Origin of the sequence: Paracoccus sp. AK26, from assembly GCF_011801365.1 — a bacterium.
Taxonomy (GTDB): Bacteria; Pseudomonadota; Alphaproteobacteria; order Rhodobacterales; family Rhodobacteraceae; genus Paracoccus; species Paracoccus aerius.
The window spans coordinates 1-113,630 of sequence record NZ_CP041043.1; the positions used below are offsets into that span (position 1 = coordinate 1).

The window sequence follows — 113,630 nt, forward strand, 5'->3', positions numbered from 1 at the left end:
ATGTATACCCACCAAGACCTCGCCCGCCTGCAGTCCCAGTCCCTGAAGATGCAGGGCTGGATCCGGCGGCAGACCTTCAGCCCGGACAACGAAAAGACCCTGCGCCGCTTTTCAAGCTGGGAGGTTTCGGAACTGATCTTCCGGATGAACCAGTCCACCTTCCGGGGCAAGCTGGCCGCCGACCCGAACCTTCCCCTCGGGGAAGTCGAGGAGGACGGCCGCCAGCGGTGGTTCTCGCTCGAGGAGATCAACGAACTGCGCCGCCGGGTGCGGGTGAACAAGAAGTCGCTTATGCCGCCCCGTCCCGCCGACCGCCGCGCCTTCCGCGCGGCCATCGCCAATTTCAAGGGCGGCGCGGGCAAGTCCACCGTCGCGCTGCATTTCGCCCATGCCGCCGCCCTTGACGGCTATCGCGTGTTGCTGGTCGATTTCGACCCGCAGGCGACGCTGTCCCATTCCATGGGCCTGACCGACGTGGGCGAGGATCACACCGTCTGGGGCATCATGGCCCGCGACCTGGAACGGGAAACCGACCGGATGAACGCCGCCGCGGCCGGGGCGGAATCGGGAACTGCCCTGCCCCAGCGAAAGCTGCCCGCCTCGATCCGCGACATGGGCCTGGGCTCGCTGCGGCCGGGCGACTTCATCAAGCCGACGGCCTGGCCCACGATCGACATCGTGCCAAGCTGCGCCAATGCGGCCTTTGTTGAATTCGCCAGTGCCCAGTACCGGCACCTGAACCCGGAATGGACCTTCTTCGGCGCCGTGTCGCGCTTTCTCGATTCCCTTCCGGACGAGGCGTGTGACCTGATCCTGTTCGACTGCCCCCCGGCCATCGGCTATCAGTCGATGAATGCGGTCTTCGCGGCCGACATGCTTTATATCCCCTCGGGGCCCGGCTACTGGGAATACGACTCGACCACCAGCTTCATCGGCCAGCTAGCCGAGGCGCTCGAGGATCTGTCCCACGGGTTCGAGAACTTCCCCACGGGGAAGATCGCCCTGCCCAAGGCCTTTGCCGATATCCGCTTCCTGATGACGCGGTTCGAACCCGCGAACGAACTGCACCAGGCCATGCTGGGCGCCTTCCGCCAGGTCTTCGGCGACCGCATGGCCCAGCACCCGATCGAACTGACCCGCGCGGTCGAGCAGTCCGGCCGCTTTCTCAGCTCGGTCTATGAAATCGACTATCGCGAGATGACCCGCGGCACCTGGCGCCGGGCCCGCGCGACATTCGATCAGGCCTACGAGGAGTTTCGGTCCCATGTGCTGGCTGCCTGGGACAAGCTGGAGGACAAGGCATGAGCCGCAAGCGCCGGATGTTCGATATCGAGGTTCCCGCCGAGGAACCCGAAACCTTCCCGGCGGGGAAGGATGGCGACAAGGCGCAGCGACGGGGGCCAATGGCCACGGCCATCGCCGAGACGGCCGAATCCACCCGCGACCGCGCCCAACTGGAAGCCCGCATCCGTGCCGAAAACGACGCGCTTGCGCAGGAACATGTCCGGCTGAAGCGGGCAGGGCTGATCGTGGACCTGATCCCGCTGGACGCCATCGACACCCACAAGCTGATCCGCGACCGGGCGCCGGCGGCGGATTTCGAACTGGCCGAACTGGTGGCCTCGATCCGCGACATCGGCCTGTCGAACCCGATCCGGGTCGAGCCGGGCAGGGACGGGCGATACGAGCTGATCCAGGGCTGGCGTCGCCTCTCCGCCTATCGCCAGCTGCTGAAGGAAACCGGCGATGCAGACAGTTGGGGCCGGATCCCCGCAGGGATCGCCGCGCGGGGCGACGCCTTGGAGCAGCTTTACCGTCGCATGGTCGATGAGAACATGGTCCGCAAGGACATCTCATTCGCCGAAATGGCGCAGCTTGCCCTGCATTACGCGATGGATCCGCACACCGCCGAACAGGATCCCGACCGGGCGGTGGCGATCCTGTTCAAGTCGGCCGGCTATCAGAAGCGCAGCTATATCCGCAACTTCATCCCCCTGGTCCAGGCCCTGGGCGAGGTGCTGATGTATCCCCAGGAAATCCCGCGGGCCCTGGGCCTCTCGCTCGCGCAGCGCCTGACCGAGGTCGAAGGACTGGCCGCCGCCATCGCAGCCGAGTTGAAGGACTGGGACACCCGTTCGGTCAAGGACGAGCTTGACCTGCTGCGGCGCTTCGCAGGGCAGGGGGGTGACGAACCCGAGGAACGCCCCGCCGGCAAGCCCCTCCGCCCCGCCCCCCGACGGGTCGCGCCAAGACCACCTTCCAGATCCCCCGGCCGCAAGGCAACGCGAAATGCACCGCCGCCAATGGCCGGCTCGAGGTTCGTCTGTCGCGCGATTTCTCGGCCGTGGACCGGCGCAAGCTGGAGGCGGCGGTTGCCGCCATGCTGGACCAGATCGGGTGACGGAACGGGCAGGGGCCGGTAATGCGCCCCAGCGTCCATCAGGGCCGCATCATCGCCAACTTGAGAAAGCAATGCGTTTTTGCTATCTGTAAGGAACAACACAGGAAGGTAGTCCAGCCATGTCAGAATCCAGCCTTACCACCAAGGGCCAGACCACGTTGCCGAAGGCGGTGCGACATGCGCTTGAGCTGCGGCCCGGCGACCGGTTGCGCTATGTCATTTTGGACGACGGGCAGGTGCGGCTGATGCGGATGGTCCCTGTGGCTAGCCTTGCGGGCATCCTGCGGCGCGAGGGTCAGCAACCCGTCACGCTGCACGACATGGAACAAGCCGTGGCCCAGGGTGCTGCGGGGGAATGATCGCGCTTGATACGAACGTGGTCGTCCGCTTCCTGGTGCAGGACGACCCCGTCCAGGCCGCACAGGCCACTGCCGTCTTCGCCGAACTGACCGAAGACAACCCCGCCTGGCTGTGCCGCGAGGTTCTTGTTGAACTGGTCTGGGTGCTGGAACGCGCCTACCGCCTGCCTCGCGCCGAAATCGCCAGCGCCATCGACGGCCTTCTTGCCGCCCGAGAGGTCGTTGTCGAAGCCCCTGACCGGGTCGGCGCCGCCATCAACCGATACCGCGAAGGCGGAGCGGGTTTTTCAGACCACCTGATCGCCCTTTCCGCCCGAAACGCCGGCTGCACCCAGACCTATACCTTCGACCGTCAGGCAGTGGCCAACGCCGGCATGAGCAGGGTTCCGGTGGCCGGTTGAGTAAGTGGATATAGGCGGCTGCTTCCCGCAGCGGATCAGGTGACCGCGATCTCTCTTATCCACGCATACATTTTCACAAATCTGGACGAAACGGTCGTTTGTAGACCAATTCAGCTCAACTCTTTTCCAGGTCGGGGCAGGCAAAGGGTATAGCGTTTCCTCGCGCTGATGCTGTTTGCAGGCCTCCCAGCCTCTGAATCCTCCCGCACGTTACCTGCTTCAGGTCAAGAGTTCTTTTCCTAGCTGGTAGCGCTGCTTTCGAAGCCGCTAAAGTAAACCGCATCGAAAGCCAAAATGGCGGGTATAACGAAAAGCACATTTGCATCCTTGCCTGTGAGAAGGGCAGGGGAATGGGGTAACCGGGGCAGATTTCCGGGCAGTTTGGTTCAAGCTGGTCGAACGGCGACAAGCTCGTGGAGGAGCGGGATACGTCCTGCTGATCCGTTCAGGCAAGGCGAGCACCCAGATAGGCCAAGAAGGAGATGCCGAGCTTGGGCAGGTCTTCATCAACCTGAATATGACCGCGCGCCTGATGGCTATCTGCACTAAGCGTTCGGGTTCATTATCCGAGAGCGGCCTCATGCCATCTTGGATCAGACATCCGCCGCAATCGCAACGATCATGCTCGGACTTCTGCTCCAGTTACGAGCAAAGGTAATTGAGGCAGACTCCCTGGTTCGATCGTAGAACCAAAATGAACTGGACGAACTCGAGTTCTTCATCTGTAGTTCGTTGAGCGATGTCATTCTAATGGTCACGTCCTGGCGCGGTAGGCGAGGGCGGCGGGCCGCTGTTGCGAAGGGCGACAAAGCGCGCCAGCACATCAAACCAAAAAGGTGCGCCAAGTGTAACAGCGAAGCTGGTTAGAAGGAGTCCCAGGAAACTTGTCCCAAACCGGCGAAATGCAGAGCAATCATCTTCCTCGCATTTTGCTTCGGGCCATCCCAACGGCGGCGGAAGTACGCTCGTTATGACGTTAGAAACTAAGCTGGAATTTAGGATTTCCTGTGCTTGTTCGTCTGTTGCGTCTGCAACCCGCTGACTTGTTTCGACGAAGTGCGCGCGCAAGGCGTCATCATACCAAAGCGTCTTTGCAATCAGCAATGTGTCGGCATTGATCGGCACTACTATCAGAACCGCTACAACCAAAGAGATGAAAGAAACATAGCGCTTGTAGACGCCTGAGGCTCGATCCATGACCTGATCGAACCACGACCCTAGCGCCTCATGTACCAAAGCAACAGGGGCACCGTCTTCAAGCCCAATCTCTTTGATCACGGAAAATAGGATCGAGTTCCTGTCGATCTTCGTCGCAAGCGACGCCAGCACTACCCCTTGAGGAACGGCCGCATCGTTGCCTGCACCCGCCTTTCGTAGCGCCTGAATTAAAGCGGTCGCGAAATCATCGCGTTCAAGATAGCTAGGCGCTTGGCGAGGGGCGTCGCCTCTGCTGTCGCCGGATCGACCCATCGACCGGATCAGCCCGGTGTTCCAGAATGCTTCCCGAACCACCTTGTCGTCGATGATCCGGTTGATTTCCATGAACAGTACCCGCGCGCGCAAGCGCAATAAACCGGCAATTGCTTCGTTGATACTGGTGCAGACCAGACCAAGCACCAAGTAGATCAGCACGAGGCCAAGTACGGTTTCGATCGTCGCTGTAAACAGCATGACAACATCTCCTGTCGGTTGAGGATCAGGCTTTGGCGCGCCCAATCCCGGCGTTGAGAACCGGATCATCGACCATGCCGTGGATCTGTGCGTTGCCGATCATCAGGCTTGGCAAGGCGCCAGAATCGCTGGTCTGAAATGCCGGGCGCGGATGGAAGGCACGCCTGGCTACATTGAATGTCCGCCTGTCCTCGAATTGGGTTATGGACAAGAAACACAGCTCAGACAGCAAGTTGCACTGCCTGTTGCTCAAAGCTTTGAGGTCGAAATCTACCAGTGGCGAGGCATGGAGGATCCGAGTCACGACGGCAACGATGCGGGTGGCGATCTCGGTTAGGCGGGCATAGGTCTGGTCGTCGTGCAGGATCGGCACAGTTCGCTCCTTTTACGGGGTCTGGACGCGATCAATTGGCCCAAAGCCGAGAATGAACGGGACCGCGAAGCACCACAGCACCAGGGTGTCGAAGGCGTCGAGATCGAGGTCGGGCGGGATCGTTCCGGCCTGACGCCCTTGCACGGTGACCACGCCGCCCGGCAGATCAAGAAACCGGGTGCCCTCCATCCGGCTTTGCAGCGCCAGATCGGCGGCATCGGTGGGAATGCCCGTGTTCAGGGCGAACCCCGGCGTGGGCGATCCGTCGAAGAAGAAATCGTCGCTGGTTTCCATCAGCAGCCCTTCGCCAGTCTGGCGAATGGTGAAGCTGCCCCGAAGCGTGTGGCCCGGGCCCGGAGTGAGGCGTCCCTGTGCAACAATCATTGTCTACCCTTTCGTGGTGGCGAACCGCAGCCCCAAGCTGCGGCCGCTGTTCGGATGCGGCGTGGCAGGTTACTCACGTCTTAAGGACGGAGAGTGGTTTTGCTGATCTTCGACTGCACGGCTTGGAACAGGCGGGTTCCCTGAACTGTGTTGGTGGGCGCGCGCATCTTGTTGTCCCAGATGTCGTTAGCGATCCCCAGCCCCAGGGGGATGCCGCCGGTGGGTAGGTCGCTGTCGGGCGCGTCCGGGGCACGTTTCGTGGTCCAGACGTTCGAATAGGTCATGGCGTCGGCGTCCTTGTAGGCGCCAGTGCCATCGTCGGCGTCGGCAAAGTCGAAGGCGTCGAAACGCCAGTGAACGCCCAGCCAAATGCGGCTAAAGGCGTTTTCCCACATCGCCCGCCACAGCGAGTTGAAGCTGCGCTTGACATAGGTGCGTACAAGGCCCGGCTGATCCTCGATCGGGCGGTTCGGATCGTGGGGCTGGTGCAGGTCGCGCGAAACGCCGTTGAGTTCCTCGGATACGAAGCTGAAGGCGATGTTGTCAGGGCCATTGGGGTCGGAAACTGTGGCCTTGTCGATCGAAGCAAGGTAAAGTCGTGCAATCTGGAAGCAGGCGGCCCCGAAAGTCGCGTGGCCTGAGGGATAGGCCGGAAAGGGCGGTTTGAAACTGATGCGGTTTGAGTTGGTGTCGGGCGCGCCGAGAGCAAGCCAGAACGGGTCGGCCCCGGCCACAAGCTTCGCTGTGCCGGATTTCTCATCGTCCTGCTCCGCGCTCGGGTCGTGTTCGCGGATGCCGGACAGCGGGCGCCACAGTTCAAAACGATATTTTTCCTTCCAGGCGTATTTGCCAGCATCGGCCATGGCGACATTGGCCAAGGCAAACAGGCGCACCAGTTGTTCTGTTGTTTTCTGATCATCCGGTCCGGCCTCCTGTAGGCCGAGTTTGTCCCAAACGATGGTGCGCAGGATCTGGTTGTAGAGTCTGGGCGGCGTACCAATCAGGTTGGCGCCGTCATAAGCCCAGTAGATCGCAGCCACCGTCTGATCGGGCGTTCGATCAGTCGAGCCCAGATGCGCAGCGCCGCCGCTGCGACGCACCTCCTCTAGGGCCGCATCGTATTCCGGCGTGCCCTCGGGCCACTTCGCCACGCGGTGGCCATCAGGGTCGGTCACGGCGAAGTCGCGCACGGTTGTTCCGTAATAAGGCCCGTGATAGATGCGGACTGCCCGTTGCCCTTTTGATGGATCGTCGGGGTCGATGTCTTCCAACCGAACAGGATGCTGCGGCTCGTCGCGGAAGTAATAGCGGCCCAAACGCGGCTCATAGCGCAGGCCATCAGCCCCTGGCTCGCCCTCGGCCACCGCAAGGCGGTCGTGGAGCAGGTTGGCGATGCGGATACCGTAACGATGCGCGGGCGATAGGGTGTCGATGTGGTGCGGATAGTCGGCGACCATCCGTGTCCGCATCTGTTCCAGCGTTTCGCGCGCCAGTCGGGACACGCCCGGGCCGGTCCTTCCGTAAAGCGCGTCAAGGATCGTCATCGCCGCCGCCGTCAGTGCGGCGTTCGCGGAATCAAGGGTGGCAGCGACCCCTGCAGGAACCGGTGGGCGCTGTGCATTGGGCAGCCAGGTCGGCGGATCGCTTGTCTCGGTATGCCCAAGCGTGGCGAAAAACGCATCGTGCATGGCGAGATGCAGCAGGCCAAGGGCGCGCGAACTCATCGTCGGGCCGCCCTGCGGGCCACCCAGCGAATGAGTGATGCGGTTCATCTCGAGCCCGACATGATTCCAGTAAAGCACGGGATAGGCGTTGAGACCCGGCTTTTCATTTACCTTGGGAAGGACAAGCATGGCAGTTCTCCAATCTTGTTGATCATTGACGCGGCCTTAGACCTGCGAGTCTGCATAGCCGGGTGTTCGATTATTTCATTGCGGCCGACCAAGGGTGTTCCAGGGCGGCGAAGTGCCAGTTAATCGCGCCCTCGGCATCGGGGGCAGGATGCGGAATGTCGTGCAGAACGATGCGGCCATCCACCGTGCCGCGGCTGTGAGCGTGGCGGCCAAAGGCGTTCAGCCCTAATGCGGCGCCGTCCAACGACAGAACCGCCACTCCGTCAGCTGGAAAGAACCGGCCGGGAACTGACACCCCATCCGGCAGATGGCGCAACATCAGAAACTGTGGCGCGCTATCGTGCAGTTCGGCCAGGATCGCCACGATCGAATTTTGTTCGGACAGGTCGTCCGGTGCTCGGATATCCTCTGAGTCCACCGACGTTGCGGTATCCGAGATGATCAGATGCTCTCCCGTCGGGCCGCTCCGGGCCGCGATAAGCCATTCTCTGAGAGGCGCATTTGTCCGATACGGGGTATCGTAAGGCCCGATGCGAAGCGTATTCAGCATCGCAATGCGGAAAGATTGTGGGATCATGGTCAGCCCCTTTGTGTCGCCGGGACCAATCTTGTGCCGCCACCGTCAGCACAGCGTCAAAACACCGTCGAAATACGGTTAAAATTGCATCAATTGATCTTTCCCATTCATTTCATGAGCAGGCCGCAGCCAACGCGAGCCGAAGTCTTGCGTATGATCGCCTTTTTCAAGCGGCGGGTCGTGCCTCGGGAAAATCGGTCAGCAGCATGACAAGCGCAGGGTCGTCCTTATCGAAATACCTGACAATGTCCGCAAAGACCCGGCTGTTCTCCGTGATCGCCTGAACCGCAAGCTGTCCGACCTCTTTCGAAAAAAGATGCGGCATTAGCCGCCGCGCCAAGGTCCACGAGGCGATGTTATCGGTCATGTAGTGGACCCCCGCGAAGACGCGTCGGTCCCCCCAATCGACCATGTATTTCTGGATCGCGCGAATGCAGTCACGCGTCAACGATTCATGATTTTCCAATAGCGCCGAAAAAACTTGGCAGCCGCCTAGGATTCCTTGGATACAATGCCCGCTGAGAAGTGATGGATGGATGCCGGTGTGAGTCGCGTATTCGCCCCCGGCGACCAGCCAGCGAAAGCCCCGGACGTCTAGCAGTGTGGCAGCTGTCCAAGGACGCGGACGCTGGAACTGCTGCTTGATGTCCCATGTGGCGGGCACAACCTCTCCGATGCGGTCCCAGAACATTTTTTCAAAACGGGACACTTCGAAATCAGCATTGTAGACGATGAAGTTCGAGCCGACATTCCGGCTGGCCCGATAGTTGTAGGTAGGATTAGGCAGGGTGATGAACGAATAGACAAGATCATAGATAAAGGCATCTTCGATCTCGTAATGCCATTTGTGTGACCGCAGGCACCCGTCCGGAGCCTTTGGGATGTCTGGATCTTCATCCATGATGTCCCGCCCTCCGTCTGTGCCGAAATAGAGCCTCGCTGCCAGCTCCATTTCCTTTTTTGTCGATTCTTCTTTCTGCGCCTTAGCGGCACCAAGCCATTTGCCGTTTTTCCATTCCGGCCAAATGTTCTTCTTCACATCCTCCAGCCATTTTTCCATCAATTCGTGATAAGCGTCCTTTCCTTTAGGCCATTTTTTCATCGGTTGAAAAACTCCCGCTTCGCCAGGGCCGTCCTTCAGCAAATTCCTGTAGCCTTCGTTAAGAACGCCAAACGGAGCAAGTTCCATCAGCAGTCTCTCCTGTTTAGCCCAGGCCAAGCCGGGCAGCGGCTTCGACAACAGCGACTCGATGAACCGGATTGACAATCGGATAGTTTGGCGATCGCAGCATCTCGACCGAAAGATCCGGTTCGCGGGCGGTCAACAGTTCCAGCTTTGCCCTACCTTCTTCGATCCGGCCTTCACGGGCATAGGCGGTCATCAGATCGACAATTGTTGGTCGGAATACTATCGTGTCCAACGACATCTCTCCAGCGCGTATGGCGCCAGCCGTATCTCCGGCCATCAGACGGGCGAACAATTCGCTGCTGCGTGCCATTGGTAGGGCGAGAGTGCCGCGGCAAAGAAGAACGGCCTTATCTGCTGCACGCACGGCCTCAGCATGACGGTTGGCATAAACCAGTGAGATGGCGCGAAAGATCCAGCATGCACCGCTGCCAGGCAGCAGTCGCACGGCTTCTTGGGTCATCATTAAATTTCGATCCAGATCTCGCTTGAGGAACCCGAATGCATGTCCGGCAAGCGCTTGGACTAGGCCATTCTCCGGCGCCAGTTGAAGCGCGGCACGGAAACTGTGCATCACCTCGTCAGCGTCGGGGCAGGTGTGGAATTCTCGTTCGCCATAAAGAAGAAGACGTGAAAAACCAAGTAGCGCATGGTAAATCCCCTTCTCATCGGCGACAATCGCTGCCTCGCTGCACCGCATGATGTCATGTAACGGCATCGACCCGGGCACTAGAACTCCCATCAGCGCTTGGCATCCATTTGCATAGGCGCTCCACCGAGAGTTACGGAGGCTACGGCCCTCAGTACGAATGGCAAAATCTTGCAACAACTGCGCCATTTCAATCTGCACGGCGCGGACATCGGACCAGCGACCTGCATTGATTTCGCGCCGCAACTGCCATTTTAAAGAGCCGAAGCCGTCCGTCACAGATGATGAAACTATACAACCTTTGCCCATGTCCAGCGCGCGAATCTGAACAATAAGGTCTGTTGCACGGGGTAAAGGGGTTGTTGTATCCGATCGCCGGTTTATGACGGCATGAAGCCCTATAACTGAAAGAGATTCGATCAAGCTGTCGTAAATGAAGTCGCAGATCTCAGATATCCGGTTTTCGCCCGTAGGGCAGATCGGCAGGTCGATATACCAGAATCGATCAGGTTGCGTCGCCTCAATCGAACCCCAACGCGTTTCCCTTGCAGAGAAAACTGCACGACATTCGCGGAGCCATTCATTGAACCCCTCCTCGCGCAGATCAAAGCCACGTAGAATTTCCCCTGTTGCGCCCGATCTGATATAATCGAAGTCAAGATACGCTGGGTCCAGCCAGACCCAGGTTCGGTCCGCATAAATTACATCCACGTCGTTTTTGAGAACAGAGCGCAAGGTGGCGATAGATTGTCGCAGGCTTGCCGCTGCCTGAGCTGGGCCACGATCTCCCCACAACTTTTCTTGCAACCAGGTGCGGGTTTGTCGGTGATTGTGTGTTAGCGCAAGAATTGCCAATAAGGCACAATCCTTACGGCCTGACGGACGAACTGATCGACCCTCACGGTCGATAATGTCGAACGCGCCAATAACTTTTACCAAGTAGCGCTTGGCCCGATCCATTTTACAATTTTACTTCAGGGATCCTGCATCAACTAAGAGATCATACTTCATACAACATAGCACATAGTATCTTTGAAAAACCATACCTTTACTATCCATGAAAGGTCGAGTGCAACAGGTGCTTAGCGTATTTGCCTAGTAATAAACAATATTTTTTAATAGTATCGATATTTGATATGGGATGACAAAAGATCCAGATAGATTGTCGAGGCTTCGAAAAGGGAAATTTGCTGTACGACCTAGCACCGAATTTCCCTCTAGGGTTGTGCTAAAAATCATCTAACAAGAACAAGTAGCGGTATTCGTTTGTCTCCGTCAGGGCGCGATGCAGCACATGGACAGCTACGCCGACCGCAAGGCCAAGCTGTACGCGGCCATCGTCCCGGTCAGGACGCGGTCGAGCGGCTAAAAGCTTGTGGGATGGAGCCGGAACTGGTCTCGGGCGGCGCTCGGCAGTTATTAATTCGAGAGCGACTCGGGCGTGCACAATGAACTCTAGTGCGGCAGCTACGCCTTCATGGACGCGGACTATAGCCGCATCCACGACAAGGACGGCAAGCGGATCGACCAGGGAGAATGAGATGCCGAGCTTCCGGCATGTCCTCATCAGCCCGAGCATCACATCGCGGGCTTGACAGCCATTGGTGCTCATGGGGCCGCCTGAGAACCACATCTCTTTAATTTGAAAAGCATCGCTCAGATCGCTATTGTCAGCCAGAAATGCAGGATCACGCACTCATTGCCGCGAGCCAACTTATGGTTGCCATGCTCTACCGCATATAATGGATTACTCTACCTTGGCCATAGCCGGTCTCCTCTGTGGTGTGGTTCGCAAAACCACCATAGAGACCTGGAGCCCGATTATGGCCGCCTGCTGCGCTGTTTTGGTGGCTCCACAGGCGGCCATAACCTTCAACAGCGCGTTATTCCCAACATGCTACGGTATTCAGTTCGCCGAGCAGCCTCGGAACCGGAACACCATCTATTCCAGACCTATGCCACAGACAGGTGCAGGCTCTTCTCCAACAGCCCTGCGTCGACCGAAAAGGTCATCTTCCTGAGCCTGTCTATATTGGACGGGGATACTTTGACCGGAGCGAGCGAGGATCTTCGCATCCAGAAGATGCCCGCTGTAATCTGGCATTCTGGCGTCGTAGTGGTGGAAAAACGATCAAGGTTGGATGATGCGAACTCATTTTGCTGCTCTTTTCGCTCTTGCCGTCACCACCGCATGCGCGGTCGGCTCCGGTGCGGTGGTTAAGGGAGCCGGGCCCCATGATCTCTTGAAGCTCCGAGAAGGCCCCGGCTTGGACCACAACATCATCATCGGGCTGCCCGATGGAACACGCCTGATCCGCCGGAACTGTCTGACCAATAATGGCAAGGTCTGGTGCAAGGTCGCGCTCGCCGAGAAGCCAACTGTATCGGGTTATGTATCAGCGGACTATCTGGCGCATCGCTGACCGCGCTACTTGGCTCATGCTCAGTGGAAGTTTCGCCCCTTCACCCGGATCGCATCGAGATGCAGGTCTGGAATGAAGATGTCGCGCGGTTGGGGAGCCTGAGGCGGGGTGTCTCCTTGCAGCGCGTACGGCCCCTCATCGCCCCGTCCCTGGATGAGCGGGAAGGCCGGGCCATCGCGCCGGCCGACGCTGGCGAGTTCCCGCGACAGGTCCTCAATCCGGTGCACCACAAAGTGGACCACCTCGCCTTCTCGCTGGACGCGTCCCTGCACCCCGATCATCCCTGACCCAAGCACGATCCTCCGGTGCGCCTCGAAGACCTTTGCCCAGACCACAAGGTTGGCGACACCGGTCTCGTCCTCCAAGGTGATGAACATCACCCCCTTGGCTGAGCCGGGCCGCTGGCGGACCAACACCAGGCCTGCGGTGGCGCACCAGCGGCGATCCCGGCTCCCCATGGCCTCAGCGCAGGTGATGACCTTCCGCTCCTTCAGCGTCTCCCGGAGGAACGAGACCGGATGCCGGCGCAAGCTGAGGCCAGTATGGCCGTAGTCCTCCACAACCTCGCGGCCCAGCGTCATTGGCCGCAAGACGACGGCAGGTTCTCTGGCCTCTGCTCCGCCCTCGTTGTTCCGCCAGTCGGGTATCGTTGCGTCGGCTGTTGATTTCCACCCAGAACTGAGCCGGATAGGCGGGTAATTTCCACTGAGAATTGAGCCATGTGAACCTTTCCCCAAAGCGATGAGCGGCGGGGGTAACGGGAGTGATCCACATGGGACTTTTGAACATCATTCGACGCATGCACTTGCGGCAGAAGCTGTCGGTCCGCGAGATCGCGCGGCGCACCGGTTTGTCGCGCAACACGATTACGAAGCACCTGGCGGCAGACACGATCGAGCCGAAGTTCGCCACGCCGGATCGCCCGAGCAAGCTTGATCCTTTCGCCGAGAAGCTGGCCGGCTGGTTGAAGACGGAGGCCGGCAAGTCGCGCAAGCAGCGGCGGACGCTGAAGCAGATGCATGCCGATCTGGTCAAGCTGGGCTTTACCGGCTCCTACGGCCGGGTTGCGGCGTTTGCGCGGAACTGGCGGACAGATCGCCAGCGCGAACAGCAGACCACGGGACGCGGCACCTTTGTTCCGCTGTCCTTTCGCCCGGGCGAAGCCTTCCAGTTCGACTGGAGCGAAGACTACGGGCATCTGGCCGACGAGCGCACCAAGCTTCAGATGGCGCATATCAAGCTGTCCCACAGCCGGGCCTTCCTGTTGCGCGCCTACCCGCTCCAGACCCACGAGATGCTGTTCGATGCCCACTGGCACGCGTTCCGCGTCTTTGGTGGTGTGCCCGAGCGCGGCATCTACGATAACATGAAGACGGCAGTGGACCGGGTTGGTCGGGGCAAGGAGCGGCAGGTCAACCTCCGCTTTCTGGCCATGGCCAATCACTATGTCTTCGAGCCGGAGTTCTGCAATCCGGCCGCAGGCTGGGAGAAGGGTCAGGTCGAGAAGAACGTTCAGGACTCCCGCCACCAGATCCTGCAGGAGATGCCGGACTTTCCCGACCTTGCCATGATGAACGCCTGGCTGGAACAGCGCTGCCTGAAGGTGTGGCAAGAGACCCCGCACGGCACGCTGCCGGGCACGATCGCCGATGTCTGGGCTGAGGAGCGGACCGCGCTGATGCCGTTGCCGCCCGCCTTTGACGGCTTCATCGAGTTGAGCAAACGCGTCTCGCCCACCTGCCTGATCAGCTTCGAGCGCAATCGCTACAGCGTGCCGGCGTCATTCGCGAACCGGCCTGTCAGCCTGCGGATCTATCCGGACCGGCTGGTCGTGGCGGCCGAGGGCAACATCCTGTGCGAACATTGCCGCATCATCCAGCGCAGCCACAAGCTGCCACCGCGGACGATCTATGACTGGCGGCATTACCTGGCTGTTCTTCAGCGCAAGCCCGGGGCGTTGCGCAATGGCGCGCCCTTTGCCGAGTTCCCGCCTGCCTTCCGGCAGTTGCAGGAGCAGATGCTGCGCAAACCCGGCGGTGATCGCGAGATGGTCGACATCCTTGCCCTGGTTCTTCAGCACGACGAACAGGCCGTGCTGACGGCTGTGGAGTTGGCCCTGGCCGAGGGCGTGGCGACCAAGACCCATGTGCTGAACCTGTTGCACCGGCTGGTCGATGGCAAGGTCATTGGCGGGCCGCCCCTCGATACCCCGCTGGCCCTGGCCCTGCGCCGTGAGCCAAAGGCCAATGTCGAACGCTACGACGGCCTGCGCACCCAAGCTGCAGGAGGCCGTCATGCGTCATGATCCCGCCAGCGGCGCCATCGTCATCATGCTTCGCAGCCTGAAGATGCATGGCATGGCGCAGGCCGTGACGGACCTGATCGAGCAAGGGGCGCCGGCCTTTGACGCAGCCGTGCCGATCCTGTCTCAACTGCTGAAAGCCGAACTGGCCGAGCGCGAGGTCCGCTCCATCGCCTATCACATGAAGGCCGCACGCTTCCCCGCCTACAAGGACCTCTCGGGCTTCGACTTCTCAGCCAGCGAGATCAACGAAGCCACAGTCCGGCAACTCCACCGCTGCGAGTTCATGGACGGGGCCCAGAACATCGTCCTGATCGGCGGCCCGGGCACGGGGAAGACCCACATCGCAACCGCCCTCGGCGTCCAGGCCATCGAGCATCACCGCCGCAAGGTCCGCTTCTTCTCCACCATTGAACTGGTCAATGCCCTCGAACAGGAGAAGGCCAAGGGCAAGGCCGGGCAGATTGCCGAAAGCCTGACCCGCCTCGATCTCGTGATCCTCGATGAGCTGGGATACCTGCCCTTCAGCGCCTCGGGAGGGGCGCTGCTCTTCCATCTGCTGAGCAAGCTTTACGAACGCACTAGCGTCGTCATCACCACCAACCTCAGCTTCAGCGAATGGGCCACAGTCTTCGGCGATGCCAAGATGACCACCGCATTGCTCGACCGGCTCACCCACCGCTGCCACATCCTGGAGACCGGAAACGACAGCTTCCGCTTCAAAGCCAGTTCAGCCGCCGCAGCGCGCCAAAAGAAGGAGAACGATCACGCCTTGACCACTGAATGACCGGAAATCCATAGTCAGAGGTGGCTCACTTCTCGATGGAAATGCCGGCTCAGTTCTGGGTGGAAATCAACAGATGGCACCTGAGCGAAGAATCTGCGGCGGCGTCATGGCGCGGATAGGCCAATTAGCGGTAGCCGAGACGCTGCGGCCCGAGGAGACGACCAGTTTCGACCACCTGCGCCAAGTCCACGAGGACGGAATTCCCCTGCTGTTCCTGTCGGCCTGACCACTCTTCAAAGCCTCTCCATCCCCGCCTCCAGCCACGCCGCAAAGGCAGCCTCGGTCACATCGCCCGAGGCGAGATCCTCCATCATGCGGACGCCCTGCACGGGATCGGGGCGGAAGCCTACTCCGTTGAGGCGCAGGAATGTCAGCGCGGTGACAAAGGCAGTCCGCTTGTTCCCATCGACAAAGGCGTGCGCCTTGGCGATGCCGTAGGCATAGGCCGCAGCAAGCTCGGGCAGCGTAGGCGTGCCATAGGCCGCCTGGTTCAGCGGGCGGGCGCAGCCCCCCTCGAGCAGGCTGCGGTCGCGCATGCCGGGAGCGCCACCGTGGCGGGCGATCTGGCGATCGTGAATGGCGATGACAGCGGCAAGCGGAACCCAGACCGGGCCTGTCACGCCAAGGCTGCAAGCAGATCACGGTTCTCGTCCATGACGATCTCGGCAGCCTCGAGCGCGGCCATGACTTCGGGATCATGCGCAGTGATGCGAAGTGAGCCATCATCTCCGCGCAGCACGAACAGGCTGTCGCCCTCTTTCACGTCCAGCAGGGCAAGCATCTCGGTCGTCAGCGTCATTACGGCGGAATTGCCCACCTTGCGGACCTTGCTGTGCATCATGGCAGACCCCGTTGTTTACATTTGTATATACGCGATGTTTGCGCGTGCGTCAACGGGCAGCCTCCTGTGTCAGTGTGACAGTTTCGGGCACTGTGCAGGACGTCAACGGCAGAACATCGGGGAGAGGCACACCCGCTAGGCGCAATGTCAGGGTTATCGGCGCCGCAGGTCCGGGCGATACGCCCGTATCTGCCAAGCCATCGGCATCAGGATCCCGCACGATCTGCACTGGCGCCGTCCAGGTTGCCCTCAGGCCTTGGGCGTGGCCGAGATCGGAGAGCAGCTCCCTGATCTGCACCTCGCCTCCAAAAAAACGGTTTGAGCGGATACGGAGATGCTGTTCCACCGCAACACGCGCGACGATGTCGCGCGTCAGGTCAAGCGTCAGGCCAGGCATGGTCTGAAGATAAAAGCCATAATCTACACTCGCCCTGCCGTGCAAAGCGACGGCGGTGTCCTGCAGTTGCAGCTGGGCCGATACGTCCCGATCAACACGATCATCATGGCGGAAATTGCCCTTCAGGGACACATTCTCAACCTGAAGCCGGCTACCCTGACCGGCGATGGCGGAACGCATCGCCTGAACCATCGGAGCCAGCGTCTGATCACCTTCGGTTGCATCCAAATCTGCAGCGAATGCGGCGAGGCTTGTCGGCTCACGGGCTGCAAGTTGAGTCTGGATCAGGGCATATTCGGACATCAGCTGCTGCGCGCGGCTGCAGACGTCCTGTCGCTCTGGCCGGGAAAGCTGATCCAGCGTCATATCGCGGGCCTGCTGCGGTGCAACACGTTGCAGTTCCCCTGCACGTTGCGCCGAAGTCTGGCGCAGCGTGTCCTTGACCCGCTGTCTTTCTGTATCCACCATGGCTCGCAGATCGGCGTCGAACTCGTCCCGGTTCAGCAGTTCATCGATGTTGATCACTGCAGCATCAACGGCGATCCAAGCAACAAGAGCGCCTCCAGCGCCGCAAGCAACGGCTGCGGGACCTGCGAAAGAACAAACCGTGGCGCCGGCACCCGCGCCAGTCAGGACCGATCCGCTTTTGACGGCACCCTTTGCCGCTACCTTAGCCGCCAGCTGGGAGCTGGCCTTTTTAGCGACGGTCTTGGCGATCAGCTTGCTGCCTGAAGCGCCGACAGTTGCAGTGACTGCCGTCGCCGGCGCGGTCACCATCATGAGCTTCCTCATGCCTGTGTAAGGACATCCGCGGCCTTCCCCCAATTAACTTGGGAACTTGCTGCATTGACCTGTTCGCGGACCTGCCGTTCGTATTCGTCGGCAAGAGCCGCGTCGATCTCGAGGGCAACCTTGTCAAGCCGCTCGGGAAGACCTTCGAACAGCCGCTCGTTCATAGCGTCTTCAAGCGAGCCCACGGCAAGAGTCGCAAGCTCAAGATATTCACCGGCAACGCTGTAGTGAAATCCCACATAGTCCGGGATGCGATCATAGACAGGCGCAATGGCAGCATCGACTTGAACACCGATCTGATCTGCGACGGCGTCAGCGGCCTGCGTTGCGGCCTTGTCCAGCACGACCTCGAAATTTTCCGCGCTGGCGCCTGGCAGTCTCTGAAAATCATCAAGTGTGCGCTTCACTTGTTTCATGCCGACCCATTGTAGTGTCAGGGTCACGACGGTCAGCACAACAATCGTGCCCCAGAACCAGCGGGATGGGCTGCGAGGCGGTGCATCGACGGGCAGGTGAAGGCGGTCTGTGATCACTGCAGCGGTGCGGGCCATGCGAAAACCGTAAAGGCCAGCATCCAGGCTGACAAGATGGCCCTGATCTGATGGAACGAACATCCCTGCCGCTGGGGTTGTGCCGCTGTGGGTGATACCTGAAACGAGTATTTCCCAGCCGCCGCTCACACCGCTGAACGAGGCTGCACCCCAATATCCTTGTGGTGAGGATAGCACTGGTCCTGCATCACGCAGGGCCTTCTCTTTTGAGGGCCATGGTGTCAAGCACCAACTTGCACCTACGAAGTCTTGGCAGCTATGCCGGACCAAGCAGCCGCTCGTTCCGGTAACTGGATCGCCGTGTGTGACCGAGCGAGACAGGTCTCGCCCGGTCCTCAGCTCAACCTTTCAAATGCAGAGCTGCGTTCGGGTAGGGACAGCCGAAATCATCCATGTCGCGCCGTGACAACTCCTTAAAGCCAAGCGACGCATAGAAGCGGACAGCCTGTTCATTTTCGGTGTAGACCTCCAGCAAAAGCTCGCCCTTCAGTTCAAGAGCATGCGCGATCAGTGTGCGGCCGATACCTCGGCCTTGGTGCGTTGGGGCAATGAATATCCCGCCGACAAAGCTACCCAGCAGGCTGATGAAGCCGATAGCCTCGCCCGAATGACAGGCAACCCACGTTTCTGCTTTTGGAAGATATTCTTCTTCGATCCGTTGGCGCTGCTCCAAAAGCCTGAATTCGCCGATGAACGGATGCGCTTTCAGGGATGCTTCAAGCCAGATGGCTGACAGTTTTTCGGTGTCCCTCGCCGCGTCAGACGGCCGGATCACTACGTCTTGGTTCTCCATGAGAACTCCATAGGAATCATGCAAAAAGGGCCGGCACTCCATGTGCCGGACGATGCCGCTACACGCGGTTCAATCGAAGCCTCTGTGCATCAATCTCCTATTGGACACTGCCTCAGATACGCCGACCCCCTTAGGGGATCAAGGGTGGTTGAAAGGCAGCTTTGGGCTCAAACTGCCTATCAGCCTGTTTACAGACTGGTCTGGCTTCTCGCCATAGCACAACTGTCAATTATCCATCCCGGCAGGTGTCCTGCTTCTCTTCGAAGTCGGCACCGAGCCGCTTCATGATGGGGTCGGAAGGAGAGGCATTCCAATCCTTTCTGCGGACTGCCGAACGGGGTGCGTTTGCCCGGATCGACGTTCATGCCCTGCTGGGAATTGCCTGCCCACCCGCCCATGCACGGGACCTCCTACCGCGCGGACCGCGCGGATACCGTGTGTCGGATCAAGCGGCAGGCGCTTCCAAGTGATACTCCGTGTGATCGACCCACATCCGGTGCAAAATCGTTCCGAGGCGTCGTGCTACGGCAACCATGGCCCGCACCGGACGCCTGCGCTTGGCAACCGCCGAACCCCAGGCTCTCAGGTGCGAGCGCAGGGTTCGGTGCCGCAAGATGACGCCCGCGGCCTTGACTAATGCCCATCGGACCCCTGTATCCCTGCACTTGGAGATGCCGCGGCTTTGATCCAGTTCGCCGGATTGGTGGCGCATAGGTGTCAGACCGAAGTGGGCCGAAACCGCGCGTGATCGCGCGAAGCGGGCGGGCTCATCGACCCCGGCCCGGAAAGTCAGCGCCACCACAGGCCCGACACCGGGTGCGGTCATTAGAAGCCGGCACATGCCATCATCGGCTGCAAGCTTCTTCATCGCCCTGTGCAGCAGTTGATACTGCTCGTGCAACACATGTCGCACATCCAAAGGCGGGGTGATCGTGAGGGCCAGGTATGGCGACTGCCGCAACAGATCTTTATCCTTTCCTCGAATTCTGTGCGGTTCACGGCGCCCACCTTCAGCCCGAAGTTGCGGAGCAGCCCGCGCAGGTGGTTCTCAGTATCAGTGATCTTCATCTGCAAAAACTTGCGCGCGGTGAGCAGCATTCTGATCTCTTGGCCGCGCACGATTTTCACATGCACCGGCTTGTAGAGGCCAACACGCATCATCTGTGCGATGCCACCTGCATCGTTGCGGTCGGTCTTGTTGATCTGCGCAGACAGTGCCGCTTTCATTTGCCGCGTCTCCATACAGATCACGGGATAGCCTGCCGCTGCAAGGCTGCTGTAAAGCCACTGCGACAACGGCCCGGCCTCCAGCCCGACCCGCTTCGGATGGCCGGTGAACACGGCCAGCATTGCGTCAATAGCGGAAGGATCGCTTGCGACCTTTCCTTCTTTCAGAACCTTCCCCTCTCCGTCCATGACGCATACGCTGGTGGTGCCAATGGAGACGTCAAGACCGACGCACAGTTCCAAGGCAGGAGTCTTGAACAGATCATGCTCAGAAGCCTGCCCGGAGAACCGGTGGCCTGTCACCCGTCGCAAGATGGACGAGGCGGCCCCTGTCCGTCGTCGAATGATTTGGAACAGGCGGCCTGAGTTTGGTTTGGAGGGCTCTGGCTCTATGGGTTGAGGTTATGCTGCCTGGCGCTGATGGATCAAGCGCCGGTTCTGGATGGTCAGTTTCTTGATCTTCTCTCTTTCTGCGAGGATGGCCGGGCCGCGTCCGAAGTAGACATCAGCGGGCGTGAGGTTGCCGAGGCTCTCGTGATAGCGGTGGTTGTTGTAATGCTCGACAAAGGCCGCGATGGCCGCCTCAAGCTCGCCCTGCAGATAGTAGTTTTCCAGCAGAATGCGGTTCTTGAGGGTCTGGTGCCAGCGCTCGATCTTGCCCTGTGTCTGGGGATGATTGGGGGCGCCGCGGACATGGGCCATACCATGTTCTTCGAGGTATTCGGCAAGGTCACCGGCGATGTAACATGGGCCGTTGTCGCTCAGCAGCCGGGGCTTGTGCAGCACGGTGACGCTGTCACATCCCGAGGCGGCAAGGGCGATATCAAGTGTCGCGCTGACATCGTCCGCGTTCATGGTGGTGCACAGCTTCCAGCCAACAATGTAGCGGGAAAAGTCATCCAACACGGTGGACAGGTAGAACCATCCCCAGCCTGTCACCTTGAGATAGGTGAAGTCGGTCTGCCACATCTGGTTTGGCCGAGAGGTCTTGTCCCTGAACTCGTCCCCGGCCTTGATCACCACATAGGCCGGGCTGGTGATGAGGTCATAGGACTTCAGCAGCCGATACACGGACGCTTCTGACACGAAATACTTTTCTGTATCCGTGAAGCGAACGGCCAACTCCCGCGGCGAAAGATCGGGCTCGCTGAGTGCCAGTTCCACGATCCGATCACGCACAGCATCGGGGATGCGGTTCCAGACCCGGGACGGCCGTGAGGGGCGGTCTTCCAAGCCTTCCGGGCCGTGTTCGACATATCGATCATACCACCGGTAAAAGGTCGTGGGCGGCACCCCGATCTGTGCCAAAGTCCTGCGAACCGGCAGGTGGGATTGCTCGACGATGCGGATGATCTCGAGCTTCTCGGAGGCAGGGTATCTCATTCGTGCTCGCCCCCAGCCCCGGTCGTGTTTTTTTTGAGCAGGCGGTTCTCGAGGGTCAGGTCGGCTACAACCTCCTTGAGCGCCAGTGCTTCGGCGCGCAGGTCCTTGACCTCCATGCTGGTCGCCTGGCGCGCCGTGTCACCGGCGAGGCGCTTCTTGCCAGCCTCGAGGAACTCCTTCGACCAGCTGTAATACAGGCTCTGGGCGATCCCCTCGCGGCGGCACAGCTCGGCAATGCTGTCCTCGCCCCGCAGGCCGGCCAGTACAATGCGGATCTTTTCTTCCGCATTATGGACCTTGCGCGTCGCCCGGCGGATATCTTTGACTGCCTTCTCCGCCTCGGCTTTCGTTGTCATGGGCTTCTTGCTCATCTTTGCTCCATAAGGGCTACGATGAGCCAAGAACCCTCCGTCACGCAATCGGCCTAATCAGTTCCATGGGCGCTGACGTCAGACAAACTGCGGTATAAAACTGATATATTAGTGTGTCAACCTGCCTTGCAGGGCGGCAGGTGGGGTCATCCCTAGCTTTTCGGCATGTTTGGCCATGCGATCCCAGTCGTTTTGAGCCACCGGCACGCCATTCTGCATTGCGTCGCGCCGCTTGGCCGACGCGCTGTCCCCCGGCACCCGCACCGCACCCTTGTTCCAGGGCGCTGGCGGATTCGTGCGGCAGGCATTAGCCAGCCAATCGGATTGTTCGGTAAAGGCATCCAGACCGGCAAAGAAATCCGGGTCTATGACTTGCAGGAAGGCGCTTTGCGCAAGCGGTCCGGGGGCATCGGTGTTCGCGCGCCCCTTGCCCGACAGCCCCTGTCCCAGCAGATCGACCATCAGTGCAAGACCGTAACCCTTGTGCCCCTTCAGCGCGCCGCCCAGAGGCATCATGGTTCCGCCGCGCTCGGTGATCTCCTTCGGATCGTCGGTCGGCTGGCCCTCGGCGGTCAGGCCCCAAGGCTCGGGGTATCTCTCGCCCTTCTTGGCCAGAAGCTGGGTCATGGTGGTCGTGGTGATCGACGAAGACACGTCCACCAGGATCGGATCTCCCGAAGTCGGAAAGCCCATGGCCAGCGGATTGGGCGTCAAAATCGGCTGCGTCCCGCCATAAGGCGCCACCCGCCGCGCCGCCGGGTTCGAGGCGGACAGTTGCACGATCAACCCTTGGTCTGTCGCCTGCCGCATATAGGCCGACAGCGCGCAGGTGTGATGGCAATTGCGGATCGCGGCACCGACGATGCCGTGCTCGCGCACCCGCTCCATCGCCTGATCCAGCGCTTTGGTCAGCAGCCAGGCGCCCGGCAGCAGACGCCCGTCCCAGACAAAGCCCGCACCCTTGTCGGCGACGACCTCATAGCTGCCCTTGCCGTTCAGGCTGCCATCGGCGAGGCATTCCAGATACCAGTGCATCAGTTGCAAGCCGTGGGTTTCGTGGCCGATCATGTCGCCCTCGACCAGCACGGCGGCGGTGACGGCGGCCTTGTCGGCCTCCATTCCGGCGCGGGTCAGCAGGCCTTCGGCATAGCGCAGCAGGTCATCGCGGTGGTATCGCGGCATGGGCATGTCCCTGGCAAGCGGCGGGCCGGGGTCGCCCCGGCCCCGTTGAGGTTACTTGAACCGGATCTGCTGCAATTGCAGTTCCGAGTTCGTGGCAATGGTCGGCTTGAAGTCGAGACGCGGCGAGACGCGGGTGAAGCCCACCATGTGGAACATCGGCACATCGGCGATGATCTCGGTGTTCACTTTGGTGAACAGGTCTTGCCACAGCTTGGTGCGTTCCTCGCCCGTGGCGGCGCTGGCGGCGGCGATCAGGCGGTCCACCTCGGGGTCGCGGACCATGGAATGCGCGCCGTCAGAGGCGTATTTCACATGCGCTGTGAAGACCGGATCGCCGGTGGCGTTGTCGTGCTGCGACTGCGTCAGGGTGGCCCCCGCATCGGCCACGAAGGGCGACACGAAATAGTTGTTCCAGACCGACACGTCATAGCTGTCCAGCGCGACGTTCAGCCCCACGTCCTGGAACATCGCCATCATCGCCTCCATCGTCTCGGTCCCGTTGGGATACATCCCGTTGCGGCCGATGATGCGGATGGGCGCATCCACATTGACGCCGTCCGCGCGGGCTTCCTCGACCAGTTCGCGCGCGCGGTCCGGGTCATAGGGCCAGGCCGGAATGTCGGGATTGTGGCCGATGGTCGTGGGCACCACCAGATGCGTGGCGATCTGGGCGTCCGCCGGGAACAGCGTGCCAATCATCGCTTCCCGGTCCACGGCCAGGTTCAGCGCCTCGCGGATGCGGCGGTCGTCCGTGGGTTCCGTGCGCGTGTCGATCCGCAGCGAGGTGGTTTCCGAATTGGGATAGCTGAAATCCGTTTCCGGGTTGTTGGCGTCCTGAAGCGCGATCGAGGGCACGATGTCGGCCTCACCCGTTTCCACCATGGCGGCGGCGACGGCGCTGTCGGACCGGAACAGATAGGTGGCCTTTTCGACCTGCGGCTGGTCGCCCCAGTAATCGGGATTGCGGGTCAGCGTGATCGATTGCCCGTTCTGCCAGTCGCTGAAGACATAGGGCCCGGTGCCATTCGGCTTTCGGTTGAATTCGGCGGCGGGCGTGGTTGCGGCGGACTGGACCGGCATCACAGACATCAGCAGCGGCAGGATTGGCTGCGGCGGGTTGGTGGTGATGCGGATGGTGTTGTCGTCAGGGGATTCGAAGCTGAACTCCATGCCGCCGAAATACTTGCCGCCGGTTTCGCACGACAGATCCGCGTTCTTGTTCCGCTCGATGCTGAACTGCACGTCCTTGGCCGTGAAGGGGCTGCCGTCGTGCCATTTGACGCCAGGGCGCAGCTTGAATTCCCAGGTGTCGTCATCGACCTGGCTCCATTCGGTCGCCAGGCGCGGCTTCAGCCCGCCATTCACATAGTCGAACTCGATCAGCATCTCGTTGACGTTTTCCGAGATGACGCGCCCCACGTCCTGGCGCGCGGCCATGCACGGCTCGACCACGCTGACGGTTTCCGAAAGGACCACCGTCACGTCGCGGCTGGCGTCCTGGGCATGGGCCATGCCGGCGGCCAGGACGGCGCCCGACAGGAACAATGCTGCCTTGATCTTCATCTGTTTTCCTCCCCTTTTGTCCGGCGCTGCCGGGCCTTGATTGCCGCCCGGCCTCCCGCCGGGACGGTGGTCAGTGCAGAAGTCCGTTTTGCTTAAGAAAGCCTGCCATCTTGCGCTGCTGGACATCGGTCAGCGGCCAGGCGGCAGGCGGTCGCGTAGGTCCGCAGTCCTGGCTCATGGCTTGCAGCGCGGCCTTGACGCCGGTGACGTTGGTGCCGTTCAACTCCTGCGCGCGAACCTCCTCGAAGGCCGCCATTCCGGCGATCAGGTCGCGCGCCCTGGCATAGTCGCCCGCCTCCAGCGCGGCATGGATTGCCAAGGACCGTTCCGGCCAGATGTTGATCAGCCCCGAGGTGAAGCCCCGCGCGCCGACCGCATAAAGCGCGGGCGCCCAGACCTCGGCCAGGCCGCCGACCCAGATGATGCCGGGATCGCAGGCGCCGATGGCCTCGGCCAGCTTCAGCGGGTTCGGCGTGGCCCACTTGACGCCGATCACGCCGGGAATGGCGCAGAGATCCGCGATGGCCGCCGTGCCGATGGCGTCGTTCCGCAGATACAGCATCAAGGGCAAACCGCCGCCCGCATCCGCCACGCGGCGGACATAGTCGACCACCCCGCGCGGTGCGGCGAAGGGATCGGGCGGCTGGTGGACCATCAGCCCCGCCGCCCCTGCCCCGGCAGCCGCGGCGGCCAGGCGGCAGGCGTCCTTGACAGACCGTCCCACCCCGGCCAGCACCGGCGCGCGGCCCGCCACCATCCCGCAGACCTCGGCGCACATCGTCTCGGCCTCGTCCACGGTCAGGCTGTAGAACTCGCCCGTGTTGCCGTTCACGACGGGGATGTGCAGCCCCAAGGCAAGCGCGCGGTCGATGATCGGGACCAGCCGCGCGGGGGCAATCCGGTCCTCGGCATCGAAGGGCGTGACCAGGATTCCCGAGATTCCGGTCAGTGCGGCTCGCAGCGTCATTGGACGCTGTCGATCAGGGCCTGCATCATGCCCATCTCTTCCTCGGTCAGATCGGTCAGGGGCGCGCGGACATGGCCGGCGTCGAAACCGCGCAGGCGCACGCCCGCCTTGACGGCCGAGACCGCGTAGCCTGCCTTGCGGTCGCGGATCTTCGCGAAGGGATAATAGAAGTCGCGCAGCATCCGTTCGCAGGTGGCGTCGTCGCCTGCGGTGAAGGCCGCGTGGAACTTGAGCGCGGTTTCCGGGACAAAGTTGAACACGGCGGACGAATAGGTGGGCATCCCCGCACCCTTAAAGGCCTGGGCGAACAGTTCGTGCGTGGGCATCCCGCCAATGTAGGACAGCCGGTCGCCCAGCATCACGGTGACGCGGCGCACCGTGTCGATGTCGCCGGTGCCGTCCTTGAAGCCGATCAGGTTCGGGCATTCGTCGGCCAGTTGCGCCAGCTGTTCCGCGCTGACCCGCGCCTGGCCCCGGTTATAGACGATCACGCCCATGTTGGTGGCCTGGCAGACCGCGCGGATGCGGTTGGCGATGCCGTCGGCGGGCGCCTCGGTCAGATAGTGCGGCAAGAGCAGGATCCCGTCGCCGCCTGCGGCCTCGATTTCTCGCGCCATGTCGCAGGCGATGCGGGTGCCGTATCCGCAGCCCGCGATGACCGGCTGGCCGCCCGAGACCTGCCGCGCGGTCCTGACGACCTCGATCACTTCGCCAGGGGTCAGCGAGAACAGCTCGCCCGTGCCGCCGGCGACGATCAGCCCGGCGACCGGATAGGAGGACAGCCATTCCAGATGGGCCGCGAAGGGCTTGGGGTTGAAGCGGTCCCCATCGTCAAAGGGCGTCACCGGGAAGGACAGCAGGCCGGTGCGGATGATCTCTCGCAGGTGGTCAGGGGCGATCATGGTGGCGTCCTTCATTGCAGATCCTCGGGCAAGAGTTCTTTGGGAAAGTTCTGGTAGCTGACGGGCCGCAGGAAGCGGCGGATCGAGAGGGTGCCGACCGAGGTCGCGCCGAAATTGGTCGATGCCGGATAGGGTCCGCCATGGACCATGCTGTCCACTACCTCGACCCCGGTCGGAAAGCCGTTGACCAGCACCCGCCCCGCCTTGCGCTCCAGCACCGGGCGCAGCTTTTGCGCGGCCTCCAGGTCGGCAGGATCCATGTGGATCGTCGCGGTCAGCTGGCCCTCGAAGCCGCGGGCTAGGCGCAGCATCTCGTCGGTGTCGCGGACGCGCACGACCAGGCCCAGGGGACCGAAGACTTCCTCGCCAAGCGCGTGGTCCTGCAGGTAGGCCTCGGCCGTGGTTTCATACAGGTTCGGACTGGCCTGCCGGTAGTGGCTGGTGGTCGAGACGACCGGCGTGACCGAGTTGCGGGCCTCGAAGCGTTCCTTCCCCTCGCGGTAGGCCCGGGCGATGCCATCGGTCAGCATGGTCTGCGGACCCACCGCCTCAAGCCCCGCCTTGGCCGCAGTGACAAAGCGATCGGCGTCCGCGCCGTCGATGACAACCGCGATGCCGGGATTGGTGCAGAACTGGCCCGCGCCCATGGTCAGGCTCCCCGCCCAGCCTTTGCCCAGATCCTCGGCCCGCGCGCGGGTTGCCCCGGGCAGCAGGAACATCGGGTTGACGCTGCCTAGTTCGCCGAAGAAGGGAATCGGCTCAGGGCGTTGTGCGCACAGGTCGAAAAGCGCCCGTCCCCCTGCCAGGCTGCCGGTGAAGCCCACGGCCTTGATCAGCGGGTGCTGGACCAATGCCGTGCCCACCTCGCGGCGGCCGCCCTGGATCAGGCTGTAGACGCCGGGATGGATGCCGCAGGTCTTGATGGCCGCATGGACGGCCTCGGCCACGATCTCGCCGGTGCCGGGATGGGCGGAATGGCCCTTGACCACCACAGGACAGCCAGCGGCCAGCGCAGCGGCCGTGTCCCCACCCGCCGTCGAGAAGGCCAGCGGGAAGTTTGACGCACCGAATACAGCAACCGGGCCGATGGGCCGCTGCACCATTCGGATGTCGGGACGCGGCGCCGGTTGGCGATCTGGCATGGCCGGATCGTGGCGGCGGTCCAGGAAGTCGCCCTTGCGGATATGCTGGGCAAACAGGCGTAGCTGGCCTGTCGTCCGGCCTCGCTCGCCGCTGAGCCGCGCCTCGGGCAGGCCGGTTTCCCGGGTGCCGATTTCCGTGATGGCCTCGGCGCGCGCCTCGATCTCGTCGGCGATGGCGTCGAGGAAGGCCGCGCGCGTTTCGCGGCTGGCCTCGCCATAGGACCAGAACGCCTCCTCGGCGGCCTCGCAGGCGCGGTTGACCAACTCGACCGTGCCCGTGCTGAACTCGTGGACGGGGCCAAAGGCCGGCTCGTTCGGGAAGCGCGTCTCGGTCCCGACCCAGTCACCGGCGATCAGGTGCTTGCCGTGAGGCGTGAAGGTCATCGGAAATCCTTTCGTCATGGCAGACCGGAGGCCCGGCCCCAGGTTTCAGCGGCCGGTGCGGGCGCGCCATTCCTCGTATTTCTTCTGGTTCTCGTCCTTGGTGCAGGGGTAAAGGCCGATGATGGCCGCGCCCTCCTTGACCTGCTCCAGCACGAAATCTTCGAAACTTTCCATGCCGGTGCATTCGTCCGCGATCTCGTCGGCCAGATGCGCCGGGATCACCATCACGCCGTCCTTGTCGCCCACCAGGATGTCGCCCGGAAAGACCGGCGCATCGCCGCAGGAAATCGGCACGTTGATGTCCAGTGCCTCGTGCAGGGTCAGGTTCGTGGGCGCGCTTGACTTGGCGAAATAGGCCGGCATGTCCAGCTTGCCGATGCCTTCGGCGTCGCGCATCCCGGCATCGGTCACGACACCCGCCGCGCCACGGATCGCAAGCCGGGTGATCAGGATAGACCCCGCCGTCGCGGCGCGGGCATCCTTGCGCCCGTCCATGACCAGCACATGCCCGGCAGGGCAGGTTTCGATGGCGACGCGCTGCGGGTGGTCGGCATTGCGGAAGACGGTGATCGGGTTGCGGTCTTCCCGCGCGGGGATGTAGCGCAGGGTGAAGGCCGGGCCGACCATGTTCTCGTCCTTCGGGGCCACCGGCACCACGCCCTGGATGAACTGGTTGCGCAAACCGCGCTTGTACAGCGCCGTGGCGACGGATGCGGTCGAGACCTTCTTCAGCTTGGCGCGGGTTTCGTCCGAAAGGGTGTGTTCGGTCATGGTCGTTCCTCGAAAAAGATCTGGCCTCAGAAGATGTCGGGCTCGCCCGCCGAGCGGCCGAAGTCGGTTTGCAGGAAGTCGAAGTCGCAGCCCTGGTCGGCCTGCGTCACGTGACGCTCGAACATCCAGCCGTAGCCGCGCTCAAAACGAGGCTCGGGCGGCGTCCAGTTGGCCTTGCGGGCAGCCAGTTCGTCGTCCGAAACCAGCATGTCCAGGCGGCGATTGGGCAGATCCAGCCGCACGATGTCGCCGGTCTTCAGCAGCGCCAGGGGACCGCCGACAAAGCTTTCGGGCGCGACATGCAGGATGCAGGCGCCATAGGAGGTGCCCGACATGCGCGCATCCGAAATCCGCAGCATGTCGCGGTACCCCTGCTTGATCAGAGCTTTGGGGATCGGCAGCATTCCCCATTCGGGGAAGCCCGGCCCGCCCTGCGGCCCGGCATTGCGCAGGACCATGACGTGATCGGGGGTAATCTCCAGGTCCTCGTCGTCCACGGCGGCCTTCATCTCGGGATAGCTGTCAAAGACAAGCGCCGGGCCCTCGTGGACATGGAATCGCGGGTCGCAGGCAGCGGGCTTGATGACCGCGCCGGACGGGCACAGGTTCCCCTTCAGCACCGCCAGGGATCCCTCGTGATAGACCGGGTTCGACAGGGGCCGGATGACGTCGTCGTTGTAGACAACGGCACCCTCCAGGTTCTCGCCCATCGTCTTGCCGGTGACAGTCAGGGCGCCGCAATCCAGCCGATCCTCGATCTGCTTCATCAGCGCGCGCAGACCGCCCGCATAGTAGAAATCCTCCATCAGGTAGTCCTTGCCGGAGGGGCGGACATTGGCGATCAGCGGCGTCGTGCGGCCAAGGGCATCCAGGTCGTCCAACGTCAGATGGATGCCGGCGCGCCGCGCCATGGCGATCAGGTGGACGACGGCGTTGGTGGAACAGCCCGTAGCCATGGCGACAACGGCGGCGTTCCTGACCGCGCCTTCGGTGATGATCCGGTCCGGGGTCAGATCCTCCCACACCATCTCGACGATGCGGCGGCCGCAATCGGCGCCCATGCGTTGGTGGTTGGCATCGACCGCGGGGATCGAGGACGCGCCCGGCAGCGTGATCCCCATGGCATCCGCGATGGCGGTCATGGTCGAGGCCGTGCCCATGGTCATACAGACCCCGGCCGAGCGCGCGATGCCGCCCTGCAGCCCGATCCATTCCTGGTCGGTGATGTTGCCTGCGCGGCGTTCGTCCCAGTATTTCCAGGCATCGGAACCCGACCCCAGGATGCGCCCGGCATAGTTGCCGCGCAGCATCGGTCCGGCAGGCAGGTAGATCATCGGCACGCCTGCACTGATCGCACCCATGACCAGACCCGGCGTGGTCTTGTCGCAGCCGCCCATCAGCACCACGCCGTCCAGCGGGTGGGACCGGATCATCTCCTCGGTCTCCATCGCCAGCATGTTGCGGTACAGCATCGAGGTCGGCTTGGTGAAGCTTTCGTCGACCGACAGCGAGGGCATCTCGACCGGCAGCCCGCCGCCCTGCAGCACGCCGCGCGCCACGTCCTTGGCCCGCGCACGGAAATGCGAATGGCAAGTGTTCAGTTCGGACCAGGTGTTCAGGATGCCGATGACAGGCTTTCCGTGAAAATCCGCCTCGCCATAGCCCAGCTGCATCATCCGCGAGCGATGCCCGAAGCTGCGCAGGTCGTCGGGCGCGAACCATCGGGCCGACCGAAGATCATCGGCTGTTTTTCTTGTCGTCATGATCCCTCCTCCACGCCGGAATCACTCAGCGCGTCTCAAACATACTAATATTTCAGTTCAACAGGTATATCAATAGCGCTATTATCCTTGTTGATCGGGGAGCCTGACCCTAGGTTCGGCCTGATTGAGGGAGAATGTCATGGCCATATCGCTTGCCGCCAGTTTTGGGCTTCCTGCCATGCAGGTGCAGGCCGGCGGCGGGACCGTGCAGCGCGTCTACGAAAGCCTGCGCAAGCGAATTATCACACTGGAATTGCCACCCGACACCACGCTGTCGCGGACCGACCTGACCGAAACCTATGGGGTCAGCCAGACCCCGATCCGAGAGGCCCTTCAACTGCTGAAGCAGGAAGGGCTGGTCCACATCTTTCCCCAATCAAAGACGGTGGTGACGCGCATCGACGTGCCGCAAACCTACGAGGCGCATTTCCTGCGCGTCGCCCTGGAAACCGAGGTCTGCCGCAGGCTGGCCACCGAGGCGCCGGCCGACGTGCTGACCCGCGCCCGATCGATCATCCGGATGCAGGAAGCCATCGCCGAGGACACCAGTCAGATCGCCGTCTTTCAGGAACTGGACGAGTTGTTCCACCAGACCCTGTTCGCGGGCCTGCGGCAGTCAGGACTGCACCAGTTGGTGCGCGAACGGTCGGGCCATCTGGAGCGCATCCGTCGCCTGCACCTGCCGGAACAGGGCAAGGTGCTCAACATCTTGTCTGGCCATCGGGCCATTGTGGACGGCATCGCATCAGGCGACCCGGATGCTGCGATCGCGGCAATCCGGGGCCATCTGAGCCAGACGGTGTCCAAGGTGGAGGCCCTGCGTGAGGAATTTCCGCAGTATTTTGCCTAGGGCCGCCGTCTTGCCAGTGCCTTGAGACCAAGCAGGGTTCATCACCCTGCTTGGTTTGTTGTCGCGCGGTGCGCTTGCTAGGACGTCTGGATCGGACTCCAACGATTTCTCCGGAACCTTCAAGTTAAGCCATAGGCCGAAAGTCGCGCTCAGGAAGCCGGGTTCTGGCATGGTGGAAATCGTCGGGCTTGATCGCGGCCTCGATGGCGGCCAGGGCGATGGTGCCGTCGGGCTCGTTCGGCAAGGGCTGGGGCTGGATCGATCCAAGCACCGCCGCGCCGCCCCGGGTGGTCGGGCAATCCTCATAGACCGCATCGCCCACCTCGGCCGAAGCCATCGCCGCCCGCATCGCCGCATCCGGCCGCGTCACCGTGTCCGAGCGGAAATCGTCCTGGCCCGTCATGTCCCCGTTCCTTTCGCCGGGCACGATCACGGCCCGAGGGCGCAGGAAAGCCGCCGCGGCGCGGAAGTGCAAGCCGCCGTCTTTCTGCGGCGGGCCGGCCTGTCAACTCCATCTCGAGGAAGCGCGGCGCGATGCCAGAAGCAGGTTCGTCTCGGAGGTGACGACCCCTTCCAGGTTGCGGATGCGGCGCAGGACCTCGTCCAGTTCGGCCAGGGATTGCGTCGAAACCTCGACCACCAGATCCCACTTGCCGTTGGTGGAATGAACGGCGGTGACCTCTGCCATGCCCGACAGGCGCGCCATGATGCGGTCGCCGCCACGGCCCTCGATCCCGATCAGCACAAGGCCGCGCACCGGCGCGTCCGAGACATCGCCCCGGGTGACGGCCGTATAGCCCAGGATCTCGCCCTTCTGCTGCAGCCGCGCCATCCGCAGCCGCACGGTCGCGCGGGTGACGCCCAGGCGGTCCGCCAGATGCTGGACCGAGGCGCGCCCGTCCCGGCGCAGTTCGGCAATCAGCCTTTGGTCGAGTTCATCCATTTTGGCAGGTCCATCTGGCCATTCCGCGCAGTTTGCCTGCCGAACCTGCGGATTGTCCAGTTGAGACCTGCCTGTTTCGCGCAGCATCCTGTCCGAAACCACCCGAGGTGACGATGACACGAACAATCCTGATCGGCGCGCCTGTCGACAGCGGCCAGCGGCAGCCGGGATGCCTGATGGGCCCGGCCGCCTATCGCGTGGCGGGACTGCGGCCGCTTCTGGAAGGCCTGGGCATGACCGTGACGGACCGCGGCGATCTTGCGCTGCCCCAGGTGCTGCCGCGGCGGCATTGCGCGAATGGCGCGGTGGACCAGTTGCCCGCGACGGTTGCCTGGACCGGGCTGATCCGCGACGCGGTGCGCGACGCCTTGCGCCAGGGGGGGATACCCATCGTGCTGGGCGGGGATCATTCGCTGGCGCTTGGATCCGTGGCCGGCGCGGCCGAGGACGCCGCCGCCCAAGGGCGCCCGCTGTTCCTGTTGTGGATGGACGCGCATAGCGATTTCCACACGCCCCTCAGCACGACAACGGGGAACCTGCACGGCACGCCGGTGGCCTATGCGGCGGGCCGGCCGGGCTTTGACGCCTTTGGGCCTTTCCCCGCGCCGATCCCGGCCGAGCGCATCTGCCTGTTCGGCATCCGCAGCGTCGACCCGGCCGAGCATCGCGCCCTGGAGAACAGCGACATCGCGGTCAACGACATGCGCGTGCTGGACGAACAGGGCATCACCGCCCCCCTTGGCGCCTTCCTGGACCGGGTGCGCGCGGCCCACGGCAAGCTGCATGTCAGCCTGGACGTGGATTTCCTCGATCCCTCCATCGCCCCCGCGGTGGGCACCACCGTTCCCGGCGGCGCCACCTTCCGGGAAGCGCATCTGGCCTGCGAACTGATCCACGAGACGGGGCTGATGACCTCGCTGGACCTGGTCGAGCTGAACCCCTTCCTGGACGACCGCGGCCGCACCGCCAAGCTGATGGTTGACCTGGTGGGCAGCCTGATGGGCCGCAAGGTCTTCGACCGCCCCACACGTTCATTCACCTGAAGGAGATGCCCATGACCCCGCCCTCGCGCCAGGCGCTTGTTCCCTTTGTCAGCGTCGACCACATGATGCGCCTGGTCCTGCATGTCGGGATCGAACGGATGATGGTGGAACTGACGGACGCGATCGAGGCCGACTTCCGCCGCTGGCCCCAGTTCGACAAGACCCCCCGCGTCGCCAGCCATTCCGATATCGGCGTGATCGAGCTGATGCCCACCTCGGACGGGCAGCAATACGGCTTCAAATACGTGAACGGCCATCCGGGCAACATGCGGCGCGGCCTGCAGACCGTGACGGCCTTTGGCGTGCTGGCCGACGTGGCGACGGGCTATCCGGTGATGCTGTCGGAAATGACCATCCTGACGGCGCTGCGCACGGCGGCGACAAGCGCGATGGCCGCGAAATGGCTGGCCCCGCGCGATGCGCGCGCCATGGCGATGATCGGCAACGGCGCCCAGGCCGAGTTCCAAGCCCTTGCCATGAAGGCCGTCTGCGGGATCGAGGAGGTGCGCCTTTACGACATCGACCCGGCCGCCACCCGCAAATGCGCGGCGAACCTTGCCGGGCGCGGCCTGCGGGTGGTGCCCTGCAACAGCGCCGAGGAGGCGATCCTGGGCGCGCAGATCATCACGACCTGCACCGCGGACAAGCAATACGCCACCATCCTGACCGACAACATGGTCGGCGGCGGGGTCCATATCAACGCCGTGGGCGGCGACTGCCCCGGCAAGACGGAACTGGCCCCCGCCATCCTGCACCGCGCCGGGATCTTCGTGGAATACCCGCCCCAGACCCGGATCGAGGGCGAGATCCAGCAACTGGACCCCGACCATCCGGTGACCGAATTGTGGCAGGTCATCGCAGGCCAGGCGCCCGGCCGGACCGGCCCGTCACAGGTGACGCTGTTCGACAGCGTGGGCTTTGCCATCGAGGATTTCAGCGCGCTGCGCCACATCCACGCCCGCCTGCGCGGAACGGGCTTTTTCCAGGACCTGGACATGATCGCCGATCCGGACGATCCCCGCGACCTGTTCGGGATGATCTGCCGGGCCGAGGCTGTCGGCGCGGCCTGAAAAGCCTGGGCCGCCCCTGGCCGTGGGCGGCGCTTCGATCAAGCGGCCTGCGCGGCCAGAAAGCCCTGCAGGCGTTCGGTCTGCGGGCGGCTCAGCACCTCGCGCGGGCAGCCCTGTTCTGCAATGACGCCCTGATCCAGGAAGACCACGCGGTTGGCCACGTCGCGGGCGAAGTTCATCTCGTGCGTGACGACGATCATGGTGCGGCCTTCCTCGGCCAGGCTGCGCATGACGCGCAGGACCTCGCCCACCAGTTCGGGGTCTAACGCACTGGTGGGTTCGTCGAACAGCATCAGGTCGGGTTCCATCGCAAGCGCGCGGGCGATGGCCACGCGCTGCTGCTCGCCCCCGGACAGGAAGCCTGGATAGGCGTCCTTCCGATGCGCCACGCCCACGCGGGACAGATAATGATCGGCCCGTTCGCCTGCCTCGGCGCGGCTCAGGCCGTGGACGCGGATCGGCCCCAGCATGACATTGTCCCGCGCGGTCATGTGGGACCACAGGTTGAACTGCTGGAAGACCATCGTCACCCGCGCGCGGAAGGCCCGCAACTGCGCCGGATCGGCCACCGTCTGGTCGCCGTTGCGGTCGCGCTTGCAGGCCAGGACCTGACCGCCAAGCGCGATCTGGCCCTGGGTGGGATGTTCAAGGAAGTTCAGGCAGCGCAGGAAGGTGCTTTTCCCAGACCCCGAGGATCCGATCATCGAGATCACGTCGCCCTTCGCGGCGGAAAGGCTGATCCCGCGCAGCACTTCCCGGGTGCCGAAGCTTTTGCGGATGTCGGTGGCGTTCAGCATGGTCATGGCAGGTCCCTCAGGGGCTGAGCAGCGGGCCGTCGCGGAATGGCCGGTCGCCGGCGATCTTGCCCAGGCGTTTTCCGGCCTCCGCGATGCGGGTGGCGGGGCGGGCATAGAAGACGCCCGTGGTGCTGGCGCGGACGGGGATCACCTGGCCGGTTTCCAGATCGGTGATTTCCGCCACGGTCTGGCCCGCCTGCACAAGGCTTCCCAGCGGCACGGCATAGGACAGCAGCCCGGCCGCGGGCGCGGTCAGCGCCTCGGATCCCGCAAGGGGCGTGGGGCTGCAGGCGGCGGGGGGCAGGTCGACGCTGCCCGACAGGACGCCCAGATGCACCAGGTAATCCATGATCGCCTGGGCATCGCGCAGCCCCTGGGTCCGGCAGACGTCGGATCGTCCGCGCAATTCGACGGTGGTGCTGGCGCAGCCCAGGGGGACCGGGTGGTCCGGAAAGCGGGCGGCAATCGCGGTCCAGGGACCGGACAGGGCCTCGTCGAAGGGATGGCCGCCCGACACCTCGGCCAGCAGCACGGCACGGCAGGCGGTCAGGGTCGCCAGGGGGGCCAGCCGGTCCCAGGCGGCGGGCTGGGTGTAAAGGTGCATCTCGGCTTCGCCATCGCAGTGCAGATCCAGCACCACGTCGGCATCCAGGGCCAGGCCCATCAGGTGATGGCGCAGCGCCTCGGCCGGCCCTACGGGCTGGCGTTGCTGCAAGGCCGCGCGCAGGGCGGCCCGGACCAAAGCCACATTGCGCTGCGGGTCACCGGTCAGGCGGCCTTCCAGCCCGGCTGCGGCGTCATCGGACAGGTCGGGATAATCGCGGTTGAAGTTGCGCCCGTCGTAAAGATCGAAGCGCCCCGAATGATCGCCGTGAAGCACCTGCCCCAGCCCCAGCGGATTGGCAAAGGGCACCACGGTCACATGGCCCCGCAGCCGGCCTGCCGCCTCGGCCTGTGCCAGAAGATCCGCCAGCAGCCGGGCGACCATCATGCCGGGGCCTTCGTCGGCATGAAGCCCCCCCTGCACATGGACATGCGGCCGCGCGTCGGGATCGCCGAAGGACAGGGTCAGGACCTGGTGGCGGGTGCCGGGACCGCGCCCGGGAAGGGAAAAGCAGCGTTCACGCATGGGCAGAGGCTTTCACGGGTTCGGGCATGGGGGTGGCGCTTGCGCGTGGGTCGAGATGGCGCAGGAAATGGCGCTCCAGAAGCCGGAACAGCCCGGCCAGGACAAGGGTCAGCCCCAGATAGAAGACCGCCGCCATGCCGAAGCTTTCGGGGATCTTCAGGTAGTTGGTGTAGACATCGCGGCCGACGCGCAGGATCTCGACAATGGTGACGGTGCTGGCCAGGGCGGTGGCATGCATCAGCTGGATGATCTCGTTGCCGTATTGGGGCAAGGCGCGGCGCCAGGCGCCGGGCCAGAACACGTCGCGGAAGACCTGGGCGCGGGTCAGGCCCATCGCCCGTGCGGCCTCAATCTCTCCGGCGGGGGTGGTGCGGATGGCGCCCGCGAAGATCTCGGTCGTGTAGGCGGTGGTGTTCAGCGTGAAGGCTGCCCAAGCGCAGAACCACGGGTCGCGGAGCAGCGGCCACAGGGTGCTGTTGCGGATCACCCCGAATTGCGGCAGCCCGTAATACAGGATGAACAACTGCACCAGAAGCGGCGTCCCCCGGATCACGAAGGTAAAGCCGAAGACCGGCCAGCGGGCCCAGGGGCTGCGGGCCGAGCGCGCCACCGAAAGCGGCACCGACAGCAGCAGCCCCGCCACCGCCGAAGTCACCAGCAGCAGCAGCGTCATCTGCAGCCCGTGCCAAAAGGCGGGCAGCATCTCGCGCAGGATGGTCCAGTCGATCATGCCCTGGCCTCCGAGCGGATCCCGCGCGACATGCGCCGGTTCAGCGCGCCAAGCACCAGGATCGAGACGGTGGTCACCGCCAGGTAGATGGCCCCGATCAGCGCGTAGAAGGTGAACGGCTCGCGCGTCGCGGCGGATGCCAGGGATGCGCGGTGGACCATGTCGTCCAGCCCGATGATCGACACAAGCGCGGTCGCCTTCAGCATCACCAGCCAGTTGTTGGTAAAGCCCGGGATGGCGTGGCGGACCATCTGCGGAATGACGATGTCGCGCATCACCTGGCCGCGCGACAGGCCCATCGCGTGCCCGGCCTCGATCTGGCCGCGCGGGATGGCCAGGATCGCGCCCCGGAAGGTTTCGGTCAGATAGGCGCCGAAGACGAAGCCCAGGGTGATGGTGCCCGCCGCGAAGGCGTTCACGTCCATGTATCCCCAGCCCTGCGCGGCCGCCACGCGGTTCAGCAGGATCTGCCCGCCATAAAAGACGATCAGCATCAGAAGCAGGTCGGGCAGCGCCCGGATGACCGTGGTATAAAGCCCGGCCAGCCCGCGCAGGACGGGCGAATGGGACAGCTTGGCGCTTGCCCCCGCCAGTCCGAAAACGCAGGCTACTGCCAGCGACACCACCGCCACCGACAGCGTCACCCGCAGCCCGTCCAGGATCATCGGCAGATAGCCGTGGAACATCGGTTGACTTCCCTTCGGATCGGACGCCCCCGGCGGGGGGCGCGTCGGTTCACTTGCGGGCGTGGGGCGGGGTGATGTCGAAGTCGAAATACTGCGCGGCCATCTTGGCATAGCTGCCGTCTTCCATGATCGCGGCCAGGGCCTCGTTCACGCGGGTCTTCAGCGCCTCGTCGCCCTTGCGCATGGCGATGCCCACTCCGCCATCCACGCTGTCGGTCAGGGTCAGCGTTTCGCCGACCTGCTCGAAGCCCTCGCCCTCGGGCTGCTTCAGGAAGGCCTCGGCCGAGACAACCGATGATCCGAAGGCGATGTCGCCCCGCCCGGCCGCCAGTTCCAGATAAACCGCCGGCTCGCGATCCACCGCCAGGATGCGGCTGTCGGGATAGGTCGCTTCCAGGTACTGGGCGCGGGGGCTGTTGCGCAGCACGATGATCGTCTTGCCAGCCAGTTCCTCGGGGCTGTAGCCTTCAAAGGCGCCCTCGGCCGCGATGAAGCGCGAGGGGACGTCGTAATAGGGATCGGAAAAATCGACCACTTTCTTGCGTTCGTCGGTGATCGTCATGGATGCCACGATCATGTCGAACTTGTTGGCCGCCAGGGCGGGGATCATCCCGTCCCATTCCTGCTGCACCAGCGTGCAGTTCGCCTTCATCTGCGCGCAGACGGCATTGGCGATGTCGATGTCGAAGCCCGAAAGCGTGCCGTCAGGGGACACCTGGCTGAAGGGCGGATAGTTTCCTTCGACGCCGATGCGGACCTGATCCTGGGCGAAGGCGGGAAGGGCCAGGGCGAAAAGGGACAGCGCGGCAAGGGTCTTGCGCATGATGGGAACTCCTGTCGGGATGGATTGTCGTGATTGTTTTTCTTTCATATGATTGAGAAATGAAAATCGATCCGTCAACAGAAATTTCGGGCTGGAGCGCGGGCGCCACGCGCCATTTCGCGGAAAGCCAGCTTGGTCAACAGGTTGTGGCGCGTCTTCAGGCGGGATCCAGGTCGCAGCGCGCCTTGTCCGACCTGATCCTGCGCGATCCCGTCTTCATCGCCACCCATGGAATCGAGGATGTTTCGCGCGCCTCGGGCATCTCGGCCAGCACGATCAGCCGCTATGTCCGCGATCTGGGAATCGACAGCTATGCGGCCTTCCGCGCCGATGTGGCCGACCGGGTCCACGCGCTGATCGCCCCCGTCACCAAGCTGGAAAACCGCCTGGCCGAGGCTGCGAGGTCATCCTCACCGGCCGAGGCATCGCTGGCGACCGCGCAGTCGCATCTGGGGGCCTTGGCGGACCGCGAAACAGCCGCAGCCCTGCGCCAGGCGTCCGAGATGCTGCGCCAGGCGCGGCATGTCTGGATCATGGGCTTCGGTTTGTCGGCCCATCTGGCGGCGATCCTTGCGCTTGGCCTTGAACCCTATCGCGACGGGATCCTGAACGTCGTGCAATATGGCGGGACCGAGGTTGCGGCAGGCCGCGTGATGGCGGCTGGCGAAGGCGACGTGGTCATTGCGATCTCGTTTCCGCGCTATTCCAGCGATGTGGTCCAACTGGCCCGCATGGCCCGTGCCACGGGCGCCCGGCTGATCGCCCTGACCGATTCCCCCGCCGCGCCCCTGGCCCAGGCCTGCGACCACCTTCTGATCGCCCCCGCCCAGCATCCGGTCCTGTCGTCGTCCTGCCTGCCGGGCCTGGCCATCATCGAGGCGCTCGTGTCGCAATTCCTCATGTCCGACCCCGCCCATGTCGAGCGGGCGAAACGCCTGGCAGCCAGCATGGCGGCCTATCTGTCGGACCAGGGGTAGGACCGGGGCTTCCTTCCGCCCAAAGGTTCCGGACGCCTTTACCCGCCGAGGATCTGGCGCAGGTCGCTTGCCTCGGCCGGCGCATCGAACACCAGTTGCGCCTCGATATGGCGCAGATGCGCTTCCAGCAGGTCGCCGGCCCTTGTCCCGTCGCCGCTTCGGATGGCCGAGGCGATCTCGCCATGCTCCTCATCCTGGCAAAGAACGTGGCTCGAGCCTGCAAACAGGCCGATGATAAGGGAACTGCGCATGATCAGTTCATGCAGGAACTCGGCCAGGACGTCGTTCTGCCCGATCTTGGCCAGGACCATGTGAAACTCGCCTGACAGGCGGATGGCCTTGGCGCGGTCTCCGTTCTTGCGTGCCAGGATCTCGGCCTGCACGACATGGTCCAGTTCCGCAAGGTCGGCCCCTGTCGCGTGCTGCGCCGCGTTTCGTGCCAAGGTCTTTTCGATGGCCCGGCGGGCCTGGAAGACGTTGTGGGCCTCGGGCTGGCTTGGCACGCGGACGAAGGCACCCCGGTTGGGCCGCAGCTCGACCGTCTTTCGGGTGGCGAGAATGACAAGCGCGCGACGCACATCGGTCCGGCCGCAATCATAAATCTCGCACAGCTCCGGCTCGCTCAGCTTGGTGCCGGGGCGCAGGCGCCGTTCAAGAATGGCCTCGACCACGCCGTCGACGATCCGGCTTTCTGCATTCACTGCCATGGGACTGCGTTTCTCCTGCCTGCCCGGGGGAAATTATGCCGCCGATCCGGGCAGCACAAGAAGTCCCGCGCCATCTTCGATATGAATCGTTGACACATCACATGCGAATCGTCGACGATCCAGAAGCAGAAGCAAGCCGGAGGCGCCCATGAAAATCCTTCTCGTCAATCCCAACGCGACGGCCTCGATGACCGACAAGATCGCCGAAAGCGCGCGGCGCGTGGCAGGCCCGGGGGTCGAGATCATTGCCCGAACCGGCGAAGGATCGCCCGCCAGCATCGAGGGCCACTACGACGAGGCGATGTCGGTGCCCGCGCTGCTGCGCCATGTCCGCGAGGCCGAGCAGCAGGGCGTGGCCGGCGTGGTGGTGGCCTGCTTCGACGATCCGGGCATCGGCGCCTGCCGGGAACTGGCAAGCGGGCCGGTGATCGGCATCGCCGAGGCCGCGATGAAGGCCGCCACCATGCTGGCCACCAGCTTTTCCGTGGTCACCACCCTGCCCCGATCCGTTCCGGTGATCGAGGAACTGGCCCGCCGCTATGGCGTGGACCACCAGTGCCGCAAGGTCCGCTCGGCCAGCATTCCCGTGCTCGCGCTCGAGGAGGAAGGCTCGGGCGCCCGCGAAAAGGTGCGCGACGAAATCCTGCGCGCCATCCGCGAGGACAATTGCGAGGCGATCGTCCTGGGCTGCGCGGGCATGGCCGACCTGACCGACTGGCTGTCGCGCGAAACCGGGGTGCCTGTCATCGACGGCGTCACCGTCGCGGTCAAGTTCGTCGAAGGGCTGGCGGCCGTGGGCCTGGGGACCAGCAAGATCTGCGCCTATGCGCAGCCGAACCAGAAATAGGACAAGATCAACAACAGGGAAGGACAAGACGATGACCTCGATCGAAAACATGGCCGAAGGCCCGATCACCGAGGCGGGCCACAAGAAGGTGGGCGAGGAAACGCTTGCCCCGCAGCGCCACCGGATCATGGACCCCTGGTCCTATCTGTTCGCCTGGCTGGGGGCTGCGTGTCCATCGGGACCTTCACCGTCGGGTCCGGCCTGGCGGGGACGCTGAACCTCTTGCAGGTGTTCCTGGCCATCGCCATCGGCTGCACCGTGATCGGCGTCGCCCTGGCGATCAACGGCGCGGCAGGCCACAAATACGGCATCCCCTTCATGGTTCAGGCGCGGTCGTCTTTCGGCTTCGCCGGCACGCGGCTGCCCGCCCTGGTCCGGTCGGTGCCCGCCATCGTCTGGTTCGGCTTCCAAAGCTGGATCGGCGCGGGCGCGCTGAACCTGGTGTCGGTGACGCTGTTCGGGTTCGACAGCATCGTCTTCTGGTTCATCGCCTTCCAGTTCCTGCAGATCGGCCTGTCGGTCTTGGGCTTCAGCGGCATCAAGTGGCTGGAAAACATCGGCTCGGTCTTCATCATCGGCGCGCTGATCTACATGTTCTTCAGCGTGATCGGCAAATACGGCGACCAGATCTCGACCAACCTGCTGCAGGCCGAAGGCACCTGGGGCGCGCCCTTCTGGGGGCCACCATGCTGTTTCTGGGCGTCTACAGCACGATGATGCTGAACGTGTCGGATTATTCGCGCGAACTGAAGGAAAGCGTCTCGCCGCTGCGCCAGGTGGTGATCTATGCCAATTCGATCCTGCCCGCGACGCTGTTCATGGGCCTGATCGGGCTGATGGTGTCCAGTGCCACGGGCGAGGTCGATCCGATCAAGGTCTTTTCCAGCGCCGTGGACAACAAGGTGCTGCTGATCATCACGCTGCTGTTCATCGTCTTCGCGCAGGTCACGACGAACGTGCTGAACAACGTGATCCCGCCCGCCTATGCGCTGATGGACATCTTCAAGCTGAACTTCAAGACCTCGGCGGTCCTGGTGGGCCTGCTGGCCTTCGCGACCTTCCCGTGGGAACTGGTCAAGGACGAATCCGCCGCCGGGTTGAACCTGTTCATCCAGACCTATTCGGCCTTCCTGGGACCGATCTTCGCGGTGCTGGTGGTGGACTATTACATCCTGCGCAAGCGCCAGCTGAACCTGGATCTGCTTTATGACGAGGACGGCCCCTACAAGGGCGTCAACTGGGCCGCGATCATCGCCACGGCAGTCGGCATCGTCTTCGCGCTGATCTTTTCCAGCATCTCGTGGTATGCCAGCCTGATCCCTGCGGGCGTGGCCTATTACGTGCTGATGAAGTCCATGCCCTCGGCTCGCCGCTTCCTGTCAAACTGACCCAAGATCGGCAGCCCGGCCCTTTCCAGGGGGCCGGGCGATCGTCTGCTGCCTTGGGCAAGCCGCAAGGCGGAACCCGGCCTCAGGCCACCACCCCCGCCGCATGAAGCAGGATGCCCAGGCCGGCCGCACCCGCCAGGACGGTCGTCATGCCCAGCCTGAACCGGAACACCGCAACAAGGGCCAGAACGGAAAGCGCGGCGGCGATCCAGTCGATGGAACCCGGGACGGGCAGTTCCAGCGACAGCGGCCCTGCCTCGAACCGCCGCACCTCGTGCCAGATCACGTGGATGGCGAACCAGATCGCCAGGTTGACGATCACCCCCACGACCGAGGCCGTGACGGCCGACAAGGCGGCGGACAGGGCCCGGTTGTTCCGAAGCCGCTCCATGTAGGGGGCGCCCAGGAAGATGAAAGCGAAGCAGGGCGCGAAGGTGACCCAGGTCGTCAGAAGCCCGCCCAGCGTCCCCGCCAGAAGCGCGCTGTCCCATCCCCCGTCGCGGAAGGCACCAAGAAAGCCGACGAACTGCAGGACCATGATCAGCGGTCCCGGCGTGGTCTCGGCCATGCCGAGGCCGTCCAGCATCTCGCCGGGGCGGAGCCAGCCATAGGTTCCGACGGCCTCTTGCGCGACATAGGCCAGGACCGCATAGGCGCCGCCGAAGGTCACCACGGCCATCTTGGAAAAGAACAGCGCGATCTCGGCAAAGACATTGCCGCGGCCCAGGGTCAGGACCAGCAGCGCCACCGGCACCAGCCACAGGATCAGCGCCGCAGCCCCGGCCCCAAGCGCGCGGCGCCGCGCCCTCGGCGGCATCCGGGCCATCTCCTCGCCCAGAAGCGTTTCGGCATCGTCCACATGAACCCCGCCGACCGCCCCATGGCCGCCGGTCGCGGCGAAGGCGGGAAGGCCGGCCCGTGCCCCCAGATAGCCGATCAGCCCCGCCGTCAGCACGATCAGGGGGAAAGGCGCGTCGAAGGCGAAGATCGCCACGAAGGACAGCACCGCCAGCAGGCGCATCGCGTCGTTCCTCAGCGCCCGGCTGCCGATGCGGACCACCGCCTGCAGCACGATGGCCAGGATCGCGGCCTTGAGGCCGAAGAACAGCGCCTCGACCACGCCCACATCGCCGAACAGCACGTAAAGCCAGCTGAGCGCCATGATCGCCACCGCGCCGGGCAGCACGAACAGGATGCCCGCGATCAGGCCGCCGCGCGTCCCGTGCAGAAGCCAGCCGACATAGGTGGCAAGCTGCTGCGCCTCGGGCCCGGGAAGCAACATGCAGAAGTTCAGGGCGTGCAGGAACCGGCCGTCGCCGATCCACCGCTTTTCCTCGACAAGGATGCGGTGCATGACGGCGATCTGCCCCGCCGGGCCGCCAAAGGACAAAAGCGCGATCCGCGCCCAGGTCCGCGTGGCCTCGGCAAGCGAGGGATAGGCGGGACGCGCGGCCGGGCCCGATGGGCTGCCCGGTTGTTCCGGCGCGGGGGCACTACGGGCGTCGGTCATCGCGCCGCCCCCGCCTTGGCGCCGGGCCAGTCATGGGTTTCGTTCGTGGCGTCCCGCGCCCAGCGGTAAAAGGCGTCGTAAAGGACCATTCCGGCCTCCAGTTGCTCAAGATCGTCGGAATGGATGCGCGACAGTCCCAGCGACGCGGCCAGAAGGCCCGCGGCCTCGGGCGCCAAGTCCAGCCGGGCGGTGTCGGCCCCCGCACGATGGTCGCCAGCCGGTCCAGGGCCGGGACGGACAGGCCCAGTTCGGCCAGCAGGACATCGAAGGTGCAAAGATCGCCCCGGTGGCTGAAGAACACGCCCTCGATGTCGAATGGCGCGGCGTCATGACGCTCGGCCACGGCTTCGACCTCGGCGGGTGCGACGAACAGGATCACGGCGCGGGATCGACAAAGCGGCGGATCAGCCAGGGGCAGGCGATGCGGTCGATCTTGGGCCGCGCCCGCGTCACCCAGACCGTGCGCCCGCGCCGGTCCCGCGGCGGCAAGGCGTCCGGGCGGATCAACGGCCAGCCCGCATCACGCCAGGCCGCGAAACCGCCTTCAAGATATTCGGCCGGCCGACCCTCGGCCCGCAGCCAGGCGGCTGCGCCCTGGCTGCGGCGATGGCCGCCTTGGCACAGCACGACAATGTGCCCGGCCGGAAGCTGCGGCAGGTCGGCAAGCGCACGGTCATCGGCGCGGATCGTGGCCGGCAGCATCCGGGGATCGGCGGCAAGGTCCGCATCCGAGCGGACATCCAGGATGGCCGGCGCCCTTGCCGTCCCGATCAGCCGCGAAAGCTTGTCTGGCGATATCGCATTGGGTGCCGGCACGGGCGCTCCTCCCCCTTGAAGGTTGATCATGATCGATCCGGAACGCGAACTTCGGCTGGCGCCTCGTGGGGCGTCGCAGGCCCCATGCGGTTGAGTTACCTTTGACAGGCCGCAGGCGTCAAGACACCAGGCGGGGGACGGTGCGGCCAGGGAACAGAGACGGGCTTCACCGGTTTGGTGGCGGTCGCACAAGCCGTTGGCAGGCCTGCCCCCGGGATGCGGGATCACCATGCCTGGAACCCTCGGCGGAGAACGATGAACATGACCCAACCGCGGCATTACCTGTCCAACGGCAACGCGTCCCGCGCGCTGTGGGATGCGGTCCGCACCAGTCTGTGGTTTCTTCCCGCGATCATGGGCGTTCTTGCCCTTGGGCTGACCGCGGGCGCCCTGGCCCTGGATGAAGGGCTGGGCCAGGGATCGGACGAAAGCTTCCCACGGATCATCTATGTCAGCGCGCCGGACCAGGCACGAGAGCTTCTGGCGACCGTGCTGACCTCGATGATCACGATGGCAAGCCTTGTCTTCTCGATCACGATGGTGGTGCTGACGCTTGCCGCCGGGCAGTTCGGCCCCCGCCTGATCCGGAACTTCATGGGCCGCCTTCAGACGCAGTTCGTCCTGGGCACCTTCGTGCTGACGATCATCTATTGCCTGATGCTGCTGGCGTCCATCGGGCCGGGCGACGCGGGCGGATCCAACGCCTACCTGTCCGTCACCGTCGCCATAGGCCTGGCCTTGTTCAGCGTGGCGCTGCTGGTGCTGTATATTCATGACCTGGCGACCTCGATCATGTCGGAAACGCTGATCGAAACGGTCGGCCGCGAGCTGGATCAAGGGGTGCGGGACTTGCGGCCCCTGGGCCAGACGGATGACCCAGAACAGGCGCTGCCCGAAGACTTTGCCGAACGGGCCGCCCTGGCGGGGTCCAGGCTTCCGGCTATGTCCAGGCGATCGAGTTCGGGCGCATCGTCGAGGCCGCCCGGTCGGCCGATGTGCTGGTCGGCCTTTATCTTCGGGCCGGCGACTTCGCCATCCGAAACGGCCGCGCCTTCGGCATCTATCCGGCGGACCGCGTTACCCCCCAACTGAAGAAGATCATCGGCGACGCGATCACCCTGGGCGTCCACCGGACCCCGGTCCAGGACATCGAGTTCTCGATCCGCCACCTGGTCGAGGTCGCGGTTCGGGCGCTGTCGCCCGGCATCAACGACCCTTATACAGCGGTCTCGGCCATCCACCGCCTTTCGGCGGTCTGGCCCGACCTGATGGGTCGCGCGGTTCCGCAAGGGTTTTCCCCGACGACCAAGGCCAGGTGCGCGTCATCTGCCCGGTTCCGACCTATGCCACCCTGCTGAACGCCTCCTTCAGCCAGATCCGCCAAAGCGGGACCGAAAAGCCGCTTATCCTGATCCACCTGCTCAAGGCCTTTGCCGCCATGGCCCCTTGCGCGCGGACCGAGGAACAAAGGTCGGCCCTGCAGGACCAGGTCCACGCCGTCCTCGAGGACGCCAGGCGGGCCATCCCCAACCGCGCCGATCTGGACGATGTCGAGCAGCATGGACTTTTGGCCCTGCACGACCTTAAGGCAAGGTGAACTGGTGCCCGGGCTGCGATCCGGCCCAAAAAAAACCTGTCGCGCCCGGCATTTCTGACATACGTTGCCCAGGATCCTGTTCATTCGCCGTACGGACCTGTTGCCCGATGACCCGCCCCACGATCCATGACGTCGCCCGCGCCGCCGGCGTCAGCCTTTCGACCGTCGACCGGGTGCTGAACGACCGCGTGGGGTCCGGCACGCGACCCAGATCCGCGTGGCCCAGGCGATGCGCGAACTGGGCTTCGAACGGAACGCGGCGGCGGCGAACCTGGCGCGGCGGCGGCAGGACCGGCTGCTTTTCATCCTTCCGGCCGGATCGAACAGCTTCATGCGCGGGCTGGAACGCGAACTGGCCCAGCGGTCCGAGGCGTGGGAGTTCACGTCAATCGCCGTGCAGGTCGTGCCGGCCTTTGACGACGTGGCCTTGGCCCAGACCCTGCAGGCCGTCGATCCCGGCGCGACCGACGGCGTGGCCGTGGTGGCGACCGACAGCCCCGTGGTGCGCGCGGCATTGGCCGAATTGCGCGAACGCGGCGTGGCCGTGGTGACGCTGGTATCCGACCTGCCATCGTCCCGGCGCCAGCATTTCGTGGGATCGACAACGTGCAGGCCGGGCGCACGGCGGCTAGCCTGCTGGGCCGGTTCTGCCGCGGCCGGTCCGGCAAGATCGTCATCGTCGCAGGATCCATGCTGGTGCGCGACCATGCCGAGCGCCGCCTGGGGTTCGAGCAGGTCCTGCGGGCCGAGTTTCCCGACCAGCAGATCCTGCCGCCGCTGGAAGGCCGGGACGACCGCGACATCGTGGAAGCCGAACTGGATCGCGTCCTGCGCCAGCAGCCCGACGTGACCGGCATCTACAGCCTGGGCGCGGGCACGAGGGGCGTTGCCCGGGCCTTGGCGGGACAGGCGGCGGGCGCGCCACGCCCGTCCGTGGTGGTTCACGACCTGACGCCCCATTCGCGGCAGGCGCTTCTGGACGGAAGCTTCGATGCCGTCATCCACCAGGATCCGGTCCGGGAAATCTCGGCCGCCGTGTCCCTCCTGCAATCGCTGGTGCGCGGCCAGCCGGTGGATCCCGATGCCGGCCGGATCGGGATCGAGGTTTTCCTGCGCGACAACCTGCCCTGACAACCTGCACCAGAATCGCTTGCAGCCCGTTCTGGTTTGACGTACGTAAGTCATAATCTGAAGGCAGACTTCGGATGGCCGGTAGAGGAACCGGCGCAGGGAGGACAACATGAAGTATTCCGCCGCGGCCCTAGCCGCTGCCATTGCCGCCGTCAGTGGCCATGCCGCCTTGGCGCAGACCCAGATCAACGTGCTGCGCGTGGCCGTGAACCCCGAGCAGGAACAGTATCTCGAAAAGATCGCGACCGACTTCGAAGCCCAGAACGAGGGCGTCGACGTGATCTTCGAATATGTCGCGAACGAGGCCTACAAGGCCCGCCTGCCGACCCTGCTGCAATCGGACGCGCGGCCGGACATCTTCTACAGCTGGGGCGGCCAGACCGTGGTCGAGCAGGTCGAGGCCGGCTTCCTTCAGCCCATCGACGACCTTCTGCCCCAAGGCTTCCGCGAGACTCTGCCCCAGGCCGGGCTTCAGGCCTACGAGGTCGAGGGCCAGCTTTACGGCCTGCCGCAATACGCGACCGAAGTGGTCTTCTGGGCGAACAAGGCCCTGACCGACCAGGCCGGGATCGACCTGGACGCCATCAAGACCTGGACGACTTCCTTCAGGCGGTGCAGACCGCCAAGGACGCGGGCGTCACCCCGATCATCGCCGGCGGCAGGACAAATGGCCGCTGCATTTCTACTGGAGCTATCTGGCCCTGCGCCACGGCGGCCCGACGGTCGTGACCGACGCCATGTCCGGCGAGAATGGCGGCTTCACGGCCGAACCCTTGTCGCCGCGGGCCGCGACTTCCAGCGCCTGACCGAGCTCGAGCCGTTCCAGCCCGGCTACATCAGCACCACCTATGAAACTGCCAGCGGCATGTTCGCGGACGGTGCCGGCGCCTTCCACCTGATGGGGACTGGACTATCTGCCCATGCGCGAACGCTCGACCAGCGGCCAGGGCCTGCCCGACGACCAGCTTGCGATCATCAGCTTCCCCACCATCGCCGACCCGGTGGCCGAGGGCGGCAATGACGCGACGCTGGGCGGCATCAACGGATGGCCGTCACCAACAGCGCCGAGCCGGAAGCCGTCGCCTTCCTGCCTTCATGATGAACGCCGAAAACCAACGCGAGGCTGGCCGGCAACAGCTGTTCATCCCGATCGCCGAGGGCACGTCGGACGGCATGGACAACCCCTTCTTCATCCAGGTGGCCCAGAACATCGCCGACAGCAGCTTCCACCAGATCTTCCTGGACCAGTTCCTGGGGCCTCGGTGGGCGCGACGATCAACGACATCTCGGCCGATCTTGCCCAGGATGCCATCACGCCCGAGGACGCTGCGGCGCAGGTCCAGGAGGCCTGGGACTTCCGCTGATCCCTCCCCGGCGGAACGGCGGGGGCGGCGCTTGCTGCCCCCGCCATTCGGCCGCCTTCTTTCCCCAACCCCATGAGGAGCCGGAATGACCCTCGCTGACGCCGACAGGCGGCTGCCTGCCTCTGCCCGCTGGCGGCGCGCCGTCTCGAACGGGCGCATCACCGCGGTGCTGATCCTGCTGCCGCCCGCGCTGATCCTGTTCACGCTGTTCGTGACGCTGCCCCTTGGGGAATCCGCCTGGTTTTCCTTCTTCAACTGGAACGGCTACGGCACGCCGTCGGACTTCGTCGGCACGGCCAACTATGAACGGATCCTGGGCCATTCGATCTTCCATACGGCGGTCGGCAACACGCTGAAGATCGTCGCCGTGTCGCTCTTGGTGCAGATGCCGCTGGCCTTGTTCCTGCGCTGCTGATCCACAGGAAGACGCCCACCAATGCCGTTTTCCGACTGGTCTTCTTCCTGCCCTATATCCTGGCCGAGGTTGCGGCGGGCCTGATCTGGTCCTTCGTCTTCGACGGAAACTACGGCGTCACCGCCTCCATCGCCCAGGGCTTTGGATTGGCGAGCTGTTCATCCTGTCGAACCCCGACTGGGCCTTCATGGCCATCATGACGGTGATCGTCTGGAAGTATTTCGGTTCACATGATGATCTATATCGCCGCGCTGCAAAGCGTGCCGCAGGACCAGATCGAGGCCGCCCGGATCGAGGCGCGTCCCGCCTTCAGGTGGTCCGCTATGTCCAGGTCCCCCATATCCGGCCCGCCATCGCGTCAGCGCCTTTTCGCCATCATCGGCGCGCTTCAGGTTTTCGACGTCATCATTCCGTGACCAATGGCGGCCCGTCGAACCAGACCCATACCATCGTGACCTATCTCTATACCTTCGGCCTGACGCGGCTGAACATCGGCTTTGGCAGCGCGGTCGGCGTGATCCTGTTCGTCGGTGCGGTCACGGTCGCGGTCTTCTATCAGCGCATCTTCATGAAAAGGGCCGAGGCATGACAAGCGGCCACCTGACCCGCAACATCCTGCGCGTGGCGTTCTTGTGCATCGTCGCCAGCTTCGTGCTGGCCCCGATGCTGGCCACCATCCTGGGCGGCTTCAAGACGAACGCCGAGATCCGCACCAACGCGCTTGGCCTGCCTGCCATGTGGAACACCGAGTTCTACGGCCAGATCATCAGCGACCCGGCCTTCTGGCGCTATCTGCGCAACTCGCTGATCATCTCGGTCGGATCGGTGGTGCTGACGCTGATCGTGGGGGCGGCTGCGGCCTATGTCTTTGCCCAGATCCGGTTCTTCGGATCGCGGATGCTGTTCTCCTACATCCTGCTGGGCCTGATGTTCCCCTTCGCCACGGCGATCCTGCCGCTGTTCATCAAGGTCCGCGACATCGGCTTGCTGGACACCTGGTGGGCGGTGATCCTGCCGCAGACCGCCTTCAGCCTGTCGCTGGCGATCCTGCTGTTCCGCACCTTTTTCCCAATTGCCCAAGGAACTGTTCGAGGCCGCCTATATCGACGGCTGCGGCTATGTGCGCTTCTTCTGGCGCTTCACCCTGCCGCTGTCCGCGCCGATCCTGGCGACCGTGGGCGTCTTCGTCTTCGTGCAAAGCTGGAACAACTTCCTTCTGCCGCTGGTCGTGCTCAACTCGCGCGAGGTCTTCACCTGGCCGCTGGGGATGATGCAGTTCCGCGGCGAATACGTCACCCAGTGGAACCTGACGCTGGCCTTCGTCACGCTGACCATCGTGCCGGCCATCGTCTTCTTCCTTGCTGCCCAGAAATACATCGTCGCCGGCCTGACGGGCGGCGCCGTCAAAGGATGACGCATATGAACACGATCCAGAACCCGATCCTGCCGGGCTTCAACCCCGATCCATCCATCGTGCGGGTGGGCGCGGATTATTACATCGCCACCTCGACCTTCGAATGGTATCCGGGCGTGCAGATCCACCATTCGCGCGATCTGGCGAACTGGCGGCTGGTCACGCGCCCGCTGGCCCGCGCGGCACAACTGGACATGCGCGGCAATCCCGACAGCGGCGGCATCTGGGCGCCCTGCCTGACCTACGCCGACGGGCTGTTCTGGCTGATCTACACCGACGTCAAGCGCCGGGACGGGGCGTGGAAGGACAGCCACAACTATCTGGTCACCGCCCCCGGCATCGAGGGGCCGTGGTCGGACCCGGTCTATCTCAACTCCTCGGGCTTCGATCCCTCGCTGTTCCACGACGCGGACGGGCGCAAGTGGCTTCTGAACATGATCTGGGACCACAACCAGACCGGCGGCGACCGCTTCGGCGGGATCGTGATGCAGGAATATTCGCCCGAGGATCGCAAGCTGGTCGGCCCCGTCCGCAACATCTATCGCGGCACAGATCTGAAGCTGACCGAAGGCCCGCATCTTTATCGCAAGGACGGCTTCTACTACCTGCTGACGGCCGAGGGCGGCACGGGCTATGACCATGCCGTCACCATGGCCCGGTCGCGCGACCTGTTCGGCCCCTACGAGACCGACCCCGCCAAGCACGTCCTGACCGCCCGCGGCACCGACGGGCTGCTGCAACGCTGCGGCCATGCCGACATCGTGGAAACGCAGGACGGACAGTTCTACATGGTCCACCTGTGTTCGCGCCCGCTGGACGAGACGCGCAGCCTGCCTGTGGGCAATGGCGGCATCCACGCCGACGACGTGCGCCGGTCCCCCCTCGGCCGCGAAACCGCGATCCAGAAGCTGGTCTGGGAGGCGGGGCAGTTCCCCCGCATGGCCCATGGCGGCAACGCCCCTGCCGATACCGCGCCCTGCGACCTGCCCCCGCATCCCTTCCCGGGCGACGAGGCGCGCTCCACCTTCGCCCCCGGCACCCTGCCCCCGGCCTTCCAGTGGCTGCGCACGCCCGCTGTGGATCGCCTGTTCAGCCTGACCGAACGGCCCGGCGCCCTGCGGATCTTCGGCCGGGAATCCCCCGGCTCGGCCTTCGAGAACGCGATGCTGGCCCGCCGCCAGACGGCGCTGTCCTTCCGCGCCGAAACGACGCTTGAGATCGAGCCGGGCGATTACCAGCATTTCGCGGGCCTCATCGCCTGGTATGGCCGCTTCAAGTTCCACTACCTGGCCGTCACGGCGAACGAACAGGGGCAGCGCGTCCTGACCGTCTACAGCTGCGCCGCCGATTGGCCGGATGCGCGCGTGACCTATCCGATCGCGCCGGTCCCGCTGCCGGACGGCCCGGTGCAGCTAGGCTGCGACGTGGACGGCATGACGCTGCGCTTCCGCTACAAGACGGATGGCGACTGGACCGACCTCGGGATCACGCTGGACCAGTCCGCCATATCGGACGAGGCCGGGAACGGGCCGGGCAACAACTTCACCGGCGCCTTTATCGGCATGGGCGCGCATGACACGTCGGGCCGGGGGCGTCACGCCGATTTCCTGGACTTCACCTATCAGCCGATCAACGCAGGCCCGCAGGTGAGCCATGTCTGAGGTCCGTCTGCAGAACATCACCAAGTCCTTTGGCGGCCACACGGTGCTGCCCGACCTGAACCTGACGGTGCCGAACGGGTCCTTCACCGTGCTGGTCGGCCCCTCGGGCTGCGGCAAGTCCACGCTTCTGCGCATCATCTCGGGGCTCGAGGAACCGACCTCGGGCGCCGTGGTGATCGGCGGGCAGGACGTGACGCTGGACGAGCCGTCCCGGCGCGGCATCTCGATGGTCTTCCAGTCCTATGCGCTTTACCCGCACATGACCGTCGCGCAGAACATCGACTTCGGCCTGCGGTTGGCCAAGATGCCTGCCGCAGAACGCCAGGCACGCGTGGCCGAGGCCGCGCGGATCCTGGCGCTTGAACCCTATCTGGACCGCAAGCCCGCGCAGTTGTCCGGCGGACAGCGTCAGCGCGTCGCCATCGGCCGGTCGATCGTGCGCCAGCCCAAGGTGTTCCTGTTCGACGAACCCTTGTCGAACCTGGACGCGGCGCTGCGCACGCAGATGCGCGTGGAACTGGCGCAGCTGCACCAGTCGCTGGACGCCACGATGATCTACGTCACGCATGACCAGGTCGAGGCGATGACGCTTGCCGACCAGATCGTCGTGATGAACGCCGGCCGGATCGAGCAGTGCGGCGCCCCGATGGAGCTTTACGACCGCCCGCAGACGGTCTTCGTGGCGGGCTTCATCGGATCGCCCAAGATGAACCTGGTGCCCGGCGCGGCCGTCGGCCAGCCGCAGGCCGAGACCGCGGGCATCCGCCCCGAGCATCTGGTGATCGCGCCCGAGGGCCAGGGCTGGTCCGCCCGCGCGCAGGTGGTCGAAACCCTTGGCGCGGACACCATCGTCTATGCCGATGTCGAGCGGATCGGCCCCATGACCATCCGCCTGGCGGGCAACAACCGCCTGCGGGCCGGCGAAGCCCTGCGGATCGCACCCGAGCCGGGGCACCTGCATCTTTTCGACGCAAACGGACGACGCATGGAGGACGCGGCATGAGCACGCTTGGACTTGGCATCATCGGCTGCGGCTTCATCAGCGAAATCTATCTGAAGAACGCCCGGCTTTTCCCGCAGCTCGACCTGCGGGCGGTTGCGGACCTGAACGCGGATGCCGCCGGTGCCAAGGCCGCCGCGCATGGCACCACGGCGCTGACGCCCGAGGCGCTGCTGGCGCGGGACGACATCGACATCGTGCTGAACCTGACCGTACCCGCCGCGCATCTGTCGGTGGGCCTTGCCGCGCTGCAGGCGGGCAAGCACGTCTTTTCGGAAAAGCCGCTGGCCGTCAGCCTGGACGACGGCAAGCGCCTGGCCGAGGCTGCCGACCAGCGGGGCCTCCGCATCGGCTGCGCGCCCGACACCTTCCTGGGGGCCTCGCACCAGACCTCGCGGGCGGTGCTGGACGCGGGCCGGATCGGCCAGCCGGTGGCGGGCACGGCGATGATGATGGTCGCGGGCCATGAACGCTGGCACCCGAACCCGGACTTCTACTATGCCGGGCCGGGCGCCGGGCCGCTTTACGACATGGGGCCCTATTACATCACCGCGATGGTGAACCTGCTGGGTCCGGTCCGCGCGGTCAGCGGCATGGCCTCGCGCCTGCGGGCCAGCCGCACCATCGCCTCGGGGCCGCGCGCGGGGGAAAGCATCCCGGTCGATGCCATGACCCATGTGGCGGGGGTGATGGAATTCGAGAACGGCGCCCTGATCCAGATCGCCACCAGCTTCGACGTGCCCGCCCACGGCCACACGCCGCTGGAACTTTACGGCACCGCGGCATCGATGAAGATCCCCGACCCGAACCGCTTCGACGGGCAGGTCATGCTCTCCGGCCCCGACGGCTGGCAGGCCGTGCCCTCCGACCACGACTTCGGCGGCGACAACCACCGCGCGCTTGGCCTGGCCGACATGGCCGACGCCATCCTGACGGACCGGCCGCACCGCGCCAGCGGCGACCTGGCGTTGCACGTGCTGGACGTGATCGCCTCGCTTCTGCAGTCGGCCCGGACGGACCGCACCGTCACCCTCACCTCGACCTGCGCGCGGCCCGAGCCGATGCGCGCGGGCGCCCTGACCCACCTGACCGCCCCGGAGGCCGCATGACCAAATCCGCACTGATCTTCTGGGGTGGCTGGGACGGCCACGAGCCCGAGGCCTGCACGCGGCGCCTTGCCGCGATGCTGGCCGAGGACGGCTTCGAGGTCGAGACCCACCCCGGCACCGACATCCTGGCCGCCACCGACCTGACGCGCTTCGACCTGATCGTGCCGATGATGACACAGGTCCAGGTCGCGCCCGAGGGGCTGAAGGCGCTGATCGCGGCGGTGGCCGCAGGCACCGGCCTTGGCGGCTTTCACGGCGGCATGGGCGACACCTTCCGGGCCGAGCCGTCCTATCAGTACATGACCGGCGGCCAATGGGTCGCCCATCCGGGCAACGTCATCGACTATCGCGTGACCGTCACGCGCGGGGACGATCCGATCATGGCCGGGATCGAGGATTTCGACTACCGCTCGGAACAGTATTACCTCCATGTCGATCCGGCGAACGAGGTGCTGGCCACGACCACCTTCGACGGCGCGCATGACCCCTGGACAAAGGGGGCGGTGATGCCCGTGGTCTGGAAGAAACGCTACGGCCCGGCGCGTGTCTTCTATTCCGCCCTCGGCCACAAGGCGTCCGAGCTTGACCATCCGCAGATGCAGACCATCCTGCGCCGCGGCCTCGCCTGGGCCGCGCGCTGAACAGATCATTGATAAAGGGACAGAAGCATGAGCTATTTCAAGGATATCCCCCCGATCCAGTACGAGGGGCCGGCCAGCGACAACGAGTTCGCCTATCGCCATTACGACCCGAACGAGGTCGTGATGGGCAAGCGGATGGAAGATCACCTGCGCCTGGCCGTCGCCTATTGGCATTCGTTGGCCTATGAGGGCGGCGATCCTTTCGGGGGGCGCACCTTCGAACGGCCCTGGTATGGCGACGACATGGCCGCCGCCCGGGCCAAGGCCGATGCGGCCTTTGACATGTTCGGCGTGCTGAACGTCCCCTTCTTCTGCTTCCACGATGCCGATGTGCGCCCCGAAGGCGACAGCTTCGCCGAAAGCCGCCGCAACCTCGAGGAAATCTGCGACGTCTTTGCCGACAAGATGCAGCAGACGGGCACCAAGCTTCTGTGGGGCACGGCCAACATGTTCACGCATCGCCGCTGGATGGCTGGCGCGGCGACGAACCCCGACCCCGAGATCTTCGCCTATGCCGCCGCCACCGTGAAGGCCTGCATGGACGTCACCCACAGGCTGGGCGGCGAGAACTACGTGCTGTGGGGCGGGCGCGAAGGCTATGAAAGCCTGCTGAACACCGACCTGACGCGTGAGGCGGAACAGGCCGGCGCCTTCCTGACCAAGGTCGTGGACTACAAGCACAAGATCGGCTTCAAGGGCACCATCCTGATCGAGCCGAAGCCGCAGGAGCCGTCCAAGCACCAGTACGACTTCGATGTCGGCACGATCTACGGCTTCCTCAAGCGGTTCGGCCTAGAAAACGAGGTCAAGCTGAACATCGAGCAGGGCCATGCGATCCTGGCCGGCCACAGCTTCGAACATGAGCTGGCGCTTGCGGGCTCGCTGGGGCTGCTTGGCTCCATCGACATGAACCGCAACGACTACCAGTCGGGCTGGGACACGGACCAGTTCCCCAACAACGTCCCCGAGGTAGCCCTTGCCTATTACGAGGTGCTGCGCGCGGGCGGCTTTACCACGGGCGGCACGAACTTCGACGCACGGGTGCGCCGCCAATCGCTGGACCCCGAGGATCTGGTGCTGTCCCATGTCGGCGCCATCGACATCTGCGCGCGCGGGCTGAAAGCCGCCGCCGCCATGCTGGAGAACGGCGGGCTGGAGAAGATGCGGGCCGAGCGTTACGCGGGCTGGGACAGCGAGGCGTCGCAGGCGATGCTGAAGTCCGAGTCGCTGGACCAGATCGCCGCGCGGGTCGAGGAAACGAACCTGAACCCCCAGCCCCGCTCGGGCCGGCAGGAACGTCTGGAAAACTGGGTCAGCCGCTTCGTCTGACACAGCAAGGCCGGGGCGCGGCCAGCGCGCCCCGGTTCACCGCGATGCAGCACCGGGCCGGTGCAGTGTCAGGCAGCGGCCAGCGGCTGCCACGCCCCGTCGGCCCGGCTTGACCGGATGCAGGCGGCGACGAAGCGCATTCCGTCAAGGCCGTCCTGGATCCCCGGCAGGCCCGGCGGCACCTTCCCTGCCCAGATGGCGTCGGCCGCATCGGTGTAGATCGAGGCGAAGGCCTCGAGGTAGCCCTCGGCATGGCCCGAAGGCAGGCGCGCGCTGCCCATGAAGTCGGGCCCGCCGCGCGTCAATGTCTGCGACGGCTCGCCCAGACGGGTCAGGCGCAGGCGGTTCGGGTCGGCATGGGTCCAGTCCAGCCCCGCCTTGTCGCCCATCACGCGCAGACGCACCTCGTTGTCGGACCCCGCCGCGACCTGGCTGGTCCACAGCATCCCCCGCGCCCCTTGGGCAAGGCGCAGCATCGCATGGGCGTTGTCGTCGATCTGCCGGCCGGGAAGGAAGGCGGTCAAGTCCGCCGCGACCGCCTCGATCGGCAGGCCCGAAACGAAGGTGGCCAGATGCGCCGCATGGGTGCCGATGTCGGCAATCGCGCCGCCTTCTCCGCCAAGGGCGGGATCGGCGCGCCAGCCCTGCTGTTCGGCGCGGCCCGGCCGGGCCAGCCAGTCCGAGACGAACTCGGCATGGACCAGCCGGATGCGGCCCAACTGCCCCTCGGCCACCAGGCGGCGCGCCTCGCGGATCATCGGATAGCCGGAATAGCTGTAGGTCAGGATCAGCAGCGCCTTGCTGTCCTTGGCGACGCGGGCCAGATCCTCGGCCTCGGGCAGGGTCGCGGTCAGGGGCTTGTCCAGGATCACGTGGATGCCCGCCTCCAGAAAGGCGCGGGCGACCGGCAGGTGCAGGTGGTTGGGCGTCACGACCGACACGGCGCGGATGCCGTCGGGCCGCGCGGCCTCGGCCCGTGCCATCTCGCGCCAGTCGTGATAGCTGCGCTCAAGTCCGATGGCCTCGGCCGAGGCCGCCGCGCGGGCGGCGTCCGAGGACAGCGCCCCGGCCACCAGCGTGAAGCGGTCGTCGATGCGCGCCGCGATGCGGTGCACGGCGCCGATGAAGGCGCCCTGCCCGCCGCCCACCATGCCAAGGGGGATGCGCTGCATCCCTCAGCCCAAGCCCAGCATGGCGCGCAGCGCGGCCCGGTCGGGCGCCTTGCCGCCGGCGAAGTCGTCGAAGGCGGTCTCGGTCGGCTGGATCAGATGCGCCTCGATGAAAGGGGCGCCCTCGGCCGCTCCCTGGGCCGACGACTTGACGCAGCATTCCCATTCCAGCACCGCCCAACCGCGATAGCCGGCCAGCGTCAGCCGCGAAAAGACCCCCGCGAAATCCACCTGCCCGTCGCCCAGGCTGCGGAAGCGCCCCGCCCGGTCAGTCCAGCCCGCAAAGCCGGAATAGACCCCCTGCCGAGCCGAGGGCAGGAATTCCGCATCCTTGACATGGAAGGCGCGGATGCGGCTGGCGTAATGGTCGATGAAGCCCAGGTAGTCCAGTTGCTGCAGCACGAAATGCGACGGGTCATAGTTGATCGCAGCGCGGGGATGGTTGCCGCTGGCCTCCAGGAACCGCTCGAAGCTGGTGCCGTCCATCAGATCCTCGCCCGGATGCAGCTCATAGGCGTAATCCACGCCCTGCTCCTCGTGCGCGTCCAGGATCGGCTTCCAGCGGCGGGCGAGTTCGGCGAAGGCTTCCTCGACCAGGCCCGCCGGGCGCTGCGGCCAGGGATAGAGATAGGGCCAGGCAAGCGCGCCGGAAAAGCCAACCTGCACGTCAAGGCCCAGGTGGCGGGACGCGCGGGCGGCCTTGATGACCTGCCCCGCCGCCCATTCCGACTGCTCGCGCGGCTTGCCCCGCAGCGCCTCGGGCGCGAAGCCGTCGAACTGCGCGGCATAGGCCGGATGGACCGCGACAAGCTGGCCCTGCATGTGGGTCGAAAGCTCGGTAATCTCGACGCCCGCTTCGCGGCAGGTGCCCGCGATCTCGTCGCAATAGTCCTTGGATTCGGCCGCGCGGTCCAGGTCGATGAAGCGCGGATCGACCGGCACCTGGATTCCGCAATAGCCAAGGTCCGCCGCCCATCGGGCAATGTTCGGCAGGGTGTCGAAGGGCGCGGCATCGCCCGCGAACTGCGCCAGGAAGATCGCGGGGCCCTTGATGCCCCGCTGCGTGTCACTTGCCATGATGGCTCCTTTTCTCGGGCCGGGTTTCAGGCCGGGACGGTCTGGCTTGCCAGAAGCTGCGCCGCGGCCGCGGGATCCAGGGCCTCGGGGCGGGCGCAGGTGGTGGTCATGGGCACGAAGCGCCCTTCCTCGCCCGATTGCAGGATCGCGGTCATCACCTCGACCACGTGCAGCGCCAGTTCGTCGTTGCAGCGGTGCGGGCGGCCTTCGGCGATTGCAAGCGCCATGTCCGCAAGGCCCGAGGCGCGATAGTCGGCGACGCTCTTGCCGTTGTTCGTCTCTCGGTTCGGCGGCCCCAGCGGGTGGTCCCAGGCGGGCAGGTCCGCCGCCTCGGCGCGGCGCGTCACGCGGACCTCGCCGTCGAAGAAGTTCGGGTCGGGGATGTGCAGCGTGCCTTCCGTCCCGTAAAGCGCCATCGGCTTCAGGTCGTGCTGGTGGACGTCCCAGCTGGACTGGAAGCTGATGACCGCGCCGCCTTCGAATTCCAGCAGGGCGTGGATCGTCGTCGGCGTCTCGACCGGGATCTGCTCTCCCTTGCGGGCGGCCGATCCGATGGTCCGGGTCGGGCTGGGGGTGGAGGCAAGTGCCGCGACGCGGGCCACCGGCCCCAGAAGCTGCACCAGGTTTGAGATGTAGTAGGGCCCCAGATCCAGCACCGGCCCGCCGCCCTTCAGGAAGAAGAAGTCGGGGTTGGGGTGCCAGCTTTCCATGCCGCTGGACATGACCGCGCAGGTGCCCGAGGTGACGCGGCCGATGGCGCCGCTGTCGACGATATGCCGGGCAAGCTGGTGGCTGGTGCCCAGGAAGGTGTCGGGCGCCGATCCGATCCGCAGCCCGCGTTCGGCGGCGATCCGGGCCAGTTCGCGCCCTTCCTCCAGCGTCAGCACATAGGGCTTTTCGGAATAGACATGCTTGCCCGCCTCAAGCGCCCGTTTCGAGATGTCGAAATGCGCGGCCGGGATGGTCAGGTTCACGATCAGGTCGATGTCGGGGCTTGCCAGCAGCGCGTCCACGCTGCGGGCCTCGATCCCGTATTCGGTAGCCCGCGCCTCGGCCGCGACATGGTTCATGTCGGCCACGGCAACAAAGCGGATGCCCGCGAAATGCGGCGCACGGCCCAGATAGGATGCCGAAATGTTGCCGGCCCCGATCAGGCCCAGTTTCAGGTCGCTCATGAGGTTCAGCCTTTCAGGGTCTGCCAGGCCTTCGCGGCCTGGGTCGCAAAACGGTCGAAATCCGAGGGCTTGTCATGTTCGGCCACCAGAACCTCGACGCGGGCCTGGGCGCGCAGGGCATCCAGGAGCGCGGGCCAGTCCATCGTGCCGGTGCCGGGATCAGCCCAGCCGTCCTCGTCGGTCTTCTCGCCCGCAGGCGCGATGTCCTTGAAATGGGCGGCGGTGATGCGCGGGCCGTATTGGGCGATCCAGTCCAGCGGGTCGCCGCCGCCGCGCACGATCCAGGCGATGTCGGCTTCCCAGTCGATCATCGGCGCCTCGTCCAGGATGATCTGCATGGGCGTCCGGCCGTCGGGCAGGGCGTGGAACTCGAAGTCGTGGTTGTGCCAGCCGAAGGTCAGGCCGCGTTGGGCCATCGCCCCATGCGCGGCGGCAAGGCGGGCGGCGAAGGCCTGCCATCCTGCGGCATCCGCGGGACGCTGGTCGGGGCCGATATGGGGGGCGAAGATCATCGTGGCGCCGACCTGGTTCGCGATCTGGGCCACGCGGTCGGGGTTTTCCTCGATCAGGTCCAGCGAGACATGCAGCGAGGGCATGGTCATGCCCGCGGCGGACAGGGCCTCGGCGATGGCGGGCAGGTCGTCGAAGACGCCGCCATAGCCCTCGGCCGCGTCATAGCCAAGCGCGCCGAGACGGCGGATCACGTCAGCATAGGGCGTGGCGAAGCGGGCCGAATAGAGTTGCAGGGACAGTTTCATCATCTTCTCCGTGGGAAAGTCTCAGAGCCGCGTCTCGGTCGCGGCGTCGAACAGCGACAGGCTGGCGGGGTCGAAGCCGATGGACAGCATCTGGCCCGCGCGCACGCGGTCCTCGCCGTCCAGGCGGACGCGGAAGGGGGTTTCGCCAAGCCGCGTCCAGACCAGGGTGTCGGCGCCCATCGGCTCGACCACCTCGACAAGGGCCTGGGCCTGGATGGGCAGGGCGGCGGCCGCCTCGCCGGTGCGGACATGTTCGGGGCGGATGCCCAGCACGATATCGCCGCCACGCGGGCGGGTGGTGAAGTCATAGCCCGTCACGTCGGCCACCAGCGGGCCGCGGAAGGTGCTGCCATCCAGCCGCCCCGGCAAGAGGTTCATGGGCGGCGACCCGATGAAGCCCGCCACGTAAAGATTCGCGGGCCGGCGATAGATGTCGTCGGGGGTGGCAAGCTGCTGGATCTTGCCGCCGCGCATGATGGCGATGCGGTCGGCCAGGGTCATCGCCTCGATCTGGTCATGGGTGACATAGATCATGGTGTTGCCAAGGCTCTGGTGCAGCCGCTTCAGTTCCACGCGCAACTCGGCCCGCAGCTTGGCGTCCAGGTTCGACAAGGGCTCGTCGAACAGGAACACGTCCACGTCGCGCACCAGGGCGCGGCCGATGGCCACCCGCTGGCGCTGACCGCCCGACAGGGCGGCGGGCTTGCGCTTCAGCAGCGGTTCAAGCTGCAGCGTTGACGCGGCGCGCGCGATGCGGCGCGCGATCTCGCCCTTGGGCACCCGGGCGTTCTTCAGGCCGAAGGACAGGTTCCCCTCGACCGTCATCTGCGGGTAGAGCGCATAGGACTGGAACACCATGCCGATGCCGCGTTCCGAGGGTTCCGCCCAGGTGACGTTCTTCCCCGAGATGAAGATCTGGCCCTCGGTCGCCGGTTGCAGGCCGGCGATGCAGTTCAGCAGCGTTGACTTGCCGCAGCCCGAGGCGCCCAGCAGCACCAGGAACTCGCCGTCGTTAACGTCCAGGTTCAGGTCGCCCAGAACCTCGACCGCGCCATAGGACAGGCTGAGGTCGCGGATCGAGACGGAGATGCCGTCCAGTTCGGATCGGGTTTCGGCGCGGAGTGCTTGTGCCATGGGTCAGCCTTTCACGGCGCCTGCGGCGATGCCGCGGACGAAAAGTTTGCCAGAGAGGAAGTAGATCGTCAGCGGAACAAGGCCGGTCAGCAGGGTCGCGGCCATGTTGACGTTGTATTCGCGCACGCCCTGGACCGAGTTGACGATGTTGTTCAACTGCACCGTCATCGGATAGCTTTCGGGCCGGGTATAGATCACGCCGAACAGGAAGTCGTTCCAGATCCCCGTGACCTGCAGGATCACCGCCACCGTGAAGATTGGCAGCGACATCGGCACCAGCACGCGCAGGAAGATGCCCCAGAAGCCCGCGCCGTCCACCCGCGCGGCCTTGAACAGTTCCGGCGGCAGCGAGGAGAAGTAGTTGCGGAACAGAAGCGTGATGATCGGCATCCCGAAGACCACATGGACCAGCACCAGGCCCCAGACCGACCCCATCAGCCCGATTTCGCGCAGGATGATGACGATCGGATAGATCATCACCTGGTATGGGATGAAGGCGCCGAAGATCAGGATGGTGAAGAACACCTCGGACCCCTTGAAGCGCCAGTTGACCAGGGCGTATCCGTTCACCGCCGCCACCGCGATCGACAGGATCGTCGCCGGTATGACGATCGCGACTGAGTTCCAGAAGCCGCGCGACAGCCCGTCGCAGTTCAGCCCGGTGCAGGCCTCGGACCAGGCCTTGACCCAGGGTTCGAAGGTGATCTCGACCGGTGGGGCGAAGATGTTGCCCATGCGGATCTCGGGCATCCCCTTCAGCGAGGTCATGACCATCACCCACAGCGGCAGCAGGTAATAGGCCGAAAAGATCAGAAGCCCGCCATAGATCATGATGCGCTTGCCCGACAGGCGGCGCGTGGGGGCAAGGCCTGCCGGTCCGTCCAGCAGCCTGCCGCGCGGGGCGGCGCTGCGGGACCGGGCACCGGCGGCCGCGGGATATGCCGCGTCAGACATGGCGTTTCCTTCCCATGCGGAACAGCGCGAAGGGGATGATGATCGCCAGCACCGCGGCCAGCATCATGGTCGAGGCCGCGAAGCCCTGCCCCAGGTTCTGGTTGCCGAACATGTAGTCATAGACGTATTTCGCGGGCACTTCGGACGCGATGCCCGGCCCCCCGCGCGTCAGCGCGACGACAAGGTCGTAAAGCTTGATGATCCCGGCCGAGATCAGCACGATGCAGGTTGCGAAGACCGGCTTCATCATCGGCAGGATGATGAACAGATAGGTCTTCCAGGCGGGGATGCCGTCCACCCGGCTGGCCTTCCAGACATCCTCGTCGATGCCGCGCAGTCCGGCCAGCATGATGACCGTGGTCAGGCCCGCGCCCTGCCAGATGCCCGCCGCCAGAAGCGCCACGATGACCAGATCGGGATTGTTCAGCGGATCGAAGGTGAAGCCGGAAAAGCCCATGCCGCGGATGATGTGCTGCAACCCGAAGTCGGGGTTCAGGATCCACTGCCAGACGACGCCCGTGACGATGAAGCTGAGGGCATAGGGGAACAGGATGATGGTGCGGAACCCGTCCTCGAACCGGATCTTCTGGTCCAGAAGCACGGCCAGCAGAAAGCCGATGGCCAGCGTCAGCACCAGTGCCAGGATGCCATAGATCGCCAGGTTCTCGATGGACACCTGCCAGCGGGGCGTGGACCACAGCCGCTCGTATTGCGCCAGGCCCACGAAATCCAGCCGGGGCAGCAGGCGCGAATTGGTGAAGGAATAGACCACCGTCCAGAGCGAGCAGCCGATGAAGACCACCAGGGCCGTCAGGATCATCGGGGTCGCGGCCAGCTTGGCGGGCCAGTTCTGGAACAGTCGGATGGGAGGGCCGGAATGGGCCATCGCAGGTACCTCCGGTCAAGGGCGGGGGTCCGGCCCAGGGCAGGCCGGACCGCGATGCATCACATTTCCGACTGGACGATCTGGACAAAGCGCGCGTGCGCGTCCTCGGCGCTGAGGCTTGATCCGAAGAACTCGGCCGTCAGATCCTCGATCTGGCCGCGCGAATCCGACGACATCACCAGGTCGATGGTCGGGATGGTGTTGCCGGCCTTCAGCGTTTCCAGCCCGGCCTGGGTGCATTCGTTCACTTCGGCCAGGTCGATGTCGCCGCGCACCGGCAGCGAACCCTTGGCGGCGTTGAAGGCGACCTGCGCTTCTTCGGACAGGATCACCTGGGCCAGAGCGCGCTGCGCCTCGGTCACGGCCTCGTCGTCGTTCACCGGGAAATAGATCGCGTCGCCGCCCGTGGCGATGACGGGTTCGCCCCCAAGGCCGATATGGCAGCCGTAATCCGTGCCCGCGATCTTGCCGGCCAAGGCGAACTCGCCCTGCGCCCAGTCCCCCATGACCTGGGCCGCGGCCGTGCCCTCGATGATGCGGTTGGTGGCCATGTTCCAGTCGCTGAGATTGCCGCCCGAGGCCAGGTCGCGGGCAATGGCATATTCGGCGAAGATGTTCTTCAGCGTGTCGCTGTTCAGCGCGTCCTCGTTCCGCTCGGCGAAGACCTGGTTGTAGAAGTCGGCCCCGCCGATCCCCGAGATCATCGCGTAAAGCAGCAGCGCCGTCTGCCAGCCCTGCATCCCCTGCGCCAGGGGCAGGATGCCCGCCTCGCGCAGCGCGGGGGCGGCCGCCTTCAGTTCTTCCCAGTTGGTCGCAGGCTCGATCCCCGCCTTTTCAAAGGCGGCCAGCGAGGTCCACATCCATTGCGGCGAATGGATGTTCAAGGGCGCGCAATACACGCGGCCCTCGAAGGTGCAGGCGTCCAGCAGCGAGACCGGGTTGATCGAGTCGCGCCAGCCGTTCGCCTCGGCCACTTCGGTCAGGTCCTGCATCAGCCCGGCCTCGACCAGTTCCTGCGCTTGCAGGCCGTGGTTGAACTGCGTGGCGCCCATCGGATCGCCGCCGATGATGCGCGACACCATGATCGGCCGCGCGGTCGAACCCGATCCGGCGATGGCGCCGTCGACCCAGCTATGCTCGGTCTGTTCTTCGAAGATGCGGGCCAGTTCCTGCACGGCGGCGGCCTCGCCGCCCGAGGTCCACCAATGGGTCACCTCCAGGTCGGCAGCCATCGCGCCAAAGGGCAAAATTGTCAGTGCAGCGCCCGCCAGCAGGCGGCGCATCGAAATGTTCTGCATTGTCATCCTCCCGTTTGTCCGGCGCAGCATGGCGCCGGCAGCATCGGTTCAGCCTCTCCCAGGCCGATGTAAACGATTGCTACCAAATTCATCTCATAGCCATTGCCATCCCGTCAACAAAAAATGTAATCCATTACAAAAGCGGTACGCGGCAGGAAATCATGGCCATTGGGATCAAGGACATTGCTCGGCTGGCGGGGGTCTCGACCGCGACCGTCAGCCGCGCCTTGTCGCAGCCCGCGCGGGTGTCGCCCGAAACGCGCGCGCAGGTGATGGCGGTGGTCCAGGAACACGACTATCGCGTGAACTCCTTCGCCCGATCCCTGCGCGTCAGGCGGGCGGACGCGGTGCTTGCCCTTGTGCCGAACCTGGGCAACCCGTTCTTTTCGGAAATCATCGCAGGGATCCAGGATGGCCTGACCCCTGCTGGCCTGGATCTGCTGGTCACCGATACCCTGTCCCAGCAGGAACGGCGGCAATCCCCCGTCACGCATCTTCAGGCGGCAAGGGCCGACGGGCTGATCTGCCTGGATGGGGCGCTGCCGCCCGATATCCTGGACGAACTGGCCGCGCCCGATGTGGCGGGCCGCGTGGTCTTCGCCTGCGAATGGCCCGAAGGACGCGGCTTCCCGGCCGTGCGCAGCGACAACCGCGCGGGCATGGCCCTGGCCGTGCAGCACCTGGTCGGGCTGGGCCACCGCGACTTCGCGCTGCTGACGGGGCCCGCGGGCAACATCCTGACCGAGGAACGGCGCGAAGGCGCCGAGGAGGCCTTGCGTCAGGCGGGGCTGACCCTTCCCCCCTCGCGCATCGCCGGCGGCAGCTTCGAGATTCGCGACGGCTTTCGCGCGGCGGGCGACCTGATGCGGATGCCGTCCCGGCCCACGGCGATCCTGTGCAGTTCGGACCAGCTTGCGATCGGCTGCATTTCCGGCCTGTCGGAACTGGGCGTCCGCGTCCCCCAGGACGTGTCGGTCGTGGGCTTCGACGACATTGCGCTTGCAGCCTATTCCCGCCCGCCCTTGACCACGATCCGGCAGGATCGCCGCCGCCTTGGCCGCATCGCGGCGCAGCGCCTGCTGTCCAGCCTGTCGGGCAAGCCCCCGGCCGAAACGCTGACCACCCTGCCGGTCGAGATCGTCGTGCGCCGGTCGACCGCGCCCGGCCCCAAGGCCGCGAACTAGGCCGCAGGTTGCCGGCCGGAACCGATGCCGGGGCCGCCGAATTGATCCGACGACGCGGGCAGATCCCCTGACCCAATCGGCGATCAGAGGTGCAGATGTCTGACCCCCTCCCCCCCTCCGTCGAGGCGCTGACCCTTCTGCGCGAGGCAGGCCCCGCCGACCGCATCCTGCACGTGGCCCGCGACGAACGGACAGCCGAGGCGCTGGCCGCCTTCCTGGGGCGCGTGCTGCCCGACCGCCGGGTCCTGTTCATGCCGCCCTGGGATTGCCTGCCCTTCGACAGCGCCTCGCCCACGCCCGATGCGATGGGCCGCCGCATGGCCGTCCTGCACCAGTTGCAGGATCCGCAGGCGGGCGACATCGTCGTGGCGCCGCTTTCGGTGCTTCTGCAACGCCTGCCGCCGCATGACGCCCTGCGTAGCCTGTCCATCGGGACGGGCAATCCCCTGGACACGGCAGCCCTTGAGGCCTTTGCACGGCGCGCGGGATACACCGCCGACGACCGCATCGACGAGCCGGGCGAAATCGCCATCCGCGGCGGCACGGTCGAGATTTTCGCCGCCGGCAACGCCCTGCCCTGCCGGATCGAACTGTCAGACGGCGTCGTGACCGCGCTGCGCTGCTTCGATCCCGTGACCCAGCGGTCCACCGGAGAGGTCGACCGGCTGGAGATCGTCCCTGTGACGGAACTGCCACCGGCCGAGGATCCGGCCGAACGCGGGGCGGAACATCGCCTGCCCAAGGCCTGGCAATCCCTGGCGACCCTGCCCGACCACATGGGTGATGCCCGGATCATCGCCCTGCCCGCGACCCTGGCCCTGGCGGAACGGCGGCTCGCCCGCCTTGAAGAAGCCCGCGCCGAGGCCGAGGCCGACGGGGGCCATCCCCTGCCCGTCGATGCCCTGTATGTGGGGGCGTCGGAATGGGCGGATCTGGCCCCCCGCATCCAGGCGCCTGACCCCGGCGACTGGACCTCCGTTCCCGCCTTTGCCGCCGCCGCCCGGCCGCGCGCACGGCTGGCCCAGTATCTGGTTAGCGACGCCGTGGCGGGACGGCCCGTGGTGTTTGTCGCCGGATCCGAATCGGAACGGGCGCGCATCAGCCGGATGGTAGCGCAGGCCGCGGGCGAACCGCCCGCGCGGGCCGCCACCTGGGCCGAAGCCCTCGGTCGGGACCGTGCCATCCTTCTGGCCGATCTGGCCGAAGGCGCGGTCGCCCCCGACGTGGCCCTTGTCACCGCCCAGGATCTGCTGGGCAGCCGCGCCGGATCAAGCCCCCGCCAGGCCTCGCTGCAGGCGCTGCCCTCGGCCGGGCTGGAACTGGGCGATATCGTCGTCCACCAGGACCACGGCCTTGCGCGGCTCGAAGGGCTGGAGCCGCTGGACGCGTCCGATCCCGGCACCGAGGCGATCCGCCTGACCTTTGCCCGCGACGAACGGCTGATGGTGCCGACCCATGACGCGGGCCGGATCTGGCGCTATGGCAGCGGCGATGCGGGGGTCAAGCTGGACCGCCTGCGCGGCACGGCCTGGCCCCGGCGCCGCCAGGCCACGGCCGATGCCCTGGACCGGCTGGCCGATCAGCTTGTGGCACTTGCCCGCGAACGGGATGCGGCGAAGGCACCGGAACTGGTGCCCCCTGCCCGCGACTATGAACGCTTCATCGCGCGCTTTCCATTCCAGCCCACCCCCGACCAGGCGGCGGCGGTGCGCGCGGTGCTGGCCGATATGGCATCGGGACGCCCGATGGACCGGCTGGTGATCGGCGACGTCGGCTTCGGCAAGACGGAGATCGCCCTGCGCGCGGCAGCGGCGGCCGCGCTTGGCGGCCGGCAGGTGGCGGTCTGCGCCCCGACCACCGTGCTGGCGCGGCAGCATTACGATACCTTCCGCCGCCGCTTCGCCCCCTTCGGGATCACCGTGGGCCACCTGTCGCGCCTTGTGACGGGCAAGCCCGCCGCAGCGGTCCGCGAGGGATTGGCCGACGGTTCGGTCCGCATTGCCGTCGGCACCCATGCCCTGCTGGGCAAGGGCGTGACCTTTGCCGATCTGGGCCTGCTGGTCATCGACGAGGAACAGCGCTTCGGCGCCGCCCAGAAGGAAAAGCTGCGCGACCTGGGCCAGGGCCTGCACGTCCTGTCGATGAGCGCGACCCCCATCCCCCGGACCTTGCAGACGGCCCTTGTCGGGTTGCAGGATCTCAGCATCCTCCACACGCCCCCTGCCCGCCGCCGCCCGATCCGCACCCTGCTGGCCGATGACGGGGATGCAACGCTGCGCCAGGCCCTGCTACGCGAACACCGCCGCGGCGGGCAAAGCTTCGTGGTCGTGCCGCGGGTCGAGGATATCGCGCCCGTGGCCGAACGCCTTGAACGCCTGCTGCCCGCCCTGCGGCTGCGCGTCGCCCATGGCAGCCTTTCGGCGCGAGAGATCGACGAGGTGATGGTGGGCTTCGCCGGGGGCGATGGCGATGTCCTTCTGGCGACCGGGATCATCGAAAGCGGGCTGGACGTGGCGCGGGCCAACAGCATGGTGATCCTGCGCCCGGCGCTGTTCGGCCTGGCACAGTTGCACCAGTTGCGCGGCCGGGTGGGGCGCGGCCCGGTGCAGGCCTATTGCCACCTTCTGACGGCGGAGGGCGAGGACCTGTCCGAGGATGCGCAGAAACGCCTGGGAACCCTGCAGGCCATGGACCGGCTGGGCGCGGGAATGGCCATCAGCGCGGCCGATCTCGACCGGCGCGGTTCGGGCGACCTGCTGGGGGAACGGCAGGCGGGCCATGTGCAGCGGGTGGGGCTGGGGCTTTACCAGCAGATGCTGGCGCAGGCCCTGCGGCGCGCAAAGGGGCTGGCCGAGGTTCCGCCTCCGCCGCAGGTGCCGGGCGAACCGGGCCACATCCCCGCGGATTATGTCCCCGAACCGGAGAACCGGCTGGACCTGTATCATCGCATCGCCCGCGCCTCGGACGCGGCCGAGGTCGCGCGCCTTGCGGACGAGATCGCGGACCGCTTCGGCCCCCTGCCGGAACCCACCGTCACGCTGCTGCGCGCGGCAGGCCTGCGCGCGCTTGGCGCGGTGCTGGGTGTCGAGACCCTCAGCCTCGGCCCCGAAGGGGTGGCGCTGTGCTTCCGCGACGGGGTGGACATGGAAGACCGCGCGCCCCTGGCCCTGGACCTGGACGGCGTCGCGATCGAAGATCGCCGCCTGACGCTGCACCACCCCGGCCCCGAGGACCGCCTGGACGTGGCAAGCGACCTGCTGGAACGGATGGCCTGACGGGTCCGCCGAGATGAACCTTCGTCTGGCATGGTAAGACGGGTTCCAAATCAGAATTGACATGTCAGTTAAGCATGTGGGTGGCCCAAACGAACCGGACGGGACGTTCAGCCCCTGCCAATGGACTTCAAAACCTAGGACAATCATGACCTTGGAAGGGATTTAACAAGGCAATTACAGCAGGTTGGCAGCGCCTGCCGCCGCACCCCCTTGCATTCCCGCATTTCCCGAGTCTTTTACTTGCCAATCCCGGCCGGCGGCGAGGCTTGTCGTCAGCGCCGTGCCCGCATCTTGAAAGGCAGCGTCGTGAAGAACCTGATACTTGCCCTTGCCCTGGCCGTTCCGGCAAGCGCCTTGGCGGACATCGTGACCGAAACCGTAACGGTCCGGACGGCAGTCGGCGAGGTTGCGGCGCCGGTCGCGCCGGAAACCGTCGTGGCCCTGGATTTGGCGGCACTCGACAGCCTGGCCGCGCTTGGCGTGCCGGTGGCGGGTCGTCCCGACATGACGCCTCCCGCCTATCTTGCCAAAGCCGTTGAGGGCGTGCCCACCGTCGGCACCCTGTTCGAGCCGGATTTCGAGGCCCTGGCCGTCATGGCCCCGGACCTGATCGTCGCGGGCGGCCGGTCGCAGCCGCAGGTGGCGGCGCTGTCGCGGATCGCGCCGACGCTGGACATGACGGTCGGGGCCGAGGATCTTGTCGAGGAAGCCAAGGCCCGGCTGGACGCCTATGGCGCCATCTTCGACCGCGCCGAACAGGCACGGGACCTGAAGGACGACCTTGATGCGGCGCTTGATGAAACGCGGACGGCGGTGGGGGGCAAGGGGAACGCCCTGATCCTGCTGGTCAGCGGCACCAAGATTTCGGCCTATGGCGCCGGGTCGCGCTTTGGCTGGCTGCACGACCGGCTGGACCTGCCCCAGGCGGTTCCCGATCTTCGCGAAGGCAATCACGGCGAAGCTGTGTCCTTCGAGTTCCTGGCCAAGGCCGACCCGGACTGGCTGCTGGTGATCGACCGGGGCGCGGCCATCGGCCAGGGCGGCGAAGCGGCCGCGGCGACGCTGGACAATCCCCTTGTCGCGGGCACCAAGGCCGGAAAGGCCGGCCAGATCCTGTATCTGGACGGCGCGGCCATGTATCTGGCCGCGGGCGGGGTCCAGTCGCTGATGCTGACCCTGGAACAGCTGCGCCAATCCTTCGCGGATGCCGGCGCCTGATGAGGGGATGGACCGCCGCGGGGCTGGCACTTGGGGTTCTCGTGGCGGCAAGCCTCGGGATCGGCGCGGGCGATCTGTCGGGGGCCGACGGGGGGCAGCTGTTCCTGGCCAGCAGGATGCCGCGCACGGCCGCGGCGCTTCTGGCGGGCGCGGGACTGGCGCTTGCCGGGGCCGTGGTGCAGATGGCGGTGCAGAACCGCCTGGTCGAGCCCGGCCTGACCGGCACCCCCGAATCCGCGATGGCGGGTCTGCTGGCGGTGACGCTGATCGCGCCCGGCACGCCGCTGCTGGGCAAGATGATCGTGGCCTCGGTCGCGGCGCTTGCAGGGACGGCGGGCTTTCTGCTGCTGGCGCGGCACATCCCGCGCGAGGATCCGATCCTGCTGCCGCTGGTGGGGCTGGTCTATGGCGGCATCCTGGGATCGGCCGTCACCTGGATCGGCTGGACGACCGACCTGATGCAGCTTCTGTCCAGTTGGCAACTGGGAGAGTTCTCGGGCATCCTGCAGGGCCGCTATGAGCTGCTGTGGCTGATCGCGGGGCTTGCGGCGCTGCTTTATGCCATCGCCGACCGGATCACGATGCTGAGCCTGGGCGAGGACCGCGCCCGGAGCCTTGGCCTCGACTATCGCGGGACGCTTTTGTCGGGGCTGGTCGTGGTGGCGGTGATCGTTGCGGCGGTGGTGGTCACGGTGGGGGTGCTGCCTTTCGTGGGGCTGATCGTTCCCAACCTCGTGTCCCGCTGGCGGGGCGACAACCTGCGCGCCAATCTGCCGATGATCGCGGCGGCGGGCGGCGGGGCGGTGCTGGCGTCCGATGTCCTTGGCCGCGTCATCCGCTGGCCCTACGAGATACCGGCGGGCACGATTTTCGCCGTCGCGGGGGCGGTCCTGTTCCTGTGGCTGCTTTATGCCCCCGGCAAGGCGCCGCGCCGCCATGGCTGACCGGTCCCTGCTAATCCTCGCCGCGGCCTGCGCGGGCGCCGCGGCCGTCTATCTGGCCTGGGGGCTGCAAGGCCCCTACGGCTTCATCCTGTCGCTGCGCGCGACAAGGCTGGCCGCGCTTGCCATGGTGGGCGCCTCGGTCGGTGCGGCCACGGTGATCTTCCAGACCATCACCGCGAACCGCCTGCTGACCCCCGGCATCGTCGGCTTCGATTCGCTGTTCGTGCTGATCCAGACCCTGCTGGTGCTTGGCCTTGGCGGCGTGGGCTATGCCGCCCTTCCCGCCTTCCCGAAGTTCCTGGTGGAGATCCTGTGCCTGTGCGCCGTCGCTATCGCCCTGTTCGCCAGCGTGCTGCGGGCCGGATCGTCGGACATGACCCGGCTGGTCCTGACCGGGGTGATCCTGGGCGTGCTGATGCGCGGCCTGACAGGCTTCGTGCAGCGGCTGCTTGACCCGACCGAGTTCGCCCTGGCCCAGGCCGCCACCTTCGCCAGCTTCAATTCGGTTGACCCGGTCCAGGTGGCCTTTGCGGCGCCCATCCTGATCCTGGCCCTGCTTCTGGCCTGGCGCCTTTCGCCCGTGCTGGACGTCGTGCTTCTGGGCCGGGACGGCGCGCGGTCGCTGGGGGTCGATCACGAGCGGCTGACGATGGCGGCGCTTGCGGTGGTGGCGATGCTGGTCGCGACCTCGACCGCCGTGGCGGGGCCGGTGACCTTCCTGGGCCTTCTGGCCGCAAGCCTTGCGGCGGCCGCGCTGCCGCACTGGCGCCACGCGGTGCTGATCCCTGGGGCGGCGCTGACGGGCGCGCTGATCCTGATCGTCGGGCAGTTCCTGTTCGAAAGGCTGCTGGGCCTGCAATCCACCCTGCCCGCCATTGTCGAATCCCTGGGTGGGCTGGTGTTTCTGGTGATGGTCCTTAAAAGGCGGACGGCATGATACGGGTAACGAACCTTGGCCTGGCCATCGACGGCAAGACGATCCTCCACGACATCAGCGCCCGGATCCCGCCGCAAGGCCTGACGGCGGTGATCGGCCCCAACGGCGCGGGCAAGTCCAGCCTGCTTTACTGCCTGTCGGGCCTGACCCGGCCGACATCCGGCCAGGTCAGCATCGACGGCGCCGACATCACGGCGGCGCGGGCGACGGACCGCGCCAGGATGCTGGCGTTGCTGCCGCAGGTGACGCCTGCCCTGCCCCGTCTGACGGTGGCCGACCTTGTGGCCTTTGGCCGCTGGCCCCACCACAGGGGCCGTCCCAACGACACGGACCGCCGCATCGTCGCGCAGGCGATGCGGGACCTGGATCTGGACGACCTGCTGGACCGCCGCCTCGATACCCTGTCGGGCGGGCAGAGGCAGCGGGCCTTCATCGCCATGAACCACGCCCAATCCACGCCCTGGATGCTGCTGGACGAACCGCTGTCCGCCCTTGATCCGCGCTATGCGTCCGACATCATGGCCCGGCTGGTCGAGCTGTCGCGTCCCGGCACGGGCCGCGCGATCGTGGTGGTGATGCACGACCTGGCGATGGCCGTGCGCCATGCCGACTGGGTGATCTGCCTGAAGGCGGGCCGCCTGTTCCGGTCCGGCCCCCCGTCCGAGACGCTGACCGGCGCCGGCCTGTCCGCGCTGTTCGACACCCCCATCCATGTCGAGCATCTTCGCGGCCGCCCGGTGGTCATCATCGACTAGCCGGTCGCCTGCCCGGCGCCGTCGCGTTTCCAGTCGAAGACCAGTTCCTCGCGGAAGGCGAAGCGCTGCAGGTGGTCGGCCACCACCCCCTCCAGCCGGTCCAGCCCCTCGGCCGTGGCGTCGGCGATCTGGACGTCCAGCCCGGCCTCGCTGGCCGACAGGGTCACGACCTGGCCGTCGCCGAATGCGATGCGCCCGGAACGGTCGTCGAACTCTACCGCGAAGCGGTGGCTCCAATGCTTGCAAAGCTGCTGCAGATAGCGGCTGGCATGGCCGGTGGCCGCATGGGCACGGGATGTCGTCATGGCTTGTCCTTCGAATGGCGGGCTTGCTGCCCCGGTGGAACGGCCGGACGGGGCGATCCGCGCCCGGCCTTGTGCTGTCCTTGCGCTAGAACCTGATCGACGCCGAGACCGAATAGGTGCGCGGCGCGCCCGTGGACAGGAAGCCCCGCGCCGACGTCGCCCAATAGTTCTCGTCCAGGACGTTCTCGACCTGGGCGCGGAGCTGGATGTCCCGGCCGTCGGCCCGTGCCACCGCATAGCGCACCCCCAAGTCGAGCCGGGTCCAGCCGTCCACCTTCTGGGTGTTGGCCTGGTCGTACCAGGTCGATCCGCCATGCATCAGGCGGCCGGTCAGCGTCAGGTCGCGGATCCCGGGCGTGTCGTATTCGGCGTAAAGGCTGACCGCCGTGTCGGGAATGCCGGGGGCGTCCTTGCCGTCGAACGCGCCATCCTGGGTGCGAACCAGCGTGGCGTCCAGAAAGGTCACGCCGCCCAGCAGGCGCAAGCCCTCCATCGGCTCGCCCGCGACCGACAGCTCCAGCCCCCGGTTGCGCTGCTGGCCCCCGACCGAAAAGACGTTCGTGGCCGGATCGGTGATGCCGTTCGGCTGGCGGATCTCGAACAAGGCCGCGCCCAGGGCCACGGTGCCGGTGTCGTATTTCAGCCCGACCTCGCGCTGCCGGTTGACGGTGGCGGGGAAGATCTCGCCCGCGTTCACGGCGGCGGTCGGCGCGATCTGCCCCTCGGTCAGCGCCTCGACATAGTTGGCGTAGACCGACAATCCGTCCGTGATCCGGTAGGACGCGGCGACGGCGGGGGTGAAGGCCTCGTCCTCGTAAAGATAGTTCCGCTCGCCCACCGGGGCCTCGGGGATGCCGGGGCGGGTGTTGAAGCCGCGCGACCGGATGGTCTGGTAGCGCCCGCCGATGGTCAGTTGCAGCCGGTCCTGGTCAAAGGACAGCGTGTCGGACACGGCAATGCTGGTCGCTGTCAGATCGGCGAAGGGGATCAAGTCGCCGGACCGGGGAAGGCCGGTCGTGTCCACCGAACCGTCCGGCAGATAGACCGGGTCGTAGATGTTGGTGGGGTTTTCCGGGAAGACCAGAAGGCGCGGGTTGAAGCGGCCCCGGTCGTTCTCGTTCACCGAACGCGCCGCCGACAGGCTGAGCGCATGGCCGACGCTGCCCGTCATGAACTGGGACCGCAGCCCCACCTCGCCCGAGAAGCCCTGGATCTGCTGCGGGTTATAGCCGAAGGTGTTCAGCGCATCGCCATCCGCATCCTGGATCACATAGTTCGAGGTCAGGAAATCCTCGCGGTACCGGCTGGCCCCCGCAGCAGCGTAGATCGTCGTGTCTGGGCGGATGTCGTATTCCAGCCGCCCCGCGATCATGCGATGGCTGCTGTCGTGGTATTCGAAGGGATTGGCGGTGTTCACCTTGCCGTCGGGCGCATCGGGGATGTCGATGCCTGGCAGGGCTGCGTTGAACAGCGAGGTCGGCGCGTCGAGGTTCTGGTCGGACAGGCTCGCGTCAAGCGAGGCGCGCAGCCGGTCGCCGCGGTAGTCCAGCCCCAGCGTCGCCACGCCGACCTCGACGCTGTTGTTGTCAAGCGCGCTGTCGCCCGCCCGCCAGGACCCGTTGGCGCGCAGGCCCCATTCCCCGCCGGTGCCGAAGCGCCGCCCCACGTCCAGATGCGTCCACACCTGCGAATCCGACAGGATGCTGGTGGTCAGTTGCGTCAGGGCCTGATCGCCCGCCCGCTTGGGCACCAGGTTGATCGTCCCGCCGACGCGACCGACCCCGCCATTGGCAAGGGCGGTCGGTCCCATCAGGACATCGACCTGCGCGATGCCTTCAAGCGCGCTGCGGCGGGGATTGGCCAGATAGGGCAGCCCGTCGAACAACGTGTCAAGGTTGGTGACGGAAAAGCCGCGGATGAAGAAGGAATCGCGCTCGCTGAAGGTGGGGGCGTCCTGGCGGATCGAAGGGTCGTTCGATACCAGATCGCCAAGGCTGATCGCCTGCTGGTCCTGGATCAGGGCCTCGGTAAAGCCCGTGACGCGGAACGGTGCCGATTGCGCGTCGCGGTTCCCAAGCGCGCCAAGCCGGACCTGGGTCGACACCTGGCCGCCTGCATAGGGCGCGGCGGGCGCGTCGATGGTCCCGGTGCGCAGGTCTGCCGCGTCCAGCGTGATCGGCGCCAGGACCGTGGGCTGGGCCGGATCGGCAACCGGTTGGGCCAGGGCCAGGGCCGGACCAAGCGCGGCCATCGAGACGCCCAGAAGCAACTGCGGAACATGTCTGACGAAGTAACGGCTTGCGGGGCGATGCATTGGTCCATCCTGAGGTTGAAGAAGACGCGCCAAGTCCGGCCTCGTCGGTCGGCGCTGATTCTTTACAATTATAGTCAACAATCGTGGAAGGGGAAAAAGAACCCGCCGCGGCAAGTCGATCTTGCTGGTCTTTCACGGCTTCCTGTTGCCGATCTGCATCTCGTGGCGCGGCGCCGCCGGCAGCGCGGCGCGACTTCACCGGCCCCCGTCTCTGGCCAGCACCCGATGCTTTCCGCCTGACCGGAAAGGCTGGCGCCTAGCCGATGCGGACCAGATGGTTGTCCCAGGCCAGGTCGTGGCGGGCGCGCAGGCGCAGGCCGGCTTCATCGGCAGACCAGATCGCGCCGCCGCCATCGGTGAAGGTGAAGGGGGCGTCGGCTGCGGGGGCCACGCCGCAGATGTCGGCGCGGCGCAGGGTGGCGCGGTGGGCGCCCCCTTCGTCATGGATCATCGCCACCCCGCCGCGGGGCGAGGTCACGGCGATCAGCCCCCCATTGGCCGCGATCGATCCCGCATAGCCGCGCATGGCCGCGGCCTGATCCTCGGGCGGGATGGCCAGGGTCAGCGCGGACCCAAGGATGCCCAGCAGCGGGACCGTCTCGGCCGGGTCGCCCTGCCATTGCATGGCAAAGGCAACACCGTCCCGCAGCAGCGCCAGGTGCCTGATCGAGTTCTGGTGCAGGCCCGGATCCAGTTCGGTCAGGGACAGAAGCCCGCCCGACGGCGACAGGACGGCAAGGTTCGGGCGCATCCGGCCCAGGTTCAGGGGCGTGCGGTCCAGCGGGTCGGTCTCGATCCCGCCATTGGCCAGGATGATCGCCCCGTCCGCGCGGGTTCGCACTTCGTGCGGGCCGATGCCGTGGCTGTCCATCTGGCCCAGCCGGGCATAGTCCTGCGCGGCGTCCCAGATGCCGATCCGGCCCGCCGAACCCTGTGCCACCACCTCGGAGGTGTAGAGAAGCCGGCCATCGGGCGAAAAAGCGCCGTGGCCGTTGAACTGCAGGCCCGGCGGCGGCGCAAGGCGGTGCAGGACCGCGCCCGTCCGGCAGTCCAGCACCAAGGCGAACAGGCCAGGGCGGCGGGCAAAGGCCACGGCCTCGGCCCGGCCGGGATGGGCGGCTGCGGCATGGCCGCGACCGGGCAGCGGGACCGCGAAGACCAGCCCGCCGCCGGGGTCGATCCCGTAAAGCGCGTGGCTGTCGTCCGGCGCGCGCGCCGCGGCGACGCAAGCGGGCGATCCTGCCGCAGCCCAGCCCCGGCGGGGCAGGATCGCCGCCGCCGCCAGCCCCTTGATCACCATGCGCCGGTTGGCCATCAGTCACCATCCTTTGCGTTGAACCCGGTCGAGACGCCAAGCGCCGCCCCGATCTCGGTCTCGACGGCCGCCTGGGCGGATTGCACCGCCTGCTGGAGGATCTCGACCTTCAGCCGTCCCTGCGGCGTGGCCACCCCTGCCAGGACCGGGTCTTCCAGGTCCTGGGCCAGCGCCAGCGCGCGGTTGAAGGCGGCCTGGGTCAGCGGCGCGTCGGGATGCAGCGCCAGGGCCAGATCCCGCAAACCTTCCAGCGACAGGCGGATGTTGCGCAGGCTGCGGCCGGACGCCACCGCCTCGGCCCGTTCCGGCCGGGGCTTCTGGAACGTCCCCAGTGGCCGGCCAAGCCGCCCGTCGGACAATGATGCCAGCCCCGTCACCAGTTGCGTGAACAGCGCCTGCCGCGCCTCGTCCGTGGTCAGGTAGCTGGTGTTCGCGTCCCCAGGCGTCGTCAGCAGCGCCGCGTGGGCCGGCCATTCGGCAGCGATCTCGGCCGTCATCCGCGCCAGATCCGCCGCCGTGGCCCGACGCAAGGCGCAAAGCCTGTCCTCGGCGCCCGTCAGGGCCGAGGGGTATAGCAGCCGTTCCAGCCCCGAAAGCTCGCGCGCCGCGACCGAGACCTGGGCAAGGCGGGCGGGATCCGCAATCACCTGCGGATCGCCCGCGACAAGCGCCTGCTGCGCCCGCAGGCCCGACGATTTCGGATCGGGCCAGAAGGCGATTGCAAGCGACCGCCCCTGTTCCTCGACGGGGCCGAGGCGCTGGAAATCGATCCGCGCCCAGGCGTCCCAGGCCTGCTGGAACGGCGACCGCATCGCCGCGGGGGCGCAGTCCTGCCGGGCGGCGGCGTCCAGGTCTGCCGCGGCATCGGCCAGCCCGGCATAGGCGGGCGTGATGACCTGATCCACGGCCTCGGCCAAGTCCGCCGTCGCGGGCGTCCCCAGCAGCGCCGCAACGGCTGCAAGGGCCGCCAAGCGGGTCAAAGCGATCGGAGCCATGCGATCAACGCCTTTCGGTCAGGGGTGGGCAGGGCGACGACCGCGTCCCGGGCGGGCTGGGCTTCGCCCCCATGCCACAGGATCGCCTCGATCAGGGAACGGGCGCGGCCGTCGTGCAGGTAGCTTTCGACGCCCGTGACGGTGCCGTTCAGCGAGATGCCCCACAAGGGCGCGGTGCGCCATTCGCGCCCCGTCGCGCGGCTTTCGGGCCGGTTGTCGGCCAGCCCCTCGCCCATGTCGTGCAGCAGCATGTCGGAATGGGGCCAGATCAGCTGGAAGCTTTGTTCGGGCCGGCCGTCCAGCCGATGCGTCACGAACTTGGGATTGTGGCAACTGGTGCAGCCGATGTCATGCGCGATCTTCTTGCCCCGCAGGACCTGCAGATCATCCAGGTCGCGCCGGGCCGGCACCGCCAGGTTGCGGCTGTAGAAGGTCACCAGGTCCAGGCCCAGGCCGTCCACCTCCAGCCCCTCGCGGACGTCCGGTTCCTGCCCGGCCGGTGCGGCGCGGCAGGCGGCCTGCGCTTCGCTGCATTCGCCGAAGGGAAAGGGGAACAGCGGGTTCGACAGGCCCATGTCACCCAGAAAGGCGCTTGCCGATTGTTCGCGGATCGTCGCGTTGCCGGCCTTGTGGCCGAAGCGGCCCAGCATCGGGCGGTCGAATTCGCTGGACCAGACGATCTGCGGCCTGCCGGATATGCCATCCCCGTCCCGGTCGTCGGCATCGGCCAGGGCCAGGATGTCTGCCACCGGCACCGCCTCGAGCAGGCCAAGCCCGATCATCTGCGGGGCGACGCGGGCCGAGATCTGCAGGTCTGGATGCGGCGCGCCATGCGCGGGGTCTTCCACCGCAAAGGACGGGCGGCGCAGTGTGACGACCGTGCCGTCGGCCAGGGTCACGGGTTCCTCGGCCCAGGCGACGCCCATCCGCGCCTCGGCCAGGAAACCCGCCAGGGCCAGATCCTGCAACTGCGCACCATAGACCGGATCGGGGCTGGTGGCGATATAGTCCGGGATCTCGGGCCGGGCAGGTCCGCCGGGGACCGACAGGCGCAGGAAGGCGGAAACGCGGCTGTCGTCCGGCCCCTGTGGCAGATGCCCGCGCCCGTCCTTGATGTGGCAGTTCTGGCAGGCGCGGGCGTTGTAAAGCGGCCCCAGCCCGTCGCTGCCCCTGGTCGAGGATGGCGCGCCGACCCAGAGCTTGCGGAAGATGGCGTTGCCCAGCTTGAAATCCATCTCGCGCGCGCGGGGCAGGTTGGGCGGGAAATGCGAAAAGGCATCCGCGTTCGGGACGAAACGCGCCGTGGCGGCCCCGGCGGGCTTGTCCTCGAAGGGTTCGGGACGGGTGAAATCGGCAGGCGGCGCCAGCACTGCGGCGATGCGCGCGGCCTCGGCCCTTGTGCGGGGGATGATGGGCAGATGGGGTTCCGCCTGCCAGTCCGTGGCCGTGGCCGGGCCGGGCGCCACCGGTACCGCCCGCAGCGCATCGGAGGGGGTGTCGGACAGGCCCGGCGCGACGGCCGCGCCAAGGCTGGCCGCCAGGGCCACAGCCATCCCGATCAGGACGCGCGCCACCGCAGGACCGCCTTACTGGAAGACCGCGTTCGGATCGTCGAGGCTGTCGGACCCTTCGAAGGCGATGCCGTCCAGGCCAAGGGCCGCGACCGCGCGTTCGATGGATTTCGCCTGTTTCGCCAGTCCGTCCACGCCTGCCTGGATGACCGCCGCGCCTTCCTGGTCGCCCGGCGCCAGCATCTGGTCATAGGCCATCCCCGCTTCGGCCTTGTCGCGCAGCGCGGTCAGCGCCACCATCGTGGCGGCAAGATCGGCCTGCAGTGCCTGATCCAAGCCGGCATCGGCCTCGGCCACCAGGCCCGACAGGGACGGGCCCGCGACTTCGCTGCCATCCACCCGCACATAGCGGCCCAGATAGACGTTCTGGATGCCAAGCCCGTCATGGTAGTGGCTGAGATGGGTCTGGTCCGAGAAGCAGTCATGCTCTTCCTCGGGGTCGTTCAGCATCAGGCCCAGCTTCATCCGCTCTCCGGCCTGCTCGCCATAGGACAGGCTGCCCATCCCGGTCAGCATGGCGCGCAGCCCGGCCTGCGGATCGGCCGTGACCGCCGCGCGGGCGGGGCCGTCCGTTTCCCAGTTGCCGGTCATTTCCCGCAGGTCGGACACCAGCAGATCGGTCGCGGCGACAAGGTATTGGGCGCGGCGGTCGCAATTGCCGTTGGTGCAGCCCGCGCCCGCCAAGAAATCCGTATGGGGGCGGCTTCCCGCGCCCGGCCCCGTTCCGTTCAGATCCTGCCCCCACAGCAGGAACTCGATCGCGTGATAGCCCGAGGCGACATTGGCCTCGATCCCGCCTGCCTCGTGCAGCGCGCGGATGGTGTCGGGGGTGATGGTCGCCGCATCCAGCGTCTCGGATCCCAGTTCAAGGACGGGGTTGGCGATCACGTTCAACTGCGCCAGCTCGTTATCCTCGGTCGAGGGGGTGCCTTCGGCCACATAGTCGATCAGCCCCTCGTCCAGCGGCCAGGCGTTCACCCGCCCTTCCCAGTCGTCGACGATGGGGTTGCCGAAGCGGAACACCTCGGACTGCTGATAGGGAACGCGCGCGGCCGTCCAGGCCTGGCGCGCGGCGGCCAGGGTTTCGGGCGAGGGATCGGCCACCAGGTCGCCCACCGCCCGTCGCAGGGCCTGGGCCGTGGACAGGCTGTCCCCATAGGTCGCAAGCGCAATATCCGCATAGGTGGTCACGACCTCGGCCGGGCCGGCCAGGACAGGGGCGAGAAGCAGGCACAGGACCAGCGGGAATCGACGGCGCAGCGACATGGTCATTTCCTTGAGGAAGGCGGGATCGGGGACAGGCACTGCCGGTCCACCCAAGTCTTTTTGTCGGATTTCGCGGCAAGTCAATCGGAATATGCGGCCGTGGGTTTTGCCGGGCCTTGTTCCCGCCTGCCCGTCACGCTGCGATCACGTTCCCGCGGGCCGCCGCCCACTGGCGGAACGGCCGCCCCCGGACCGCGTTGGTCCTGCGAAACCTGACAAACGAAGGAGCACCGAAATGGGCGAGATGACCGACAAGCTGAAAGCGGCGGCGAACAAGACGGCGGGCAGCGTGAAGGACAGCATCGGCAAGATGACCGACGACCAGTCCCTGCAGGCCGAGGGCAAGGCCCAGAAGACCAAGGGTTCCGCGCAGGACGTGACGGGCACCGTCAAGGGCAAGCTCGGCAACGACATCTGAACCGGGGTCCAGCCCCTGCCCAAGACCCCGCTTTTGCGGGGTCTTTTGCGTGGCGGGACTGCAAGAATGGCCTTTCCGCGCCATCCGGGCTGAACTTTCAGCGCCCCGGGGTGTTTGGCTTCACAATCGCCGCCGGTAACGGGACCGAGAGCAGCCTGCGCATCATGACCTGTGGGCCGTTCCCGCATCCTTTTTCCGGCAGAAGCCATGCGACACGGAAAAGGACCCGCATTTGCCCGATCAAGCCGTCCCCCTCGACCCGCAGACGCCCGATGCCATTCCCGCCCCCGAGGGCGCGACCCAGGTGATCCAGACGGATTACGAGGTGGGCCAGGACAACATCAACTATCGACGCCGGTTCGTGTTCGAGCTTGATATCCACAACATCGTCTTCAGCATCTCGGCCCTGGGGGTGGTCGCCTTCACCCTCTTGACGCTGATGTTCCAGAACACGCTGGATCCGCTGTTCGCGGGCTTGCGGGATTTCCTGACGGCGAACCTCGACTGGTTCTTCATCGTGGTGGGCAACCTGTTCGTGCTGCTGTGCCTGGCGCTGATCGTTCTGCCGCTTGGCCGCATCAGGCTGGGCGGGCCGGATGCGACGCCCGACTACAGTTATCTGTCCTGGTTCTCGATGCTGTTCGCGGCCGGCATGGGCATCGGGCTGATGTTCTATGGCGTGTCCGAGCCCTTGGGCAACTACACCGCCGCCTTCGACGGGCCGGTCACGGGACCGGACGGGGCGCGGACGGACTGGGCGCCCCTGGACGGGGTGCCGGGCGATGCGGAAGGTGCGCGCCGGCTGGCCATGGCCGCCACGATCTTCCACTGGGCGCTGCATCCCTGGTCGATCTATGCCATCGTCGCGCTGTCCTTGGCGCTGTTCTCGTTCAACAAGGGCCTGCCGATGACCCTGCGGTCGATCCTGTACCCGATCTTCGGGGAACGGGTCTGGGGCTGGCCGGGCCATGTGGTCGACATCCTGGCCGTCTTCGCGACGATCTTCGGGCTGTCCACCTCGCTTGGGCTGGGCGCGCAGCAGGCAAGCGCGGGGCTGAACTTCCTGTTCGGGCTGCCCGCCACCACCGGCGCGATGATCTTCCTGATCATCATCATCACCGGGATCGCCACCGCATCGGTCGTCGCCGGGATGGACAAGGGCGTCAAGCGTCTGTCCGAGATCAACATGGGCCTTGCGGTCCTGCTGCTGTTCTTCGTGATCGCCGCAGGCCCGACGATGCAGATCGCCACGGGCTTCTTCAAGAACCTGCAGGCCTATGCCCAGTACCTGCCGGCGCTGTCGAACCCGGTCGGCCGCGACGACGACAACTTCCGCCAGGGCTGGACCGCCTTCTACTGGGCCTGGTGGATCAGCTGGTCGCCCTTCGTGGGCATGTTCATCGCCCGCGTCAGCCGCGGCCGCACCGTGCGCGAGTTCCTGATCGCGGTGCTGCTGATCCCCTCGCTGGTCTCGACCCTGTGGATGACGGCGCTTGGGGGCACGGCGATCAGCCAGGTGGTGAACCAGGGGCTGGTCTCGGTCCAGGACGCCGCGCTTGAACTGCAGCTGTTCGAGATGCTGGCCCATCTGCCGCTGACGGGGATCACGTCGCTGGTGGGGATCGTGCTGGTCATCGTGTTCTTCGTCACCTCGTCGGATTCCGGGTCGCTGGTCATCGACACGATCAGCGCGGGCGGCAAGATGAACGCGCCGACCCCGCAGCGCGTGTTCTGGGCCACCGTCGAGGGGCTGATCGCGATCGCCCTGCTGCTGGGCGGCGGGCTGGCCGCGCTGCAGGCGATGGCGGTATCGACCGGATTTCCCTTCGCCATCGTCCTGCTGGGCGCAAGCTTTGCCCTTGTGAAGGGGCTGATGGCCGAGCCGCGATGACGACCCGCGGGCGGGCGTGCCGGATCAGGACCGGCAGGCCCCTGGCCGGCGGGGGCGACGCGCCGCCCTAGCCGGTGCGGAAGGCGACATAGCCTGTCATGCTGTCGTCGAACTGCTGGCGATAGCCGCCGTCGGTCGTGATCCTGACCACCGTTGCCTCGAACGCGGGGCCATCCTCGGGCGCGATCCTGATGGTCCTGGCCCCGGTGAACTGGGTCGCGCGGACGGGGATGGCGGTGAAGGCGATCTCGCCCTCGGTCAGGTTTCCGTATCTGATCGACCCGTCGAACGGGCCCAGATCGTCGATGCTGAATGTCACACGGGTCATGGCTGATTGATCCTCCTGCCGCTGCAAACCCAACAACCTGCTGCGGGACGTGTTCCATCGCCCCGGGCGGGCCGGATCCCGCCACCCGCGCAGGGCGATTAACCTTTGTTCCATGCGGCCGGTGGAACAGATGCCCCCCCTGGCGGTTCATCCTGCGTGATCGGCCAGGGACGGGTCTCTTGCGAGGCGGTTCCACAACAAGAGACAGGCAATGAGCATTCCCGCCCCCGACGCCCTGACCAAGGGTCTGCGTGCTGCCCCTTCCCTGGAACGGCGCGATCCGGCGCGCAGACGGATGCGCAGGCCTTGGCCGGGAGCGGAACAACCCTTTCATTGCCCCGCCTGAAGAAGGAGCGCGAGATGGCGACCCAACCCAGTGAACGGGCTTGCACGGGTCGTTCGCAACCACCGCAGCCTTCTGCCCGCGACCGGCGGGCCGGATGGGCCCCGCGACGAAGGTGATGACATCCGGCGGCCCCTGACTGGCGGGGTCCGCGCCGCAGCACATGCCCACCGTCCCCAGACGATGCGCCCGAACAGAAGCGAGCAAGATGAAAGTAACGGATACCAAACACGAATCTGTTGCGCTGTTTCCAGGCCATCCCCGGGCTCGGCACGACGAGGATCACCGCCGCCATCTGAACGATCCGGGCGGTCGCGCCCTGGCCATTGCCCGGCGGCAGGAACAGCCCGCCACGGGGCGGCCGCTGGCCGTCGACCTGGACGGGACGCTGATCCGGTCGGACCTGCTGATCGAGACGGCCTTCGCCGAACTGGGCCGGCAGCCCCTGTCGCTGGTCGGCATGGTCGGCGCCCTGGCCGGCGGCAAGGCTGCACTGAAGCACAAGCTGGCAGAGAACGCCGATTTCGATCCGTCCACCCTGCCCTATGATCCCGTGGTGCTGGATTACATCCGGGCGGCGCGCGCGCAGGGGCGGCAGGTCTACCTGGCATCGGCCAGCCATGAACGGCTGGTCAAGGCCGTCGCGGACCACCTGGGCCTGTTCGCGGGCTGGTTCGCGTCCAATGCCGAAACGAATTGCGGCGGCAGGGTCAAGGCGCAGAAGCTGGTCGCGGCCTTTGGCGAAGGCGGCTTCGACTATATCGGCAACGACGCGGCGGATCTGCGGGTCTGGGACAAGGCCGGCAAGGCCATCGCGATCCGCACATCCGGGCGCGTGAACCAGGATCTGAAACGGGCGCATCGCGATGTCGAGGTGCTGTCCTGGGAAAGGCCCACCTGGCGCAGCTGGGCCAAGCTGGCGCGCACCCACCAGTATTCCAAGAACGCCCTGCTGTTCGTGCCGCTGATCACCGCCCATGCCTTCGAGCTGGTGGCCTTTCTGCAGGTCTTCCTGGCCTTCGTCGCGTTTTCGCTCTGCGCGTCCAGCGTCTATATCCTGAACGACCTTGTCGATCTGCAGGATGACCGGAAGCACCGGACGAAATGCAACCGCCCCCTGGCCAAGGGCACGATCCCGCTGGCGCAGGCGCTTGTGGCGATGCCGGTCCTGCTGGCCCTGTCGATGGGTCTGGCGGCCGCCATCTCGTTGCCGTTCCTGGGCATCCTGGTGATCTATTGCGTGCTGACCACCACCTATTCCTTCTTGCTGAAGCGCAAGGCGCTGCTTGATGTCCTGTCGCTTGCAGGCCTGTACACCTTGCGCGTCATCGGCGGCGCGGTGGTGCTGGGCGTGGCCGTGTCAGCCTGGCTTCTGGCCTTTTCGATGGCGCTGTTCCTGTCGCTGGCGCTGATCAAGCGGTTCGTCGAACTGGCCGCGCGGCTGGATGCCCATCTGCCCGACAGCAGCAGCCGCGGCTACCGCAACACCGACGCAGACCTGGTGATGATGCTGGCGGCCGCGTCCGGCTTCAACGCGGTGACCGTGTTCATCCTTTATGTTTCGAACGAAAGCATGACGCTGCTCTACAGCACGCCGCAGATCCTGTGGCTGGCGGCACCGATCCTGACCTACTGGATTGCGCGGATGCTGATGCTTGCGCATCGTAGGGTCATGGATGACGATCCGGTGGCTTTCGCGACGCGGGACAGGGCCAGCATGATCTGCGGTGCCCTGATCGGTCTGGTGATGTTCGCAGGGGCGTGATCCATGGTGGCAAGCAGCGCGGCCTGCGCAGGACCGCGGTTCTTTCGGTGGAGCAGTGTCGGATGACCATCGCCATTCGCTATGTCCTTTTCGCGATCGTCTCGACGCTGGTGAACTTTGCGACGCAGGAAGCCGTTATCCGCTTGGCGCCGCTGGGCCTGTCCATCCTGGCAGGCACGGCGGCAGGTTTTGCGGTCAAATATGTGCTGGACAAGAAATGGGTCTTCTATGACGGCTATACCAGCCACGGCGACGAGGCCCGCAAGGTGACGTTGTACGCCGCCTTCAGCGTGCTGACGACCATGGTGTTCTGGGGGTTCGAGATCGCGTTCTGGATGATCTGGCAGACCGACCTTGCCAAATACGCGGGCGGGGCAATCGGGCTTGCCATCGGCTATGCCGCGAAATTCGCGCTTGATCGCCGCTTCGTCTTCCAGGCAGCTGCCGCCTGATGCTGCTGGAGGGTTGGGGAAGGTATCCGCGTTTCGAAAGCGAAGCCCTTGGCCTGGGCGACCCCCTTGCGGTGCCCGGCCTTGTGGCGTCAAGCCGCGGCATCATCGCGCGCGGCAACGGGCGGGCCTACGGGGACGCGGCCATCGGAACAAGGCGGACGCTTGGCGCGCTTGGGCTTGACCGGATGAAGGCCTTCGATCCGCAAAGCGGGCGCCTGACGGTCGAGGCGGGCGTGCTGCTGTCCGACATCCTGGCGGCCTTCCTGCCGCGCGGCTTCTTTCCGCCCGTCGTGCCGGGGACGAAGCTGGTCACCGTGGGCGGGATGATCGCGGCCGATGTCCACGGCAAGAACCACCACCGCGACGGCAGCTTCGGCGATCATCTGGAACAACTGACCCTTGTCCTGCCATCCGGGCAGGCGGTCGCCTGCGGGCCGTCCGAGAATGCCGACCTGTTCCGCGCCACTGTCGGCGGCATGGGACTGACAGGCATCATCACCGAGGCGACCTTCCGCATGAAGCCCGTCGAGACCGGCTGGATCCGGCAACGCACGATCGTCGCCAAGGATCTTGCCGGCGCGCTGAAGGCCCTGGATGACAGCGACGCTGCCACCTATTCCGTGGCCTGGATCGACTGCGTGGCGCGGGGCGCGGGGCTGGGGCGGTCGCTGATCTTCGCGGGCGAGCATGCCACCCGGCAAGAGGTGTCGTCCGAACGCCCCGACGCCCCGCTGCTGCCCCTGGCCAGCCCCGGCCGGCTGGGCGTTCCCTTCGACCTGCCCTCCATGACCTTGAACAAGGCCTCGGTCGCGGCCTTCAACGAACTTTACTTCCGGCGCGGCGCCCGAAACGGCGACAAGCCCTTCCTGACCCACTGGCATCCCTATTTCTTCCCGCTGGACGGGGTGGACCGGTGGAACCGGATCTATGGCCGCCGGGGCTTTCTGCAGCATCAATGCGTGGTGCCGCCCGCCACCGCCCATGCGGCCCTGGCCGAGATCCTGGACCGCATCACCCGGTCGGGCAAGGCCTCGTTCCTGGCGGTGCTCAAGAAGATGGGGGCGGGGGGCAGCCTGATGTCCTTTCCCATGCCGGGATATACGCTGGCGCTTGATCTGCGCGTCACGGACGAAACCTTTGCCCTTCTGGACCAGATCGACCGGATCGTCGTCGCGGCCGGGGGACGGCTTTATCTGGCAAAGGATGCAAGGCAGTCCCGCCAGACCTTCGAGGCGGGCTATCCTGCCCTGGGACGCTTCAACGACCTTCGCAGCGCCATTGGCGCCCCCGGCCACATGGCCTCTCATCTTTCAAGCAGGCTTGGCATATGACAGAGAACCGCAAGACGATGCTGCTGATCGGCGCCACCTCGGATATCGGGCGCGCGACGGCTATGGCCTATGCCGAGGCGGGGTGGCAGGTGCTTCTGGCCGCCCGCAACGTCCAATCGGCCCAACGCAATGCCGACGACATCGCCACGCGCACCGGCGCAGGCGTCCAGGTCCATGCGCTTGACATCCTGCACAGCGACGCCATGCCGGGCTTCGTGGACAGCCTGCCGGTCCTGCCGGACACGGTGGTCTGCGTGGTGGGCGAGATGGGCGACCAGGAACGCGCGCAGGTCGAGTTCGACCATGCCGCCATGGTGTTCCGCACCAATTTCGAGGGGCCGTCCCTGTTGCTGGGGCATTTCGCGAACCGCTTCCTGGCGCGCGGCTCGGGTTCCATCGTCGGGGTCAGTTCGGTGGCGGGCGATCGGGGGCGCGGCACGAACTATGTCTATGGCGCTGCAAAGGCCGGGTTCACGGCCTTCCTGTCGGGCCTGCGGAACCGTCTGGCCCCCAGCGGCCTGCGCGTGGTCACCGTCAAGCCGGGCTTTGTCCGGACGCGGATGACGGCAGGCATGAAGCTGCCCGGCCTGCTGACCGCGGAACCCGCCGAGGTGGGCGCCGCGATCCTTGCCGCAGCCGAAGGCAAGCGCGGCCGCGACGTGATCTATGTCCGCCCCGTCTGGCGCGGGGTGATGTCGGTGATCGGCGCCATCCCCGAGCCGATCTTCAAGAAGCTCAAGCTCTGACATGGCGCAGCCCCTGGCCAGCCGCAGCGCCGCTGTGGAAGGGATCCTTTCCCGTCCCGGCAGGTTGATCATCGGCATGGCCGTCCTGGCGGCCCTGCTGCTAGTCCTGCCGGGGCGGACGGTGGCCACGCGCGGGCTTGACGAGCTGTTCTACATCCTGGACGGGGCGAACCGCGTCCTGTCGGGGCAGGTGCCGGGGCGCGACTTCATCACCGCGCAGGGGCCGCTGGTCCATTACCTGCCCGCGCTCGGTGCATGGCTGGGCGGATGGGGCGCGGCCTTGCCGGTGGCGGTGGGGGTCGTGCTGGTCCTCCTTGCGCCGGTCATGGCCCATGTCCTGACCTCGCGCCTGGATCCGGTGCTGGCCCTGCTGTCGGCCGCCTTTCTGGTTCTTGTGCTTGCCGCGCCAATGAACCTGGGCGAGCCGATGACCGCGCTGTCCTTTGCCCAGTTCCACAACCGGATCGGCTGGGTGGCGCTTGCCCTGCTGCTGGCGATGGTCCTGCCCCCGCTGCAGTCGGGCAAGGACAGGCGCGATGCGGCGGCTGCGGCGGTCCTGGCTTTCGCGATGATCCATGTCCGGCTGACCTATGGACTGGCGGCGGTGGCGGTCCTGGCCTTCATCCTGTGCGACCGGCGCCAGCGGGGGTGGGCGGCGCTTGCGCTGCTGGGCGCAGCCTTGGGCACGCTTGTCACGGCGCTGATCTGGGGCGGCCTGCCCGGATATCTGCAAGCCACCACGACGGCCTGGGGCGCAGGGGGGCTTCTTCGGGGAAGCTGGGGCGACATCATCGACCACGCCCTTGTCAGCTTCACCGACTACGTCCTTCTGGGCCTGATCGCGGGCATTTCCCTGTGGCGGCGGTGGAGCCTTCGATACGCGCTGTTCTTCATCCTTTGCGCCCTCGGCGGCTTCTGGATCATCAACCACAACGAACAGCGTTGGGGCATCCTTGCCCTGCACGCCGCCGCGATCGTCGCGGCCGGTCGTATCCTGCGGGAAGGCGATGGCCCCCGCCCGCCCATCCTGGGAAACAGCGCGGGCGCCACGCTGCTGGTCCTGGTGATGATGCTGCCGACGATCCTGCACAACGGGATCGCCCTGGGGCTGCATGTCACGGCAGCCGTGACGGGCGCCGGGCGTCCCCTGCCCCTTCCAGGGATGGAGGGGGTGCGGCTTGCCGACATTTGGACCGGCGGCGACTTCGGCGGCGCGAACCGGTATCTTGGCACGGTCGAGGAGGGCATCCGCGCCTTGTCGGCCCTTGACCCGCAGCCCGAAAGCCTTGCCGTTCTGGGCGCGGCCGATCCCTTCTCGGCCGCCCTGGGCCTGCGCCCGGCCAAGGGCTTCATGCCCGTGATGCGGTGGCTGAACACGCTGGGCCCCACGGACCATCCCGCGCCCGAGGCCCTGTTCGCCGATGCCGAGGTCGTCCTTGTCCGCGCGGGCGGGTCCGACCCCGTCCGCGCGCTTTACATGCCCTTCGTGGAAGGCAACTTCACGCTGATCCGGCAAACCGAGTTCTGGCAGATCCATCGCCGCGCGCCGGCTGCCCGGCCATGATGCGGCAAGCCACCGCACCCGTCCTGATCGCCCTGATCGGGCTGTCCTGCGCCCTCATCCTGGGCGCGCCCGGCCGCACGATCACAAGCGCCTTTGCCAATGACGTGCTGATCTTCCTTGATGGCGCGCATCGCATCAGCCGGGGGCAGGTGCCGAACCGGGATTTCCACACCGCGCTTGGGCCGCTGGTCTATCTGATCCCGGCCGCCGGTTACTGGATCACCGGAAGCCTTGGCGGGGCGCTTCCCGTGGGCATGGCCCTGGTGATCCTGGTCTTCACGCTTCTTGCGGCCCATGTTCTGGGATCGCGCCTGCATCCGCTTCTGGCAGTGCCGGTCGGGGCCTTCCTGATCCTGCTGCTTGCGGTGCCGATCAACCTGGGCGACCGGATCGGCGCCCTGTCCTTCGCCATGTTCTACAACCGGATCGGCTGGGCGGCGCTTGGCTTGCTGGTCATCATGTATCTGCCGCCCCTGGTCCCCAGGCCGTGGCAGGAAGCGCGTGACGTGCTGTGCGCGGCGGCGCTGACGCTGCTTCAGCTATACAGCAAGCTGACCTATGGCGCCGTCGCGCTTGCCTTCCTGGTCTTCCTGGCCGTCATCCCGGGCCAGCGGCGCCGGGCGGCGCTGGCGCTGGCCGCGGTCCTGGCGGCGGCTGCCGTGGCCGAGCTTTTCTGGCGCGGCACCGCCAGCCACCTGGCCGACCTGATGGAAACGGCCCGGATCAGCGGCGGGCGGGGAACGGGCGCGCTGATCAACGTCACCTTGCGCAACTTCGCCGACCTCGCCGTCTTCGCCCTGATCGCAGGCCTGGCGCTGTGGCAGGAAAGGTCGCTGCGGGATGCGGTCTTCTATGCCGGCTGCGTGGCGGCAGGGCTGCTGATCGTCAGCCAGAATGCCCATAACTGGGGGGTCATCACGCTTTATGCCGGATCGGCGGTTGCGGCGCAGCGTCTTGTGGGCAGTGCGGGAACCCTGTCAGCGGCGACGCCCCTGCTGCTTCTGGCATTCACCCTGCCGCCGACGCTGTATCACGCCTCGGCCCTGGTGCTGCACGGCGCCCTGGCCACGGCCAATGCCGGGACGCCGCTGGGGCTGCCCGGGTTTCGCGATGTCCGATATACCCGGCTGTGGTCCGCAGGCGACCACGGCTTTTCGCGCCTTTACGTCGGCAGCTTCGCTTCGGGCGGGCAGGCCCTGCAGCGCCTTGGCCCCGATATCGGCCGGGTCGCCACGCTGGACTTCGTGAACCCCTTCCCGGCCGGGCTTGGCCTTCCGCCGCCAAGGGGTGACAATGCCTGGCTGCACTGGAACCGCAATGTCAGCGCGGAACACCACCTGCCGCCGGCGCAGCTTTACCGCGACGTGGACACGATCATGGAGCCCAGGATCGGGATCAACAGCCTCCAGCTTCGGGGGATCTACGGGTCCTTCATCGACGGCCATTTCGTCCCGGTCCTGAAGACGGACGACTGGACGATCCACATGCGGAAGGAGCCGAGGCCGTGATGCCCGCCAAGGCCCAGCACCAAACCCAGGCCCAAGCCAAGGCTCATGGCCCGACAGGCCCGCTGCACCGGCTGGCGGCCATGCCGCAGGGCCGGATCATCCTGCTGTCCGGCCTGCTGATCGGCCTGGTCCTGGCCCTTCCGGGCCAGACCGTGACCACCAAATATGTCAACGACCTGTTCATCTTCCTGGAAGGCGCCTACCGCATCCAGACGGGCCAGGTGCCGAATGTGGATTTCCGGTCCTCGCTGGGACCGATCGCCTATTACATCCCCGCCCTCGGCCTGGCCCTGGGGGGCAGCCTGGGGGCGGCGATGCCGCTGGGCATGGGGCTGACGACGCTGGGCTTTGCGATGATCGCCTCGCATGTGATTGCAACCCGGATGCGCCCGGCACTTGGCCTGCCCCTGGCGCTTTATCTTCTGCTGATCGTCGCGGTGCCGATGAACCCCGGCGAGGGGATCGCGGATCTGTCCTTCGCCATGTTCTACAACCGCATTGGCTGGGCGGCCCTTGGGCTGCTGCTGGTCATGTATCTGCCGCCCCTGCGCCCCCGGCGTGGGCAGGGGGCCGCAGATGCCGCCTGCGCCGCGCTGCTGACGCTTCTGATGCTTTACCTCAAGATCAGCTACGGGCTTGTCTGCATCGCCTTCCTGATCTTCATGCTGTCGGACCGCCGGCAATGGAGCTGGGCGGCCTCGGCCCTGGCGCTGACGGCGGCGGCGGGCTTGGGGATCGAGGCGGTCTGGGGCGGCACCGCAGGCTATCTTGCCGACCTTCGCCTGGCCAGCGAGGTCAGCGGCGACTTTCCCGGCCCGCGCGCGCTTGTGACCGAGTTGCAGCGAAACCTGCCCGAGATCTGCATCTATGCAATCTTCGCCGCCTTGCTGCTGTGGGCAAGGCGAAGCCTCCGCGATGTCCTGTTCCTGGTCTGCTGCCTTGTGACCGGCATCCTGCTGATCGAGCAGAACTTCCAGATCGTCGGCATCCTGACGCTGGGCGCAGGCGCCGCTGTCGCGGCCGAGGCCAGCCTGCGCGCTGCCCATCCCCTGCAACGGGGGGTGCCGCTGCTGTTGCTGGCCTTCCTGGCACCGCCGCTTGTGCATTTCTCGGTCGTGCTTGGCCTGCATGGCGGGCTTGGGCTGGCGCGGCAGGGGGTGCCCTTGTCGCTGCCCAACTACCAAGGGATCAGGCTTGTGCGGCTTTGGAACGAAGGCCAGTATCCCGCCTTCCGGCGCTATGACGACAGCCTGCGGGACGGTGCTGCGGTCCTGGCGCGGCTTGACGCGCCGGGCCGCGTCCTTGTGCTGGATTTTGTCGGCCCCTTCACCGCCGGGCTGGGGCTTGCCCCGACCCAGGGCGGCAGCACCTGGCACCATTGGGGCCGCACGGTCGATGCGCGCCACCACATGCCGCCCGACGACTTCCTGGCCGATGCAAGGATCGTGATGGAGCCGAAGGCCCCGATCGAGCGGTGGACCACCAATGGCCTGCGCGAGGTTTATGCCGCGGCCCTTGCCGAACGCTTCGTTCTGGCCGCCGAGACAGAGTTCTGGCGCCTTCACGTGGCCAGGGATGCCCGCCTTGACCTGTCGCCCCTGGGAAGCATGACCACCACTATGCAAAGCAGGACGGCCCAGCCGTAAACCGAACCGATGGTCAGCTGCGCCCCGCTGCCCGCCGCGAATTGGTCGATGACAAAGGGCACCGGCACGACCAGAAGGCCGCCCACGACCCACATCGCCCGCCGGTCCCAATGGTGCAGCAGGACCGGCAGCAGGAAAAGCGTGTAATGGATCCAGCCCAGCGGCGAGGCCAGGACCGAGGCCACCAGTGCGGCGCTGCTGGCCGCCATGACGGCGGGACGGCGGCGAAAGGCCCAGGCCGCAAGTCCCAGAAGAAGCGCCGCCCCCAGGGCCGTGCCCGCTGCGGGAATGCCTGCGCGCGCGGCAAGCCCCGACAGGGAGGCATTTGTCAGGAAAAAGGCCCGTTCGCCGTCCGAGGCGACGAGGCTTAACCACTGCCGGTAAACCCCCGGCCCCAGGACCACCGCGGGAATCAGGCTGACCGCCGCGGCCACGGCAAGGCTGACAAGGGCGGGCCGGCGATGGCCAGACAGGAACAGCAGCACCGGCCAGACAAGGAAGTTCGGCTTCATCGCAACAACAAGGCCGATCAGGATGCCCGACCACAGAAGTTCCTGCCGTTCCAGAAGCAGCCAGGCCCCCACCGCCATCAGAAGCAGCGGCAGATAGATCTGGCCCAGGAACAGGGTGTCCCAGAACCCGGCCAGCCCGAAGGCCCAGACCGCGATCAGCAGCCCCTCGATTCCCTGCCCGTAGCGGCGCACCAGCAGGACCACAGTGGCCAGGTAGCAGGCGACAGATATCCACAGCCAGACCCGCAGCGACGCCTGCGGCTCGGCCAGGTCGAAAAGCTGGAACAGCAGCGCCGAGATCGGCGGGTTCAGGTTCGGGTTCCAGGATTCGAAGCCCGGCAGGACCACATGGGGGGTCAGGGGATAGATGCCATAGGGATCCAGCCCTTCCGCCGCCGCCCGCCCCGACGCCACAAAGGCGCCGAAATCCCAAAGCCCATGCGGGGGCAGGACCCGGCCAAGCTCGCCCGTCATGGCAAGGACCGACGCCGCGGCCAGCATGACCATCACTGCAAGGCGCAAGGGATCGGCCGGATATCGTTCGAACATGTCCACCCTGGTCATGGCATTGGCCCCTGCATCTGTCAGCCGTCCCGTCGCCTGTGGGCCCTGCGCCCCTTTGCGAAGGCAGGCCCCCGGGTTCAAGAGCATTGCGCGGCATCGCGCGGATCGGAAAGGCCGCCTACGCCGTGGGACAGGCAGCCCTTGGTGCCAGCGCGTTACTGCCCGGTCAGGCTCTGGGCATGTTCCAGATGCTGCTGCAGGACAGGCAGGCTTTTCTCGGCATAGGCCATCAGCGCCTCGTTGTCGCCGCCTTCCGCATAGGTCTGATACAGCGTCACCGCCGTTTCATGGGCCACGACCTGATTCTGGACATAGGCTGAATCGAAGGCCTCGCCCTCGGCGCTTTGCAGGGCCTGCATCATCTCGGCATGGGGGCTGCCCAGTTCGGCCGGCATCGACAGGTTCTCGGCCTGGGCGATGGCCATCAGCTCCTGGTTGTTGGTCGTGTGATCCGTGATCATCTGGTTGGCGAATTCCTGGATCTCGGTGTCCTGGGCGCTTTGCAGGGCAAGTTCGCTCGACTGGACCTCGAACAGGCCGCCGCTGGCCGCCTGGGTGACGAAGTCCTGCGCGGTCATGTCCTGTGCCCATGCTGTGCCCAGGCTGGCAAGACCGACGGCTGCGGAAAGGAAAAGGGTCTTCATGGCGATCTCCTTGGAAGGCCCAGGTGCGGATTGCCCCGGGGCTGATCGGATTTCAGAACGGGGAAAGGTTCAGGCGGCAGGCCAAAGCCATGCCGGGATCCGGACGATGCCCCCCGCGGACTGATCCCAACAGGAAAGGCGGACGAATGTTCCAGCCCGTCGCCGGCATCGGGGATTGCGGCGGTGCGGACAACCGCGACGGAGGCCGAGGGAGGCGCCGTTCAACGCAGGCGGTGGCGGCTTCACAAAAAGCAACATGTCTTTGCAGACAGGTCATCTTGTGGTGATATGGCTGTGCGGCTACGGAGCCGAGATCAGGCGTAGAAAACTGTTCTTCCACCGGAAAGCTGCGGGACCGGACATTGCACCAGGCGAAAAGCATCACGATCCTGCGCATCGGAAGCCTGCTGCTTCCGCTGCTGGGCAGCGTCTTGTGGGGCACGATCACCTACCTGGACGAACGGCAGCGCGCCATCGATCAGGCCCATGAAAACGTGGCCCTGGTCCGCCAGTACACGCAGCGCCTGGTCCAGACCCAGACCGTCCTTCACGACGCGGCCCTGGCCCATGTCGATGCCCAGCCTGACCCGGATTATCTGACCAGCAGGGCGTTCCACGACTTCCTGGCCCGGATCGAGGGGGGGCAGGGCATGACGCTGGGCCTGGCGGTGATCGGCCTTGACGGCACCTGGATGGCGTCCAGCCGGGCCTTTCCCGTGTCCAGCACCGCCTCGCGGCGCGATTACCTGGACGGGGTCAGGGCAGGCGGCACGCTGATCCTGGACCGCATCACGCTGCAGCCGCAGGGCCAGGATGCGCTGATCGTGGTCAAGCCGTTCCGCCACGGATCGTTCCAGGGCGCCATCGTGTCGGCGGTCAGCATCGAGGCGATCCGCGGCTTTCTGCGAAGCGTTGCCCGGCGGGACGGCGAATCCGCGTCCCTTTTGCGCGACGACGGCAAGCTGCTGGTCCGGCACGTGCCGACACGGCCGATGTTCCTAGACCCGTCGTCGCCGGCGCGGCTGGCAATGGCGCAAGGCAACACCGGCCATTACAGCGCCACGGCCGTGACGGACGGGACCACGCGGCTTTACGCCTTTTCCAAGACCGATGACCTTCCGATCTACGCGCAGTTCGGCATCGCGCGCGACCTGATCCTGTGGTCCTGGTTCTGGCGTTCCGTGCCGGTCTGGATCCTGCTGTCGGCGGGCGGGCTGTTTTCCTTCGTGCTTGGCGGCTTCGTGCGGCGCAGCCTGAAGGAACGCAGCGCGCATGAGGAACAGGCAAGGCTTCGCCAGGAAGCCGAACGCAAGGCCGAACAGCATCAACGCTTCATGCGCGAGTTGAACCACCGAGTGAAGAACAACCTGGCCCTTGTCGACAGCATGATCGGCATCCAGATGCGGCGCGAAGGCGGCCTGGACGGGAACGAACTGAAAGCCCGTGTCGCGGCCATCGCGGATGTCCATGACGTGCTGTACCAAGCGGCGAATGCCCACCAGATGGATCTTGGCGAATTGCTGCAACAGGTTTGCCGCAGCCCCGCCCTTGTCCCGGCCGAGCGGGACATCTCGCTGGACCTCAGGACACAGGACGGCGTGATGGTGGGGGCCGACACGGCCACATCGCTGGCCCTGGTGGTGGTCGAGCTTGTCACCAATGCCGTGAAATACGCCTTTCCCGATGACCGGCGCGGCACGATCTCGATCTGCCTGTCCGCCGGCAGTGGCGAGGCGGAGCTGCGCGTGGGCGATGACGGCATCGGCATATCCGACGGCGTCACCCGCAGTTCCGGCATGAAGATCGTCGAGGCCTTCGTCCAGCAGATCGAGGGCCGGATGACCCGCAGCACCGCCGCGGGAACCTGCTACCGCATCACCTTTCCGTCGGCCGGCCCTTCAGGAGCCCCGTCAGAAGCCCCATCCGAGGCTGCCGCCTGAAGAAGCTTCGTGATCATCAGGCCCAATTCGATCTCGTTCACGGGCTTGGTCAGGACCGGGACGCCCGGAAACTCGTCCCTGACCCCCGCCTGGCCATAGCCGGTCAGGAACACAAAGGGCACGCCCGCACCGATCAGGGCGCGGGCGACGGGAAAGCTGGTGCCGCCGCTTCCCAGGTTCACGTCCAGCACGGCCACATCCGGGGCCATGTGCTGCAGCCTGTCCAAGGCCAGTTCGGCCCTGGCGAAGGGACCGACCACGTCCAGGCCCATCTCCTCGAGAAGGCCGCCCAGATGCATGGCGATCAAGGCTTCGTCCTCGACGACCAGTGCCCGCAGGAAATCCTGGCCTTCGTTCATGCCGCGTTTCCTTGCAAGGGGATCTCGGCCCGGTATTCGACGCCATCCGGCGACAGGGCCAGCCGGGCGGATCCCCCCAGTTCGTAGGGCACGGCATCTTCCAGAAACCGCGTGCCGAACCCGCGCCTTTGTTCCCGTGCCACCGCAAGCCGCGTCTGTTCGCGCCAAAGGAAGGACAGGGTTCCGTCGGTGGCGGCCCAAGACAGCTCGACCCGTCCGGCGGGATCGCGGAAGGCGCCGTGGCTTGCGGCATTGGCCGCAAGCTCATGGATCGCCAGTCCCAGCGAGACCGCGGCCTTGGGCCTGAGCGACACCTGCCCGCCCGACAGGGCGACATCGGCGCGCGCGGTCGATTGCACGGATGCCAGGGCGGCCTGCGCCACATCCGCCAAGGACGCGCCTTCCCAGTGGGACCGTGTCAGCAGGTCATGGGAAGCCGAAAGCGCCTGAAGGCGGCCGTCAAGCGCGCGCCTGGCGGCCGGGTCCAGTTCCGTTCCCCGCAGCGACTGGTGCGTGATCGACTGCACGATGCCAAGGGTGTTCTTGACGCGGTGGTTCAGCTCGGCGATCAGCAGGCGGGTCCGGTCCTCGGCCCGGCGCTGCTCGGTCAGGTCGCGGAAGATCTTCAGAAAGCCGCTGATCCCCTCGCCCTGGACGGGGACCATCTCGCCGCTGGCCCAGAACAGCGATCCGTCCTTGCGCGCGTGCCAGCGGGAGTCCTCGGCGCGGCCTTCGCGGCGGGCCTTTTCCATCTCGTGCTCGGGGCGGCCGGCCGCCTTGTCCTCGGCCGAAAAGAAGATCCGCAGGTGCTGGCCGATGGCCTCTTCCTCGGAAAAGCCCAGGATGCGCTCGGCCCCGGTGTTCCAGCTTGTGATGATCCCGTCGTCGTCGGCGGTCAGGATGGCATAATCCTTGGCACTGTCGATGATCAGGCGCAGACGCTCGGCGTCCAGGCGCCGGGCTTCAGCGCTGGCCCGGTCGAAGGTGATGTCCCGTCCGACGCCCACCAGCCGTCCGGCGTGGTTGTCGACCGGATCGAACCGGCCCTTCAGCGAAATCCAGCGGATCCGGCCCCCGGCCAGGCACCGGCCGGTGATGTCAAAGCCCGACCTTTCGGCTATCGCCTGGCCCAGGGCCTTGCGAAAATCGTCGCGGTCGTCGGGGTGAAGGGCATCCGCCATCATCTGCTGCGACATGGCGACGCCCGGGTCGTAGCCGAACAGGGCCTTGATCTCGTCCGAGGCGTCAAGCTGGCAGGTTTCAAGATCAAGCTGCCAATGCCCCAGCCCGGCCACCTCAAGCGCTAGGCGAAGTTCGGCCTGGGTTTGCTGCAATTCCAGTTCCGCCTTGGCCTGCTGGACCGCCGACCAGGTCCGTTCCGCAACCTCGCGTGCAAGATCGATCTCATGGCGCGACCAATGGCGCGGCTCGGGATGGTGAACGGTCAGGGCGGCGATCAGGACGCCGTCCTTGATCAGGGGCACGACCAGCCCGGACGAAACCTGGAACTGCAGGAAGAAATCGGCATTTTCGCGGGTCCGGGGATCGGTGACGACATCCTCGATCCACACGACACCGCCGCGCATGATGTCCTGGATCAGGGCCTGGCCGACCAGGTTGAGGGAAAAGCGGTTTGCGACAGCATCGATCCCCCGGTCCGCATTGGCCCATTCGGCCGAGGCGGCAAAGGTCAGCCGCGCCCGGTCCAGATCGACATAACGCACCCGGCCGCAGTCAAGCCGCAGGCCAAGGGTCCGGGCCGCGTGGTGCATGATGGCGTGCGGCGCGCCCAGATCCCGGATCGCGTCCGACAGCGCCAGAAGAAAGGACTGCCGTTCCGCCAGCCCCGCGACCTGCTGATCGGACCATTCCTCGTCCGCATCGCGGGACAGGGTGCAAAGCCATTCCGCCGCGGCCCCGTCCGGTCCCGGAACGGGAACGGCGGCGACCGAGGCCGGGCTGTCGCGGGCCTCGGTCCCCTGGATGCGCAGCGACAGCCGGAACGCCTGGCCCCGATTGACGGCGGCGCGGACCGCACCGCCTGCATCGGCTTGGTCCGGCAGGACCAGAAGCCCCCGGATGATGGCCAGGTCGCCTGCCGAGGCATGTTCGGGCAGCGACAGGACCGCGTCCCACCCGGCCGAAAGGCGAAAAACCGATGCCTGGATCACCTCGCCCGCATTCAACAACACTAACTCAGAAGAAAGATTGTCCACCAGATGGTCCTCGTGCGGCCGCGTCGGCCACCAGCCCCTTGATACGCATAAGGGTGATGGGCGGTAAAGTGAATAAAATGCAATGGTTTGGCAGGTTACGCAGCGGCAGTGGCGAGGCAGGCCTGGCGGGTGGGGCCAAGGGGACACGACCTTGAGAATGATCAAGATCATTCGCAGCCGCAAGGTCCATGCCTTTGTTGCCTCTGCGCGCAAAAGGAATGGCATAAGGCGAATCACGCCTGGACGGCACAATCTTCGGTTGCACCTGGCGATCGCCGGGCCGGCCGGGATCATGGCAGGCCAGCCCATCCGGGCCGATTGCGGTTTCGCTGCGGGCGGCTAAGGTAGCGCGATGAGCCCGCCCCTGCTGATGAACACCGATGCCCGCCGGCTGTTCCTGGATCGCCACCTGCTGCTGCGACAGGGTTCCGGTCCCTGCACGGGCGCGGATCTGGGCGATGTGCTGGGGGGCTTGGGATTTGTCCAGGTGGACAGCGTCAACACGCTGGCGCGGGCGCATGACCTGATCCTGTGGTCGCGCCGGACCCGTTACCGCCCCCGCGCGCTTGACCATCTGGTTTCCCGCCACCGCGCCGCATTCGAGCATTGGACCCATGACGCCGCCGTCCTGCCGATGCAGTTCTATCCCATGTGGCAGTTGAAGTTCGCCCGGGACGAGGCGCGGATCCGGCAACGCTGGCCCGCCTGCCGCCGCCCCGGCTGGGAAGGCGAGACACAGGCGATCCTGCAACGGATCGCCGATCACGGCCCCGCAAGTGCCGCCGAGGTGGCGCCGGACGAGCCGCGCGGCGGGGGCGGCTGGTGGGACTGGCATCCCTCGAAGACGGCGCTTGAATATCTGTGGCGGTCGGGCCGCCTGGCGATCAGCCATCGGGTGGGGTTCCGCAAGGTCTATGACCTGGCCGAACGGGTCATCCCGGCACCCTATCGCGATGCATCGATGGCCGCGCCCGATGTCGTTGACTGGGCCATGTCCGCAGCCCTTGACCGGCTTGGCTTTGCCACCGGCGGCGAACTGGCGGCCTTCTTCGACATCGCGACCCGCGACGAGGCCAGGCGGTGGTGCGCCGAAGCCCTGGCCGCCCGCCGGATCATCGCCATCGAGGTCGAGATGGCCGACGGATCGCGCAGGCCTTGCGTCTCGACGCCGCAGATCCTGGACGGGCTGGCCGCGCTGCCCGCGCCTTCGCAGCGGGTGCGGCTGCTGTCGCCCTTCGACCCGGCGCTGCGCGACCGGGCGCGGGCCGAACGGCTGTTCGGCTTCCACTACCGGATCGAGATCTTCGTGCCCGAACCGCAGCGGCGCTTTGGCTATTACGTGTTCCCGGTGCTGCAGGGCGACCGGCTGATCGGCCGCCTTGACGCGAAGCGTGACAAGGGCGTGCTGTCCGTGCGCGCCTTCTGGCCCGAGAAGGGGGTGCGGATGGGACTGGCCCGGCAGGCAGGGCTGATGGCGGAATTGCAGCGCGTCCTGCCGCTGGCCGAGGCCGCCGGGATCCAGCTTGCGCCGGACTGGTTGCGGACCTGACGGACCGCCAGAACGCACTGTCCTCAAAGGGATCGCCGGATCCGCCTGCGGGTGAACAAATAGCAACTGGTGGAACATAAGCCCGCCCCCGCCGTTTCATCCATGACGTAGTCAAGGATCGAGATGAAGCGCCGCAGCCGGTTGTTGCGGAGGCTTCAGGAACTGCCATGCCTGCTGCCCGCAAGCCGCGGGACAAGCGAGGGGGGTCGTGGCAGGCTCGGGGTTGGTGAAGTTGTTCCTGTGACTTTTCTGTTCGACCGCCGCATTGGCGGCACCACGGCAATCTGGAAGAAACGCGATGGCGCCCGATAGCGTCATCGCAGGAGGATCATGAGCATGGCCAACGAAGCAAGGCTGCACGGGGTGAAGGTCCTGGTGGTCGAGGATGATTTCCATCTTGCCATCGGGATCGAGGAGGTTCTGCGCAAGGCCGGGGCCGATCTGCTTGGGCCGGTCGCGCACGAGGATCAGGCCCTGGATCTGATCGCGGGCCAGACGCCCACCTGCGCGATCATCGACATCAACCTGGGGAATGGGGCGCGGTTCAACGTTGCGGATGCGCTGAAGGCCAGGAACATCCCCTTCATGTTCATGACCGGCTATGACGACGTGATGATCCCCGTCCGCTTCAAGGACGTGGGGCGGATGCGCAAGCCCGCCGGGTTCCGCCTGGTGGTCGATGCGGCGGTCCAGTTGTGCAGCCAGCGGGCGGCGGATTGGCTGAACGATGGGTCGGGGCTTGAATACATGGCCATTTCCTCGACGGGCAAGCCGCTTGCTGGCCCGCCGACGCCGGCCAATGCCTCGACCCAGATCCGCTGGTTCCACCGCAGCAACTGACGGCCGGCAGGCGGACCGGGGTCCGGCAAGGCCCGGTCCCGCCTTGGGTCCGGGCCTAGGTCCGGGCGGGGACCGCAGGGTCGTCCCCGCGCCCCGCGGCATCCCCGGAACCATTTCCCGGCTGCATGGTTTTCCCCCTTCACGGCGAAGAGGCTGACATGGAAGATCCCGAACAGATTCACCAGATCTCGCATCAGGACGAACGTCCGGGCGGACCCAATGACATCGACCACCCGCATGGCAAGCGCTCGCCCGGCAGCATGAAACGCGGCGACGGCTCGGTCGAGGACGCCTTTCCCGAGGCCCAGGACCAGCCCCTGGAGGAGTTTCCGGCCGAGGAGCTTTCCGACAATCTCAGCCCCGCCGACGGCCGCATCATCGAGGCGGGCGAAGGCGGCACGGAGGGTGGCCCGGACGAGGCGGACGAAGCGATCATGTCACCCGTCAAGCCGGAAGGCCGCCGGGACGACTAGCGGCATCAGGGCCGCGCAGGCCGCGCAGGCCGGGCTTGACGGGCGCCGGGCCGTCATCCGCGGCGGCCCAGAAGATCCAGGCATTCCTGCGCAAACTGGTCGAAGCCTGAATCATAGGTGACAAGCTGGGGGGCCTCCATCCGCTCCATCGCCGGAAAGACCTCGGCGATGGTCTGGCGCTTTTCCTCGGCATCGCCGGGCCCCAGATAGAAGATCACCTTGCCAAGGCCGTCCTCTGGTTCCTCGGCGAACTGGCGCAGGAAGAACCGGATCAGCGCATCGTCCGAAGGCAGGCTGTATCCCACGATCACCAGGATCGTCGAATCCCGCATCAGCCGGACCACCTTGGGAAAGACCATCGCGAAATAGGGATCCGAGTAATCCTGTTCGCGCGAGGCCAGCGTCACCACCGGCGGATCGGCCATGATCGCCCTGGCATCGCGCTTGCCGTAATCCAGCACATAGCCATGACCCCGGCGCAGGATTTCGAAGCCGCCGTTGATCTTCAGCAGGTGCTGCACCTGCCAGTGTTCGTGGACGGGCGCGAAGCCGGGGCCGCCCGCGATCTGCACCGGGGTGAAGCCGCGATAGGTGTGGAAGAACAGCGGCGGGGCATCGGGGGTCAGGTTGTCCAGGATCGTTTCGATCACATAGTCATAGTTCGTGGTGATGAAATGGGTCCGCACCCCTTCCCACGGATCCTCTGGCACGGAGCCGAGGCGCAGGTGCCGGAAAAAGGCCATGATGTCCCGTTGGCGCGCCGAGGGTGACACCAGGGGAAACCTTCCCGCCGCCCCGTCGAAATAGTTCAGACGCGTCGCCCGGTCATAGCGGTCCAGCACGGCGGCCCGCAGCGCGCCGCGGAACATCCGCAGGTTCTGTTCGTCAAGATAGCGCGGCCGCACATCGGGAAAGCGGTCATACATGTCCAGCTGATAGACGATCTGCCTCAGCGTCTCGGGCGTGATCCTGTCCGATGCGTCCAGCCCGAACATCCGCGCCAGGCTGCCCGCATCCGCCACGTCCCGGATCAGCTTGGTGTCCAGCGTGAACAGCTCGCACCCGATGGGCGCCTTTGGATCCCAGGCCTTCGAAAAGCCCGCCCCCGCGAAGAAGGTCACGTTGGTCAGGGCCCTTGCCCGGTCCGACCTGTTCCGGCGATAGCTGAACTGCTCGACATGGCGCAGGAAGACCTCGGCAGGGGCGCCGGACAAGGACATCGTGGTGGTCGAAGACATGATGCCGCCCATCTTCCGCCGCAGGATTTGCGAAACCGGCCAGGACCCCGGGTGTTCCAGACGCCTTGGCCTTTTCCCGCGGCGGGCTTCCCGGCCGGGATGCCGGGAAGACGAAGGCTGGCGCCCTAGCTGCGCCGCGCGTGCAAGAAATAGGCCTCGCAGGCCGCCTGCACCCGATCGACCGCGGCGTCATCGACATCAAGATGCGTCACCCACCGCAGGCTGCCATAGCGTCCGCCCACGACAATGCCGCGATCCGCCAGGAACTGCCGGAAGCCGTCGACATCCGTGCCGACGGGGGTCATGAAGACCATGTTGGTCCGCGCCGGACCCGAGCCGAGTTCGGGAAAGGCCGCAAGCACATCCGCAAGACGCGCCGCAAGGGCATGGTCATCCGCCAGCCGCGCGACGTTATGGTCAAGCGCATGGATCGCGGCGGCAGCCAGGATGCCCGTCTGCCGCATCCCGCCGCCCAGCATCTTGCGCAGCCTGCGGGCCGAGGCGATCACATCCGCCGGCCCGGCCAGGACCGATCCGACGGGCGCGCCCAGCCCCTTGGACAGGCACAGGGACACGGTATCGAAGCCCTCGACAAGCGCGTCGGGCGCGCAGCCTGTGGCCACCGCGGCATTCATCAGCCGCGCGCCGTCCAGGTGCGTGGCCAGGCCGTGGCGCCGCGCCAGCCCGGTCGCGGCGTCCAGATAGTCTGGGTCAAGCACAAGGCCACCGAACGTGTTCTCAAGGGTCAGAAGCCGGGTTCTGGCATGGTGGAAATCGTCAGGCTTGATCGCGGCCTCGATGGCGGCCAGGGCGATGGTGCCGTCGGCCTCGTTCGGCAAGGGCTGGGGCTGGATCGATCCCAGCACCGCCGCGCCGCCCCCTTCGTACAGAAAGGTATGGGCCGTGTGCCCGACCAGGTATTCGTCCCCCCGACCGCAATAAGCCATCAGCGCGGCCAGGTTCGACTGCGTTCCGGTGGGAAAGAACAGCGCCGCCTCTTTGCCAAGGCGTTCCGCCGCCATCGCCTCCAGCCTGCGGGTGGTCGGGCAATCCTCGTAGACCGCATCGCCCACCTCGGCCGAAGCCATTGCCGCCCGCATGGCCGCATCCGGCCGCGTCACCGTGTCCGAGCGGAAATCGTCCTGGCCCGTCATGTCCCCGTTCCTTTCGCCGGGCACGATCACGGCCCGAGGGCGCAGGAAAGCCGCCGCAGCGCAAAAGTGCAAGCCGTCCCGGGGCCTTGGACCCCATGCCGGCGCCGGACGCCGAAGGGCCGAAACGGCGCGGCGATCCCGCGTCTGCAAGATTGACGGTCACAAATGCTTGTTTCCTGCCGGCCGGACGGCTGCCGGATGCTTTCCCCGGTCACCGCAAATCCTGCGTCATTCTGAAGGAAGTGGCGCGGACGGTGGCGTGCCGGAGCCATCTTCCTCGACCCGCGGTGAAAGACCGGGTCGCCAAGGCAGCCTGTCCAAGGGCAGCAAGGGCGTGTCATCCTCGGCCCTGCCCTTTATCATGTCGCGCAGCGCGCCGCGGCCGGGGACGGCATCGCCGGCGGACAGCCTGGCGGCAAGCCAGCGGGCCACCTGCGGCGCGGCAAGGCTTGTTCCGCTCAGCCTCTGGCGGCCTGCCGGGGTGATCGAAGGGACGATCATGCCGGTTCGGGACGGACTGGCATCTGCAGGGGCGACGACATCCCCTGCAATGCCGTCTGGCAGCAGTCCGGAATAGGGGCTGATGCGCCCGGCGGGGCGGGCAAGGCCTGCACCCACCCGGATGGGACGGGTTCCTCGGGCATAGGCGCTGACGGTGCCGTTGCGGCGGATCATCGGCGAACCTTCATCCTCGCCGGGCCAGCGTCCGTCATCGGTGCGGCGGGCATAGGTCGGATCAACCAGGCGGGACTGCCGCCCCTGGGTCCGGAAGCCCGGCAGGCGGTCGTCGCGATGGATCACCAGGTCGCAGCCGGATTTGCCTGCGCTTACCAGGTGCAGGCACCACAGGCCCGGCGGGGACCAGGGAGTGTCCGGGCCGGTCGGCAGGGTCGGGTGCAGGATCACGGTCTGGCAGATGCGCCCCCCATTCCCGCCCCGCCGCTGCAGCACGACACGCCCGATCGGCCTGTTGTTCCCATCCGCGATGGAGCCCGCGCCCGACGTGGTCAGCGGCACCTCGAGCCGCGCGCCCGAGGGGGTCGAGATTGCCAGTCGCGGGACGGGCTCTGACGGCGCGGACCAGATCTCGATGGCGTTGGGCGTGGGATCGGCGGGGGGGATGTTCCAGCCGATCCTGTCCCCGCTTTTCAGATGTGCGCGCAGGCAATCCTGACGGTGGTTCCCAGTGGGAAGGACGAAATGGACGCCCCCCAGTTCCGGGAAGGCCATCTTGCCGATGTCGTCCAGCAAGCGCGCCAAGGGTCCGCTGCCGTCCTGCGGCCCCGCGGTGACGCCCAGCGACAGGTTGACCACAAGCGCAGGCTTGTGCTTTCCCGAACCTGCCGAAATTTCCCTGGCAAGGGCCCTGGCGCGCGCGATGATGAAGACCAGGGCGCTCTGGATGAAGAACCCGGCCAAACTTCCCGAGGTCTCGGCCATGGCGCTTCGGGGCAGCGACACGCCCAGAAGGGGGAACTGCCGGCCCGCGTCACCGATGGGCCGGAACCCGCCCGCCAATGCGGCAACGGCCGCGCCGTGGCTGTCGGCATGGGCCATCGACATGCAGCGCCCGGGCCACGCCAATCCGCAGGCCCGATAGGCCGCGCCCGGATCGCCCTCTACCCGCACGGCGTCGATGTCGGGTCCGCGCAATTCCCGCCCGAAGGCGATGTCCGCCCGCCTTTCGGTCGCCGCGGCTTCCATCAGCCAGATCGAGGCAAAGCGGCTGTGGCCGCTGTCCGTGGTGAACAACGGATGCGCAAAGGGGATCGCATGGTCGATCACGGCGATGATCGCCGCCGCCTTTTCGGGGTCTGACGGCCGGGCCTCCGCGTGCAGGAAAGCCGTTTCCCCGGCAGGCGGGACATCGGGTCCGACAAGCGCCGCCGGGGGAACGAACAGGGGAAGATTGTCCCGGACGGGGGCGAAGTCCCGCAGGGTCGGCCGGTCGCTCATGACCCGAACGCCGCCTTGTTCAGGGCTTCCAGGGCGTCATCGATCGCCTTTCTATCCGGGTCCTCCAGAATCGTCGGCCCAGTCGGGATCAGCTCATTAAGCAGGGGCCAGGCCTCGTTGTCGAAGCCGGAGGAACCTTTTTCTGTCTCCCTGGAGAATGTCAGCCCCATCTTTCCCCCCATTCGCGTGTCACTTCGGTCCAAAGCGAGGCCAGCATGGGCGCCTTCGTGACCTGCAGCGTCCCGCCCTGCTTCAGGTGGTGCTTGGTCTCCCATGCCTTCCAAAGCGCCGGCAGGTGGAAGTCGCGGGTGGCGTCGGGCGCGTCGCCGCCCCATTCCTTGGCGTCCAGGCTGACCTGACCGGCCCCGGATGCAGCGCCTGCGCGGGCCAGCACCCAGCGGGCGACGGCAATGCCCAGAACAGCGCCGGCGGCGCTGTCGCAGGGGTAATGCAGGCCCGCGACCGTGCGGTTGACGGCGATCCGCGCGGCCATCTGGTCCAGGGGATTGTCCATGGCGGGCGAGGTCTTCCCCGTCAGGGCCGACAAAACCCCGGCCACGGCGAAGGCCTGGGCGGCATGTCCGCTGGGAAACGAGGAATGGCCGGGGCAGGCTATCATCGGCAGGATGTCGGGCGACAGCACATGGGGCCGCGGCAGGCCGAAGCCCAGCTTGGCCCGCTGGACCATCGCGGTGGCCAGTTTCTCGGTCACAGCGATCAGCAGGACAAGGCTGGGCGTCCAGGCCGGCGCCATGGGAAGAACCGCCGAGAAGAACGGATGGATATGCTGGGACTGTGCCAGCACTTCGCTCAGCCGCTCGGCCCGCAATTCGGCATAGCCCGCCACAAGCTGCGCCTCGGACTTCAGGTTGTCCGGGGTCGGGGGCGTGATCCTGACCAGCTCGCCCCTCGGGGCGGAGATGGCAAAAGCCTTCGGCCCTGCCGTGACTGTCAGCCCTTCGCCTAGTTCCGACAGAAGGACGGATACGGCAAAGGGAAACTCGATGCGCCGCAAGCGTGCGGCATGATCAAGCTGGGGATCTTTCGGATCATCCACCTTAACCTTGTCCATCGGGGCAAGGGCATCGCGCACGACGATCAGGGCTTGCGCCAGCGTCGCGGCATCCACCCCCGATGCGGCGCCGGATCCGGCTTGCGCGGTTTGCGCGGTTTGCGCGGTTTGGGCAGTATGCGCGTTATGTGCATTGTGGGCGTTCACCAGCGACATGGATCCCCCGCCGATACTCGGTAAAAAAGACGACTCTCGATTCGTTTACCTATGGTAACATAACAAGCCGCTTCTGCCGGGGCTGATCCATGCGTCTTCGACTACGCCTGATCGGGCCGGTCCGCCTGACCGGCCCCGAAGGGAATGACCGAACCCCGACGGGGCGCAAGGCCTGCGGGATGCTGGCCCTGCTGGGCACCGCCCCCGATCTGCGGATGCCGCGAAGCCAGGTCCAGGATCGCCTGTGGAGCCAAAGCCCTCCGGCCCAAGGCGCGGCAAGCCTGCGCCAGGCGATCCGGGAACTTCGCCAGGCCCTGGGCGACGGGCTGCTTGCGGGCAACGGCTGGATCGGCCTGGATCCGGCGGCGGTCGCGGTCGACCTGCGGCCGATGACCGGCCCCACTGGGCAGCCGGTCGAGTTCGCGGAAGGGCTTGATATCCGCGACCCCGAGTTCGAGGACTGGCTGCGCGACATGCGTTTGTCGCTGGAGGATCGCGCCCCCGAACCCGACGTGCCGCTGCTGGTCCTGACCGAACCCAAGGGCGACTCGCCCTCGGCGCAACTGCTGGCAGGCTGCGTGCTGGAGGAAGCCTCGGCCCGCGCCGCCGCCCTTCTTCCGACGCGGGTGGTCCAGGCGGCGGATTGCCTGACCGGCCTGCGCATCGAATCGCTTGCCGTGGCCCGGCCCGACAATTGCGCGCTGCTGCTGATGGTGCTGCGCAATCACAAGACCGGCGCCCAGCTTTGGGCGCAGCATTATTCCCTGTCGCCCCTGGAAGCCAGCCTGCGCCGGGTCAGCGCCTGCGTCACCCTGACCCTGATCCAGGCCGCCCGCCAGTTGATGCCCGGATCCGAGGCGCTGTATCCCCACGAGGATCTGTTCAGCTTCACCCGCTCGAGGCTTCTGTCGGCGGACCATCGGCTAAAGCGGTTCGACGGTCCCGTGCCCCAAGCGTTGCGGGCCTTTCTGCGCTATACGCTGCTTATCGAACGGCAGGCCCCCGATATGCGCGAAGCTTTTGGTGAGGGCGAGGATCTGTCGCGACAGGCCTGCGCCATGGCGCCGGGCGACCCGACCGTGCTGTCCATCGCCGCGTTGATGAAGTCCTGGAAGGGCGAGGTCTCGGCCGCCTTGGACCTTGCCCGTCTGGCCTGCCGGATGGCGCCCGGCCATGACCTGGCGCATCTTGCGCTGTCGCAGGCGCTGACCGATGCGGGCCGCGACGGCGATGCCTTTGCGGCGGTCGCGCGGGTGGGCTTTGGCCCCATCGCGGCCTTGGGCCAGCCACGCTGGCGCCTGCACATGGCGGTGGCCCAGATCCGGCTGGGGCGGCTTGCCGATGCCGAGGAAAGCGCGGCCATCGCGCTGTCCCATGCGCCCGACTGCCGCCCCGCCTTGCGCATCCTGGCCGCGCTTCGCTTCAAGCGCGGCGATGTCGCGGGCGCGGCAGCCGCAATCGAGACGCTGAGGCAGGTGGAACCGGATTTCAGCCTGCCGCTGATGGCAAGCCCCGAATATCCGGTCAGGACCCTTCGCCGGGCCGGATTGCTGGATGTCACCCGCTCGGGCCTCTAGGCCCGGCCGGGCGGCACCGCCCCCTTGCGGGGGCGAGGCCTCACCGTCCCATCCAGCCGCCGTCCACCGTCAGGATCGTGCCCGACACATAGTCTGACGCCGGGCTGGCCAGGAACACGACCGGCCCCGCGAAATCGGCGGGCGTGCCCCAGCGGCCGGCGGGAATGCGCCCCAGGATGGATGCAGAACGGTCGGGATCGGCGCGAAGGGCCTGGGTGTTGTCGGTGGCGATATAACCCGGCGCGATGGCGTTCACCTGGATGCCCAGCCCGGCCCATTCATTGGCGAATGCCATGGTCAACTGGCCGATCCCGCCCTTTGATGCGGCGTATCCGGGGACGTTGATGCCCCCCTGGAAGGTCAAAAGCGAGGCGGTGAAGATCACCTTGCCGCCCTGGCCGCGCGCCAGCATCCCCCGGCCCACCGCCTGGGTCAGAAGAAACTGCGCGGTCAGGTTGGTTTCGATCACCTCGTCCCACCAGTCCTCGGGGTGATCGGCGGCGGGCATCCGCTTGATGGTGCCGGCATTGTTGACCAGGATGTCGATGGGGCGGGCCTCCATCGCGGCGGCAAAGGCCTTCAGCGCGGCGCGGTCCGAAAAATCGACGGCATGGCCCTCGAAGCTGCGGCCAAGGGCGCGGATCTTGTCCCCGACCTCGCCGCCATCCGCCTCCATGCTGGCCGAGGCGCCGATGATGTCGGCACCCGCCTCGGCCAGGGCAAGGGCCATGCCCGCGCCGATGCCGCGTCGCGCGCCGGTGACAAGCGCGGTCTTTCCCGAAAGGTCGAACATGCTCATGCCGCATCCCCGATCTGGATCAGCGACTTCATGGCCGTCGCATTGCCGTTCAGCGCGTCGAATGCCGCCTGCACGCCCGACAGCGGATGACGGTCGGTGATCAGCCGCCCGACCGGCAGGCCTTCGGCGATCATCGCGATGGCGCGGTCGTAATCCTGCGCCTCGTAGACGCGGGCGCCCAGCATCTCGATCTCGCGCCAGAAGAAGCGGAACAGATCCACCTGCGGCTTCTTGGCATGGATGGCGACCATCACGATCCGGCCGCGCGCGGCGGCGGCATCGGTCATCAGGTCGACGCCCGGCTGCGTGCCCGAAACCTCGAAGACGACATCCGCGCCCGCGCCGCCCGTGCGGTCCAGCACGGCCTGCGCCACGTCCAGGTTGCGCGGGTTCAGCCCCTCGAAGCCCAGGGCATCGGCCATCGCCATGCGGCTCTCGTTGATCTCGGACAACAGGACGCGCGCGCCCTCGGCCTGGGCCACCATCGCGATCAGCATCCCGATGGGGCCGCCGCCGATCACAAGCGCGGTTTCGCCCCGCGCCAGGCGGGCGCGGCGCACGTCATGGACAGCGACCGCCAGCGGCTCGACCATGGCCGCCACGTCCAGGGCCATGTCCGGCGGCAGGCGGTGCAGCGTGAAGGCCGGAACGATCCAGCGGCTTTGCATCGCGCCGTCGGTATCGAGGCCCAGGAACTTGAGGTTGTGGCAGATGTGGCTGTTGCCCGCCCTGCAGGCCGGGCAATCGCCGCAATGATGCAGGGGGCGGACCACCACCTTGTCCCCGACCGACAGGCCCTCGACCCCCTCGCCCATTGCGGCGACCCGGCCCGAGGTTTCGTGCCCGATGATCCGGTTCAGCCCGACGCGGGCGTCCATGTTGCCATGGAAGACATGCATGTCGGTCCCGCAGATCCCGACAAAGGCGATGTCCACGGCGACCTCGCCGGGGCCGGGCTGGCGCTCGGCGACGGGTTCGACGACGAACTGGTGGTTTCCGCGGTAAAAGGCGGCGTGATGGGTCATGGATCTGGCCTTTCAGGAAGGAATGGCATGGGGCGCCAGGCGCGCCCAGTCGAACTGCACGCCCGTGCCGGGCGTGTCAGGGGCGATGCAGTGCAGCCCGTCCAGCACAAGCGGGCGGGTGGTGTACTGGTCGATGGGGAAGGAATGCACCTCGACCCAGCCCGCGTTGGGCTGCGCGCCCACAAGGCTGACATGCAGCTCCTGCATCCCGTGCGAGCAGGCCGGGATGCCGTGCTCGGCGCACAGCCTTGCGGCGCGCAGCCAGCCGGTGATGCCGCCGCAATTCGACGCGTCCGGCTGCAGATAGGCGCAGCGCGACCGCGCGACGGCATATTCGAATTCGTGGATCGTGTGCAGGTTCTCGCCCATGGCCAGGGGCACGCCCGTCGCCTCGAAGATGCGGGCATAGCCGTCATAATCGTCGGGGATCGTCGGCTCCTCGAACCACAGCACGTCCATGCCGGCGAAGGTCTTGCCCGCCGCGATGGCCTGGTCCACCGACCAGCCATAGTTGGCATCCACCATGAAGCCGCGATCCGGTCCCAGAAGGTCGCGCACCGCCTCGGCCCGGATGAAGTCGTCGCGCATGTCGGGCTGGCCGACCTTGATCTTGACGGCCCGGTAGCCCTCGTCGATGAAGCCGCGCACGTTCGACAAAAGCCGTTCCAGCGAAAAGTTCAGGTCGATGGCGCCGCGATAGGCGCGGCTGCGGTCCGACGCCCCGCCGGCCATGCGCCACAGGGGCAGCCCGTCGCGCAACCCGCGCAGATCCCACAGCGCGATATCGACCGCCGATATCGCGAACGAGGCGATGCCGCCCCGCGCGACATAATGGACCCGCCATTGCAGCGCGTCGTGCAGCGCCTCGACATCGGTGGCGTCGCGGCCGATCAGGAAGGGGCGCAGGTCGTGGTCCACCATCGCCCGGATCGCCCGGCCGCCGAAGCCGCCGGTATAGGTATAGCCGGTGCCGGACAAGCCGTCCTCGGTCGTGATGGTGACGGTGACCAGTTCGAAATGCGTATGGTCGCCGTGCTTGGCGTCCGACATCACCTCGGGCAGGGGCACGCGGAACAGCCGGGTCTGAAGATCGATGATGGAGGGCATGGGAACCTCAGGTCTTTGCCGCGGGCCTGACAAGCCGGGCCTGCAGAAGGATGACGATAAGAAGGAAGAACCCGCGGATCACCGATTGCCAATGCGCCGACAGGCTGATCGTGCCGCGCCCGTTCTCGAAGTTGAGCAGGTTGAAGACCAGGCCGAACAAAAGCGCGCCCGCGACCGTTGCCGGGATCGAGCCCATGCCGCCGGTCAGCAGGGTGCCGCCCACGACCACCGCCGCGATGGCGGCCAGTTCCCAGCCCGCGCCTTCCAGCGGCTGGCCCGCGCCATAGCCCGAGGCCAGGAAGACCCCCGCAAGCCCCGCGCAGGCGCCCGAGAAGACATAGACGAAGATCTCGGCCCTCCGGGTCTTGAGGCCCATCAGATGCGCGGCCTCGGCATTGCCGCCGATGGCCAGGATCGTCCGGCCAAGCGAGGTGCGTTCAAGGATCGCCCAGGCAAGGATCACGACCGCGGCCGCGATGATGATCGTCCAGGGCAGAAGGTTCGCCACCTTGTTCATGCCAAGCGCGGTGAAGTCGCTAGTCCAGTCCACCGGCACCGTCCGGTTGTCTGACAGCCGCAGCGCTGCGCCCTTGGCGGCCAGCATCGTGGCAAGCGTCGCCATGAAGGGCGGCAGGCGCAGCCCGCCGATCATCGCCGCGTTCAGCAGTCCCGCCGCAATCCCTGCGGCAAGGCCCGCAGGCACGGCCACGACCAGCCCCTGGGGCGACATCTGGGCCGCCACCACGCTGGCCAGGGCCGCCACCGCGCCCACCGACAGGTCGATCCCCCCGGTCATGATGACAAGGCACATCCCGATCGAGATCAGCACGAACATCGAGTTGTAGCCCAAAAAGGACGACAGGTTGTAGGCCGAGACGAAGTTGTCATAGCGCATCATGCCGAACAGGATCAGCAGGCTCAGCGCGACCCAAACCGCCACATGGCCTTGGCCCGAGAAGCGTTTCATCAGCGCCTCCGTCCGCTTTGCAGCCAGACGGCCACGGCGATGATGGCCGCCGTCACGATCAGGGTCATTTCGTCGGATGTGCCGTTGGCGATCAGGGTATAGCCCATCAGCTGGATGAAGACCGCGCCCAGCAGCGTTCCCACCACGGGCGCGCGCCCGCCGGACAGGGCCGCGCCCCCCACAACGGCGGCGGCGATAGCGTCCAGTTCCATCAACTGGCCGATCCGCGCGGCATCCGAGGCCGAGTTGATGGCGACCACGATCAGGCCTGCAAGACCCGCCAGCGTCGCGGCGATCATGTAGGTGGCCAGCTTGACCCGCGCCACCGGCACGCCCGCCAGCACGGCCGCGCGTTCGTTCCCGCCGACGGCCAGCAGGTAACGGCCATAAACGGTGCGACGGACGATCCATGCCAGGACCAGCGTCAGGACGATGGCGATCCAGCCCTGCACCGGCAGTCCCAGGATCCGCCCCGTCCCCAGCCAGGTGAAGGACGGGTTGGTGAAGGTCTGCAGGTTCCCGCTTGTCAGCACCTGCGCGATCCCGCGCCCCGAGATGAACAGGATCAGCGTCGCGATGATGGGCTGC

Annotated in this window: 98 protein-coding genes and 9 pseudogenes (1 of these 107 running past the window's edge); 45 read left to right on the forward strand and 62 right to left on the reverse strand. The window is 66.2% G+C overall.

Annotation, left to right across the window (positions count from 1 at the left end; genetic code table 11):
* The 4 genes from FIU66_RS14310 to FIU66_RS14325 all read left to right on the forward strand — a co-directional run bounded on the left by FIU66_RS14310 (position 1) and on the right by FIU66_RS14325 (position 3,161).
* On the forward strand, positions 1-1,305 hold the full coding sequence (locus FIU66_RS14310; protein WP_167623598.1) for an AAA family ATPase: 1,305 nt from the start codon (positions 1-3) through the stop codon (positions 1,303-1,305).
* Positions 1,302-2,423 carry a ParB/RepB/Spo0J family partition protein gene (locus tag FIU66_RS14315; RefSeq protein WP_370528967.1) on the forward strand — a complete coding sequence of 374 codons (1,122 nt, stop codon included), beginning with the start codon at positions 1,302-1,304 and terminating at the stop codon, positions 2,421-2,423. The genes FIU66_RS14310 and FIU66_RS14315 overlap by 4 nt, the downstream gene beginning before the upstream one ends.
* Positions 2,424-2,520: 97 nt before the next feature.
* Positions 2,521-2,760, forward strand: a complete 240-nt coding sequence (locus FIU66_RS14320) for a type II toxin-antitoxin system PrlF family antitoxin (RefSeq protein WP_167623599.1) — start codon at positions 2,521-2,523, stop codon at positions 2,758-2,760.
* On the forward strand, positions 2,757-3,161 hold the full coding sequence (locus FIU66_RS14325; RefSeq protein WP_167623600.1) for a PIN domain-containing protein: 405 nt from the start codon (positions 2,757-2,759) through the stop codon (positions 3,159-3,161). The genes FIU66_RS14320 and FIU66_RS14325 overlap by 4 nt, the downstream gene beginning before the upstream one ends.
* Positions 3,162-3,908: 747 nt before the next feature.
* On the opposite strand, the gene FIU66_RS14330 is transcribed toward FIU66_RS14325, so the two are convergent.
* The 7 genes from FIU66_RS14330 to FIU66_RS14360 all read right to left on the reverse strand — a co-directional run bounded on the left by FIU66_RS14330 (position 3,909) and on the right by FIU66_RS14360 (position 10,814).
* Entirely contained in the window at positions 3,909-4,832 is a 924-nt protein-coding gene (locus FIU66_RS14330; RefSeq protein ID WP_167623601.1) for a hypothetical protein, read from the reverse strand.
* Between the two features lie 25 nt (positions 4,833-4,857).
* Positions 4,858-5,205, reverse strand: a complete 348-nt coding sequence (locus FIU66_RS14335) for a hypothetical protein (RefSeq protein WP_167623602.1) — start codon at positions 5,203-5,205, stop codon at positions 4,858-4,860.
* A gap of 12 nt (positions 5,206-5,217) precedes the next feature.
* Positions 5,218-5,589 (reverse strand): hypothetical protein, encoded by a 372-nt coding sequence (locus tag FIU66_RS14340; RefSeq protein ID WP_167623603.1) that lies wholly within the window; start codon positions 5,587-5,589, stop codon positions 5,218-5,220.
* Positions 5,590-5,669: 80 nt separating this feature from the next.
* Complete coding sequence (locus FIU66_RS14345) at positions 5,670-7,442, reverse strand: vanadium-dependent haloperoxidase (protein ID WP_167623604.1); 1,773 nt, start codon at positions 7,440-7,442, stop codon at positions 5,670-5,672.
* Positions 7,443-7,512: 70 nt separating this feature from the next.
* Entirely contained in the window at positions 7,513-8,019 is a 507-nt protein-coding gene (locus FIU66_RS14350; protein WP_167623605.1) for a hypothetical protein, read from the reverse strand.
* A gap of 166 nt (positions 8,020-8,185) precedes the next feature.
* Positions 8,186-9,208 carry a hypothetical protein gene (locus FIU66_RS14355; RefSeq protein ID WP_167623606.1) on the reverse strand — a complete coding sequence of 341 codons (1,023 nt, stop codon included), beginning with the start codon at positions 9,206-9,208 and terminating at the stop codon, positions 8,186-8,188.
* A 16-nt stretch (positions 9,209-9,224) separates the two neighbouring features.
* Positions 9,225-10,814: a hypothetical protein gene (locus tag FIU66_RS14360; protein WP_167623607.1), complete on the reverse strand. Its 1,590-nt coding sequence runs from the start codon at positions 10,812-10,814 to the stop codon at positions 9,225-9,227.
* 316 nt (positions 10,815-11,130) lie between these two features.
* Here FIU66_RS14360 and FIU66_RS18200 point away from each other — a divergent pair.
* Positions 11,131-11,391, forward strand: a pseudogene (locus tag FIU66_RS18200) (DSD1 family PLP-dependent enzyme); the annotation flags it as partial.
* 607 nt (positions 11,392-11,998) lie between these two features.
* Positions 11,999-12,277 (forward strand): SH3 domain-containing protein, encoded by a 279-nt coding sequence (locus FIU66_RS14370; protein ID WP_201281135.1) that lies wholly within the window; start codon positions 11,999-12,001, stop codon positions 12,275-12,277.
* Between the two features lie 20 nt (positions 12,278-12,297).
* Here the strand turns inward: FIU66_RS14370 and FIU66_RS14375 are convergent, their stop codons facing one another.
* Positions 12,298-12,858, reverse strand: a complete 561-nt coding sequence (locus FIU66_RS14375; RefSeq protein ID WP_167623609.1) for an OB-fold nucleic acid binding domain-containing protein — start codon at positions 12,856-12,858, stop codon at positions 12,298-12,300.
* A 191-nt stretch (positions 12,859-13,049) separates the two neighbouring features.
* Here FIU66_RS14375 and istA point away from each other — a divergent pair, with 191 nt between their 5' ends.
* Both istA and istB read left to right on the forward strand, forming a co-directional pair.
* A complete protein-coding gene (gene istA, locus FIU66_RS14380; RefSeq protein ID WP_167623610.1) occupies positions 13,050-14,582 on the forward strand; it encodes an IS21 family transposase in 1,533 nt (510 codons plus the stop codon).
* On the forward strand, positions 14,572-15,366 hold the full coding sequence (istB, locus tag FIU66_RS14385; protein ID WP_167622151.1) for an IS21-like element helper ATPase IstB: 795 nt from the start codon (positions 14,572-14,574) through the stop codon (positions 15,364-15,366). Before istA ends, istB begins: the two co-directional genes overlap by 11 nt.
* A gap of 233 nt (positions 15,367-15,599) precedes the next feature.
* Here istB and FIU66_RS14390 read toward each other — a convergent pair whose 3' ends face one another.
* The 14 genes and pseudogenes from FIU66_RS14390 to araD form a co-directional block, all read right to left on the reverse strand.
* Complete coding sequence (locus FIU66_RS14390) at positions 15,600-15,986, reverse strand: type II toxin-antitoxin system death-on-curing family toxin (RefSeq protein ID WP_167623611.1); 387 nt, start codon at positions 15,984-15,986, stop codon at positions 15,600-15,602.
* Entirely contained in the window at positions 15,983-16,207 is a 225-nt protein-coding gene (locus FIU66_RS14395) for a transcriptional regulator/antitoxin MazE (protein WP_089389169.1), read from the reverse strand. Before FIU66_RS14395 ends, FIU66_RS14390 begins: the two co-directional genes overlap by 4 nt.
* 49 nt (positions 16,208-16,256) lie before the next feature.
* The gene (locus tag FIU66_RS14400; protein ID WP_167623612.1) at positions 16,257-17,396 is read right to left on the reverse strand and encodes a hypothetical protein; all 1,140 of its coding nucleotides are present in this window, start codon (positions 17,394-17,396) and stop codon (positions 16,257-16,259) included.
* Positions 17,393-17,947: a hypothetical protein gene (locus tag FIU66_RS14405; RefSeq protein ID WP_167623613.1), complete on the reverse strand. Its 555-nt coding sequence runs from the start codon at positions 17,945-17,947 to the stop codon at positions 17,393-17,395. The genes FIU66_RS14400 and FIU66_RS14405 overlap by 4 nt, the downstream gene beginning before the upstream one ends.
* Positions 17,948-18,287: 340 nt before the next feature.
* Positions 18,288-18,740: a GNAT family N-acetyltransferase gene (locus tag FIU66_RS14410; RefSeq protein WP_167623614.1), complete on the reverse strand. Its 453-nt coding sequence runs from the start codon at positions 18,738-18,740 to the stop codon at positions 18,288-18,290.
* A gap of 445 nt (positions 18,741-19,185) precedes the next feature.
* Positions 19,186-20,156 (reverse strand): annotated as a pseudogene (locus FIU66_RS14415) (IS110 family transposase).
* A gap of 213 nt (positions 20,157-20,369) precedes the next feature.
* A protein-coding gene (locus tag FIU66_RS14420; RefSeq protein WP_167623615.1) for an IS3 family transposase occupies positions 20,370-21,721 on the reverse strand; the annotation gives its coding sequence in 2 pieces (ribosomal slippage) (positions 20,370-21,385 and positions 21,385-21,721; 1,353 coding nt in all).
* Between the two features lie 108 nt (positions 21,722-21,829).
* Positions 21,830-22,909, reverse strand: a complete 1,080-nt coding sequence (locus tag FIU66_RS14425; RefSeq protein WP_167623616.1) for an Ldh family oxidoreductase — start codon at positions 22,907-22,909, stop codon at positions 21,830-21,832.
* A gap of 45 nt (positions 22,910-22,954) precedes the next feature.
* Positions 22,955-24,466, reverse strand: a complete 1,512-nt coding sequence (locus tag FIU66_RS14430; protein WP_167623617.1) for an ABC transporter substrate-binding protein — start codon at positions 24,464-24,466, stop codon at positions 22,955-22,957.
* A 70-nt stretch (positions 24,467-24,536) separates the two neighbouring features.
* A complete protein-coding gene (locus tag FIU66_RS14435; protein WP_167623618.1) occupies positions 24,537-25,433 on the reverse strand; it encodes a dihydrodipicolinate synthase family protein in 897 nt (298 codons plus the stop codon).
* Entirely contained in the window at positions 25,430-26,335 is a 906-nt protein-coding gene (locus tag FIU66_RS14440) for a 5-dehydro-4-deoxyglucarate dehydratase (RefSeq protein ID WP_167623699.1), read from the reverse strand. Before FIU66_RS14440 ends, FIU66_RS14435 begins: the two co-directional genes overlap by 4 nt.
* Positions 26,336-26,346: 11 nt before the next feature.
* A complete protein-coding gene (locus FIU66_RS14445) occupies positions 26,347-27,861 on the reverse strand; it encodes an aldehyde dehydrogenase (NADP(+)) (protein ID WP_167623619.1) in 1,515 nt (504 codons plus the stop codon).
* Between the two features lie 45 nt (positions 27,862-27,906).
* Positions 27,907-28,632, reverse strand: coding sequence for a ribonuclease activity regulator RraA (locus FIU66_RS14450; protein WP_167623620.1), 726 nt, complete (start codon positions 28,630-28,632; stop codon positions 27,907-27,909).
* A 26-nt stretch (positions 28,633-28,658) separates the two neighbouring features.
* On the reverse strand, positions 28,659-30,395 hold the full coding sequence (araD, locus tag FIU66_RS14455; protein ID WP_167623621.1) for an L-arabinonate dehydratase: 1,737 nt from the start codon (positions 30,393-30,395) through the stop codon (positions 28,659-28,661).
* 139 nt (positions 30,396-30,534) lie between these two features.
* On the opposite strand from araD, the gene FIU66_RS14460 reads away from it, so the two are divergent.
* Entirely contained in the window at positions 30,535-31,245 is a 711-nt protein-coding gene (locus FIU66_RS14460; RefSeq protein WP_167623622.1) for a GntR family transcriptional regulator, read from the forward strand.
* Between the two features lie 154 nt (positions 31,246-31,399).
* Here FIU66_RS14460 and FIU66_RS14465 read toward each other — a convergent pair.
* Positions 31,400-31,648: pseudogene (locus tag FIU66_RS14465) on the reverse strand (beta-eliminating lyase-related protein); the annotation flags it as partial.
* Between the two features lie 102 nt (positions 31,649-31,750).
* On the reverse strand, positions 31,751-32,188 hold the full coding sequence (locus FIU66_RS14470; RefSeq protein ID WP_167623624.1) for an Lrp/AsnC family transcriptional regulator: 438 nt from the start codon (positions 32,186-32,188) through the stop codon (positions 31,751-31,753).
* Positions 32,189-32,301: 113 nt separating this feature from the next.
* On the opposite strand from FIU66_RS14470, the gene rocF reads away from it, so the two are divergent.
* Both rocF and FIU66_RS14480 read left to right on the forward strand, forming a co-directional pair.
* Positions 32,302-33,231, forward strand: coding sequence for an arginase (gene rocF, locus FIU66_RS14475; RefSeq protein WP_167623625.1), 930 nt, complete (start codon positions 32,302-32,304; stop codon positions 33,229-33,231).
* 11 nt (positions 33,232-33,242) lie between these two features.
* Positions 33,243-34,301 carry an ornithine cyclodeaminase gene (locus tag FIU66_RS14480; protein ID WP_167623626.1) on the forward strand — a complete coding sequence of 353 codons (1,059 nt, stop codon included), beginning with the start codon at positions 33,243-33,245 and terminating at the stop codon, positions 34,299-34,301.
* Positions 34,302-34,339: 38 nt separating this feature from the next.
* On the opposite strand, the gene FIU66_RS14485 is transcribed toward FIU66_RS14480, so the two are convergent.
* The 5 genes from FIU66_RS14485 to FIU66_RS14505 are packed head-to-tail and all read right to left on the reverse strand — an operon-like array spanning position 34,340 to position 38,466.
* Positions 34,340-35,104, reverse strand: coding sequence for an ABC transporter ATP-binding protein (locus FIU66_RS14485; RefSeq protein ID WP_276529574.1), 765 nt, complete (start codon positions 35,102-35,104; stop codon positions 34,340-34,342).
* A 10-nt stretch (positions 35,105-35,114) separates the two neighbouring features.
* Positions 35,115-36,227, reverse strand: coding sequence for a succinylglutamate desuccinylase/aspartoacylase family protein (locus FIU66_RS14490; RefSeq protein ID WP_167623627.1), 1,113 nt, complete (start codon positions 36,225-36,227; stop codon positions 35,115-35,117).
* Positions 36,220-36,957 (reverse strand): ABC transporter permease, encoded by a 738-nt coding sequence (locus FIU66_RS14495; RefSeq protein WP_167623628.1) that lies wholly within the window; start codon positions 36,955-36,957, stop codon positions 36,220-36,222. Before FIU66_RS14495 ends, FIU66_RS14490 begins: the two co-directional genes overlap by 8 nt.
* The gene (locus FIU66_RS14500; protein ID WP_167623629.1) at positions 36,954-37,643 is read right to left on the reverse strand and encodes an ABC transporter permease; all 690 of its coding nucleotides are present in this window, start codon (positions 37,641-37,643) and stop codon (positions 36,954-36,956) included. Before FIU66_RS14500 ends, FIU66_RS14495 begins: the two co-directional genes overlap by 4 nt.
* A 49-nt stretch (positions 37,644-37,692) precedes the next feature.
* Entirely contained in the window at positions 37,693-38,466 is a 774-nt protein-coding gene (locus FIU66_RS14505) for a transporter substrate-binding domain-containing protein (RefSeq protein WP_167623630.1), read from the reverse strand.
* Between the two features lie 59 nt (positions 38,467-38,525).
* Between FIU66_RS14505 and FIU66_RS14510 the strand changes: the two genes are divergently transcribed.
* Positions 38,526-39,443, forward strand: coding sequence for a MurR/RpiR family transcriptional regulator (locus tag FIU66_RS14510; protein ID WP_167623631.1), 918 nt, complete (start codon positions 38,526-38,528; stop codon positions 39,441-39,443).
* Positions 39,444-39,481: 38 nt separating this feature from the next.
* Here FIU66_RS14510 and FIU66_RS14515 read toward each other — a convergent pair whose 3' ends face one another.
* The gene (locus tag FIU66_RS14515; protein WP_167623632.1) at positions 39,482-40,150 is read right to left on the reverse strand and encodes a GntR family transcriptional regulator; all 669 of its coding nucleotides are present in this window, start codon (positions 40,148-40,150) and stop codon (positions 39,482-39,484) included.
* A gap of 148 nt (positions 40,151-40,298) precedes the next feature.
* On the opposite strand from FIU66_RS14515, the gene FIU66_RS14520 reads away from it, so the two are divergent.
* Both FIU66_RS14520 and FIU66_RS14525 read left to right on the forward strand, forming a co-directional pair.
* On the forward strand, positions 40,299-40,997 hold the full coding sequence (locus FIU66_RS14520) for an aspartate/glutamate racemase family protein (RefSeq protein WP_167623633.1): 699 nt from the start codon (positions 40,299-40,301) through the stop codon (positions 40,995-40,997).
* A 31-nt stretch (positions 40,998-41,028) separates the two neighbouring features.
* Positions 41,029-42,385 (forward strand): annotated as a pseudogene (locus FIU66_RS14525) (NCS1 family transporter).
* Positions 42,386-42,467: 82 nt separating this feature from the next.
* On the opposite strand, the gene chrA reads toward FIU66_RS14525, so the two are convergent.
* The gene (gene chrA / locus FIU66_RS14530; protein WP_167623634.1) at positions 42,468-43,895 is read right to left on the reverse strand and encodes a chromate efflux transporter; all 1,428 of its coding nucleotides are present in this window, start codon (positions 43,893-43,895) and stop codon (positions 42,468-42,470) included.
* Positions 43,892-44,711, reverse strand: a pseudogene (locus FIU66_RS14535) (chromate resistance protein ChrB domain-containing protein). The gene chrA and the pseudogene FIU66_RS14535 overlap by 4 nt, the downstream one beginning before the upstream one ends.
* A 261-nt stretch (positions 44,712-44,972) precedes the next feature.
* On the opposite strand from FIU66_RS14535, the gene FIU66_RS18270 reads away from it, so the two are divergent.
* From FIU66_RS18270 to FIU66_RS14555, 4 genes and pseudogenes are all read left to right on the forward strand, one after another.
* Positions 44,973-45,803 carry a DUF2254 family protein gene (locus FIU66_RS18270; protein ID WP_167623635.1) on the forward strand — a complete coding sequence of 277 codons (831 nt, stop codon included), beginning with the start codon at positions 44,973-44,975 and terminating at the stop codon, positions 45,801-45,803.
* Positions 45,698-46,308: pseudogene (locus FIU66_RS18275) on the forward strand (DUF2254 family protein); the annotation flags it as partial. The gene FIU66_RS18270 and the pseudogene FIU66_RS18275, both read left to right, overlap by 106 nt.
* A gap of 107 nt (positions 46,309-46,415) precedes the next feature.
* Positions 46,416-47,439: pseudogene (locus FIU66_RS14550) on the forward strand (substrate-binding domain-containing protein).
* Positions 47,440-47,548: 109 nt separating this feature from the next.
* The gene (locus tag FIU66_RS14555) at positions 47,549-48,460 is read left to right on the forward strand and encodes an ABC transporter substrate-binding protein (RefSeq protein WP_167623637.1); all 912 of its coding nucleotides are present in this window, start codon (positions 47,549-47,551) and stop codon (positions 48,458-48,460) included.
* Between the two features lie 17 nt (positions 48,461-48,477).
* Here the strand turns inward: FIU66_RS14555 and FIU66_RS14560 are convergent, their stop codons facing one another.
* Positions 48,478-48,669 (reverse strand): hypothetical protein, encoded by a 192-nt coding sequence (locus tag FIU66_RS14560; protein ID WP_167623638.1) that lies wholly within the window; start codon positions 48,667-48,669, stop codon positions 48,478-48,480.
* Positions 48,670-48,888: 219 nt separating this feature from the next.
* On the opposite strand from FIU66_RS14560, the pseudogene FIU66_RS14565 reads away from it, so the two are divergent.
* The 7 genes and pseudogenes from FIU66_RS14565 to xylA all read left to right on the forward strand — a co-directional run bounded on the left by FIU66_RS14565 (position 48,889) and on the right by xylA (position 56,372).
* Positions 48,889-49,807 (forward strand): annotated as a pseudogene (locus tag FIU66_RS14565) (carbohydrate ABC transporter permease).
* Positions 49,804-50,632, forward strand: a pseudogene (locus tag FIU66_RS14570) (carbohydrate ABC transporter permease). Before FIU66_RS14565 ends, FIU66_RS14570 begins: the two co-directional pseudogenes overlap by 4 nt.
* On the forward strand, positions 50,629-52,293 hold the full coding sequence (locus FIU66_RS14575; RefSeq protein WP_167623639.1) for a glycoside hydrolase family 43 protein: 1,665 nt from the start codon (positions 50,629-50,631) through the stop codon (positions 52,291-52,293). Before FIU66_RS14570 ends, FIU66_RS14575 begins: the two are co-directional and overlap by 4 nt.
* Positions 52,286-53,296 (forward strand): ABC transporter ATP-binding protein, encoded by a 1,011-nt coding sequence (locus FIU66_RS14580; protein WP_167623640.1) that lies wholly within the window; start codon positions 52,286-52,288, stop codon positions 53,294-53,296. Before FIU66_RS14575 ends, FIU66_RS14580 begins: the two co-directional genes overlap by 8 nt.
* Positions 53,293-54,402 carry a Gfo/Idh/MocA family protein gene (locus tag FIU66_RS14585; RefSeq protein ID WP_167623641.1) on the forward strand — a complete coding sequence of 370 codons (1,110 nt, stop codon included), beginning with the start codon at positions 53,293-53,295 and terminating at the stop codon, positions 54,400-54,402. The genes FIU66_RS14580 and FIU66_RS14585 overlap by 4 nt, the downstream gene beginning before the upstream one ends.
* Entirely contained in the window at positions 54,399-55,043 is a 645-nt protein-coding gene (locus tag FIU66_RS14590; protein WP_167623642.1) for a ThuA domain-containing protein, read from the forward strand. The genes FIU66_RS14585 and FIU66_RS14590 overlap by 4 nt, the downstream gene beginning before the upstream one ends.
* A gap of 27 nt (positions 55,044-55,070) precedes the next feature.
* Positions 55,071-56,372, forward strand: coding sequence for a xylose isomerase (xylA, locus tag FIU66_RS14595; protein WP_167623643.1), 1,302 nt, complete (start codon positions 55,071-55,073; stop codon positions 56,370-56,372).
* Between the two features lie 68 nt (positions 56,373-56,440).
* Here xylA and FIU66_RS14600 read toward each other — a convergent pair whose 3' ends face one another.
* From FIU66_RS14600 to FIU66_RS14635, 8 genes are read right to left on the reverse strand one after another with little or no spacing between them, the layout of a single operon-like run.
* Positions 56,441-57,544, reverse strand: coding sequence for a Gfo/Idh/MocA family protein (locus tag FIU66_RS14600; protein ID WP_167623644.1), 1,104 nt, complete (start codon positions 57,542-57,544; stop codon positions 56,441-56,443).
* 3 nt (positions 57,545-57,547) lie between these two features.
* Positions 57,548-58,618: a sugar phosphate isomerase/epimerase gene (locus FIU66_RS14605; RefSeq protein ID WP_167623645.1), complete on the reverse strand. Its 1,071-nt coding sequence runs from the start codon at positions 58,616-58,618 to the stop codon at positions 57,548-57,550.
* 26 nt (positions 58,619-58,644) lie between these two features.
* A complete protein-coding gene (locus FIU66_RS14610; protein WP_167623646.1) occupies positions 58,645-59,793 on the reverse strand; it encodes a Gfo/Idh/MocA family protein in 1,149 nt (382 codons plus the stop codon).
* 5 nt (positions 59,794-59,798) lie between these two features.
* The gene (locus FIU66_RS14615) at positions 59,799-60,554 is read right to left on the reverse strand and encodes a sugar phosphate isomerase/epimerase (protein ID WP_167623647.1); all 756 of its coding nucleotides are present in this window, start codon (positions 60,552-60,554) and stop codon (positions 59,799-59,801) included.
* A gap of 18 nt (positions 60,555-60,572) precedes the next feature.
* Positions 60,573-61,685 carry an ABC transporter ATP-binding protein gene (locus FIU66_RS14620; RefSeq protein WP_167623648.1) on the reverse strand — a complete coding sequence of 371 codons (1,113 nt, stop codon included), beginning with the start codon at positions 61,683-61,685 and terminating at the stop codon, positions 60,573-60,575.
* A gap of 3 nt (positions 61,686-61,688) precedes the next feature.
* Positions 61,689-62,639, reverse strand: a complete 951-nt coding sequence (locus tag FIU66_RS14625; RefSeq protein WP_167623649.1) for a carbohydrate ABC transporter permease — start codon at positions 62,637-62,639, stop codon at positions 61,689-61,691.
* Positions 62,632-63,525: a carbohydrate ABC transporter permease gene (locus FIU66_RS14630; RefSeq protein ID WP_167623650.1), complete on the reverse strand. Its 894-nt coding sequence runs from the start codon at positions 63,523-63,525 to the stop codon at positions 62,632-62,634. Before FIU66_RS14630 ends, FIU66_RS14625 begins: the two co-directional genes overlap by 8 nt.
* A 59-nt stretch (positions 63,526-63,584) precedes the next feature.
* Positions 63,585-64,823, reverse strand: coding sequence for an ABC transporter substrate-binding protein (locus tag FIU66_RS14635; protein ID WP_167623651.1), 1,239 nt, complete (start codon positions 64,821-64,823; stop codon positions 63,585-63,587).
* Between the two features lie 161 nt (positions 64,824-64,984).
* Here FIU66_RS14635 and FIU66_RS14640 point away from each other — a divergent pair, with 161 nt between their 5' ends.
* The 6 genes from FIU66_RS14640 (at position 64,985) to FIU66_RS14665 (ending at position 73,136) form a co-directional block, all read left to right on the forward strand.
* A complete protein-coding gene (locus FIU66_RS14640; RefSeq protein WP_167623652.1) occupies positions 64,985-66,007 on the forward strand; it encodes a LacI family DNA-binding transcriptional regulator in 1,023 nt (340 codons plus the stop codon).
* Between the two features lie 95 nt (positions 66,008-66,102).
* Positions 66,103-69,282 (forward strand): DEAD/DEAH box helicase, encoded by a 3,180-nt coding sequence (locus FIU66_RS14645; protein ID WP_167623653.1) that lies wholly within the window; start codon positions 66,103-66,105, stop codon positions 69,280-69,282.
* Positions 69,283-69,588: 306 nt separating this feature from the next.
* A complete protein-coding gene (locus tag FIU66_RS14650) occupies positions 69,589-70,500 on the forward strand; it encodes a siderophore ABC transporter substrate-binding protein (RefSeq protein ID WP_167623654.1) in 912 nt (303 codons plus the stop codon).
* Positions 70,500-71,444: an iron chelate uptake ABC transporter family permease subunit gene (locus FIU66_RS14655; RefSeq protein WP_167623655.1), complete on the forward strand. Its 945-nt coding sequence runs from the start codon at positions 70,500-70,502 to the stop codon at positions 71,442-71,444. The genes FIU66_RS14650 and FIU66_RS14655 overlap by 1 nt, the downstream gene beginning before the upstream one ends.
* The gene (locus FIU66_RS14660; RefSeq protein ID WP_167623656.1) at positions 71,437-72,381 is read left to right on the forward strand and encodes an iron chelate uptake ABC transporter family permease subunit; all 945 of its coding nucleotides are present in this window, start codon (positions 71,437-71,439) and stop codon (positions 72,379-72,381) included. The genes FIU66_RS14655 and FIU66_RS14660 overlap by 8 nt, the downstream gene beginning before the upstream one ends.
* Positions 72,378-73,136 (forward strand): ATP-binding cassette domain-containing protein, encoded by a 759-nt coding sequence (locus FIU66_RS14665; protein WP_167623657.1) that lies wholly within the window; start codon positions 72,378-72,380, stop codon positions 73,134-73,136. Before FIU66_RS14660 ends, FIU66_RS14665 begins: the two co-directional genes overlap by 4 nt.
* On the opposite strand, the gene FIU66_RS14670 is transcribed toward FIU66_RS14665, so the two are convergent.
* From FIU66_RS14670 to FIU66_RS14695, 6 genes are all read right to left on the reverse strand, one after another.
* On the reverse strand, positions 73,133-73,441 hold the full coding sequence (locus FIU66_RS14670; protein ID WP_167623658.1) for a DUF2218 domain-containing protein: 309 nt from the start codon (positions 73,439-73,441) through the stop codon (positions 73,133-73,135). The two genes, FIU66_RS14665 and FIU66_RS14670, sit on opposite strands and share 4 nt — an antisense overlap.
* A gap of 85 nt (positions 73,442-73,526) precedes the next feature.
* On the reverse strand, positions 73,527-75,755 hold the full coding sequence (locus FIU66_RS14675) for a TonB-dependent siderophore receptor (protein WP_240544795.1): 2,229 nt from the start codon (positions 75,753-75,755) through the stop codon (positions 73,527-73,529).
* 256 nt (positions 75,756-76,011) lie between these two features.
* Positions 76,012-77,070 (reverse strand): DUF1513 domain-containing protein, encoded by a 1,059-nt coding sequence (locus tag FIU66_RS14680; RefSeq protein ID WP_167623659.1) that lies wholly within the window; start codon positions 77,068-77,070, stop codon positions 76,012-76,014.
* Entirely contained in the window at positions 77,070-78,065 is a 996-nt protein-coding gene (locus FIU66_RS14685) for an imelysin family protein (protein ID WP_167623660.1), read from the reverse strand. The genes FIU66_RS14680 and FIU66_RS14685 overlap by 1 nt, the downstream gene beginning before the upstream one ends.
* Entirely contained in the window at positions 78,047-79,618 is a 1,572-nt protein-coding gene (locus FIU66_RS14690; protein ID WP_167623702.1) for a di-heme oxidoredictase family protein, read from the reverse strand. The genes FIU66_RS14685 and FIU66_RS14690 overlap by 19 nt, the downstream gene beginning before the upstream one ends.
* A gap of 33 nt (positions 79,619-79,651) precedes the next feature.
* The gene (locus FIU66_RS14695; RefSeq protein ID WP_370528964.1) at positions 79,652-80,902 is read right to left on the reverse strand and encodes an imelysin family protein; all 1,251 of its coding nucleotides are present in this window, start codon (positions 80,900-80,902) and stop codon (positions 79,652-79,654) included.
* A 235-nt stretch (positions 80,903-81,137) separates the two neighbouring features.
* Between FIU66_RS14695 and FIU66_RS14700 the strand changes: the two genes are divergently transcribed.
* Entirely contained in the window at positions 81,138-81,320 is a 183-nt protein-coding gene (locus FIU66_RS14700) for a CsbD family protein (protein WP_167623661.1), read from the forward strand.
* Positions 81,321-81,552: 232 nt separating this feature from the next.
* Positions 81,553-83,211: a BCCT family transporter gene (locus tag FIU66_RS14705; protein WP_167623662.1), complete on the forward strand. Its 1,659-nt coding sequence runs from the start codon at positions 81,553-81,555 to the stop codon at positions 83,209-83,211.
* A 67-nt stretch (positions 83,212-83,278) separates the two neighbouring features.
* Here the strand turns inward: FIU66_RS14705 and FIU66_RS14710 are convergent, their stop codons facing one another.
* Positions 83,279-83,539, reverse strand: coding sequence for a hypothetical protein (locus FIU66_RS14710; RefSeq protein WP_167623663.1), 261 nt, complete (start codon positions 83,537-83,539; stop codon positions 83,279-83,281).
* 551 nt (positions 83,540-84,090) lie between these two features.
* Between FIU66_RS14710 and FIU66_RS14715 the strand changes: the two genes are divergently transcribed.
* From FIU66_RS14715 to FIU66_RS14745, 7 genes are all read left to right on the forward strand, one after another.
* Positions 84,091-85,647: a UbiA family prenyltransferase gene (locus tag FIU66_RS14715; protein WP_167623664.1), complete on the forward strand. Its 1,557-nt coding sequence runs from the start codon at positions 84,091-84,093 to the stop codon at positions 85,645-85,647.
* Positions 85,648-85,709: 62 nt separating this feature from the next.
* Complete coding sequence (locus FIU66_RS14720) at positions 85,710-86,099, forward strand: GtrA family protein (protein ID WP_167623665.1); 390 nt, start codon at positions 85,710-85,712, stop codon at positions 86,097-86,099.
* On the forward strand, positions 86,099-87,430 hold the full coding sequence (locus FIU66_RS14725) for an FAD-binding oxidoreductase (protein ID WP_201281134.1): 1,332 nt from the start codon (positions 86,099-86,101) through the stop codon (positions 87,428-87,430). Before FIU66_RS14720 ends, FIU66_RS14725 begins: the two co-directional genes overlap by 1 nt.
* Positions 87,427-88,176 carry an SDR family oxidoreductase gene (locus tag FIU66_RS14730; RefSeq protein WP_167623666.1) on the forward strand — a complete coding sequence of 250 codons (750 nt, stop codon included), beginning with the start codon at positions 87,427-87,429 and terminating at the stop codon, positions 88,174-88,176. Before FIU66_RS14725 ends, FIU66_RS14730 begins: the two co-directional genes overlap by 4 nt.
* Position 88,177: 1 nt before the next feature.
* Positions 88,178-89,740: a hypothetical protein gene (locus FIU66_RS14735; protein WP_167623667.1), complete on the forward strand. Its 1,563-nt coding sequence runs from the start codon at positions 88,178-88,180 to the stop codon at positions 89,738-89,740.
* Positions 89,737-91,248: a hypothetical protein gene (locus tag FIU66_RS14740; protein ID WP_167623668.1), complete on the forward strand. Its 1,512-nt coding sequence runs from the start codon at positions 89,737-89,739 to the stop codon at positions 91,246-91,248. Before FIU66_RS14735 ends, FIU66_RS14740 begins: the two co-directional genes overlap by 4 nt.
* The gene (locus tag FIU66_RS14745; protein WP_370528968.1) at positions 91,248-92,894 is read left to right on the forward strand and encodes a hypothetical protein; all 1,647 of its coding nucleotides are present in this window, start codon (positions 91,248-91,250) and stop codon (positions 92,892-92,894) included. The genes FIU66_RS14740 and FIU66_RS14745 overlap by 1 nt, the downstream gene beginning before the upstream one ends.
* On the opposite strand, the gene FIU66_RS14750 is transcribed toward FIU66_RS14745, so the two are convergent.
* Together FIU66_RS14750 and FIU66_RS14755 are read right to left on the reverse strand one after the other, a co-directional pair.
* Positions 92,810-93,970, reverse strand: a complete 1,161-nt coding sequence (locus FIU66_RS14750) for a glycosyltransferase family 87 protein (RefSeq protein ID WP_167623670.1) — start codon at positions 93,968-93,970, stop codon at positions 92,810-92,812. The genes FIU66_RS14745 and FIU66_RS14750 overlap by 85 nt on opposite strands.
* Before the next feature lie 155 nt (positions 93,971-94,125).
* On the reverse strand, positions 94,126-94,614 hold the full coding sequence (locus tag FIU66_RS14755; RefSeq protein WP_167623671.1) for a DUF4142 domain-containing protein: 489 nt from the start codon (positions 94,612-94,614) through the stop codon (positions 94,126-94,128).
* 362 nt (positions 94,615-94,976) lie between these two features.
* Between FIU66_RS14755 and FIU66_RS14760 the strand changes: the two genes are divergently transcribed.
* Positions 94,977-96,554 (forward strand): sensor histidine kinase, encoded by a 1,578-nt coding sequence (locus FIU66_RS14760; protein ID WP_167623672.1) that lies wholly within the window; start codon positions 94,977-94,979, stop codon positions 96,552-96,554.
* On the opposite strand, the gene FIU66_RS14765 is transcribed toward FIU66_RS14760, so the two are convergent.
* Together FIU66_RS14765 and FIU66_RS14770 are read right to left on the reverse strand one after the other, a co-directional pair.
* Positions 96,482-96,913: a response regulator gene (locus tag FIU66_RS14765; protein WP_167623673.1), complete on the reverse strand. Its 432-nt coding sequence runs from the start codon at positions 96,911-96,913 to the stop codon at positions 96,482-96,484. The two genes, FIU66_RS14760 and FIU66_RS14765, sit on opposite strands and share 73 nt — an antisense overlap.
* A complete protein-coding gene (locus tag FIU66_RS14770; protein ID WP_167623674.1) occupies positions 96,910-99,084 on the reverse strand; it encodes a PAS domain S-box protein in 2,175 nt (724 codons plus the stop codon). Before FIU66_RS14770 ends, FIU66_RS14765 begins: the two co-directional genes overlap by 4 nt.
* 397 nt (positions 99,085-99,481) lie before the next feature.
* On the opposite strand from FIU66_RS14770, the gene FIU66_RS14775 reads away from it, so the two are divergent.
* From FIU66_RS14775 to FIU66_RS14785, 3 genes are all read left to right on the forward strand, one after another.
* On the forward strand, positions 99,482-100,678 hold the full coding sequence (locus tag FIU66_RS14775) for a winged helix-turn-helix domain-containing protein (RefSeq protein WP_167623675.1): 1,197 nt from the start codon (positions 99,482-99,484) through the stop codon (positions 100,676-100,678).
* Positions 100,679-101,014: 336 nt separating this feature from the next.
* A complete protein-coding gene (locus tag FIU66_RS14780; RefSeq protein ID WP_167623676.1) occupies positions 101,015-101,518 on the forward strand; it encodes a response regulator in 504 nt (167 codons plus the stop codon).
* Positions 101,519-101,676: 158 nt separating this feature from the next.
* Positions 101,677-101,991 (forward strand): hypothetical protein, encoded by a 315-nt coding sequence (locus FIU66_RS14785; RefSeq protein WP_167623677.1) that lies wholly within the window; start codon positions 101,677-101,679, stop codon positions 101,989-101,991.
* 53 nt (positions 101,992-102,044) lie between these two features.
* On the opposite strand, the gene FIU66_RS14790 is transcribed toward FIU66_RS14785, so the two are convergent.
* The 5 genes from FIU66_RS14790 to FIU66_RS14810 form a co-directional block, all read right to left on the reverse strand.
* Complete coding sequence (locus FIU66_RS14790; RefSeq protein ID WP_167623678.1) at positions 102,045-103,229, reverse strand: SIR2 family protein; 1,185 nt, start codon at positions 103,227-103,229, stop codon at positions 102,045-102,047.
* 125 nt (positions 103,230-103,354) lie between these two features.
* Positions 103,355-104,383 carry a low-specificity L-threonine aldolase gene (gene ltaE / locus FIU66_RS14795; protein WP_167623679.1) on the reverse strand — a complete coding sequence of 343 codons (1,029 nt, stop codon included), beginning with the start codon at positions 104,381-104,383 and terminating at the stop codon, positions 103,355-103,357.
* Between the two features lie 228 nt (positions 104,384-104,611).
* Positions 104,612-106,339 (reverse strand): S8 family serine peptidase, encoded by a 1,728-nt coding sequence (locus tag FIU66_RS14800; protein ID WP_167623680.1) that lies wholly within the window; start codon positions 106,337-106,339, stop codon positions 104,612-104,614.
* Positions 106,336-106,509, reverse strand: coding sequence for a hypothetical protein (locus tag FIU66_RS14805; protein ID WP_167623681.1), 174 nt, complete (start codon positions 106,507-106,509; stop codon positions 106,336-106,338). The genes FIU66_RS14800 and FIU66_RS14805 overlap by 4 nt, the downstream gene beginning before the upstream one ends.
* Positions 106,500-107,567: a phosphatase PAP2 family protein gene (locus tag FIU66_RS14810; RefSeq protein ID WP_167623682.1), complete on the reverse strand. Its 1,068-nt coding sequence runs from the start codon at positions 107,565-107,567 to the stop codon at positions 106,500-106,502. The genes FIU66_RS14805 and FIU66_RS14810 overlap by 10 nt, the downstream gene beginning before the upstream one ends.
* An 89-nt stretch (positions 107,568-107,656) precedes the next feature.
* On the opposite strand from FIU66_RS14810, the gene FIU66_RS14815 reads away from it, so the two are divergent.
* Positions 107,657-109,144, forward strand: a complete 1,488-nt coding sequence (locus FIU66_RS14815) for an SARP family transcriptional regulator (protein ID WP_167623683.1) — start codon at positions 107,657-107,659, stop codon at positions 109,142-109,144.
* 40 nt (positions 109,145-109,184) lie between these two features.
* Here the strand turns inward: FIU66_RS14815 and FIU66_RS14820 are convergent, their stop codons facing one another.
* The 5 genes in view from FIU66_RS14820 to FIU66_RS14840 are tightly spaced (at most 12 nt apart) and all read right to left on the reverse strand, a layout consistent with a single transcriptional unit that may run on beyond the window.
* Entirely contained in the window at positions 109,185-109,943 is a 759-nt protein-coding gene (locus FIU66_RS14820; protein WP_167623684.1) for an SDR family oxidoreductase, read from the reverse strand.
* A complete protein-coding gene (locus FIU66_RS14825; protein WP_167623685.1) occupies positions 109,940-110,968 on the reverse strand; it encodes a zinc-binding dehydrogenase in 1,029 nt (342 codons plus the stop codon). Before FIU66_RS14825 ends, FIU66_RS14820 begins: the two co-directional genes overlap by 4 nt.
* Positions 110,969-110,980: 12 nt before the next feature.
* Positions 110,981-112,075, reverse strand: a complete 1,095-nt coding sequence (locus tag FIU66_RS14830; RefSeq protein WP_167623686.1) for a mandelate racemase/muconate lactonizing enzyme family protein — start codon at positions 112,073-112,075, stop codon at positions 110,981-110,983.
* 7 nt (positions 112,076-112,082) lie between these two features.
* Complete coding sequence (locus FIU66_RS14835; RefSeq protein ID WP_167623687.1) at positions 112,083-113,042, reverse strand: ABC transporter permease; 960 nt, start codon at positions 113,040-113,042, stop codon at positions 112,083-112,085.
* On the reverse strand, positions 113,042-113,630 hold the 3' portion of the coding sequence (locus FIU66_RS14840) for an ABC transporter permease (RefSeq protein ID WP_167623688.1). 362 nt of this gene lie beyond the right edge of the window; the window shows 589 of its 951 coding nt (coding positions 363-951); its start codon lies beyond the right edge, outside the window; the stop codon is at positions 113,042-113,044. Before FIU66_RS14840 ends, FIU66_RS14835 begins: the two co-directional genes overlap by 1 nt.

Excerpts from the sequence above, each read along its gene's own strand:
- FIU66_RS14310 (WP_167623598.1), top strand. The coding sequence starts at position 1 with ATGTATACCCACCAAGACCTCGCCCGCCTGCAGTCCCAGTCCCTGAAG.
- FIU66_RS14315 (WP_370528967.1), top strand. The coding sequence starts at position 1,302 with ATGAGCCGCAAGCGCCGGATGTTCGATATCGAGGTTCCCGCCGAGGAA.
- FIU66_RS14320 (WP_167623599.1), top strand. The coding sequence starts at position 2,521 with ATGTCAGAATCCAGCCTTACCACCAAGGGCCAGACCACGTTGCCGAAG.
- FIU66_RS14325 (WP_167623600.1), top strand. The coding sequence starts at position 2,757 with ATGATCGCGCTTGATACGAACGTGGTCGTCCGCTTCCTGGTGCAGGAC.
- FIU66_RS14330 (WP_167623601.1), bottom strand. The coding sequence starts at position 4,832 with ATGCTGTTTACAGCGACGATCGAAACCGTACTTGGCCTCGTGCTGATC.
- FIU66_RS14340 (WP_167623603.1), bottom strand. The coding sequence starts at position 5,589 with ATGATTGTTGCACAGGGACGCCTCACTCCGGGCCCGGGCCACACGCTT.
- FIU66_RS14345 (WP_167623604.1), bottom strand. The coding sequence starts at position 7,442 with ATGCTTGTCCTTCCCAAGGTAAATGAAAAGCCGGGTCTCAACGCCTAT.
- FIU66_RS14350 (WP_167623605.1), bottom strand. The coding sequence starts at position 8,019 with ATGATCCCACAATCTTTCCGCATTGCGATGCTGAATACGCTTCGCATC.
- FIU66_RS14355 (WP_167623606.1), bottom strand. The coding sequence starts at position 9,208 with ATGGAACTTGCTCCGTTTGGCGTTCTTAACGAAGGCTACAGGAATTTG.
- FIU66_RS14360 (WP_167623607.1), bottom strand. The coding sequence starts at position 10,814 with ATGGATCGGGCCAAGCGCTACTTGGTAAAAGTTATTGGCGCGTTCGAC.
- FIU66_RS14370 (WP_201281135.1), top strand. The coding sequence starts at position 11,999 with ATGCGAACTCATTTTGCTGCTCTTTTCGCTCTTGCCGTCACCACCGCA.
- FIU66_RS14375 (WP_167623609.1), bottom strand. The coding sequence starts at position 12,858 with ATGACGCTGGGCCGCGAGGTTGTGGAGGACTACGGCCATACTGGCCTC.
- istA (WP_167623610.1), top strand. The coding sequence starts at position 13,050 with ATGGGACTTTTGAACATCATTCGACGCATGCACTTGCGGCAGAAGCTG.
- istB (WP_167622151.1), top strand. The coding sequence starts at position 14,572 with ATGCGTCATGATCCCGCCAGCGGCGCCATCGTCATCATGCTTCGCAGC.
- FIU66_RS14395 (WP_089389169.1), bottom strand. The coding sequence starts at position 16,207 with ATGATGCACAGCAAGGTCCGCAAGGTGGGCAATTCCGCCGTAATGACG.
- FIU66_RS14400 (WP_167623612.1), bottom strand. The coding sequence starts at position 17,396 with ATGAGGAAGCTCATGATGGTGACCGCGCCGGCGACGGCAGTCACTGCA.
- FIU66_RS14405 (WP_167623613.1), bottom strand. The coding sequence starts at position 17,947 with ATGGCCCGCACCGCTGCAGTGATCACAGACCGCCTTCACCTGCCCGTC.
- FIU66_RS14410 (WP_167623614.1), bottom strand. The coding sequence starts at position 18,740 with ATGGAGAACCAAGACGTAGTGATCCGGCCGTCTGACGCGGCGAGGGAC.
- FIU66_RS14425 (WP_167623616.1), bottom strand. The coding sequence starts at position 22,909 with ATGCCCATGCCGCGATACCACCGCGATGACCTGCTGCGCTATGCCGAA.
- FIU66_RS14430 (WP_167623617.1), bottom strand. The coding sequence starts at position 24,466 with ATGAAGATCAAGGCAGCATTGTTCCTGTCGGGCGCCGTCCTGGCCGCC.
- FIU66_RS14435 (WP_167623618.1), bottom strand. The coding sequence starts at position 25,433 with ATGACGCTGCGAGCCGCACTGACCGGAATCTCGGGAATCCTGGTCACG.
- FIU66_RS14440 (WP_167623699.1), bottom strand. The coding sequence starts at position 26,335 with ATGATCGCCCCTGACCACCTGCGAGAGATCATCCGCACCGGCCTGCTG.
- FIU66_RS14445 (WP_167623619.1), bottom strand. The coding sequence starts at position 27,861 with ATGACCTTCACGCCTCACGGCAAGCACCTGATCGCCGGTGACTGGGTC.
- FIU66_RS14450 (WP_167623620.1), bottom strand. The coding sequence starts at position 28,632 with ATGACCGAACACACCCTTTCGGACGAAACCCGCGCCAAGCTGAAGAAG.
- araD (WP_167623621.1), bottom strand. The coding sequence starts at position 30,395 with ATGACGACAAGAAAAACAGCCGATGATCTTCGGTCGGCCCGATGGTTC.
- FIU66_RS14460 (WP_167623622.1), top strand. The coding sequence starts at position 30,535 with ATGGCCATATCGCTTGCCGCCAGTTTTGGGCTTCCTGCCATGCAGGTG.
- FIU66_RS14470 (WP_167623624.1), bottom strand. The coding sequence starts at position 32,188 with ATGGATGAACTCGACCAAAGGCTGATTGCCGAACTGCGCCGGGACGGG.
- rocF (WP_167623625.1), top strand. The coding sequence starts at position 32,302 with ATGACACGAACAATCCTGATCGGCGCGCCTGTCGACAGCGGCCAGCGG.
- FIU66_RS14480 (WP_167623626.1), top strand. The coding sequence starts at position 33,243 with ATGACCCCGCCCTCGCGCCAGGCGCTTGTTCCCTTTGTCAGCGTCGAC.
- FIU66_RS14485 (WP_276529574.1), bottom strand. The coding sequence starts at position 35,104 with ATGACCATGCTGAACGCCACCGACATCCGCAAAAGCTTCGGCACCCGG.
- FIU66_RS14490 (WP_167623627.1), bottom strand. The coding sequence starts at position 36,227 with ATGCGTGAACGCTGCTTTTCCCTTCCCGGGCGCGGTCCCGGCACCCGC.
- FIU66_RS14495 (WP_167623628.1), bottom strand. The coding sequence starts at position 36,957 with ATGATCGACTGGACCATCCTGCGCGAGATGCTGCCCGCCTTTTGGCAC.
- FIU66_RS14500 (WP_167623629.1), bottom strand. The coding sequence starts at position 37,643 with ATGTTCCACGGCTATCTGCCGATGATCCTGGACGGGCTGCGGGTGACG.
- FIU66_RS14505 (WP_167623630.1), bottom strand. The coding sequence starts at position 38,466 with ATGCGCAAGACCCTTGCCGCGCTGTCCCTTTTCGCCCTGGCCCTTCCC.
- FIU66_RS14510 (WP_167623631.1), top strand. The coding sequence starts at position 38,526 with ATGAAAATCGATCCGTCAACAGAAATTTCGGGCTGGAGCGCGGGCGCC.
- FIU66_RS14515 (WP_167623632.1), bottom strand. The coding sequence starts at position 40,150 with ATGGCAGTGAATGCAGAAAGCCGGATCGTCGACGGCGTGGTCGAGGCC.
- FIU66_RS14520 (WP_167623633.1), top strand. The coding sequence starts at position 40,299 with ATGAAAATCCTTCTCGTCAATCCCAACGCGACGGCCTCGATGACCGAC.
- chrA (WP_167623634.1), bottom strand. The coding sequence starts at position 43,895 with ATGACCGACGCCCGTAGTGCCCCCGCGCCGGAACAACCGGGCAGCCCA.
- FIU66_RS18270 (WP_167623635.1), top strand. The coding sequence starts at position 44,973 with ATGACCCAACCGCGGCATTACCTGTCCAACGGCAACGCGTCCCGCGCG.
- FIU66_RS14555 (WP_167623637.1), top strand. The coding sequence starts at position 47,549 with ATGAAGTATTCCGCCGCGGCCCTAGCCGCTGCCATTGCCGCCGTCAGT.
- FIU66_RS14575 (WP_167623639.1), top strand. The coding sequence starts at position 50,629 with ATGACGCATATGAACACGATCCAGAACCCGATCCTGCCGGGCTTCAAC.
- FIU66_RS14580 (WP_167623640.1), top strand. The coding sequence starts at position 52,286 with ATGTCTGAGGTCCGTCTGCAGAACATCACCAAGTCCTTTGGCGGCCAC.
- FIU66_RS14585 (WP_167623641.1), top strand. The coding sequence starts at position 53,293 with ATGAGCACGCTTGGACTTGGCATCATCGGCTGCGGCTTCATCAGCGAA.
- FIU66_RS14590 (WP_167623642.1), top strand. The coding sequence starts at position 54,399 with ATGACCAAATCCGCACTGATCTTCTGGGGTGGCTGGGACGGCCACGAG.
- xylA (WP_167623643.1), top strand. The coding sequence starts at position 55,071 with ATGAGCTATTTCAAGGATATCCCCCCGATCCAGTACGAGGGGCCGGCC.
- FIU66_RS14600 (WP_167623644.1), bottom strand. The coding sequence starts at position 57,544 with ATGCAGCGCATCCCCCTTGGCATGGTGGGCGGCGGGCAGGGCGCCTTC.
- FIU66_RS14605 (WP_167623645.1), bottom strand. The coding sequence starts at position 58,618 with ATGGCAAGTGACACGCAGCGGGGCATCAAGGGCCCCGCGATCTTCCTG.
- FIU66_RS14610 (WP_167623646.1), bottom strand. The coding sequence starts at position 59,793 with ATGAGCGACCTGAAACTGGGCCTGATCGGGGCCGGCAACATTTCGGCA.
- FIU66_RS14615 (WP_167623647.1), bottom strand. The coding sequence starts at position 60,554 with ATGATGAAACTGTCCCTGCAACTCTATTCGGCCCGCTTCGCCACGCCC.
- FIU66_RS14620 (WP_167623648.1), bottom strand. The coding sequence starts at position 61,685 with ATGGCACAAGCACTCCGCGCCGAAACCCGATCCGAACTGGACGGCATC.
- FIU66_RS14625 (WP_167623649.1), bottom strand. The coding sequence starts at position 62,639 with ATGTCTGACGCGGCATATCCCGCGGCCGCCGGTGCCCGGTCCCGCAGC.
- FIU66_RS14630 (WP_167623650.1), bottom strand. The coding sequence starts at position 63,525 with ATGGCCCATTCCGGCCCTCCCATCCGACTGTTCCAGAACTGGCCCGCC.
- FIU66_RS14635 (WP_167623651.1), bottom strand. The coding sequence starts at position 64,823 with ATGCAGAACATTTCGATGCGCCGCCTGCTGGCGGGCGCTGCACTGACA.
- FIU66_RS14640 (WP_167623652.1), top strand. The coding sequence starts at position 64,985 with ATGGCCATTGGGATCAAGGACATTGCTCGGCTGGCGGGGGTCTCGACC.
- FIU66_RS14645 (WP_167623653.1), top strand. The coding sequence starts at position 66,103 with ATGTCTGACCCCCTCCCCCCCTCCGTCGAGGCGCTGACCCTTCTGCGC.
- FIU66_RS14655 (WP_167623655.1), top strand. The coding sequence starts at position 70,500 with ATGAGGGGATGGACCGCCGCGGGGCTGGCACTTGGGGTTCTCGTGGCG.
- FIU66_RS14660 (WP_167623656.1), top strand. The coding sequence starts at position 71,437 with ATGGCTGACCGGTCCCTGCTAATCCTCGCCGCGGCCTGCGCGGGCGCC.
- FIU66_RS14665 (WP_167623657.1), top strand. The coding sequence starts at position 72,378 with ATGATACGGGTAACGAACCTTGGCCTGGCCATCGACGGCAAGACGATC.
- FIU66_RS14670 (WP_167623658.1), bottom strand. The coding sequence starts at position 73,441 with ATGACGACATCCCGTGCCCATGCGGCCACCGGCCATGCCAGCCGCTAT.
- FIU66_RS14675 (WP_240544795.1), bottom strand. The coding sequence starts at position 75,755 with ATGCATCGCCCCGCAAGCCGTTACTTCGTCAGACATGTTCCGCAGTTG.
- FIU66_RS14680 (WP_167623659.1), bottom strand. The coding sequence starts at position 77,070 with ATGGCCAACCGGCGCATGGTGATCAAGGGGCTGGCGGCGGCGGCGATC.
- FIU66_RS14685 (WP_167623660.1), bottom strand. The coding sequence starts at position 78,065 with ATGGCTCCGATCGCTTTGACCCGCTTGGCGGCCCTTGCAGCCGTTGCG.
- FIU66_RS14690 (WP_167623702.1), bottom strand. The coding sequence starts at position 79,618 with ATGGCTGTGGCCCTGGCGGCCAGCCTTGGCGCGGCCGTCGCGCCGGGC.
- FIU66_RS14695 (WP_370528964.1), bottom strand. The coding sequence starts at position 80,902 with ATGTCGCTGCGCCGTCGATTCCCGCTGGTCCTGTGCCTGCTTCTCGCC.
- FIU66_RS14700 (WP_167623661.1), top strand. The coding sequence starts at position 81,138 with ATGGGCGAGATGACCGACAAGCTGAAAGCGGCGGCGAACAAGACGGCG.
- FIU66_RS14710 (WP_167623663.1), bottom strand. The coding sequence starts at position 83,539 with ATGACCCGTGTGACATTCAGCATCGACGATCTGGGCCCGTTCGACGGG.
- FIU66_RS14715 (WP_167623664.1), top strand. The coding sequence starts at position 84,091 with ATGAAAGTAACGGATACCAAACACGAATCTGTTGCGCTGTTTCCAGGC.
- FIU66_RS14720 (WP_167623665.1), top strand. The coding sequence starts at position 85,710 with ATGACCATCGCCATTCGCTATGTCCTTTTCGCGATCGTCTCGACGCTG.
- FIU66_RS14725 (WP_201281134.1), top strand. The coding sequence starts at position 86,099 with ATGCTGCTGGAGGGTTGGGGAAGGTATCCGCGTTTCGAAAGCGAAGCC.
- FIU66_RS14730 (WP_167623666.1), top strand. The coding sequence starts at position 87,427 with ATGACAGAGAACCGCAAGACGATGCTGCTGATCGGCGCCACCTCGGAT.
- FIU66_RS14735 (WP_167623667.1), top strand. The coding sequence starts at position 88,178 with ATGGCGCAGCCCCTGGCCAGCCGCAGCGCCGCTGTGGAAGGGATCCTT.
- FIU66_RS14740 (WP_167623668.1), top strand. The coding sequence starts at position 89,737 with ATGATGCGGCAAGCCACCGCACCCGTCCTGATCGCCCTGATCGGGCTG.
- FIU66_RS14745 (WP_370528968.1), top strand. The coding sequence starts at position 91,248 with ATGCCCGCCAAGGCCCAGCACCAAACCCAGGCCCAAGCCAAGGCTCAT.
- FIU66_RS14750 (WP_167623670.1), bottom strand. The coding sequence starts at position 93,970 with ATGACCAGGGTGGACATGTTCGAACGATATCCGGCCGATCCCTTGCGC.
- FIU66_RS14755 (WP_167623671.1), bottom strand. The coding sequence starts at position 94,614 with ATGAAGACCCTTTTCCTTTCCGCAGCCGTCGGTCTTGCCAGCCTGGGC.
- FIU66_RS14765 (WP_167623673.1), bottom strand. The coding sequence starts at position 96,913 with ATGAACGAAGGCCAGGATTTCCTGCGGGCACTGGTCGTCGAGGACGAA.
- FIU66_RS14775 (WP_167623675.1), top strand. The coding sequence starts at position 99,482 with ATGAGCCCGCCCCTGCTGATGAACACCGATGCCCGCCGGCTGTTCCTG.
- FIU66_RS14780 (WP_167623676.1), top strand. The coding sequence starts at position 101,015 with ATGGCCAACGAAGCAAGGCTGCACGGGGTGAAGGTCCTGGTGGTCGAG.
- FIU66_RS14785 (WP_167623677.1), top strand. The coding sequence starts at position 101,677 with ATGGAAGATCCCGAACAGATTCACCAGATCTCGCATCAGGACGAACGT.
- FIU66_RS14790 (WP_167623678.1), bottom strand. The coding sequence starts at position 103,229 with ATGTCTTCGACCACCACGATGTCCTTGTCCGGCGCCCCTGCCGAGGTC.
- ltaE (WP_167623679.1), bottom strand. The coding sequence starts at position 104,383 with ATGACGGGCCAGGACGATTTCCGCTCGGACACGGTGACGCGGCCGGAT.
- FIU66_RS14800 (WP_167623680.1), bottom strand. The coding sequence starts at position 106,339 with ATGAGCGACCGGCCGACCCTGCGGGACTTCGCCCCCGTCCGGGACAAT.
- FIU66_RS14805 (WP_167623681.1), bottom strand. The coding sequence starts at position 106,509 with ATGGGGCTGACATTCTCCAGGGAGACAGAAAAAGGTTCCTCCGGCTTC.
- FIU66_RS14810 (WP_167623682.1), bottom strand. The coding sequence starts at position 107,567 with ATGTCGCTGGTGAACGCCCACAATGCACATAACGCGCATACTGCCCAA.
- FIU66_RS14815 (WP_167623683.1), top strand. The coding sequence starts at position 107,657 with ATGCGTCTTCGACTACGCCTGATCGGGCCGGTCCGCCTGACCGGCCCC.
- FIU66_RS14820 (WP_167623684.1), bottom strand. The coding sequence starts at position 109,943 with ATGAGCATGTTCGACCTTTCGGGAAAGACCGCGCTTGTCACCGGCGCG.
- FIU66_RS14825 (WP_167623685.1), bottom strand. The coding sequence starts at position 110,968 with ATGACCCATCACGCCGCCTTTTACCGCGGAAACCACCAGTTCGTCGTC.
- FIU66_RS14830 (WP_167623686.1), bottom strand. The coding sequence starts at position 112,075 with ATGCCCTCCATCATCGATCTTCAGACCCGGCTGTTCCGCGTGCCCCTG.
- FIU66_RS14835 (WP_167623687.1), bottom strand. The coding sequence starts at position 113,042 with ATGAAACGCTTCTCGGGCCAAGGCCATGTGGCGGTTTGGGTCGCGCTG.